Source organism: Pedobacter sp. ASV1-7 (assembly GCF_040203335.1).
In the GTDB taxonomy this organism is placed as follows: domain Bacteria; phylum Bacteroidota; class Bacteroidia; order Sphingobacteriales; family Sphingobacteriaceae; genus Pedobacter.
This window is the reverse complement of sequence record NZ_JBEHBV010000010.1, coordinates 115,344-203,507: the sequence shown is the minus strand read 5'-3', so window position 1 is coordinate 203,507 and position 88,164 is coordinate 115,344. Positions and strand designations below refer to the sequence as shown.

The window sequence follows — 88,164 nt, the reverse complement described above, 5'->3', positions numbered from 1 at the left end:
GGTGCGCCCATATAGGGTTGTTAATAAATGTGCCTTTGGCAAGGCATTGGGTTAGTGTTCAAAAGACCCAACATTAATCAGCTAACTCGTGAGGGAAACCAATAACGGGAAACATAGCCTGCTGATAAAGCTATAAGTCAGTTAGTTATCAGACTGCGACTGAATAGTGAGATGAAAAAACAGATATAAGGATAAAGTCCTGATTGATTGAATGATAGCCTGAGTGTTCTTTGCCGTGTTTATGACGTAAGATAACTAAAATCGTCATACTGTAATACTCCCAGATTCCCTGCCTATCGTGGGAGCTAGAACAAATTACAGCACAACTGCAATATGCAGTAAAAGGTGGAAGTCATATCCGATAATCTGTTGCGCCATAATTATTAACAACTAAATGGGGATTACCTAAATCGGAATGCCACTGGCGTGGCTATGAGAGTAGTCTCTGAATATCCGGTATGGTAACGGAGTCTTCGTAGTAGTCCGAGCAAGGGAAAGCCTTGTACATGGCGAAGGAAGACAGCTAATATTTTTTAATACTAATAAAGGAAAATGTGTGAGACATTATGAGAAGTCCGCAAAATGTATTAAACAGTCTAACAAGACACAGTATGGTTCCAAACTATAAGTTTGAGAAACTATACAGGATTTTATTCAATCCTGAGATGTACTATGTTGCCTATCAACGTATTTATGCGAAGCCAGGTAATATGACAGCAGGTTCTGACGGCAGTACTGTCGACGAAATGAGCCTTGCAAGGATTGAAAAGCTAATCGGTGCCATTCGTGATGAATCGTACCAACCAAAACCTTCAAGGAGGACATATATTCCAAAGAAAAAAAGCGGAAAAAAACGTCCTCTGGGGATACCAGTATTTGATGATAAATTGGTACAAGAGGTAATCAGATTGGTGTTGGAAGCGATTTATGAGGGACAATTTGAACATTGCTCTCATGGCTTCAGACCCAAACGAAGTTGCCATACTGCACTAATGCAAGTTAAAACTACTTACCGTGGAGTAAAATGGTTTGTTGAAGGCGATATTAAAGGTTTCTTTGATAACATCGACCACGATGTTTTAATCAATGTCCTGAGAGAACGCATAGAAGATGACCGTTTCATTCGGCTTATAAGGAAGTTTCTAAATGCTGGGTATGTTGAAGATTGGATTTTTCATAAAACGTACAGTGGAACTCCGCAAGGTGGAATTGTTAGTCCAATTCTGGCTAATATATACCTGGACAAACTGGACAAGTATATGAACGAATACATCCAGAAATTCGACAAAGGAAAAAAACGGAAAGCAAATCCTGAAACAGCTAAACTTCAAAGTAGAAGAGCTTTACTGGTCAAGAAACTAAAAATTGTAGAGGATGAAACTGAAAAGTTATCTCTTATCAGCGAGATAAGAACTATTGAAAAAGAAAGAACCCTAATTCCTTATGCAAATGAAATGGATGGGAATTACAGAAGATTAAAATATGTAAGATATGCAGATGATTTTCTGATCGGTGTAATTGGTAATCTGGAAGATTGCAGGCAAATCAAAAAGGAAATTAAAGACTTCCTCAATGATAAGCTGAAGCTTGAACTATCAGACGAAAAGACTTTGATCACCTATTCAGAAACTCCTGCTAAATTCTTATCATACAATATTACTGTAAGAAAATCCAATCTAGCAAAAAGGGATGAGAAGACTAGAAGTTTAGATCGTGTTTATAGTAAAAGGGTCGTTTTAAAAATGCCTGAAAATGCGATGAGGGACAAGTTGATTGAATATGGTGCTGTCAAGTTTGATCAGTATCAAGGGGAACAACGGTGGAAGCCATCAGCAAGACCAAGGTTATTTAATAATGACGATCTGGAAATTATAAGTCAATACAACTCCGAAATCATAGGGTTTTATAACTACTATTCAATAGCGTTAAACGCTGGAGCGATTAACACCTTCAAATACTTCATGGAATACAGTATGTATAAAACCTACGGGAGAAAACATCAACTGTTCATTCCACGAGTAATTGAGAAGTACAAAATTAATGGTGAGTTCACCATAAGGTACACAAATAAAAAAGGTGAAAACAGAATCAGAGTCTTATACAACAGAGGTTTCAAAAAGAAAGATGAAGCTATGACATCCCGTGTGGATAGTTTTCCAAAGTGGGATGATATGTTTTCTACAACCAGTTTAATAGACAGGTTGAAAGCTCAAAAATGTGAATTGTGTGGTTCGGAAGGAGAACTTCAGATGCACCATATAAGAAAGATGAGTGACATTAATAAGCAAGGCAAAGCGCCTTGGCAAATTAAAATGATCGCCAGAGCAAGGAAGACAATGGCAGTGTGTATACCCTGCCATAAAAAGATTCATCACGGAGGTTAGACTGCGAATATTAGTGGAGAGCCGTATACATGGAGACGTGTACGTACGGTTTGGGGGAGAGACCTCGGAAACCTATTATAGAAATATAAAAAGGCGCTGGGTTCTTATCCTACGGATCAGGGCTGCGGCGGATCAGGTGTCGGGTTATTTTGATACGGGATGTGATCTGGTGTATGCGATCGGTGCAGTAGTGGGCTTGATCGGGGCGGTGAAAGTTTTCAATAAGTGGAATGCGGGTGAGCCGGATACCAATAAGGTGGCTGCGGCATGGTTTGGCAGCTGTATTTTCCTGGTGATTGTGGCAACGGTACTGAAGTCTTTCTTCGGGGTTTAGGGTTAACGGGTGCTCAGCGGGCGGGGTTTAGCTTAGGATAAGATGGCGCATGGCCTCGTCCGCTGTTTGAATTAAAATTTTAAGATGATGAGTTCAATTTATCAAATCAATAAGGGCATTAATAAGCCAATTGAGTTTCGGGGTTTGTATGGGCAGTACATTGCGTATTTAGCGGTAGGTCTGGTTTTGCTGTTGCTGAGTTTTACGCTGATGTATATTCTGGGTGTTCCGCTGGTCGTTGTGGTGCCTGTTGTTGTGTTTTTGGGCACTGCTTTGTTTTTAGTCGTGACCAGATTGTCTAAGCGCTTTGGGGTTCATGGATTGAGTAAGTACTTTGCTAAACGCGGATTACCTGTTTACCTGAAGTTTTCTTCAAGGCGGGTGTTTACGGGTTTGCGGGTAGTACAAAGTAATGCAGAAAGGCAAAGGGTATGATCGGGATTGAAAAAATAATGCCGGTATGGAAGGTGGAATCCGGGGCGATGATTTCTATGTTCGGGGATGTAACGATTGCTTATGAGCTGACTTTACCAGTGATCGGTACGCAGTCGGTGGCGGATTTTGAGGCATTGCACCAGGCTTTTGTAAAGGCGATCCGGGTATTGAATCCGGGAACAGTTTTTCATAAAGCGGATTGGTTTCAGCAGGCGAAAGTTGGGGTGTCGGGTAGTTCGGATAATGTTTTGTCTGGTGCTGCTGTGGAGTTTTTTAAGGATAGGACTTTCCTGGATCACCAGTGTTTTGTGTTTTTAACGCAAAAGCCTTTGGGCCGTAAGTTGTCTTCTTCCAGTTATTCCAATATCCTGCGGAAATCTATTGCTCCGGTTCGGATGCAAGATGAAAAGTTGTTTGCCGGTTTTTTATCGGCCTGCGGGCAGTTTGAGCGGATTCTGCTGGATACTGGGGTACTGGGTTTGCGCAGGCTAGTGGATGCGGAGTTGTCCGGGACAGCGAGTAAGCCGGGGGTGATTGAAAAGTATTGTTTCCTTTTGCGACGTGGTCAGCAGCCGGTGATCAGGGATGTTCACATCCGGGATGAAATCCGTATTGGTGATCAGCATTGCCAGTTGTATACGCTTTCGGATGCGGTGGATTTACCTGCGATTTGTGGTTCCAGGATCAATTATGATAAATATTCTACGGATAAGACGCGCTTTAGTATTGGTTTTGCAACGCCATTGGGTCAATTGCTGGATTGTAACCATGTGTATAACCAGTTTATATTTATCGGGGATGCGCAGAAAACAATTAAAGCGCTGGAGGCGAAGAAACTGCGTTTGCAGTCTTTATCGGCTTACTCACGTGAGAATGCAGTGGGCAGGGATGCCTGTAATGACTTTTTAAATGAGGCGGTAGTGACGCAGAAGCTGCCGGTAAAGGCGCATTTCAATGTGATGTGCTGGTCAGACCAGGTTTCGGAACTTTCGGAATTGAGAAATAAGGTGGGCTCAGCGATGGCGGTGATGGATGCAGTGGTGAAGGAGGAAAGTGATGGTGCGGCGCAGATCTGGTTTGCGGGGATGCCGGGTAATGAGGCGGATTTTCCGATGAATGATACTTTTGACACCTTTGCCGAACAGGCGGCTTGTTTTCTGAACCTGGAATCGGCTTGCAGGTCTGATGCTACCGGGGTCAGGTTGGGGGATCGTTTGTACGGCCGTCCGGTTTACCTGGATCTGTTCAATGCACCGATGAAATCGGGATTGATCACCAACAGGAATCTTTTTTGTTGTGGTTCATCAGGTGCGGGGAAGTCACTAGCGATGTGTCATTTGCTGCGTTCACTGTACGATGATGGGGCGCATTGTGTAACGATTGACATTGGAGGCAGTTATAAAGGTTTGTGTGATGCGCTAAAGGGTTATTATTTTACCTATACCGAGGAAAATCCTATCCGGTTTAATCCTTTTTATATTGCTAAGGAAGATGTGCTGGATGTAGAGAAAAAGGAAAGCCTGAAAACTTTACTGATCGCGCTCTGGAAGAAAGACAGTGAGGATTATAACCGCTCGGAGTATGTGGCGATTTCAGGGGCGATTACTTTGTATTATCATTATTTATCTGTTCATCCGGAGGTTTTTCCTTGTTTTAATTCCTTTTATGAGTTCCTGCTCCAGGAGTATATGGTGGTGCTTCGCAACGGGGATGTAAAGGAGAAGGACTTCGATTTGTCGAATTTTGTGTATGTCTTAAATCCTTATTACAAGGGCGGGGAGTTTGATTATTTGCTGAACGCAACCGAGAACCTGGACCTGCTGAATGAACGCTTCATTGTATTTGAGCTGGACAAAATCAAGTCGCATGAGATCTTATTCCCGGTGGTGACGATCATCATTATGGAAATGTTCATTTCTAAAATGCGCAAGCTGAAGGGTAAAAGGAAGATACTGGCGATTGATGAGGCCTGGATCGCCATTGCCAAGACCGGTATGGCTGGATTTATCAAATATTTGTACAAAACGGTAAGGAAGTTTAACGGGATAGCGGCTTTGATTACCCAGGAGGTAGATGATTTGATTTCTTCTCCAATCATTAAAGAAACGGTGATCAACCTTTCTGATACCAAGCTTTTTCTGGACATGCGCAAGTTCATGAACAAGTTTGACAAGTTGCAGGAAGTGCTGGGTTTGTCGGATAAAGCGAAAACGATGCTGCTGTCGCTGAATAAAGCAAATGAGCAGGGCAAGCAATACCGGGAAATCTTTGTGGATCAGGGCGGCCAGCAGATGAATGTCTACCGGAACGAGCTCTGTCTGGAGGAATACCTTATATATACTACAGAAGAAACGGAGAAGATGAAAGTGGAGGAATATGCGGCTCGTTATGGTGATATCCATAAGGGAGTTGTAGCTCTTGCTTCTGATATCCGCAGTGGTAAAATCAGTTTATAACCTTTAAAATTTTTAATCATGAAAAATTTCAAATATGCATTTCTGGGTGTTGTAGTTTCGTGTTTGTTTTTTGCTGGCTGTAATGTTGGTATTGAACAGCAGATTCCTGGTACCTATGTGAATCAGGCTTCCTCTGAATTCAGTATCGCTTATGATACTTTGGTGGTGGAACATGACAAGGACCTGAATTACCTGATCCAGCGTAAAACTGGTTTTCAGCTGATCGATGAGAAGGGCAGGGTTGGAGATTTGCAGTTAGAGCGGGAAGAATGGAAAGCGGTGTATGACCCGGGCTCACAAAGTATGACCGAGAACCGTAAGGGAAGGGTCATTTCATTTGACATTAAACATGGGTTGTTGATGCTGGAAAACAGCAGGTATCAGCGCATTAATTAACAAAATTTATGAAGACATTAAAACAGTATATGAGAACCTATATGGTTGTCCTGCCCCTTAGTGCCATGACTTTGCTGGTTGCTTTGCCCACTGGGGCAAATGCGCAGCTGGCGATTGTGGAGGTGATTAAGGCGGGGGTAAAAAAAGTCATTAAGGCGGTTGACCTGAAGGTGCAGCGGCTGCAAAATGAAACGATCTGGCTGCAAAATGCGCAGAAGGTGATCGAAAACCAGTTGTCGAAATTGAAGCTGACGGAGATTTCTGACTGGACGGAAAGGCAGCGTGTGTTGTATGCGGATTATTACCAGAAGCTTTGGGAAGTAAAAGCTTTGATTGCTACTTATAAGCGGATCAAAGACCTGGCGGAGGTACAGGCGGCTATGGTCCGGGAATACAAATGGGCAATCGGTTTGTTCAATAAGGACAAGCATTTCAGCGCGGATGAATTGCTGCATATGGAAGAGGTCTACCGGGGTATTCTGGATGCGAGCATCAAAAACCTGGACCAGGTGTTTGTGGTGGTGAATTCTTTTAAAACGCAGATGTCTGATGCGAAAAGGTTGGAACTGATTGGTTCGGCTGCTGAGCAGATGGAACAGAATTATGCGGATTTAAAGCAGTTCAATAACCAGAACATCACTTTGTCAATCCAGCGGGCGAAATCAGCTTTTGAAGTGAAAACCTTAAAGCGGATATATGGACTGGAGGATTAAAGTATGGGCGGGGCGATGGCTTGTCCAAATACCAGGGTATTGCCGTCCGGGTCATCTACAGCGAAATCCCGCATCCCATAAACGCGGTCTTCCAGGGTTACTGAAATGATGGCTCCGTTTTCAGTCAGCCGCTGGTAATGCTCATCTACCTGATCTATGTCTATGCAGAGGTGAGCGCTTCCGGTAGGTTTTTTTCTGCCGGGATTTTCCGAACCGCTGATGTGAATGAAGACTTCGTCTATAAACAGTCCTGCATATTCCCCGAACTCGAAATCAAAAGTGAAGCCCAGTATCCTGGTGTAGTAATCAAGAGCACTTTTAAAATCGCTGACGTGGATCACTGTGGCTGAACTGAATGCTTTCATGAGTCTTGGTTTTAGTCTATTAATTACAAACGAATGTATAAAAGTAAAATTATAAAAATTAAAGCACTCTGCCTGCTGGTTGTGGTGTTATTGGTAAGTGTTTTTCCACTTTCTTCATCAGCTCAGACCTGGTCGGAATGGTTTAAGCAAAAGAAAACGCAGAAAAAATACCTCGTGCAACAAATCGCGGCACTGGAAGTCTATGCAGGGTATCTGAAAAAGGGCTACAAGATTGTTGATGGAGGCTTGTCTGCCATCAGGGACATTACCCATGGGGAGTTTAACCTGCATGGTGCCTTTATCTGTTCTTTGAAACAGGTCAGTCCGGCCATTCGCAAGGATGCCAGAATTGCGGAAATTATTGCTTTGCAGGTTTCGATTATGAAGGCTTTTGGAAGTGTCAAAGGCAGCGCTTTTTTATCTGCGGAAAACCTGGACTATGTCGCGCTGGTTGCCGATCAGTTGATTGCGGCCTGTTATGATGACCTGGAGGAATTGCTGCTGGTGATTACTGCGGGCAGGCTGGAAATGAAGGATGATGAACGTTTGTCCAGGCTGGATAAGGTATATGAAAGTATGCTGGAGAAATCTGCTTTTACCCAGGATTTTATCGGCAATGCCAGGCAGCTGATCCGGCATAGGCAGTCTGAAGCGTTTGAGCTGGAGGATATGAACAGGATGTTTCACTTTAAAGAATAGCGATGAAGAATTTGTTTTTAATGTTATTGCTGTTGTGCTGTTGTTCTTTTGGAACTTTAGCGCAGTCGCAGGAAGCGCAGCAATTGCTGCTGAATGTGGAAAAGCTCAGTCAGCTGAAAGGGATTCTGACCTCGATGAAAAAAGGTTACGATGTACTGTCCACGGGTTACAAATCGGTGAAGGATATTGCAGAGGGTAATTTTTCTTTGCACGAGGTTTTCCTGGATGGGATGATGCTGGTGAGTCCTGAGGTGAGGAAATACCGAAGAATTGCAGACATCATTTCCGATCAGTCGGCTATTGTTTCCGAATACAAATCTGCTTTTAAACGGTTCAGCGCTGGTGGTAATTTTACGGTTGCTGAACTGGAATACCTGGGGAAAGTTTACGGGGAATTGTTCAGCCAGAGTCTGGATAACCTGGATCAGCTGGCGATGGTGATTACTGCGGGGAAATTGCGTATGACTGATGATGAACGCTTGCAGGCCATTGACCGGATTTTTGCGGATACACAGGATAAACTGATGTTCCTGCGGAGTTTTAACCGGCAGACCAGTTCGCTGAATATGCAGCGGCAACGGGAAAAGGCGGATGTTGACGGATTGAGGAAGTATTATAATGATTTGTAACGTGCTCAACGCGCGCTAAATTTAATTCGATAATTATGATCAAGATATTTTTAATAACCGCATTTTTTGCGGTACTGGCCATGCTTTTGCCCATACTGTCCTTTGGGCAGAGTGGTGCAGACTGGGCAGGATATATTGGCGGGATGCAACCGGTACTGGACAATGTGTACCGGGATATGCTGCCACTTTGCAGTAAACTGACCGGGGTGGCACGAGGCCTGGCGGGTTTTGGAGCTTTATGGTATATCGCTTCCCGGGTATGGCGGCAGATTGCAGCGGCTGAAGCGGTGGATTTTTATCCTTTACTGCGACCTTTTGCCCTGGGGATGGCCATTATTCTTTTTCCCTTGGTGATTTCGCTGCTGAACGGGGTATTGCAGCCTGTGGTTTCTGCTACCGGGGGGATGGTCAAGGATTCGGATAAGGCGATTGCGACTTTGCTCAAACAAAAGGAAGCCGCTGTAAAGAAGAGCAGGCAGTGGCAGATGTATGTAGGGGAATCGGGGCAGGGTGATAGTGAAAAGTGGTACCGGTTTACACACCCTAAAGATCCGGACAGAGAAAAAGAGGGGGTTTTTGAAGGGGTAGGTAATGACATTAAGTTCTGGATGGACAAGAGTTATTACAACTTCCGTAACAGCATCAAACAATGGATGAGTGAGGTGTTACAGGTCTTGTTTGCCGCGGCTGCCCTTTGTATCAATACCGTCCGGACTTTTCACTTGATTGTGCTGGCGATTCTGGGACCGCTGGTCTTTGGCTTTGCGGTCTTTGATGGATTCCAGCATACCTTAACGATTTGGCTGGCGCGGTACATTAACATTTTTATGTGGCTCCCGGTAGCTAATATTTTCGGGACGATCCTGGGACAAATCCAGCAGAACATGCTGAAAATAGATATTTCGCAGATTGGATTGGAGGGAGATACCTTTTTCAGCCCGGCAGATACCGCGTATTTGGTGTTTCTCATTATTGGCATATTCGGGTATTTCACTGTTCCTGGTGTGGCCAATTACATTGTCAATGCCGGTGGGGGAAATGCGATGCTGTCCAAAATCAATAGCCTGGTAGTCAGCGGTGGACAAATCCTGGGAGATCAGGTTCACAAGGGAAACAACATGCAGCAGGATGCTTTTGGCGATATGGCCAGGAAAATGTCCGGCGGTATTGCTTCTTCTGAAGGCAGTGACTATTTCAATGACAAAGTATCTGGCAAGTAAATTTTGTATGATGTTCAAACAACTTAAAAATATAGACAGTGCTTTTCAGCACATTAAAAAGTTCAGCCTGTTTTTCTTGCTGGCAAATGTAGTGACCCTTTGTTTCGGTATTTATAAATTCTGCGAGGTGATCCACGCGGAAAGACAAACGGTTCATGTATTGTACAACGGGAAGCTGTTGCAGGCTTTTGCCTCAGACCGAAAAAGTAACCTGGAGGTAGAACTGCGGGATCACATCAAGACTTTTCACCAGTATTTTTTTAACCTGAGTCCTGATGATAAGGCCATTCAGGCAAGTATGGTCAAAGCGCTTTACCTGGCTGATCAAAGTGCGAAAAAAGCCTATGATAACCTTCGCGAGCAGGGTTATTACAACAACCTGATCTCAGCCAATATTTCCCAGGAGATTACAGTAGACAGCACGCGGCTGGATATCAATGTATATCCCTATGCTTTTACCTGTTATGCCACTCAGAAGTTATCGCGCTCCAGTAGTACGGTATTTCGTAAGCTGGTTACCCAGGGAACGGTCAGGGACTTGAAAATCCAGACGGACAATAACCCGCATGGCTTTCTGATTCAAGGCTGGGAAACTTTATTCAATGCAGATGTCACTGCTAAACGATCCGGTCATGAGGCTATTTAGTAAAAGAAAAAATCGGGGTTTAAGCAGCAGGCAGGAGCAGACTGCCGGACGAATTGCATTAGCAATACTGAGCTACCAGCAGCGTGTCGCGGATTACCTGAATGGTAAAACCGCTGGCATTTCCAGTAAAGGCTGGTTGATGCTGCTGATTGTATTCTGCGCTGGCTTTGGTCTTTACTGCCTGAGTTTACTGCTGCAACTCCTTTAATCATTCACCATTAAAATTATTTGATATGAACAAACAACGAGTAGACAAGCGCAGGATTTTGCTGATTCTGCCGGTGCTAGTGCTGCTGTTTTCAGCATTGGCCTTTTATGCCATGGGTTGGGGGAATCCTGAAAAGTCTGAAGCTGAAACGCAACCCAAAGGAATTAATGCCAATCTGCCGGATGCGCAGTTTAAAGCCCAGGAACCAAAGGATAAAATGGGCATTTATAAACTGACTGAAAGTGGTTCCGATACCAGTAATGGTATTGAAGCTGTTGCGGGGCGGTTTGGTTTTGCGCCTGTGGAAGATCCCCAGACCAGACAGATCAATGAGAAGCTGGCTGCGATCAACAGGGAAATCAACAGCCCGGCTGCTCCAGTTAAAAGTTATGACCAGCTAAACAGAAAAACGGCTTTTTCGGTCGATGCGCCAATGGGCAAAGATGTAGCCAGGCTGGAAAGCCTGATGAAAAACATGCAGCCACCTGCTGAGGAAGATCCGGAAATGGTACAGCTGCATTCGCTGATGGATAAGATTATGGCGGTGCAGAATCCTGAACTGGCCAGGAAAAATGTTAAACCTGTTGCCGGGGAGGTTGACAGCCTGTTTAAAGCTATTCCTGCGGTCATAGCGGGTAACCAAAAGGCCGTGCAGGGTTCGGTTGTAGAACTTCGCCTGCTGGATAGTGTCCGGCTAAACGGGCAGCTCATCCCCAAGGGGCACCTGGTATTCGGCCTTGCAGAGTTCAGCAATCAACGCCTGAATTTGCAGATCCGCAACATCCGGCTGGGTACTTCTGTTATCCCAGTCAATCTTACGGTATTTGATAAGCGAGATGCCATGCCCGGGATCAACGCACCAGAGGCTTTATTGACAGATGCGGTAAACAGGGGGAGTGTCGATGCGGTGAGCAGTATTGGTCTGATGGGTTTTGACCAGAGTTTAAGCACGCAGATAGCGGGTGCGGGACTGGATGCAGCGAAATCTTTGTTTAATAAAAAAGTTAAAAGGGTTAAACAGAAGTTGAAAGCGGGTTATCCTTTGCTGCTTCGGGACAATACCAAAAAGCTGAAATAGCATGAGCAGGCAAGTTAACCGGGCTATTGTACTTTGCGAAAACTGGCAGGATAAAATGATTATGCTGGAGGAAGTGTTTGGTAGGGATATTGAAAAAGACATCGCCAGGCAGAAGCATGACTTTTTACGGGCAGGAGTGGATCGGATTGCTAAGGGGGCAAGTTCGGATGAAAAGCTGGTGCTTGATATGGTGAAAAAAACGGTCAATAAACTGGAAAAACAGCTTTATCCAAACCCGGTGCTGCGCGTGTTGCGCAGGCTTAAAGCGGTGTTATTTGACCGGCCTATCCAGGCGGCTAAGTTTAGGCAGTTGAAAAATGAGAACCTTGCAAGTCTTAGTGAGAAAATTGGAGCAATGGGGTTAAATCCTGATCTGCTTCAGCTGGATCGTAAACTTGATTTTGAGCGGGCGAAGACCTCGATTGAGCTTGTTTCTCCATGGGGGACCAGTAATTACCAGGTGAAGGTGAATTTTGAAAAAGACCTTTCCGGTAAATACCAGATGTTCAGCTATACGGGAACGCTGAAAGATCCGATCAGCCCTGAAAAGAACCGCTCTTATACTTTTGATGTGGCTTTGGGTATCAATGCCAGGGAGGCTGCTAACCTGTTACAGGGAAGGGCTGTGCTGCGATACTATTCAATTGGTGGAGACCGGATGGCTTCTAAATGGATGCAGCTGGATTTCAAGAATCTGACTGCTGATGGGAATCCGCTTTTAAAAGAGACACCGGCTGATCACGATTTTAACCTGAGGGCAGAGGTGAACCGAATTGCTGAGGTGCTGAACAAACCAGAACTGGCTAGTGTACGAGCGCTGAATGGTATGGAACAAGGCAACCAGATTGCTTTAATGCAGGAAAATGGTAAGACGACTTTTTTGCAGGCCAATCCTTTGAATAAACAGGTTTTGATGCTGAATGAGAAGCAACAGCCGATTACGCTGGAACAGTTGAAAAAGCAAAAGGAAGCTGCGTTGAAGCCTCAACAGGCGAAAACCAGGGTAAAGACGATACAGCGCAATAAGAAACAAAAGCAGGATCTATCCCTGCACATTTAGTTAATTAAAAATATTTAAGATGAACAGAAATTCATTGGAAGATTTCAGGGAGCAGGCGGCTGCCCTGAAAATGCCTGCTGGAATGCAGGAAGCGATTGAAAAACAAATGGAGAAAAATCTGGAGACTATTGCTGTAACTGCGCATTTGCCTTCACATAAAGGGCATTTGGAAGTTACTGCTCACCTGAAAAGAGGTGCCGGAGATTCGGAGTATTATTTTTTCAATAAGTATGATCTGGCTTATAACAATAAGGTAAAGCCATTAGGGAATGACTATCAGTATGCGGTGAGAACTGATGTCAAGGATGGCGTGGTATTGGAAAAACCACTGCTGCGCAGGTTTGATAGTCCTATTGCTGCTATAGATTTTTTTAACAAGCAGAAAGGCAATAGTGAGTTGTTTACAGGAAAAGTATCAGCAAATGGAAAATTGACTGAAGGTCAGTCCCTGGCAACCATGAACGATGGCAAGGTGGATTATGTTACCCGTGATTTTCAGGGACCTTATCGCAATACTGTGGTAAAAAATACGGTGTATGTGAATAAAGGAGTGGGATTTAATATGACTCAGAGCAGTAATATGCTGCAGGGAGGATCTGCCCACAGGGATGATTTGGTCAGCCGTGCGGGTGAGCAGTACCAGGCCTGGAATGTCTACAAGTTTGATGAACCCCGTGATAAGTACGGGAATCTTGTCATCAAACAGTATGGTGAGGGCTATCCTTTTAACCTGGAGAAGGAATTGTCGAACTACAGGATTAAGGAGCTGGAAAGCCCGGAAAAATTTAATGCTATTGTGGCAGCGATGAAAGATGGGGAACGCCCGGTTGTTACTGCATTAACGGAGACGGGGGAACTAAAGAAGTTACAGATGGAGGCCGTACCAAGGTTTGGTAACCTGAATTTCTTTAGCCTGGACAATAGGCCTGTCAACAGGGAGCAGTTTCAAAAAGTGGTTAAACAAGGAAAGGATATTTCCGCTGGAAAGGAGAAGGGTGCCTCCCAAAGCCAGGAAATGTCGATGTAGCGCATTTGGCGTTTTCATCAATTAATTTATAAATTCACCCCCTTAAACTATTTATTATGTCAGCATTTGAAAAATTGAAAGAATTGGTAGCTGCTACTGAAGCAGATGCAACAGCTTTTTACACTAAAGGAAATAAAGCAGCGGGAACTCGTTTGCGTAAGGCTTTCCAGGATATTAAGGTATTGGCTCAGGAAGGACGTAACGAAGTCACTGAACTGAAAAACAAAGAGAGTAAATAGCAGTATAACTGTTTTGGGAATTATGAATCCCTGCATCAGGACTGGTGCAGGGATTTTTAGTTTACATCTTATTTATCAGGATACCAGCTCCAGTCTTTGAAAAACTCTCTGTAGTGAATATCTTTATATTCCACTTCTTCAACAGGGGCTTTTCTAGATATTCTTATCGAAAATACGTCTCCCATCCCGCTAACGACCTTGCCGTAATTTTCATTTACTGTATTTAGCAGTTCGTGATACAACGTGTAAAGTACTAGGGTTTCATGAAATCTGTCTGTCCATTCTTCAAAAGATAATACCCTTAATTGGCTGTATGGATCTTCTTTAACATAGTTATTAAGCTGTATATGACGCCCAAGAATGGAATACTGAGAGTGTGCGATTGAATTTCTTACCTGAAAGTTATAGGTGTTTTTGAATGCACTATAAAGCCGTGGGATTACACCTTTAAATTTATCCCGTATTTTATTTCTGATGATAACGTCCCTGGTTCCAGTTGCTCCTTTTTCCCTGCTGGTGGTCATCAGTTTATAATGCCAGTCATAGGGTTTTCCTTCCAGCAAATTAGCAAGTTGAAAGAACTTTTTAATGAATGTGTCCGATTCCCATATTTTAATATAGATCAGCATTTCGGTCTGGATGGTAATCGATTCATCGAAATTTAAATCATCTATTTCTTTTCTTCTGTCTTCAGAATATTCCACGCTTTTTAAATAATCAGAATATATCACAGCAGAAACATTATGTTTTACGTACTCTCCGATAAAATCATGATGTGTATGTTCAGAGTGCCCTTCATGGCTTGGGCCAAACATATATGGACTCATTTTTTCATCAAGATTATCCCAGGTATGAACTTCGGGATTATAAAAAGCATTTAAATGAACTAGTAACAGGTCACCGTCATGGGTTTGCTTTTTTAGTATATGGTGGTATAACTCTTCGAAATTTGGCTGTAACTCTCGATACTTAGCGTCTAAAAGATTCTTAAATAACATACCTAAAGGTAAATTGTTTTTCTGGATTATGTGATGCCACTTAGTTCCCGACTTCTTCGATATATATATTGAATTATGTTAATTTTGAAATTATGAATTACAACTTGAATACTTTTGTGCAAAAATATCAGCATAAAGATCTTGGGGAGATATTGGCATTTCTCTTTAGGGAAGTGCCTCATCTTGACGGGCTATATGCAAAATTAAAGAGGAATCAGGATGATGGAGGTTTGATCTTCTACAGGGCGCACCTCGGTGATTTCTTGTTTTTCTTACAAAACGGTGTAGTTCCTGCCGGAATTGGTAAAGATGGGCTGGCATTATTCAGACCGATATTGGAGAATTTAGTTCAAAAAAACACGTTTAAACCGGAGGTGCTGAATTTGTTAAATTGAATTAATGGATTTTTTTCGATTCAAGTCTGAAATTTTCCAAAGCATATAATTCATGGAATAAAGCATCTTAAATGCCTTGCAGGACTGTTCAAGCAGTTGTCCCCAAGGTGTATTGAAATCCCATTTCATAACCAATGTGCCTAAATTGACTTGATATTCTGCGCCAAATGGATTGTTTTTCATCACTTCTAGTTGCTGGAGCATGAAGCTTCGTATCAATTGAAATACTGAGCTGGTTTTGTTTTCCATAAAAGGACGTAACTCCGGGCTTAATAAGGTTGGGCAATTGAGTTCGAGCTTACCTATAGTTTTCAATTCCAATAGCATTTCCCAAAATTCATCTGTCATATGCCTGAGATTTTCAGGATGTATCATAAATGATTCGATATAAAAAGTGTCTTGATCAACTCCCCAGTAAAAGTTAATATCTAGCTTTTCCGAATTGAGGTATAAGTGCTGTCCAAATACATTATGTGAGCATTTTGATATATCCCAAGTATCTTTGAATTTTCCATAAGTAATGAAATTTTGAGCGATGGCGTATAATAGATCATTCGTCTGATAAAAAATCCTGGATACTTCTTGTGGATCTGTAACCCCAGAATGAAATGGAAGATCCCAGTGCTCTTGTAACTGCTCATCCCATTTTTCAAAATTCTTCTCATTTGCGCTGATGATCTTTTCAATGGTCATATCTGTTGTATGATTTAAAATGTGGTTTGTTTGCTGCGATCAAATTCCCAGTCAATAGTTCCTTCATCCGGATAGCCATATGATTTGTAATAAACTTCCTCATAAGGGGTGTCATCTTCTCCATCAAATGTGCAGAATAAATGGGGTTCAGAAGTATATTGGTCTCCGTCAGGAATCAGGTTTTTGATGCCATGATAGGGTATGCGTCCGATCATTTTGGCGTCGATCAGTTTGAAGTCCGGGTGGTTCAATTTTAGGTGGCCAGGTTCATGTAATGGTTCCCAATATCCGTCTCTCCTCATAAGTACCTTGACGTAGTGACCAGTTGCGAGCCAAAGTTCAATGCCATTATAATACAGGTCATAAAAAGTTGCCCTAAACCAGCTGCTAATACCTCCTTCAGGCATGGGTGCCATATTAGGATATGTATTGTCATTCACATCCCTGATGTATACTTCGGCGCTGATGAACCTGCTTGCAGGATAATCTAAGATCGTTTGCCTGTTGGCAGGGTCTTTTATGAATTTGTGATCGATCAAGGACTTGTATACTTTGTCCTTCATTTTAATCCCTGCATTGATCTTTTGAATGTTGTTTTTTGTTTGCTGCTCTTTTGTGATCCCAAAAGCAAGCTCTAGTATTTTTGGATATTTGTATAGTATGGCTTCCAGATTGGATGCAGCCCAGATTTCAGGTCTGGAAATCCCGCTTTTCTCACAGTAGTCAATGATATAGTCATATTTAGCTTTGCTGACATCGCAAGCTACGATAATCAATATTCTGGCTGATTCCTGATAATTCAGGACAATTGTATCAATTACTTTCTTTAACTCTGCTTGCGTAATCCGGATGTACCTTTTGCATTGGATGAGCCAGTGCTGATCACCGCCTTCAACAGTTTGTATACCACGAATATCTACTCCGCCATCACTGCCTTCTCTGCCGATGTGAACCAGTTCTTTCCAGTTGTAGTGAGCGGATAGCAACTGAAAACAAATATCTTCAAATCTTTTTGGGTCTAGATCAGAAAAATGGAGTCTATTGGTGGTTTTGGTTGGTGTTAACATCGTTTTTAAAAAGGCATAAGTTAATTTATGAAGGTAGCAATTTTTATAATTTCCTAATCTACGGTTGATATAAAGTCAATGATTTTATCATCTGAATTCGTCCAACTAGAATCAGGTAACTTCTAACTTTACATCTCCTTTTTATTATTGGGTAACCTATTGCTAAAATATTTATCAATAGGGTGTGGATAAATAAAACGTTTGATATCAGTTTGTTGATTTTCATAATATTTATATTTACGAAAAATATTAGTAATATGAATACTGTACGCAAAGGTGATTTATTTGAGGCAAAAGTATCTGGTATCTTACAATCGGCAATAAATGAGGGCCGATTGGCGTTGAGTCCAGAATGTTGTCATTTGAGATCCAAAGTGCCTTACTTTTCCAATGATAGAAAAGCGGATATCATCTTTGATTTAAGTATTGAAGTAACTCCACCAGGAACTGATCAAATTCATATCCTTTACTTAATTGAATGTAAAAATTATAAGGGGCGGGTTCCTGTTAGTGATGTAGAAGAATTCATTTCAAAAATTCAGCAGGTGGCTGGACTTTATGTCAAGGGTGTGTTTGTGACAACTTCTGATCTTCAGGAAGGTGGCTATAATTTATTGAAAAGTAAAAATATGATGTGGATTAAGGTGGACCTGGATAATACCGACATAATGCTTTATAACAAGCGAAGAAACCAACCAGATCAGTCAGATTATGCAGTATTCTCATTATCGGAAGAATTACAGAAATTAAGAGAGATTAATGATTTATTCAGTGTAGACGATATCAATATTACTACTGCGGATTGGGATCTTATTATACAGCAGTTCATAAGTAGAGAGCTGAATGCAAAAGTAAATTGGGAACAGCCTGGTGATAAAACTGAAGGATTAGAGTTTTTATCTAAAAAGATTCTCACTGGTATTAGCGAACAGATATTGTCAGCATTTAATCCAAGTGTAGTTGCCAGGGGTAACCCTCTGCCATTGGAAGATTTTATGGCCTACGTGACTGAACATTACGGACTACAATTTGTAATAGATATGCCATTTGAGCAGGAAAAGTCTCATCTCAATGGCTATTATTTGCGAAAGGATAAGACAATTTTTATAAATCCTGAATTGCAAGGCTCCGGTCAATTTACTTTTGTTTGTGTACACGAAATTGCCCATTTCATCTTACATGAAAATCTAAAAATTTCACAAACCTTGTATAATGAGCAGGAGGATTCCAAATATGATTATGCGACAGGAAAGTATAAACTAAATAAAGAAAAGCACTGGATTGAATGGCAGGCAAACTATCTTGCTGCCTGTTTGATTATGCCAGAATATTCATTAATGTGGCAACTGATTAACTGGCAGGTAAATAGAGGTAATAGTAAACGTGGATATATTTGGGTAGATAATCAGCCTTGTAATATTCTAGATTTTAAGGTGGCCATGGTACAATTGGCGTTTATTTTTCAAGTGAGCACAAGTGTTTTAGAAATCCGGATGAGAGACTTAGGGATTATTAAATATCAAAACAAACGTCGTAGTACCCGTTCTATGTTTGGAGAAGGTAGATCAGTTAGGTCAATTGGAAATCTCATGAATTCTTGGATGGATAAGTATTTGGATAATGCCGATGATTTAGATGTTCAAGATTTATAAGATGCTTAAAACTTTCTTTTCACACCATTAACGGAATTTTATACCACTTTTTATTAGAAAAGCTACCTTAGTTCAGCACTGGTATTTTTTTTATTTCACTTTAAAGTTGAAAACAACTATACCTATCTGAGTATCAGGTACAGATTCTGATTGCGTTAAACGTGCTCCCATTACTGCATCTTTACATTTTTGCCATAATTCTCTATCATTTAAAGTAGTCCCTTTTACACCGGGTGTTGCATCTATTACAGTTCCACTTTTGTTAATCTTTATCCGTATTGCAATTTTTCCTGAATTTTGACCATCATCCTGTGGCATAACTAAGTTGGTGAATTTTCTTAACGCAATTGGTGTTTCTCCAAATCCAGAACCTCCTTCATTATTATGAATAGAAAGCAGATCGTCATTTTCATCCTGTTTTACATCTTTTATTAACAAATTGCCATTCTTATAAATGTGAAAAGTAAACAGTGATTTTGGGGCAATAGTCACAGCATAACCATAAGTTTTTCCAGAATATGTTTTAACTATGTCGCCTTGTTTGGTAACCTTTGATCCTGTAAAGGTTGGGTTGAGCGCAAGCAGTGATTTATTCAAAAAATCATAAGAGCTTTTACCGCATATAAAGAAAACCTCATTTTCATAATCGTTGAACCGTTTTATTACTATTGTAGAGTTATTATCGTCACCTCCAAATTCTAAAGTTATGATGTCATCTTGATTTTTTGATTTTTCAAGTTCCCAGCCTTTTAAGGAAATAATGTTATCAGTGACTTGATCCAATGGGGAAGTAACATATCCAATAAGGGTATTCAATGTGACCGATTGGGCATTAACGCTCATTATAGAGACGCTAAGAAAGATTGAGAGTAATATTCTTTTCATCGTTGATAACGTATTTAGATGTTAAATGTAAAAAAGATTTAGTTTTTTACCAGATATGTCATTTGGAAAGATAGAAGTAGAACATGGCTTTTACGATCTGGCTCATGGAACGTTTTCCTGTTACCCAGTCTGATATGCTTTCTCTGTCAATGCCGGTCTCAAAGGCGATTTGCTTGATGCGTACTCCTTTTTCCTGCATCTTTCTTTCCAGCCATGCGGGGTTTACAACGCTGGTTGGTGAGGGTAGGTAAGCGAGTGGATGAACTTTGATTTGAAACTCAGTGATTTTACTGAACACCTCCTGTGTTCTTTTGATTAGGGTGGCTTCAGTTGAGTATTTGCCGGATTTATTTTCACCCTGGGCAGTTTCTATTTCGATCAGATTGTCCTCAATGGCCAGTAAGGTGAAACTGATGTTGGATTGTGTGGTATGTCTGTCTGCTGCTTTGTTTAGCTGGTCGATTTGTTCGCTTGAAAGTGCTGTGTTTAATTTTTCTATTCCTGTGATCATGCGCGTATTTGATGTTTTATTGTAGCAATAGCTGGCGTTTATCAAGTGTCTTTTTGTATTTAGACTGTTGGATGGTTACTGCCCATATGCTTGCAGACCGAGTATCCGCTGGGTTTTTTGATCATGCTCGCCATTGAAAAACTGATCAATAGCTTGTTGGAATACCGGATCTGCGTGTGGTACTGCAGCAAACAAGGTCATACTTGAGCGCAACTTGAGCTCATCTGGAGAACCAAATATTTCATAGGCGGTTTTATCCGTGTGATTGAGTAATTCTTTGGTGACTTTTATCAGTCTTGGTCCGAGCAGGGGATGAAGGTAATACTGGGTTGCTTCCTTCAGGTCCTTTATGTCGTAGTATTTGGCCGTATCTGAAAAACCCAGTCCCTGGATTTGGGGAAATATGTACCACATCCAGTGTGTTTGTTTTTTGCCATAGCTGATTTCAGTTAAGGCAATTTCGAAATCTCTTTCCTGGGCTAAAACAAATCTGTCCAGGCCGGGTGTATTTATTGTGATCATAGGTGGGTTTTATACTAATTTTAAATCCATAACCATTTTAGATGAATTTGGTTTTTAAAGACCGGAGAAATAATTAAAAATACGGTTGCAGTATGGCTGCCAGCATCGTGTGCTGGGTATTATTACACTTATTTGATCTGTGGATTGTGATTGTTGCACCATTGAAAATTACCCGGTCAGCAACATTTTAGACAATCAGGCTAATCATTCCATAATCGGGTGAACCTGCATCAGGGTGGTCAAAGTTTTAAAATGAAGGTGCATCAGCAAGGGATGCTTGATGCACCGTTTTCCTCCGGATAACTATAGTTAGTTCCCCACACAACTGCAATATACAGAACTGCCGGAAGGATAACTTCTGATTTGTGAATCAATATATGTTGGTAAAGCTAATTTATCTTTTTGCTGATAAGGACATAGCTGACTATTTTTAGCTTTGAGATTCATTAGCGTTTTGATGTGCTTGCTGTATAAATTCCCCGATGTCGGATTTAGGCTTTTTAGCGGGAGTATTTTCATCAGTAATGTTATCCTCATCGGCACTGGATTCATCCAGGGGAGCTTTTTCATTGCTAAATTTGCTTTTTAACTCCTCTGCTAATTCCATGACTGTGCCACATAGGCGGCGTCCTCCCTGGGTGATTCCTTCCCGAAGTTCGGTTCCTTTTTTGGGTGCGAAAAGTACGGAAAGTGCGGCGCCAATTGCAATTCCACCAATTAAAGCAACGCCAACCATGACTGAATTGTCATTTCTACCGGACATAATCTTATTAAATTGTTTTCTGTAATTCATAAGCTTGTGTTTTTCTTTTTAACATCCTTGTTTTTAAATTGTTTTCAAGGCAGGGATTTTTGGTTAGCAGGAAAAGGAGGCTGAATGATTTTTGTTGAGAATTAAAATCATCCTCAGCACTGGTGTGGGAGTGGTTTTCCTTGACTTGTGCTGGAGAAATGTTTTTAAAAATGAAATCCTGCGATATGATTTCAAACAAAATGTATTTAAACTTGGTTTAGGGAATATAAAAGTGGAGGGATGTCTGATCCCTTGATGACGACAACTTATTGTTTTTAATCATGGAAGCTGGCTCAAATGCATTGTTTACCCGATATTCAGATAAGGATTTGGAAGAATTCAAATCTTTGATCCTTTCGAAAATTGAAATTGCCAGAGGTGAACTGGAAACACTTTCCAGCTCTTTGGGTACTACCAACCCTAATGGGACGGATGATACAGGAAGCGCTTACAGTCAATTAGAAGATGGATCGGCTACGTTAGAAAAAGAGTCTGTTCATCAATTGGCAGCACGTCAGAGAAAATTTATTGAGCAGTTAGAAGCGGCTTTGGTGCGGATCGCCAATAAAACTTATGGGATTTGCCGGGAGACTGGTCAGTTGATTGCTAAAGAACGTTTAATGGCTGTACCGCACACAACCTTAAGCATTCAGGCTAAGTTGAGACAATCCCAATAAACAGCAGGCTTGCTTCTTCACCGTAAGGAGTATAATTTGATTACAGGTTGTTGTACTTTTTATCAGCGGATTCTTTCAGGTGAAATTAAAGATGTATAAAGATGCCTTGAATGCATTTCGGTGATTTTATGGTGTTCTTTTACTGGGAATAGCCACTGAAAAGAAAAAAACAATTCAGCTGTGCAGGGCGTTATATGGATAAAATTTGTGCGTATGGAAACTAGTGGAAAAAATAAATCAGCAGGCGAGTCCGCAAAAGATAAGCTGCACGATGCTGAGTTAGGGGAAACTAAAGATTTTGATGATCTTTCCTTTAATGAAGAGCGGAATACTTTTGAAGTAGATGTTAAAGCTGAAGATACGGTGTATGACCATCCGCTTCCCTATGAGACTGCTTCGGATAATGGATCAGATGCTGATTCAGATTATGACGAGGCAAACCCTTTTGTGGGCGATGAGTATTCCGGTAAGACTGAGCCCCTGGAGGAAAGACTGAACGAATTCGGGATGCACATTGACCAGGGGGAGAGTGTTGAGCTTAGCCCTGAGGATGAATTATTGGCCCGAACTCCTGAAGATGAGCGGGCTGACCTTGATGAAGAGGGCTATACTGTAAATGATACTACTGATGATCCTGAACGTTGAGGTTTTAATTGAAGTTTAGTTGTTGCAGCCAGGGTTGCATTGAACCGTACTTACTTCACTGGTTATCAATTATTGATCATTACGCTCAGTTAGCCTTCTGGTAGTATGTTTATAGCTGGTTCTTGGTGTCATTTGGACGATCTCATCAATTGCAGGCGAGCCTCTGGCTGACTTCATTTTTCGGCTGATAGGTTTTGTGATCCTGGGTTTAAGACCCAATCATCCCGCCTGATGGCATGGAATTGAAACAGTTAAATATTAATCATTTAAAAACATCGAATTATGAAAAATCATTGGAAATGTGTATTGATTATTTGTCTGATTGCCGGGCTGCAGGCTTGCAATAATGCCGAGCGGAATGGCCGGGATGAGACTGCAAAGGAGATGGTTGATTCTTTGAGTGATACTTCGCGCAGGGCGCAGGCTTTGACTGCTGATATTGATTTGAATGGTGACGGTAAGGTTTTTATCTTAAGTGCAGCAAATGGTGGTATGATGGAGGTTGAGGCTGCAGGTATAGCCATTAAACGAACTAAGAATAAATTGGTGAAGGATTTTGCGGAGCGAATGTTGAAAGATCATCTTGTCGCTAATGCGGAACTGAAAGCGATTGCGGATGCTAAAGGACTTGGCCTGGGTACTTCCTTACCTGATGAACTGGCTGCTCATCTGGATAAACTCAATGGCCTGGAAGAGCGGGCTTTTGATTTACAGTATACGCGCATGATGATTAATGATCATCAAAAGACGGTTGAATTATTTACATCTGGGACCCGTCTTGAGGATGCTGGATTGAGAGCTTTTGCTGTCAAAACGCTTCCGGTTATCCAGGGGCATTATAAAAGTGCTATGGCTATTGGAAAAAAACTCAACATTACCAATGCTAATAACGGTGATGATGTTTTGGGAATTAGTCCTGCCAAAGTGGAAGATAAATAAGGTTAACATTCTATCTGTTTGCTCATGGGTCTTAAGGAATACAATAAAAAGCGTGATTTTAGCAAAACGGCTGAACCAAAGGCTGGGAAACCTAAAGCAGAAGGTAAATTGCAGTTCGTGATTCAAAAACATGATGCTTCGCGGTTACATTATGATTTTCGGCTGGAAATGGAGGGGGTGTTGAAGAGCTGGGCAGTACCTAAAGGTCCTTCGACCGATCCTAAAACTAAACGTCTGGCGATGATGGTCGAGGATCATCCATTTGATTATAAAAGTTTTGAAGGGATCATTCCTAAAGGGGAGTATGGTGGGGGGACGGTAATTGTCTGGGATGAAGGTACCTATGAGCCCATCGAGAAAATCCGGGGAAAAAAGGCTCAGGAAAAGCATTTGCTGGCGCAGCTGAAGGCGGGTTCATTAAAAATAGTATTGCATGGCCGCAAGCTCAAAGGGGAATATGCATTGGTCAAAACCCATGGCATGGGAGAGAATGGCTGGCTGCTGATTAAGCATAAGGATGATTATGCTGATGCAGGTGACATTACCAAAAAGGACAAATCTGTGCTTTCCCGGAAGACCATTGAACAGATGGAAAAAAGCAGTGACAAAGTCTGGCAGAATGGCCATGAGCAAAAACTGGAAAAGACCGGAAAAGGCAAAAAAAAGACTGCAGAAAAAGTGGTGGCAGCTAATTTTCAGGATAAAAGTGATGAGCCTGATGATGAGGCTAAACCCTATGCTCGGGTGGATCTGAGTCCAGAGCTGAAAAAATTACTTAAAAAAGGAACAAAATCAAAGATCCCAATTGGAATGAAGCCCATGTTGGCTACTTTGGTTGATGAACCCTTTGACGACCCGGAGTGGATTTACGAGGTGAAGTGGGATGGTTACCGTGCATTGGGTTTCAGTCTGAAAAACGGTGATGTGCAGTTGTTATCCAGGAATAATAAACAGTTTAATGAGAAATTCTATCCCATATTTGAGCTGATGCAAAGCTGGAAGATGGATATGGTGGTAGATGGGGAAATCCTGGTCATTAATGATAAAGGAATTTCTGATTTTGGTGATTTGCAGAACTGGAGAAGTGAAGCGGACGGGGAGCTGGTTTATTATGTATTTGATTTAATCTGGTATCAGGGTAAGGATCTGACAGAACTCCCGCTTTCTGAGCGTCAGGCGATTTTGGCTGAGGTTTTACCTCAGGATGATGACAGGATAAGGTTAAGTAAAGTCTTTAAGGCTAAAGGGACCGAGTTTTTCCAGGCGGCAACTAAAATGGGGCTGGAAGGCATTATTGCGAAAAAGTCAGATAGTTTATATTCAAAAAATAATCGCTCTTCAGACTGGCTGAAGATAAAGGTACATATGCGTCAGGAAGTGGTCATTGCTGGTTTTACCAAAAATGAAGGTACTTCTAAGCGGTTTAGTTCCTTGCTTCTGGGCGTTTATGAACAGGGACATTTGCAGTATGTAGGTAAGGTGGGAACAGGATTTAATGATCAGGATCAGAAAGAAATGATGGCGCAGTTTCAACCGCTGATCGTGGGCAAAAGTCCTTTTTCAGCGGTTCCGGATGTGAACAAGCCTTCGCGCTTTCGTCCCAATCCTCCAAAAGCGAAAGCGACCTGGCTGAAACCTGAATTGGTTTGTGAAGTGGAGTTTACTGAGGTAACTTCTGATGGTGTGTTCCGTCATCCTTCTTTTCAGGGCATGCGGGTAGATAAAAAAGCGAAAGAGGTGATCAGGGAAGCGGCGGTAGAAACTAAAGCGATTGTTGAGGCCGAGCTTCCCGATCAGCAGAAAACTGAGCCGGTAAATAAAGATCAGCATGCTTCAGCGATCCGGCCACCGAAGTCTACCTCGCGTAAGACTTTACTTAATCCTAAAGATGAAACCCAGGTACGTAAAGTAAACGGACATGAGTTGAAGTTTACTCATCTGAGTAAACTGTACTGGCCGGAGGATAAGGTAAGCAAACGTGATATGTTTAATTATTATTACCAGGTGGCAGATTATATTTTGCCTTACCTGAAAGACCGGCCGATGTCGCTGAACCGGTTCCCTGGGGGAATACATGCTAAGAGTTTTTATCAGAAGGATGTCAAGGGAAAGGCTCCGGACTGGGCCGATACTTTTCCTTATACTACTAGTGAAGGTGAACATAAAGAATATCTTTTGGGTAATGATGAAGCGGCTTTGTTATGGATGGCCTCATTGGGTTGCATTGAGATGAACCCCTGGTTTTCCAGGAGCCAGTCACCGGATAACCCGGATTATTGTGTGATTGACCTTGATCCGGATAAGAACACCTTTGACCAGGTGATTCAGGTGGCTCAGAAGGTGAAGGAGGTATTGGATCAGATGGAGGTGCCTTGTTTTGTGAAGACTTCGGGCTCAACCGGGATGCATATATATGTTCCCATGGGAGCTAAGTATAGTTATGATCAGTCGCAGATGTTTGCCAGGATCATTGTGAATCTGGTTCATCAGCAGGTGCCGGAGTTTACCAGCCTGGAGAGAATGATTGATAACCGCAAAGGGAAGATGTACCTGGATTTTTTGCAGAACAGGCCGGGGGCAACCATTGCGGGGCCATATTCCTTAAGACCTAAGCCTGGTGCTACCGTATCTATGCCACTGGACTGGGATGAAGTGAAGCCTGGAATGACTATGAAGGATTTTACGATATTTAATGCCTTGGACCGCCTGAAAGAGACAGGTGATCTTTTTAAAGGTGTGCTTGGTAAGGGCATTGATCTTAGCCGGGCGATCCAGAAAGCCAAGGATGTATTTGGATAAGCAGAAGGTAACTGTTGTGATGAAAATATAGGGTGTTAAGCGTCTAGAATCCGTTCAATGCGCTCATCCATCTGGGGATCGTGGTCAAACTTTTTGAGATAAAATTCTTCATAGTAAGCCTTTATAATTGCTGCCATTGGAGTGGCAAGCAGTGCACCCATTAATCCGAAAGCAGCTGCCATGGCTAACAATAGGAATAATAAGGATACTGGATGAATATTCATTGTTGCAGATCTGAGTTTTGGCATGAGCAGATCAGCTACCAGCTCGTTCATCGCCAGGAAGAAAATAAGGCACCAGAGTGCTGTTGCCGGGCTTACTGATAAGGCAACCAGTGTTGGTGGTATGGCCATGATATAAAAGCCGATTTTAGGAATGAGTTCTGAGAAAAAGGCCATTGCAGCCCATACGAGTGCTCCAGGTACTTTTAAAATGGAAAGGAATATAAAAACTAATATGGCCTGGATGATTCCACCTATTAGATTCGACTTCATCCAACCTCCGAGCATGATAGAGGTGTTTTGCAAGGCCTTCTCTGCTTTAGTTCTTTGATTTGGTTCGAATACAGATAAATAGAGTTCAATTATTGGTTTTGGGTTGCCTACAAAAAAAACAATCATAGAAATGAACACGATAAATAGAAAAAGCCCTCCCAGCACACTAAATGAAAAGTTTCCCAGACTGATTACAGTTTTGTCCAGCGCAGGCATAACGGTTGAAAGTGAAAATCCCTCTGCCTGAAGTTCTTTACCTAGCTCGGGGTATTTCTGTAAGATTTTATTAAGGTAGGAAGAAACACTGTTCAAATAGCCGGGAAGATTGCCAATAAGGGCATCGATTTGTGTACTGATGTGGGGGACAACAAGGGTCAATAGCAAAGTGATCACAATAAATATACTTCCAAGTATTAAAGTTGCTGCCTGCCATCGTTTCATACCCTTTCTTTCCAGCTTTCCTACGGGCTGATTGATGATCAGGGCAAGCACGATGGCAAATAAGGATAGAATCAATATGCTGATTATCTTGTATAAAAACCACAATAAAATGACCAGTCCAAATGTGTAAAGCACCACTGAGGTGATTAGACGATAAATGCTGTGGTTGTATTTTTCTCGCTGCATAAATAGGTTAGATGTAGATGATTCCTTTTATTGCAACAACCTTTCAAAAAGATTGTTTTTTAGGATACCGTCTGAGCGATTATTTCTTCAGGACAACCCGAAAAAACTGCTTTTTGTTGATGATTACCTTCTGATCATGAATGCTATTCAGGAACAAGGTGCCTGCTTGTTTTTCTTGCAGGATCGCTAAGGAAGTCTGCAAAAAGCAGTAAGTGCAGAAAATTTGATCCATATCGCCCGGCAATGTCAATGCTGACTTTTTATATTAACCGGGCCGGTAAAAATTTGTCTGAGGAATAAAAAAGGCGTTGGAGCGTTCAAAGAAAGAATTCATGACTGCTTTTGGCAGACCACTAAAGTGGAAATCCTGATAGTGAGTTTTGTCTTTTAACTCATTGATATCAGGTGTTTTATGTTTTTTCACAAAAGGTAAACTATTGTGTTTATCGGTTGTTTATAAACCGGTAACAAACTTAAAATCATAATGTTATGAAAAAGATGATGATTACATTATTGCTGGCTATGTTTTGCTGGTCAGCATTCGGTTGGCAAGTTCCTCCGCAGGATACCACAAAAAAACGTCAGGATAGTTCGAAAAAACATCCGGTAAAGTCAAAAATGTCTAAGAAGAAAAATCCTTGGAAAGACAGTACTAGGAAAGACACCATTAAACGCAAAAAAATGGACACAGCTGTAAAGATTCCACCAGTATTTTAATGGATGGGCTTTTATTTACTGATTAATCAACAGTGTATAATTATGGCAAAATATTCGGAAAAAGCTGGCGAAAAGGTTGAAAAAGCCATGCATGAGAAGAAAAAGGGGACCTTAAAAACCGGAACAGGTAAGAAGGTTACTTCTAAAAAGCAAGCGATTGCAATTGGCCTGTCTGAGGCCCGAAAAGAAGGGGCTAAAGTCCCGAAGAAAAAATCTTCATAAAGTTTTACCAACTAAATAAATGAAAATGCAAAAGATAATTGTTGTCCTGGCATTCTTAATTTTTATAAGTATGACCAGCTGTAATTCAGACAGCGCAAGGGAAAGCGCTGCTGATTCATTAGTTACAGATACATCTTTCATGGATACAGTGGATGTGGATTCAGTGAATCAAGTTGATAGTGCAGTCAGAAGTAATACCATGGCCGATACAGCGGCATCGGTTCTGCCAGTACCTTAAATCTAATTTCAATTTTATTTTTGGAAAGTGGCGGCGGTAATCTTTGATGCTGCCGCTGTTTTTACCGTCAGGTTTGGTGCGCTGGATTCATTTGCACAGTAAAATGAAAACCCATCCGAGTGACCCTTGGCTGGAATAGGTTGACTACCTTCGGTACCTCTTTTCAGGGGTGCCGTTTTTTCACAACTTGAAACAGTTGCTTGGGTTGAGATTTAAGCAAATGTATCAGCACTGCCCTGTCTAACGGACATCTATTTTTTTTAAGTGGTTTTATTTTTAGAACTGTTTTTCGGGTACAATTAAATATATACTTAAAAAGGGACTGGAAGTGCTTTTTTTTGCTTGTTTTTCTTTAAGGGCCGAATAAGAACACATGTCAAATCGGAATTGTTTGAGAATAATTTATTTTATGTTAAATGGTTCATTTGTAGTGATTTTACCGTGTTTTGGTATGTGTTTTGTCTTGATATGACCGAAAGATATTTACTTAAACAGATACGCGAAATCCTATGACTACAATCAATTTAAACACTGAAATCTGCAATCAACTATCTTGTCTGGAGAACTTTGCCATGAAGTTTACGGCTGACCCGGAAGATGCCAATGATCTGGTGCAAGACACGATCATCAAGGCAATACGGTATCATAAACTTTATCAGGAAGGATCTAATCTTCGGGGATGGCTATATACTATTATGAGAAATACTTTTATCAACGACTATAGAAGAGATGGTCGCAGGAGGAATATTCTAACGGTAACTGACGATTTGAGTGCGCAACAATTGAAGAACAGTGCCTCGAGCAATTTAGGGCTGGGTAAATTCGTCATGGAAGATATTGATAAGGCTATGGGAAAACTACAGCCGGAATATTCAATTCCATTTCTAAAGTATTTTGAGGGCTATAAATACCATGAAATTGCTGAAGAATTAAATATTCCAATTGGTACGGTTAAAACCCGAATACATGTTGCCAGACAATCACTGAAATTCCAGCTTAAAATGTATGCCAAGCAGTCCTCTTCTGTATGTTAACTGGAATCTTTGCTTTTATGATTTTGATAGCAGGTCTTGTACCTGCTATTCTTATATCAGGTGTTAGAGTTTTCAGCTGATTTATTAAATCTGGGGAAGCTTTCTTCCTGATCAGTTAGCTATTGATTTTTTGTTGAAGTGTGTGGGGTCTTTACATGGCTAAAAGTCATCGAAAAAAGTTGAAAGTTTAGTTAAACATCATTCCATATTTAGTGTTTAAGTAGTATTAACATAATCTAAGATTCAATGAAAACTACACAGAATGATCAAAATGATCCGTTAGAACAGGAGCAGAATTTTAGTCAGACAAAATTACGCCAGGTAGATATTGACGTGATAAAAGGGGCGCAGCAAACTGATCAGCTTGAGGCTTTAAAAGCCAATGCGTATAGACATTCATGTGGGCGGCAGCAGAAGCGTATGATCGCTTATGTGGTGATTTCTGCTATAATCGGTGCCGGGTTGGTAGTTTTAGCTAAGCGCGTTAGACGGTCGTGCTAGCTTTTTTGCTGTTGCGGTAAAATAAATTGAGGCCTGTTGATGCCAGCGGAAGTTTAGGTACATCAAAAGTGATAGAGGAAGATGACCTCACCTGTGTATGCTTGATGTTCCTCGAACGACCATGTTTTTTATGATTTCAAATATTATTTATGACAAACCTTTTAGTATTCAGTACGTTATATTATAAAGAATGATTGGGTACTATAATGTAATAAAAATGAAAGCTACAGAAAGAATAATCAAAAGGACAAATACGGGAAAAGCTTTTGTGAAAAAGGATAAGGGGTATTATTTTCATTCCGATGAGGATTTCAGAGAAGATTGGGATTGGGGGAAGGCTAAGGTAATTGCTTCTAAAGCCATTTCCAAGCCTGGAAAAAAGTTTGAGATTTAGTTTTGTCAACTGTTTTACTTTGGGCATGTTGTGTGGGCTATGGCGTGCTCTTTCCTACAACATAGTTTTTTCGAGCTGGTAACTGGTTTGATAGAAATCCTGAATGACATCAAAAGGGGCTTTAAATTCAAAGTTCGCCTTTTCTAACACTCTTCGTGCTGCAATATTTTCCCGGTTGATCACTGCGCCGATTTTACTTATTCCTTGCCTGAGCAATTCTTCCATTAGTAGGGGAAGAATTTCAGTCATGATGTAGCATCCACTAGCCGTGCCACTTAAATAGAATTCAATAAAAAATGGATAATAATCCAGGTGGTAGTGCTTGCGTGCAAGTTCAGGAGTAATGACATCAATCATGCCGATCACTTTGCCGGATGCTTTATCTGTGATAAAATGGAGGTAATTCTGCCGCGAATGGTAATTGAGTATGGCGGTTTGAAGAAAAAGTTCTGCTTGCTCGAGATTGTGTAATCTTTTCTCTGGTATGTACTTTAAAGTTCGTTCATCCGACAGAATATTGAAAATGTCTTGGGTGAGTTTTTCAAACCGAACCAGGTCTTCCCCGCGAAAGGAATGGACTAGTAGTGCTTCGTTTTCAAAGTTAATGGCTTCAAGCATCAGGTCTTAAGATAACTGGTTAGCGCTTTGGTTATCTCAGTGGAAAGGATATGTCCGGTTTTGTTTTCCAGCTGGTGCTGACCTGAGTTGAATTTTTCTATATAAGTCCCATTTTGGTTATTGAACTTGAGGTAACCCTGATCAAAGTATCGTTCCTGTACTTCACCTGAAGAATCCATGGAGCGGAAAGCTAGTTTTTGAATGTTTCCTGATGTTTTTTCGAGGATCAACCAGAGATAAACATCGCCAATATCTGCTTTTTCATCCAGGTCATAACGTTTGATTTCAATGACGGCATGTTTTTCGTTCTCCAGAAAGTATAGGCAGGTAAAATCAGGTTTCATCGGTTTCAACAGTAGTTAAACTAAGGGGCGAAAATATAAAAATAATATAATATTGACAGGTTATATGGTGCAAGCGGTTTTGATGCTTACATTCGCAAGCCTTCCGATCTGGATCTGATTTATTCTGTACTTAGGAAATAAATTTTAGGTAATGATCATCCTGATATGGACTGTTAAACCGGTTCAAAATGGATATGCTTATAATCGGGATGCTCTGCCTGGATGGCTTGCCGGATGGAGCCTATGGTCTCAACAATTTCCTGACTGGGTAAATCATTTTTGAATTTTATTTTTATCAATAAAATAACTTCTTCTGGCCCCAGATACATAGATAGGCGTGCATCAGCGCTGGAGACATTTTGGTTGTGCTCGATCAGGGGAACTAGTTTATTCAATTCTTCGGCTGATATACTTTCACCCATTAACAGGTTTCTGCTTTGTCTGACCAGAAATATCGCGACCAGCATTAATAAAAGCCCGATTAATATAGAAGCAATGCCATCAATGTAGGGGTTATTAAACATATGACTAAGGGTTATCCCGGTAGCCGCAATTAAAATACCAATTACGTCGGCCATGTCTTCAAACAATACTACAAAAGAGGAAGGGTCTTTGCTTACCTTGATGGCTTGCCAGAAAGGTGTGTTTCCTCGTTGTTGATTAAATATGCGGACTGCGGTGTAAAGGGAATACCCGTCAAATACAAGAGCTAGTGACAAAACAATGTAATTCCATACCGGACTTGTTATTTTTTCTGGTTCAATTAAATGTCTGATGCCTTCGTAAACGGACATTGTGCCGCCCAATACAAAAAATAGTAAGGCGACGACGAAGGACCAGAAATAAAGTTCCTTACCATAGCCGAAGGGACGTTTTTGATCAGGTGCTTTTTTGCTTTTGTGCAGGCCAATCAGCAGCAAAACTTCGTTGCTGGAATCTACCAGGGAGTGTATGCCTTCAGAAACCATTGCTGAACTGCCTGTTATGGCAGCTGCGGTTAGTTTAATCACAGCAATAGCCAGGTTGGCAGCAAAGGCAGTATATATGGGTAGTTTGGATCCGGGCATGCGTATTTTTTAACAAACGTATGCCTCGAATGGTTTGTTAGGGAGATCTTTTTATCGAAAGCTCTAATTTTTATTCAGGGATATCAGTACAAGTGCCGAACCTATTGAAGGGAGATGCAGGCTAATGTGGGGATTTGGATATAGATGGAGCATAGTGTTTTTGACAAATGGGGCAAAAAAATGTTCTCCTCTTTGTCTTTCCCAGGTATGCTTTTTCTAAGTGGTGGCCTAAAGGACAAAGTTTCCTGGTGTTGACCAGCCAGTGTTTTTTCAAAACATAGGCTTTTTTCCATTTCAGAAAATCGAAGCTGTATTGCCTTGCTGCTGTGATCAGGAGTTTAAGCTTTGGTTGTGGGATTGCCTCCACTATACTTAAAGGATGAATGGCTACCCGGTACAGGACTTCGTTTTTTATGATATTGCCCACCCCAGAGAAGATTTCCTGATCCAGTAAGATGTCGCAGATTTGCGCTTGTGGCTTTGCCTTGATTCTTTTTAAGGCCTTTTTTGGATCCCACTGTTTAGCCATAACGTCGATGGACCAATCATAACTTTCATTGATATCGCCCTCTACATATTTTAAGGAACAGGTATAGAAATTAAGCGCTGCATTTTTGAAAATCAGACTTAGTCTGGCTGTTGTGTCTTTACGCTCGTTGATCCGGTAGCTGCCAAACATCAGGAAATGGATACGAAGGCTAAATCCCTGGAAGCAGATCAAAAAATGCTTGCCCCAGCTTTTAAAAGCAATTACCCGCTGATGTAACATTCTTTCTTTATCGATTTTAGTATTTCCCTCAACTGCGATGATTTGCTTTTCTTCCAGGTGAAGTGCTTCAACGAGTTCTCTTAAAATTACTATGGATGGTCCTTCTGGCATGTTATGTACTATTTGTTGAGGAACATACCTGGAGATTGGAATGTTTGAAACTATTTTATTGGGGCAGTGTTTATATGAAGAGCCAGGAATTGTTCTTGGACATATGCAAATATACTATGGAAACAAATCAAGAGATCATCAGCGACCTTAAAGGATTGGTCAATATTGTCAATGACGGAAAAGAAGGTTATGCATCTGCAAGTGAGGTAACTGACAGTGGAGAATTGAAGGCTGTATTTTTGAAGTATGCTGCACAACGCGCGGATTATGCGGATGAGTTGAAGGAGCACATTGCTCAGCATGGTGGGGATTCGGATAATCAGGAGGGTGGGATTTTAGGTGCATTACATCGCACATGGATAGATATCAAGCAGGCTTTAAGCAGTAGGGAAGATGCGGCTATTTTAAGTGCTATTGAGACAGGGGAAAAAGCTGCTATCGAAAAATATGATAAGGTGCTGGAAGATTATGGTTCACATTTAGATCATATTGTGTTGCTGCAGCGTCAGCGGACCGGCATCCTGGAAGCTTTAAAAGAAATTGAGACTTATCATATGCGTCTGCTGCGATAACTGGTTTGCCCGATCCAACGGTTTGTATTTAAACATAGAGTTATGGAGTAGTGTGGTGGAGATCATTAAAATTTACAGCTATGAGACCTGAACCTTTGATATTGACTGATGATTTTATTAATGAACTGGCGGCTGACTGGTACTTTTTAAGCCTGCGTTTAAATATGCTGAGTGAAAGCTCTGCTAATGAGGTGGCTGATGAATTAATTGAAAATGGGCGTAAACTAAAGATTATTTTGAGTGCAGGGCAGTATACTTATCTTCAACCATTGAATGTTTATGTTGACAGGGACACTTTCTTTGATGTCTGGTTAGATGCGGACGGTGATATCCAGGTTAGTCAACTGTATTCTGATGCAGAATAAGGTGGAATCGATGTGATTTAGGCCATTGCTACCTCAGTGCAAATCTGATTTTTGAACCATATTTCGACCAGGGAATTATTTAATTTCCATGTGCCGGCTTCAATGCCATAATCGAAACTCCCGAAGTGTTTCGGAAAGCCTATCATTTGCTCAATTTCTGTTAAGGTGAGCTCCTTAAAGAGTTGATTTGCCAGATTCAGATCAATATTTTTAGGGTTATTTTTTAACGAAGCGGTGAGTAGGTCTGCTTGCTCATTGATTCTTGAAGCTCTTGCTTCAAATGATTTCAGGTTATTTAAGTAATCTTTGGAGCTGATGTAGTTGTTAAAGCATGTGATACAAATGGCTTGTTCATAGTTCAAATAGACCCCATAAGGATTAAGCGGCAGTAGACAGAGTTCACATTTTTTACCAGTGTAATTCTTTAAATAGCTGTGATAGGTGTACAGCGCTTTCGTTAATCTGATAGTTTCAATTTTCTCCAGTAAGTGAGGGAAATCTATTTTTCTTATGTTGAAATCCATGATGATCAAAATTACATTTATAAGATCAGGGTAATATATTTATTTATGTCTCTTTGAAATGCTTTTGGTTCAGAATATATGGTGAAAATTACATTTCCGCCATTTTCTACAGTTTTAAATCCATTGCTTCTATACCATTCCAGCTTTTTAGTCATCTCATCCATATATTTACTGGAGTTGGTCATGCCAAAATGTTCCCAGTAGAAGGTTTTCTGAGTAATTCTGTTTAGAATTTTAAAATCAGCATATCTTTTTTCGCCATGTTTTGAAATTGGAAACTCTAAATCAATGCTGAGATAATCGCATGTTAACAATCGTTCATAAATATCTTTTTCCTGACTGGATCTGAATTTTTGCCCATCTGAAGACACTACTTTCAGCTCATTAGCTTTGTAAGCCAATTTACTGTCGGATGTTTCGATGCCTTTACCTATGCCAGCCTTTTTGTTGGTTTCGCGGAAGAAGTACCATTGGTAATGCAGGCGATCTGAGGTATCAACTCTATAATTTGGGATGAGCTGCTTTAAAATGCTGGTATCATGTTGTTGCCTCAAAAATTGGTTGAATGTCCTTTGGACGGGGAATATCTTTCTTAACTGGCTGTCTTTAGTGAAGCATTCATATAAGGCATTCGAGCGGATTTCAACGGGTGTTGCTCTATCGGACATGAGTTTGTCCAACAGCTCTTTAATGCGCTTCAAAGCTTTTATTTCAGGAGGTAGGCTTTCCATAAGAAATCATGCGGTTACTCAAATCTATAAATTAATTCTTGAAGATGGAATTCAACTTTCTGGAGCCTATAGCTATATATATATCAATTAGTTGAAAGACATCCTGAACGCTAAAGGAGAAACCGAAGTGCGGTTTTTAAATAGCCTGTGAAATGACTGAGCATGCTCAAAACCTAAATGATAAGCAATTTCAGAGACGGACATTGAAGTGCTGGATAAGAGGTCTTTTGCTTTTTCGATTAGCCTGTTTTGAATATGCTGCTGTGTAGTTTGTCCGGTTTGCACCCGTAACATATCACTTAAATAATTGGGACTCAAATGAAGTTCATTTGCCACTGACTGCACACTAGGAATACCTTTTTCAGACAGTGTTTCATTTTTAAAGTATTCGTCGAGCAGGGCCTCCAGCTTGCTGAGCAGATCGCTATTGGTTTTCTTTCTGGTCAAAAATTGACGATTGTAAAAACGGTCAGCATACTTCAGCAACAAACCCATATTAGTGATCAATAAATCCTGTGTAAAGGCATCCATGTTGTCATCTATCTCTTTATTTATGTTTTCTATGATATGCATGATAGCCTTTTCTTCCTTTTCAGAAATGTGTAGTGCTTCACTGGCAGCATATGAAAAATAGCCATAGTTTCTAATTTCTGAAGCTAAGGAATAACCGTGAAGAAAATCGGGATGAACAACAAGAACAAATCCTTTTACGCCGTTGAGCAGTACATCTTCAAATTGCAAGACCTGGTGGGGAGCAATGAAATACATTATACCATTGTCAAAATCGTAGTATTGCTGACCGTACTTGCATTTACCGCCTGCACAATCCTTTTTTAAGGCAATTACATAAAAATCGGTAGTTACTGCACTCAAAATTGTTTCCTTCGCAAGTTTTACATCATCAAAATTAAATACACTGATCAGGGGATTGGAGGGGTTGTTCAATCCCAAAAATTTATGCAGTGCACTTATGGAAGAAACTTTTTCAGGAGTATTCATTTTGGTTTCAGATTTATACATCACTAAATTAAAACTTTTATTTTTTTAGTGAAAGCTGCTCTTGTTTAATCTGCTGAATTCCTTGCCTGTAAGTCGTTACTTCAAAGTCCGGAAAGCGATTTCTGAATTTAGTGTCATCAAACAAGTTTTGGTGTTCGTACCTGGGAAGCAGCTCCAGCAGCTCTTTTATCCGTTTATTGAAAAGGGCGCCGATCTTAAACAGGAATTTCGGCATAATAGAGTGCTTCAGTTCTTTTTGGTATACATCAGCCGCCAGTTTTATAAATTCATTGTAAGTCGGATAACTTTGATCAACAGGAAGATGCCAGGTTTGCCTGAAAGCATCAGGGGTGTTACCAATTAAAGCGGTTGCCCTGCTTGCATCAGGTGTCCAGATTAAACTCCTTTTTTTGGTATCGCTTAGCGGTACTTTTATTTTTTTGCCTGTTTTGATATTATTAAAAACTAAGGTATTGGTGATACTCTGTGTTTTGCCAGGACCGTAAAACTCCGGTGCACGGCAAATTACGGCATTTAGTGCGCCTGACTCAATTTCCTTTAAAACCATTTCAGCCATTGCTTTTCTTACTTTACCTTTTTTGCCCACAGGAGCGAAAGGTGTCAGTTCATTAAGTATACGGTCATCCTGCGGGTACATATAGGTGTTGTCAAAAAACACCAGCTTTGTACCGTTGATTTTACAGGCATCAATCACATTGCGCATAATAACTGGAAACTGCTTTTCCCATAAATCAGCACTTATCGGAAGTCCTAATGTGAAATAGGCGATTTCGCTACCTTTTACGGCCTCTATTGCTTGTTCCCTGATGGATAAGTCTGCAGAGAAAACCGTGTCGCTGTCGTTGACTTTCTTAGCATTCCTGCTTACAATCCTGATGTCAGCAGTAAAGTTCCTTTTGAGTTCTCTTGCCAATTCTTCGCCAATCTGTCCGTTGGCTCCTAATATCGTTTGCATTTATTTGGTGTTATTTTGTTTCTCCAGTTCGCGTATGATCACTTTTGCCGTTTCTGTCGAGCTAAATGGGTTTTGACCGGTAATGAGATTTCCGTCTACTACTACATTTGAAGTCATTGGAATGAATGCTTTGTTGTAATCAGCACCTCTTTCTTTCAGTCCTGCTTCAAGGTTGAAAGGAACTTCCTTTTTTCTGTTGGCAAGACGCTCTTCAAACCAATTGAATCCCGTAACAGTTTTACCTTTGATCAGGTATTCACCACTGGATAATCTTACATTTAGTAAACCCCCAACGCCGTGGCAGATAGCAGCTACGATTCTACCGTTTTCGTACTGATTTCTGATGATGTTCTGCATTGTTGTATCATGGGGAAAATCATACATCGTGCCATGTCCACCAGCCAGATAAACCAAATCAAAATCCTTAGTGGAAACTTCGGATAAACTTTTACTGTTTTCTAGCAGTTCCCGAAATGAGGCATCGTTCCAATAGGCTTTGGAGACTTTGTCCATTGTTAGCGGTTTCAGGCTTTCGGGGTCTACCGGTACCTTGCCGCCCTTGGGACTGGCAATACTAATTTCATATCCCTTTTCCAATGCTGCCTGGTAGATATGCGTTAGTTCGCTTAACCACAAACCTGTTTCCAGCTTGCCGCTTGCATAAGTATCGATATTGGTGACTACAATTAAAATCTTCAAAAAACTCATATTGATATCTTTAGTTATACAAAGGTCTAAATCAAAATTAGGTTTGATGTAACCGAATTACGGGATGTTGTAACAGAATCTCCGGGGTGGAAAGGCGCGGATCAGGGTTACTAGATATTTTTTCTCACCATTGTTGCTCTATCGGACATGAGTTTGTCCAACAGCTCTTTAATGCGCTTCAAAGCTTTTATTTCAGGTAAACTTTCCATGAGAAATATTTGGTTACTCAAATCTATAAAATAATTGTAGAAGGGGTAGTTCAACTTTCATAAAGAAATAATTTCTAAAATAAGATTAGGGAATTGATTAGAATGCAGGAGGTTGCAATGTTTTTCTAGGGGGGGATTGGGAGCCTGATAAGAATTTTTGATATTGTTTTTCTGAAATATTTTCAGATTTGAAATGGGGCATGGCATTTGGCTTGGAGTGTATGATGAATATGAACTAAATGTCATTCTTTAAAATTTAAATCAATTTTGGCTGGGGCTTGTTGTTTTAATTAAGGTAATAGGTCATCCTATGGGTGGTAACCTTCACAGGCTACTTTTGGTCTGCGTATTTTTTTTAAATAAATAATCATTTGTGATGTGTGATTTTTCGATTGAGTACCCCAAGTCCAAGGATGATATGGTGGTGCAGTTAAGAGCTGCTATTGAAGGCCAGACTGATGGCGTTTTTAATGGCGATGTTTCTTCTGGTGAGTTTTCTTTTTCTGCCAGGGGATTTGAATTGGCTGGCAGCTACAGTATCTCTGGTGATTTTGTACAGGTGAAGATTACTAAAAAGCCGTGGCTGGTTTCCTGTAGAAAGATTGAAACTGAAATTCGAAAATATCTGGAGCAGTCTGATATGGATTCATCGCAGGATTGATGAATGGAATTGTAAAGAGATTTTTTAACATAGATACCAGCCTATGAATAATCAAATATCCAAAGGATTCAAGTCAATTTTGTCGGATTTTACGCAGTACTGGGATGGATACAAAATCATAATATTATGAATGACAAACGGAAACGAATATGACTAAACTACAACGCACGATCTGTATCTTACTTTTTTTTATTTTATCTTTTGCCGGTTTGTATTTTGCCGGTCCATTTCTTATTCCCGTTACGTTGGCGGCTGTTTTTTCTATGCTTTTTATCAGGTTCTGTAATTGGTTGGAAAGTAAAGGAATGAGTAGGGGCATAGCCTCGCTGTTGTGTATAGTTGGTTTTGTGTCGGCTATTGCATTAGTTATTTTCTTGCTGGGCTGGCAGCTCAATGGTCTTGTGGAGAATATAGATGCCATGAAGCAAAGGGTAGTCAGTCTGTTTTCTAATTTTCAGCATTGGGTTTATGAAAAGGCCGGTGTAGATGTGAAGCAACAAAAAGAGATGATAAAGGAGCAGGCTGGTGGTAGTGAATCGGGGAATATGCTGGCTAGCTTTGCAGGGGGGATTATGGATATACTGGTTAATACTGTGCTGGTATTGGTGTATATGTTTTTGTTTTTGTTGTACCGTTCGCACATTAAAAAGTTTATTTTGAAACTGGTTCCTGGGACTGAGAAAGACAAAGCGGATGGTGTAGTGCACCAGGCAGGAAAAGTAGCACAGCGGTATTTGAGTGGGCTGGCTACGATGATTGTGGTTTTGTGGGTGATGTATGGGATTGGTTTTAGCATCGTAGGGGTAGAAAGTGCGATCTTTTTCGCTGTATTGTGTGGTATTCTGGAGATTATTCCATTTGTTGGAAATCTAACCGGGACTGCGGTGACGCTACTTTCCGTACTTGCTCAGGGAGGGGACAGCCGGATGGTAATCGGTGTATTGGTGACTTATGCTTTGGTTCAGTTTATTCAAACCTATATTCTTGAACCGCTTATTGTTGGAGAGCAGGTAAATATCAATCCTTTATTTACTATTCTTGCGATAGTATTGGGGGAGATGATATGGGGTGTGGCGGGAATGGTGCTTGCGATTCCTTTGCTTGGAATGCTCAAAATTGTTTGTGATCATGTTCCGGATTTGCAGCCTTATGGTTTTTTGATGGGAACTGAAAAACAAAAAAGTAAGAGAACAGGCTTTATTGATAAAATCAAGTCTGTTTTTAATAAGTAGTGGCAAGAGGTAATTGGTGTGGTTTTTTAGTGGAGAAATTCTGACCGTAATGGAGGGGATTTTTCACTTTTGAGTGCCGAGCTTTGTAAAGCGATTTGTTTAGATGTTTTGTATTCGGTATTGAGAAAGCATATTCCTGTTATATAACAAAGGCGCTTATTAAACCAGCGCCTTTGTTGTATAGTTATAAATCACTTCCAGGGGTTGTTCCTGGTTCATGACTTGATCCAAGGGGTTTATGTTTTCGTTCGGGTCTGGAGATCAAATCTGTTCTTCCCAGATCGGCTACTGATGAGGTTTCTCCGCTATCAGGTTTTTTTTCATTGATACGCTCTTCTGTTTCTTTATAAACTGTTTTTTTTGGCGTTTGCTCTTTTCCGTGGTTATCTTGTTTATTTTCCATAGTCTTAGGGATTAATGAAAACTGTTCCTTTTAAAGAACAAGCAATTCCGGTATATGTTTTTCTTTTTATTGTATCCTTAGCTACAGCTAGGTTAGCTGAAGTTAATCAGGCCCTTTATTTAAGGGCCTGAACTAATTTAGGCTGCCCTTCGGATTACACCCAGTACGATGGCAATGATGGCAATAACAATCAGGATATGAATAATTCCGCCTGTGTAGAAACCGCCGAAGAAACTAATGGCCCATATGATGACCAGGATGACGGCGATGGTATAAAGTAGATTTCCCATGATGTTGATGTATTTAGTTTAAAATTTCTGTTTGCAATTTGTTAGGTCCTTTGTTTTTCTTTTTTATTTGTTGTTTTTGGCCTCAGGATATATAATGTTGGCTGAAATTTGCACGAGATGACCATAATTATTCTGATTATCGTTTGTGCTTTGTTCCAGCAATAGTACAGCGTGCTCTTGTTCTAAAACACTGGCCATGAGCTGCAGGTTTTGATAGGCTATTACTTTAGTCTGGAATATTTGCTCGCTGATGTGCAGTATTTTAATATCATTGAGTACTGACGGTTTTGCGGTTACTTTGTTTAGCTTAATGTGCTCCAGAAAAGGTAAATCCGTTTTACCAGCAGCAGCAGCAGTTGCTTTACGGTTTAATAAAGCCAGGCATTGCTTGATGCGTTCCTTTTGTTGCGGGAGATCAGCCGAGGTTAATGCCAGCGCTCTTTTAAGTTCATCCGTAACCACTGCTGCAGTTAGTTTTTCTATAACCTTACCGTATTTCTTTTCTGAGCTAAGAAAGCCCTTGAGTTGCTGAAGGTATAGCTCTGCTAAATCAGTGAGGACTGGTTTCATAATTTATACGGATAAGCCTGCGTATTGTTTAAAATCAGTTTCTTCCGCGTAGGTCTTAAAGCGCTGGATATCTTCCCGGATCATTCGCTCGAACATTCCATTGAATAAAGATGCTATGCCTCTGCCAACACTGCCAGCTGGTGGAAAGTAGTCGATTTCTATGTGCAGTTCAGTTCCTGTGCCGTTTAAGGTTTCGCGGAATTCTATTTTGCCTGCGTTGTCTATCATTGATCCTTCCAGGGATTGCCAGCCAAGATAGGTTCCTGTTTCTTCTCTGGTAATTTCAGCATTCCAGTTTAAATCTATTAACCCGCCCGGGGTATTGGCCGTCCAGAGCGAAACTTTCTCACTGATTTCCTCCACGCTTTTCATGTGTTCCATAAATTTTGGGAGGTTGGATAGCTCGCGCCAGAAGGCATATACTTTATCTATTGGGGCATTGACGGTGATGTCTTCGGTAATGTTGATGGCCTGGGGATCTGTGGTGTCTTTTCCGAGTTTTTGATAGAGGGGACAAACTCCTGTAGCTCCGCGGTAAAGCATTAGTCCGCCTGCTGCAGCGCCTTGGAGACCAAGGAAGGGATGTTTACCCATTTTTCTTAAACTTTTGTATAGTAACCAGCTTCCTGCCAGTACGGAGACAATTCTTTCTCCCTGGTCAATGTTCTCTTTTCCAGTAGTACTCAAACCGAAGGTGTCCAGACCTGCTAAAATTTGATTGCTCAATTGGTTTTTCATAAGTAAATGTTTTTAATGTTAATTGCCGGTTCTCGGTTGGTATTAACATTCGGTTTTATATTTTGTTTAAGAATGTTTGAATAAAATTAAACTGAAAAATTAATAAACAATCTCAATTTCAGGTTGTTCAAATAATTCACCTGGAACGCTATGATGAAAATGTCATTATTTTACAAACCATTGGATATAAGTTATTTAACAAGAAAACAGATGATGGTGTAAATGTAGTTTTGAAACCTTAACTGATAAAAAGATGAAAAAGAAGGAAAGTAATGCTGGTGGTAAATCGTTTTCTGCTAAACTGGAGGATCCGAAAAAGAAATATCCTAAACCACCTTTTAAAGAACAAAAACAACCCTGGCCAGGACTGGCCTGTAAAATGGATCCTGTGCCTGATCATGGGGAGATTAGTTATGTCGGCTCAGGCCGATTGACCGGGCGTAAGGCACTGATTACCGGTGGGGATTCCGGAATGGGACGTGCAGCCGCGATTGCCTATGCACGGGAAGGAGCGGATGTGGCGATTAATTACCTGCCGGCGGAAGAGCCTGATGCCAAAGAAGTGATTGAACTTATAGAAAAAGAAGGACGTAAAGCGGTAGCAATTCCAGGTGATTTACGCGAAGAAGCTTTCTGTAAGCAATTGGTTGAAAAGGCAGTGAAAGCTTTAGGTGGATTGGATATACTGATTAATAATGCCGCACATCAGCAAACTAGACCTTCTATTTTGGACATTAGCGCTGAGGATTTTGATTCGACGATGAAAACCAATGTTTATGCGCCATTTTGGATTACAAAGGCTGCTTTGCCACATTTGAAGCCTGGGTCTGTAATTATTGCTACAACCTCTGTACAGGCTACTGATCCTTCACCTGAATTATTTGATTACGCGCAAACAAAGGCAGCCAATACCAGTTATGTAAGGTCGCTTGCCAAACAACTCGGACCAAAAGGAATTCGGGTGAACGGCGTGGCTCCGGGTCCGATATGGACGCCTTTACAGGTGAGTGGTGGTGCTACGATGGAGAAGCTGAAAAATTTCGGTGGCCATACACCTTTAGGCAGACCCGGTCAACCTGCTGAATTGTGTTCTATTTATGTACAGCTGGCAGCAAGCGATTCCAGTTATACCACAGGTCAGGTTTATGGAGTAGCAGGTGGTGATGGACAACCTTAATTTATTGCATTGAGCTTATGGGGAAAAATAGAAGATGAACTTAAGTTTTACTCCTTAGTTTACGGTATTTATAGTGGCCTTTAATGAAATGATTAAAATACCTGCCTTTTGATCCCGCGGCCTTTAACATATTAGCAATATCGGCTGGAACTGATTTGTATACATAAGTGATTCCTGATACAAAAGTAATGTACAACAAACATTTTGTAGGTTCATAGTTATAGCTTTTGATGACAGAAGAGGGCATTTTAGTAAGGGTTTCGTGTAGGAGAAATAGAATTCGCCATCTTTACCAGGGACTTTAGTCCTAACTAATCAGGCTTTAGTCCCTGGTTTTGCAGATGACGATTCCTACCTCAATGCATTTATTCTACTTATGAAGATACGCTATCTCTTAGCGCTTTAATTTGATCGTGTGAGGTTCTCAAATCAGTTTTCTGCTCAGAAATGATGCTTCTTAAGTTTCCCGAAAGTCCTTCGGTCTCTAAAGCCATTTTGTAGGCTTTTTGGGCGGCGTCTTCACCGAATTCACAGTTGTTTAAAACAGTTTCACGGTCATGACCTGTAAACATTGCTTTTACGTCCATCCAGGCACGATATATTTTTCCAGATGTGGTTGTCCCTGTCTCTGCAGGAGCCCCCAGTACCTGAACTTCCTGTGTTAGGACTGCCTTGTGCTGGCCACTTTGACGGATCATTTGTAGAAATAAGGGTTTCAGGTCGCTGTCTTGTTCCTTTAATTCTTCAACTGCTCTTTCATAACCTGTAATTCGGTCGTTGTTGATCTGTATCAGATCGTTTAAGATTTCTGTGTTGTTTTCCATTTTTGTTTTTCGTTGATGTCTTACTTTAACATTCGCGGTAGAGAATGGTTTAGAGTTTTCTTAGATAAAAACGAAACGTTTTTAAAGGACTGTTAGAGGGTACTTTTTTATCTGGCAAATCATTTGAATTTTATCCAGTCTGAAATAGCCTAAGTGGGCATGATCTTCAGTTTCATCATTTCCCGCGCGAGGAATCTGAATAGGATAGCTGGATTAAGTCGGCATTTAACTATTTATCTTTCAGCGTGTAAACCGATTCTGTTGCCTTCGCTATCAAGGATAATGGCAATGTATCCTGGTGGGATTTGAATTTTAGGCGAAAGTACTTTTCCGCCTGCGGGTTCTACTTTATCCAGTACTGTCTGGAGGCTTGGGCTTGCATTGATGTAGATCAGGGGGCCATTTGCTGAGGGACTGTTTTTTTCGGATTTGGACAATACGCCGGTTACTCTACCTGAAGTGGCCTGGATGACATTGGGGTTGTAGGGAAAGAAGACACTTTCCTCATTGCCATCTGCTGCGCTAACCATTTGGATCGCTAAAATGGTTTCATAAAAGGTTTTTGCTCTTTGTAGGTCTGTTACCGGAATTTCAAACCAGGTTAGGATGTTCGCGGTTTCATCAATTTTTCTTAGTTTTTGCATAGCTGTATCTCTTTTTGTGATATACAAAAGTCAGCATTCAGGTTGTACTGATCCTGTGACGATCGTCACATAATTATCCGACTGTTCGTCTTTTTCTGATCCTGCTGAGTGTTTCTCTGGCTACCCCTAGAAATGAGGCTAGTTGCGAAAGGGGAACTCTTTGTAACATATTGGGGTGATGCTCTTCTATATACTTTAAACGATCCTGGGCGGAGTAAAGTTTAAATAAGGTTGCGAATTCTTCTTGTTTGGACGCAAATAGTCGGATGCAGTTTCGTCCCAGCGTTTCTATTTCAGGGGCCTGTTTAGCGGCTTCAAATAATTTATTCTTGTCAAAAACTATTGCTGTTAGGGGCTCGCAGGCCAGGATGTTAAAGGCTGATTTTTCGCCGCTGCTAAAGCTGTTGAGGTTTGTGGCAATGTCATTCTCGAAATAAAAGCCTGTGTTTTTGATTGCCCCGTCCATTTGATAATAACTCTTGCAGTATCCCGAATCGATATAAAATAGGGATTGGCAGTGTTCTCCTTCTGCTAATAACAGTTCATTTTTCTTAAAGTGCTTTTCTGATAGTGCGGGCTGCAGTAATTCCCAGCTTTGCTGTGAAAATGCAGTCAGGGAATTGATATAGGTTAAAAGGTTGTCCAATTTGATTAGGAATTGATTACAAGCCTGTAATTATAGTGATTTAAGATGAATAAACTTGTAATCGGCCATTAGTTCAATTCGTTTTGGTCATCGTTATTCAGGCTCAAATCATCGTCTGCATCATGGTTTAGATCATGATCTTCTTCCAGGTCTTCTTTGGTAGGTAATTCATCATCTTCCTTATCCTCAACTTTGTCATCATTTTCCGGATCTATTGGTGGATCTTGCTGGTGGAAGCTGGGGTCGAGCTCGTCTGTTTCTCCGGTAATTGTGGCCTCAATCAGTACTTTTTGCGGCTGACCTGTAGCTTGTGGTTGCTGGTAATTATCAGCGTCTGTTGCAGGTGTTTGGTTTTGATCGCTGACCTGCGATGTGTTTTCTTGGGTAGCCATGATGTTTATGTTTATTGATGAATGGGACTGCCTCTGGCTATGGCAATAGCCAGAGGTTTATATTTATTCTGTTAGTGCCTTATCTTTCCATGCTGTGGTTCCTGCTGAGGGTATTTTGATTGATGTTGGATCTTTGCGTTTACTTTCTGGTCCCTGTAGATGTGCTGCATGTTCACGCGTGGTTTCCCGCAAATCATCAAACAAATGTTCTTCCATTTCATCCTGATGGGTTGGTTGTCCAGACCTCAGTTTTTCTGCCAATAGTTTTCTGGATTCACGTCCAGATTTTGGCGCGAACAATACAGCTAATGCGGCGCCTGCTGCAAGTCCGGCGAGGAGTGCAAAGGCGGTTAGGCTATGGTCTTTTTGTGTTTGTATGGTGTTTTCAATGATTTTTCTATAGTTCATAATAAGGGGGATTAGTGGTTAATTTTTTTGTGGTAAGCAGTGGTGTGTGATCAGGGAGTGATTAACTTTTCCTTTTGGTCTTCATCATCTGCTCTTTTATTGCCTAAGTCTGGTTTTGGCGTGCTGTGTTCCGGGTTAGTTTTTACTTTTTTATGCTCGTCATTCAAATTTTCTGTAGCTGGTAATTCATGACTGCTCCTGTGATCGGTGCTGCTATGAAATTTTGGTGTGGTCAGTTCTTCTGGTTTTTCAACGTTGTATTCTGCTGATCCGGGTTTGGGAGTTTTCTTTTGATTGTTCATAGTCATATCATTAAGGGCCAAATACGGCTGGTGATTAGACTCTTATAACATTCAGTTTAGCGCATTGTTTATAGAAATTTTTAATTGATTTTTTTGAAACATTCTATATTTCAGGATGTTGGGTATAGGTTGTAGATCCTTTTATAAATATGGAATTCAATACTTGATAATGAAATAAAATATGGAGAATCTTAAGAAACACATTTTGATGGTGCTGACTTCTCATGCAGAGATGGAGCATACCGATAGTAAGACGGGGGTATGGCTGGGTGAGTTTACGGATCCTTATTATGAATTTATTGATGCGGGGTACCGCGTTACCCTGGCTAGTCCTAAGGGTGGCAGACCACCGGTTGATCCGATGAGTGAGCTGACTGAAAACATCACGGGTGCTAACCGCAGATTCCAGGATGATGAAAGCGCGAAGATTGCTTTTGCTCGAACTTATGAATTGGCACTGATGGATGCTTCAGATTATGATGCGGTGTTTTACCCGGGTGGGCATGGTCCGATCTGGGATCTGGCAACTGATGGAAACAGTGGAAGATTGATTCTTGATTTTTATAATTCCGGAAAGCCTGTGGCTGCTGTATGTCATGGTCCGGCTGCTTTGATTAAAGCAGAGGAGTTGCAGCCGGGTTTTTTGGATGGAAAAAATATTTCTGCTTTTACCAATATTGAAGAAACTATGGTGGGGAGAGCAGGGAATGTCCCTTACCAATTGGAAAGCAGGTTAAAAGAATTGGGAGCCAATTTATCCAGCGCAATGATACCTTTTGTAAGTCATGTGGAAATAGACGGATTGCTGGTTACCGGACAGAATCCTTTATCTGCTGGTCCGGCCGCAAGAGCGCTAATCAAAGTAATAGAAGAGGGATATTAAAAAGATAACATAATGAAAGAACAGGATCAATTTGCTGATGCAGATGATATCAATATGGAAAACGATTATGAAATTCAATATTGGACCAGTCAGTTGAAGGTGACCAATGATGAACTAAAAGAAGTGGTTCGGGAAGTTGGAAATAAGATTGAGGCGGTAAAAGTGTATTTAAATAAAGCCTGAGCAAATGAGGGAGAACAATAAGCAAATATTGGAACAGGCGAACGCTGCCATGACCATAGGCGACTATGAAGGTTTTCTTTCCTTCTGTACAGCAGATACGGAGTGGACTTTTGTCGGCGAACAGACCTTGCAGGGTAAGCAGGATGTGCGGGAGTATATGGCAAAGGTTTATGTGGAGCCACCTAAATTTAGGGTTGAGCGCTTGATTGCTGAGGATGATTTCGTGACGGCAATCGGTCAGATCAGCATGAAAAATGAGGATGGCAAAATGGTTGATTATGCTTATTGCGATGTATGGCAGTTTCTTGATGGGAAACTGCACAAATTGAAGGCCTTTGTTATTGCTGCTAAAACCTAATGCTGACCTTGTTGTTATCTATAGATATGGAATCATTTGAAATACAACTTTTGGAAGACCGCTTTAAAATTGAACCACTTGAAAATGGTCTTTACCGGATTATGGAAGGTGATCATAAGTTAGGTGTGATTTTTCAGGAAGCTGGGGGTGATCAGCTCAAATGGGTTAAATGGGCGACTGAGAGTGAACTTGATGATGATTTTATTCAACAGATTGGAGAGTTAATCACAGAACACAATATGCTATGAAAGCTTTTTATAATGAGATAGAACCTTATAAAATTAAAGCATCCGGCATGCAGCTGACCGTATTGCCTATGGAGGATGGTGTTTACCGCGTGTGCGATAGAAATAAGATTTTAGCTGATCTTTATCCAGAGATTACTGCGGTAGGAATTTTCTGGAATGGCTTTGGCCAGCTCCCTTTATGGTTTGTCGAAGAAATAGGCGAGCAGATTTGCGCCTGTGAAATCTAAATTGTTCACACATTCCTGCTTCTTCTGAAATTTATATGTTGAATGATGAGCTCGTTTTTGCCTTATCAAAATAAACTGGTTTTGAAGATTCCGAAATCCGGAAAGTGAGGTTGATGCGGGGACCGACCGTTCTTGCTGTTTTAGGGATGTGGTGCTCGTAGTAGTCCTGCATGGTATCACCCATCAATAGTAAACTCCCATGGGTCAGTGGAATATCCAGTCCTGAGAGGTCTTTGTTGAACTTATGACGAACTTTAAAGATTCTGGTGTCTCCAAAAGTGAGGGAAGCTATGTGATGGTGCTTGCCATCTGCTGGAAGGTTATCACTATGCCAGGCTACAGAATCTTTTCCATTTCTATAGAGGTTTAACAGGACGCGGTCGAAGCGGATGCCTGTGATCTTTTCTACTGATGCTTTAATTTCAAGTAATACCGGAGTCCACTGATGTCCATTTTCTCCGCCATAGTAAGCGGTTAGCCGGGGATCAGGAATCACCTTGTCGTACATTTTTCGTATGCGCTGTTGCCATGGGGATTCGCTTAAAAGGATGTTGTAATAGGCATCCGATTTTGGCTTATCAAAAAGATGCTGCCATAATCGCAGTTCAGTGTCAGGCAATTGGAAATCTGTATACCGCTTTATCCCTCCATCAAATAATTCCGTTGCTGAAAACAGGTTCATGTTACAAATATAAAAATTTTGATAAATAACTAAAAATATTAGCATTTAAAATGTTTTATTGTGACTTAATAGTGTTGTTTTGGGTTTTTGTCAACAAAATTCATTGAATTGTTAACATTTAATTATTTACTAACATTTTTAGTATTATGTTTGTTGTGTATTTGATAGCTGATGGAATAGTGGCGTTAAAAGGGATGAATTATGGATGCTAAAAAGGAATTATTGATCAAACTGCAGCAGGATATCCTGCTTTGGCAGGGCTTTAAGCCCCAGGCTGGGGCTAGCGCTGAAAGGATTGGACTTGGTGAAATTGAGCAGGCATTTCCGGGCGGGGTATTTCCCAAAAGGGCAATTCATGAATTTATCACCGTTTTGCCGGAGGATGCCGCATGCAGTGACGGTTTTATTGCTGGTCTGCTGGCTGTTTTGATGCAGGATGGTGCGGCCTGTGTCTGGGTGAGTACATCCCGGAGGTTGTTTCCTGCTTCATTAAATGCATTCAATGTGGAGCCGGAAAGAATTATTTTCATGGATGTGAAGACGGAGAAAGATGCGCTTTGGATTACTGAAGAAGCTTTGAAGTGTGAAGGATTGGCAGCGGTAGTTGCTGAATTGAATAATTTGAGTTTAATAGCCTCCCGCAGGTTACAGTTAGCCGTTGAGCAGAGCGGGGTGACTGGTTTTATCCTGAGAAAGGATGCCAGTAAAGCGGCGAGTACTGTAGCTACTGCGCGGTGGAAGATCAGCCCATTGCCTTCTGATACCGGAAATGGTCTTCCCGGTTTGGGGTTTCCAAGGTGGCAGGTTGAGCTGCTGAAGGTGCGTAATGGTAATCCTGGTAGCTGGGTGCTGGAATGGGCGGGAGAAAATTTTGCAGCAGTTGAGAAGTTAACTGAGCAGTCGGTGTGGCCGGAAAAACAGAAGAGGCAAATTGGATAAGTGTTATGCAAAGCCGTTTTGTTTCTATATGGTTCCGCCAGCTACTGGCTGACTGGCAGCTGATCCGCAGGCCTGAACTTGCTGATGTGCCCTTTGTATTTGCTGCGCCTGATCATGGGCGCATGATGATTACTGAGGTGAGTTCACTTGCTGCTGAAGCTGGCGTGGAAGCAGGTATGCGGGCGGCTGATGCCAAGGCGATCTGCCCGGGCTTGGAAGTGCTGGATGATAAGCCCGAACGTCCGCGTAATTTACTGCGGGGTCTTGGAGAATGGTGTGTGAGGTATTCGCCTATTGTGGCCATTGATGAATTTGGAATGGATGGGCTGTTGCTGGATGTTTCCGGATGTACGCACCTTTGGGGTGGTGAACGGGAGTATTTGAAAGAGATCGTTTCGCGTTTAAAAAGCAAGGGATATACCGTTCGGGTAGCGATTGCGGATACTCCAGGAGCTGCCTGGGCGGTATCCCATTATGGTAAAGTGACGCCACTGATTCCTGTGGGTGGGCATCCGGAGGCTTTGCTTGGCTTGGTGCCGGAGGCTTTGCGCTTGGAAAATTCGGTACTGGCTAAATTGCATAAACTGGGATTTTACCAGATTAAAAGTTTCATTGGCATGCCGCGCTCTGTATTGCGCAGGCGTTTTGGGGAAGGGTTTCTATTGCGACTGGCCCAGGCATTGGGAACCGAAGACGAGGTGCTGCTGCCGTTGCAGGTTCCGGTGCCATTTCGGGAGCGTCTGCTTTCTCTGGAGCCGATCAAAACCCGGACAGGAATTGAAATTGCGATCACTAAAATGCTGGAAAGTTTATGTAAGCGTATGCAGGCTGAGGGCAAAGGATTGCGAACTGGGGTGCTTACAGGATACCGGATTGATGGAAAGGTGGTTCAGGTGGTGATTGGTACCAGTGGTGCCAGCCATAGCCTTAGTCATTTGTTTAAGCTTTTTCAGTTAAAGATTGATCAGATCCGCCCTGGACTGGGGATTGAGCTTTTTGTTTTGGATGCGCCTAAGGTAGATGATGTACAGGTTCCGCAGGAAGAGATGTGGACCACAAAGCCAGGACTGGATGATCAGAGTGTCATTCGTTTATTAGACCGGGTTGCCGGAAGGGTAGGTGCTGAGGTGATCCACCGGTATTTGCCAGCGACACGTTACTGGCCTGAGCGTGCAGTGCTGAGGGCGGGATCGATTTCTGAAAAGCGGGCAACTAATTGGCGGGTAGAGCAACCCCGCCCAACTGAATTGCTGAAGCGACCAGACCCGATTGAGGTGATGGCATTGATTCCAGATCATCCGCCTAAGTTTTTTATTTACAAAGGAGTTAGACATCTGGTGATCAAGGCTGACGGGCCTGAGCGGATTGAACGGGAATGGTGGCTGGATGTGGGTGAACATAGGGATTATTACCAGGTGGAGGATAATCAGGGCGCACGGTACTGGCTGTTTCGCTCCGGCCATTATGGTGCTGATCAGAAATACCAGTGGTTTATTCATGGATTTTTTGCGTAAAGGATGGGGTTATGGGATATAGTGAATTACAGGTGACTTCTAATTTTAGTTTTTTGCGGGGTGCATCACATGCGCATGAGCTGGTGAACCAGGCAGAGGTTTTCGGGTATCAAAAGATTGCTGTAACAGATCGGAATACATTGGCGGGGATCGTACGGGCGCATTCGGCTTGCCGGGGAAAGAACGTAAAACTGATCCCAGCTTGCAGACTGGATCTGCTGGATGGCCCGAGTTTACTGGCCTATCCTACAGATAAGGCAGCTTATGGAAGGTTGTCTGCCTTACTCACTTTAGGGAACATGCGGGCAGAAAAAGGTTCCTGTCATCTTTCCCGGTCTGATGTTTATGCACACAGCAAAGGAATGATTTTTACGCTGGTGATGCCTGGAGTGCTTAACCGCAGGTTTGAATATGAAGCCAGTTTCATTTCAGCAGTGGCGCAATATCGTGAGGCGCTGGCTGGACAGCTGTATCTTTCAGCCACCAGAACGTATCTGGGCAATGATGATAAATTAATTTTCAGGACCAGGCAGCTTGCTGATTTTTATGGAATCCCAGTAGTAGCTACTAACGATGTACATTATCATGATCCATCCCGCAGGGAATTGCAGGATGTACTGACCTGTGTCCGGGAAAAATGTACCATACAGGAAGCAGGATTTCGTTTGCACCAGAATGCGGAGCGCTATATGAAGGAGGTGACGGAGATGCAGCGGTTATTTCGCAGATGTCCGGAAGCTATTGAAAATACCAATGTCATTGCTGAAGCCTGTAATTTTTCCCTGGATGAACTGAAATATGTTTATCCTGAGGAAATCAATCAAAGTGGACGTTCTCCATTGGAAGAGCTGGAATACCTGACCTGGAAAGGGGCGCATGAGGTATATGGAGACGTAGTTCCTGAGAAGGTTGTGAATATGATCAATCATGAAATGGCTTTTGTCAAGCAGATGGATTATGCCAATTACTTTTTATTTGTGGAAGACATTGTGCGTGAGGCCAGGTCCAGGGGGATCCTTTGCCAGGGAAGGGGCTCTGCAGCGAATTCTGCGATCTGCTTTGTCTTGGGTATTACTTCGGTTAACCCCATGAAATTTGATTTGCTTTTTGAACGCTTTATTTCTCCGGAGCGGAATGAGCCTCCTGATATTGATGTGGATTTTGAGCATGAACGCAGGGAGGAGATTATCCAATATATTTATAATAAGTATGGACGTGACCGTGCAGCCATTGTAGCAACGGTAACCCAGCAACATCAAAAGGGTGCGATCCGGGATGTGGGTAAAGCTATGGGATTATCTGTAGATACCATCAATAGGCTTTCGGGTTCTTTGTGGGAGTATACCAATGAATGGTTTGAAGGTAAAAGAATCACTGAATCGGGGCTGAATCCGAATGATCCGCATTTGAAAAAGACGCTGGAACTGACCGGGCAAATGATGGGTTTCCCACGTCAGTTGGGACAACATACTGGTGGTTTTGTGGTTACTCAAGGTAAGCTTACTGATCTTTGCCCGATCCTGAATGCCAGAATGGAAGATCGTACCAATATTGAATGGAACAAGGATGATATTGATGCTTTAGGTTTTTTGAAGGTGGATGTGCTGGCCCTGGGTATGCTGACTTGTATAAGAAAGGGATTTGATCTCTGCCGGGATCATTACGGGAAGGAGTTTACGCTGGCTAATATTCCGCAGGACGATCCGGATGTTTATGACATGATTTGTCTGGCTGATACGCTGGGTGTATTCCAGATTGAAAGCCGGGCACAGATGTCTATGTTACCCAGGTTGAAACCACGGGAATTTTATGACCTGGTGATTGAGGTGGCTATTGTTCGTCCGGGGCCGATTCAGGGAGATATGGTGCATCCTTACCTGAGAAGGCGCAATGGAGAAGAGCCGGTAGTTTACCCTTCACCGGAGCTGAAAGAGATTTTGGGCAGAACATTGGGGGTGCCGCTGTTTCAGGAGCAGGCGATGAAGATTGCCATTGTTGCGGCTGGTTTTACGCCTGCTGAGGCGGATGGCCTGCGAAGGAGTATGGCTACTTTTAAGTTCCAGGGGGCTGTCAACCAGTATGAGCAGAAACTGATTGAAGGTATGGTGGGTAAGGGCTATACGGTTGAATTTGCGAAGCGGATTTTTAAACAGCTGGAGGGATTCGGAAGTTATGGATTTCCAGAATCTCATGCGGCAAGTTTCGCTTTATTGGTGTATGTTTCCTGCTGGGTTAAACATTATTATCCTGATGCTTTTGCAGCGGCGTTGCTCAACAGTATGCCGATGGGTTTTTATCAGCCTGCACAGATTGTCATTGATGCACAGAAACATGGTGTTGAGGTACGTGAAGTCGATGTGAATTATTCTTTATGGGACAATAAGCTGGAAGAAAAATTGGGCAAGTATTTTGTGCTTCGTTTGGGCTTCAGGGAGATTAAGGGAGTTCGTGAGGATGAAATGGAGATTCTGGTAGAGAATAGGGGTGATGGTTATAAGTCTATAACTGCTTTGCGGGATGCAGGTGTGTCTCTGGGTGCTTTGGAAAAGCTGGCAGATGCGGATGCCTTCCGGTCAATGGGAATGGATCGAAGGAAAGCATTATGGGAAGTGTCTGCATTGCAGGATATGCCGGTTGAATTGTTCAAGGGGCAAGCTTCGGAAAGTGTGCTGGAAACTCAGGTTGAATTGCCTCTGATGAGTAAGGGGGAACATGTTGTGCAGGATTATGCCACCGTTGGTTTATCACTAAAAGCACATCCGGTGAGTTTCGTTCGTGCTCAGCTGGATATGTTAAATATCCGTTCTTGCCACACGATTAACAATGATTCCGTCAATGGACAGCTGGTTAAAGTAGCAGGGTTGGTGCTGGTTCGTCAACGGCCTGGAACGGCTGGAGGGGTATGCTTTATTACGATTGAAGATGAATCAGGTTATTCAAATTTGGTGGTCTTTGAGAAATTGTTTGAGACCTTTCGTAAGGAAATTCTGCATTCCAGGTTACTGATGGTCGAGGGTAGATTGCAGCGGGAAGGTCATGTGGTACACGTGATTGTGAGTAAGTGTTTTGATCTCACTAAGATGCTGGGTAAACTGGTACAGCGGGAAGTTGATGATTTACCTGTATTGACATTAGCTAGGGGTGATGAAAAATCTGCGCCATATTCGGCTCAGAATAAAAGCGCAGAGGCTGGGAGAGAAGTTCCTAAAGAAGTGTTTCATGGCGGCCGGAATTTTAAATAGTGTGGATTGGATGTAAGAAATTAGAGTGCTGAATTTGCTTGATTCTCAATTCGCGAATTGAGAATATGCTTGTATTAGAGTTCAATGTCTGATACCGGTTTGAGATAATACTGACCACTTCACCAGATACAGACTTTTTCGCTTTGAAGCTAAAAGTAAAGGAGGTTCACAATCTCTGAAACTTTATCTTTTCAATATTGTTCTGATTAAGTCTTTAATTTTAATACATCTGTATATGCCCGAATTACCTGATCTTGAAGTCTTCGCTGCTAACCTGGAAAAACGGTTTAAGCATAAGACCCTGGAGCGCCTGGAAGTGCAGGTCGCTAAAAAGCTGAATGTGCCGGAAAAGGAGCTAAAGGAAACCTTAGAAGGGCATCAGCTGACTGCGGTAAAACGAGAAGGAAAAACCATTCAGCTGCATTTTGGAGCTGAAAGGGTATTAGGGTTACACCTGATGCTGCATGGAGCGCTAAAGCTGATTGAAGCGGATGATAAAATAAAATATCCCATTATTTCATTTTATTTTAAAGCAGGGGATGGTTTTGCATTGTCAGACTTTCAAAAAGCTGCAACTCCTACCTTAAATCCTGCAGCCTCGGGGGTGCCGGATGCGCTTTCCAAAGAAATGAGTGTAGCCTATCTGGAAGGGGTTTTGGCGAAAAAGAAAGCGCCCATAAAAACAGTATTGATGGACCAGCATATCATCCGGGGTATCGGCAATACTTATGCGGATGAAATTTTATGGGAGGCAAGGATTTCTCCCTTCTCGCCCGCTAAAGCGATTCCTAAAGCGAAAGTAAAGGAGCTACATCAGGTGATCGGAAAGTTGTTGCGTAAGGAAATTGAGCAGATCAGCAAAATGTTACCCGATGAGCTGGGTGGAGAGATTAAGGATTTTTTAAAAATCCATGGAGCCGGGATCAAAGAAAGTCCGACCGGTAAAAAGATACTGGTAGAGGAGATTGGGGGCCGTAAATCTTATTATACTGAGGAGCAGCAATTGTACCAGTAACATATAAAAAAAATCTGATGTTAAAAGAAACCATTTTAAAGGTACTCGGTAAACAGTATGCAGCAGATTCCATGATTGAAATCAGATCGGGCAGGTATGATCTGGCGTTTAAAACAGATGACCGGGGTCGGCCCATTCTGTTATTTATGGGACAAAAGGATGCCAATGGTAAAATTAAGGGTGAGCGGTACGCAAGACGCTTGCTGACAGACACTGAAGGTAGGGTGGTAAAAGATCATTGGGATCATAAGGGCAAAGCTACCGCACAATTGTAAATAAAAGCTTTATTTTTGTTTGTCCTTATTGGGATTAAGCAGTTCGGCACACTTTTTAAGTGTTGCATTCAGGACTTCATTTAATTCCCGTGACTTCTTTTTCAGGGCGGCACCTTTACGGGAAAGGGCACGCATTTTACGGTTATAATCGTGTGCTTTTAATAAGTCAGGGGTAATCTTCATGGGCTTTCGATTTCAATCGAATTTAAGCAAATTAAAAATCAATTCAAATGTTTTGTTTTAAAATTTAAACATGCACGAGCTGTAAATCTATTGGTGTTTCAGCGGCGATTTGATTGACGGATTGACAGTTACTGATTTAGTATACAGCTATTTATATATTTTTTAGAACAATCTTGCAGCGGGAATTGTAATACAGGTAACTAAGAAAGGAACTGGCATCATGAAAGATCAAACCCTTAGCCCGGTTAAACAGAAGAAGCCACATGGGCAAAACCTAAAAAAACTGTATCAGCGGATAATGAAGGCCCGCAAAAGTATGGTCCTGCCGATATGGAGTGTACAGTTTAGAGAATTAAAGTTTAAACAATAGCATTTCAACTTTAATTTTGCTGGAATGGCCTGGGGCAGGTCCCGGCATCTTTGGCTGAAGAGATCGGCCAATTTATTTACGTTTGCGAAATTTAATGGCTTATGGATACCGCTGAAATTTATCATTTTATGGATGACGGGGTTACGCCCAATAATAGCTTTCCTGTCGTTGTTTACCGAAAGGTAATTGAATTTGAGCCGGAGCATGCGGCGGACTGGCTGGAAGATCGTTTTGAGCAAAATGGTTGGACCAATGCGTTTCGCTGGCGGGTATATGATTATCATCATTACCACAGCAATACGCATGAAGTATTGGGTATATATTCCGGTACAGCATCCCTGCAACTGGGTGGTGAACAGGGGCGACAGCTGGAAGTTCACCCAGGAGATGTGTTGATACTCCCGGCAGGGACGGGGCATAGGTCCATTCATCACAGTAAGGATTTTTCGGTAGTTGGGGCATATCCAGATGGTAAGGAACCCGACCTGATCCGATTAGAGGATAAGCGGCCTGAGGATGTAAGTGGAAAGATAGCTCAGGTGGGATTACCTCATCATGATCCGGTATACGGTCAATCAGCGGAAGGACTTTTAAAGATCTGGCAATGAGTGAGTCTATGCTGAAAGTAATGGATTGTGGTGGTGCCTTTATAGTGGCGGGAGGCTAAATGCCTGTTTTTATGTAGATGGGGGGCAATGCGCTTTATGGTGGGATATGGTCTGGCTGATCCTTAATCTTGAGGCTCGATATCTAGGAAAAAATAAAAAGTAGATCCTTCTCCTTGTTTACTGTCAACCTGAATTATGCTGTTGTGGTAACGCAGGAATTCGGCGACTAGATATAGACCTATGCCAAAGCCGGTGGTGTGTTTGGTCGCGAGATTCTCTATCCTTTGGAAGCGTTGAAATAGTTTTTTTTGATCTGCTTTTGCAATTCCAATGCCCTTGTCCTGTACAAATATTTTCACCCTTGAGCCCTCAGGTTCATAGCCTACAGTGATGGTACTAGACTCAGGAGAGTATTTAATGGCATTACTGATCAGGTTGATCAGCACCTGACTGATCTTTGCATAGTCTGCAGCAATACGTACCTGTCCGCTATGTATGAGTTTGATGTTATGGGAATGGTGCGTCAACTGTAATTCCTGAACAACCTCTTGAATGAGCAGGTGAAGTTCCAATGACTCAATGTTGAGGTTGACTTCAGCTTGTTCAAGCCTGGAGATATGAAGGAAGTCGTTGATCATTTTTGTCATGCCCAGTGCTAGTTTCTCGGTTCGCCGCAGGGATTGGGTGATGAATGCATCTCCGGATTTTGCAGACCTGGACAGCATGATCTGAATGAAGGCTAAAATGGAAGTCAGCGGTGTTTTAAGTTCATGGCTAACCATAGAGACAAAATCATTTTTACGCTGCTCTTCCTGAACAATAGCGGTGACATCCCTGGTGAAGCAGCGTGTATGAATAAATTTTCCGTCCCTGGTTAATACATTAGAGCTGATCAGTACATGTTTGATGGAGCCATCTTTACATTTGACCCTTGCGCGGTAATTATGGAGTGTTTCATTATTTTTTAGCCTGCATAAAATGTCTTCGATAATCTCGGCATCGGCATGGAAGGCACTGATGGGTTGTCCGATATACTCATCTTTTTCATAACCCAATGCACTGAGTTCGGCCTGGTTGGCCCAGGTGATGATTCCCAGGTGATTCACCCAGTGAAGGGGAAGGGCTGCATTTTCGATAAAATCAGTCAGTTCTTCATTGATCTGCATCAATTCTTTGATACGGACTTTGTCAGCAGCAATTTCCTGCTGAAGTTCTTCAATTGATTTATTTTTCACAGGCGTTATTTTGTTGCAAAATTACAGGAATTTCTTGAACAATATTGATCTTATTCATTCGATATATAGATTGATTTTTGATGATGAAATTGTTCTAAAAATCGAACTTCAGGAATTCAGTGATTTATTTACAGAGGGTATCCTTAGGATACGTTTTTGGTAAGGGCTTCGTTTAAGCCTCCTTCTCCAGCTAAAATGGCTTGGTTTTGAGGATTCTGAAGTCCGGAGGGGAAGGTTGATGCGGGGGATAGGCTGGATAGGGTTGAACTGGAGTGTTTACCTGATGGTAGGGAATTGGATATTTAACATTAAAAGCGCATTACATCCGTATCCGGTGGAGTGTGACCGAGCAGCCTGGCCATGGTCATGGCCTGGCCTTTATGGTGAAACTCGTGGGTAATGACATGAGTGAATATGCTGTAGGCATCAGTTTCAATGTATTTTTCCGGCCATTTATAGCCTTTAACGTCCTGCGTTGGGGCTGCTGAGAAATGTGCGATAAAACCTGCCATGATTTTATCTATCTGCGCAAACAGTTTTTCGATCTGGGTTATATTTAAAGGCTGGTCCTGATCGTAGTAAGTGGAGGCACCATTCATTGCAAAATTCCCTGCCCAGGCGATATAGGTATTGGCAATATGCACATACATATAGGAAATGGTTTTGTCCAGAAAGACGGGGAGTGGCTTTGCCAGATCATCCATGAGGTTTTCTTTCAGGAATTGGAAAACGACTTGCCTGGACTGCTGGACCAGCTTGTATTGTGCATAAAGTAAATCTGATTGCATAAAATAAATGTATGCAAAATTCCCTTGTGTTGAAGCCTCACCTCATTTTTGTCTGAGTTAGTCAAAAAGGATTGCGGACAGGACTGTTTTGCTATTTGATGTTGTCCACTACATAGGAACTCATTTTTACGATTTTATCATTTTTAAAATGGTAGATGTCGCAAAAGTTGCTTTCGTACTGTGTGCCGTCTTTTTTTGTAGTAGTACTGCTGCCCTGTACCGAGGCCATATCGCCTTCAATCACGATGGTGCTGAAGCGGAAGTTGCTGTGTTGAGCAACATTGCTGCCATCCATCTGGTTGATTTCTGCTATTCCGTTAAAGGTGGTATGACCAGATGCGCTGTACATGTCCCAGACGATGTCTTCTGCGAAGTAGTCCATAAAAGACTCCAGTTTGTTTTCGGTAAACAGGTGGTTAATTTGCTCGATAAGTTCTTTTGTTGTGGCCATGATGGTAAAATGTAGGTTAAAACTATATGTTTGAGGGAGGCTGCTGTTTAGGCTTTCCCTTTCTTTTTTTGCCTGAGTTCTTTGGCTTTTTTCAGGCCTGTGGCTATGGCCAGACCTTCATCGCCACTTTCTTCTAATATTGCGTTGGCGATTTCTACTGCTTTTTCCCTTAGTTTAATGGGAAGGTTTTTATAGGAGGGTGGATAGGTTCCTTTGGGCCAGGGCATAATGTTTTGATTTTGGTTAAAGTTTCCAGTTTTCGTGTGCTTGAATTTGATCCCGGATGGAATTCAGCAGTGGCATATCCAGTTCGCATCCCTGGCTTTCGCATCGGGCATGGTCTTTTTCGTCCAGTTGAATTGTTCCTATGGTTTCTCCTTCAATGTAAATCTGATAACGTGCGTTACCTAAAGGTTTGATGTCGTAAAACTTCCCTTGCCCGTTATCTGCTACTTCTATTTTAAATTCTTCCATCGCTTTTAGTATTTATCATATTCAACAATGTAATTGCATTATTGTTTAAAATTGGGCAGGAGTGGCTTGATTATGAGGGAATTGTCAGCTCATTTTAATTGTTTCAGAAGTTTACAGTCAAATATTTAGGCAATCCATGTTTAGTTTTAATCGTTACTGAGGCCCGGATTTTCCGGGTCTTGGTTTTTTATAAGGGACTGTATGTTCGATGATGGGGCTCTTATTTAAACCCGTATGTCAGCGTTGATCTTATGCCTGCTCATCTGGAATTTCCAGCATGCTATGTAACAATGGCCATACCCGCTCAGCGATGATCTGGTAACCTGCGGCATTGGGGTGAAGTCCGTCAGGCATATTCAGCTCTGGCTTTCCGGCAACGCCTTCGAGTAAAAAAGGTAAATAACTCATTCCGTATTTTTCGGCCAGGCCTCTATAAAGCTTGCGGTAAGGCTCCGCTTTTGCCTGTGTGATCCAGGCAGGAAGTTCCATTCCCAATAAAGCCAGCTTAACTTCCGGGTTAGTTTCTTTTACGCGCTGGATGATCTTTTCCAGATTGGCGGCTGTTGCAGCAGGTGAATGACTCTGGAGCATATCATTTGCACCAAGAGCAAGGATAAATATAGCTACTGGCGAGCGCAATACGTTTTCCAGTCGGTATAATGCAGATTGAGTGGTATCTCCGCTGATTCCTGCATTAATAATTTGGTAAGGAAAACAACTTTGATTGATTTTCTGCTGTAATAGTGCCGGAAAGGATTCAGTGGGGGCTGAGCGCAAGCCGTATCCTGCGGTGAGGCTATCGCCAAAAAAGATGATTTGTTTCATTCGGTGCTTATTGACTGTTATGGGCTGTCCAAACCAGATCCGCTGTGCGGTAGTCTAATTTTTCAGCTTGCGCGAGGTAGTTATCTTTTACGGACTCGGGTATAGAGCTTGTTCTGGCTCCTTTTGGTATGCTGATTTTGCAGGCATTGAAAAGTGTCGCGCAGGTACTGAGTGCTAAGCTGAAGTATAGTAGGTTTTTTCCGCATTGTTCATATTGGCTATTTGTTTCATCTGGATAGGTGTATGCACCTGTTAAGGATTCATTTACTTAACTAGGGTAACAATTGCGGATGAATATAGTTTCGGGGTTGAATGGATCAGCTGGGATTTGGAGGTGAATTTTTGGCATTATGAAACTGAAATTTTTTCACTGCTGCTGAAAATTTTTCAGTCTGAGCGGGTGTTTTTGGCATTGGCATTTTGCTTGTATTGGGAAAACTGAACGCGAAGTTCATGAGTTTAATTAATTGTATGTTTTAATCATTAAATCAAATTAAGGAGGAAAAACCTATGACACTGGTTAAATTTAATCCAAAAAGTAACAATTCATTAATGCCTGGCTTTAATGATGTTTTCGATTCTGTTTTCAATGATACTTTTTTCTCTGACCGCATGATGACTAAGGTGCCTGCGGCTAACATTTCTGAAAGTGCGGATCATTTTCATGTGGAGCTGGCTGCCCCTGGTCTGAAAAAGGAGGATTTTAAGTTGAAGCTGGAAAGGGATGTGTTGAGCATTTCGGTTGAGCAGGTGCATGAGGATCAAAAACAAGAGCGCAATTATGCGAAACGTGAATATAGTTATAGTTCGTTTGTGCGTTCTTTTACTTTGCCTGAAACTGCGGACCAGAATGGAATTGAGGCGAAATACAATGATGGGGTATTGTGTATTGATATTCCTAAACGGGAGGAAGCGAAAGTGCAATCCCGCCAGATTGAGATCAAGTAATTAATGGTTTTAAATTTAGGTTGACCGGGCCGCTCTTTAGGGAGCGGCTCTTTTATGTGATAGATGATGGAAACAAGTTATGAGATTTCGCTGAATATGAAAACCCTAAAAGGGATGGAGACCTACGGGTGTTTTTCGCTTGGGGAGGATGAGGGGTTTGCCAGGTCTGTCTTTGGGTTGATGCAGGGAGAGGATTTGGTATTTCCAAGTGCTGTGATTACAATTGATTTGATAAAAAGGGAAGATGGTGTGCCTTTTCCACTTGGTTTAAGACACTGCAGTTATGAGCAGCTGGGATGTAATGTGAAGCTAATTACTAAGGAGTTGTTTAAGCAGTTGAATTTGGAAGGGGCGAAAATTAAGTAGGATTACTCGGATCGTATAATTTCCAAGTCTTAAATTCAGAAAACGCTTAGATCCATTTTCAACTGGAAGCCCTCCATTCATTTTTTCTCAAGGTCGTCCGCTGGTCATGTCTCTGTACTTAAGATAACTCGCAATTGCTGAAACTTCATTTTAAATATCATACAGACGAAACATTTTCTTACCTGGGTGGTTAATGATTATCATCAGTATTCTGGGTACTATTTTAATGAAGTTGGAAGATGCTTTTGTAATCAATGGACATGTGGCGGATGGATATCGGCAGAGGATTTATTATGGCGCTGCTGATGAATTTGTCTGCGGTGCTTATTTTTCGGTCAATGAAATTCTGGGAACCATGGGCTTGGGTACGGAAGTTAGCCTGGGTGATAAATATAAACCTAACCTATAAAACTATGGAAACAAATAAAGAAAATAGTGAGCCGGGAGCGGCACATGTGCCGCATCAGTACACAGGATCAGAAATTAATGTGGTTGAAAAGATACAGCTGGCTTCTGAGTCAGAAGCAATTCACTTTTTTAAAACGGTAAAGGAACGTTTGCTGGATGTAAACCGCTGGAGGGAAATTGCAGGGGGATCGATGTCAGACTTTTTTTTGACAGATGCAGCGGGAAATCTGGTGCAGCGTAAAGCGACAAGTGGTGATCATATTCGGATTGATATTCCGGGGCCGGGTGGCCAAACCGGCGGTGGTTATGACTGGGTAACTATTGAAGAAATTAAAATGCAGGTTTTGGATGATGCAGAGGTGTTGAGCATGACCGCAAGGCCATCCCCAAATCCGCTGACCGGCAATGAAGACACTGCACATTTTCTTACCGATGAAGCAACATCTACTTTCCAGGTGAAGCGCATTGGTAATGCAATCTATGCGGAAGAACATGGTCGCAATGAGGTTCCTAATACCGATACGGACAATACGCTGGACAATATCCGAAATACTTTTGTGGGCTGGGGCGCTAAGGTTGGTTTCTCTTATCCGCAGTGGAAAGCTTTGGTTAAAGGGCTCCTGAATCATGATAACCCTTACCACTCTGCTTAATTTATATTGATCACTTTTATGTTAAACGGGTAAAGATGGAAAATAGTAAACAGAATGCTGCGTTGAGAGACAGTACAAGTACCATCCCCTGGCAGGAAGCCTCAGTGGGGGCTGGAAATCAACCAATAGGAGTTGGACATCAGGCAGGTAAGTTATACGATTGCCTGGTTATTGGAGCGGGTATTACCGGGATTACCACAGCGTTGTTATTGCAGCGTGCAGGACTTTCCTGTGTGATAGCTGAAGCAAGACAAGCTGGCTTTGGAACAACTGGAGGCACTTCTGCGCATTTGAATACTTTTTTTGATGCGACTTATCCGGAAGTGGAGAGTGATTTCGGTGAGCAAGCAGCTAAATTACTGGCCGCAGGAGGCAAACAGGCGATGGGTATGATCGAAGGTTTTGTGAAAGAGCTGAACATAGATTGTGATTTTGAATTTAAGTCGGCCTGGCTGTATGCGGAGAATGAGAAAGAAAGCAAGCAGTTGCAGAAAATCCTGGAAGCTGCTCAACGGGCAGGGATTGCGGTGGAGTCTGCAGAGGAAAACCTGGTGCCGGTGCCTTTTGATTCGGTGATCCGTTTCAAGGGGCAGGGACAGTTTCATCCTCTAAAATACCTTAATGGACTGCTGGCAGAGTTTCTAAAGCTGGGCGGTGTATTGCTGGAGAACACTAGGATCAGGGAAAGCAGTTTTGAAGACGGGGTCTTTGCTGCAAAATCTGATGCTGACATGATCCTTACGAGGAAAATGGTCTATGCTACGCATATTCCGCCGGGGATAAACCTGATGAGTTTAAGGAATGCGCCTTACCGCAGTTATGTATTAGGGCTGAAGTTGAAAGACGGGAATTATCCTGATGGCCTGGCTTATGATATGCAGGAGCCTTATCATTATTTCCGGACTCATGTAATTGATGGACAGTCTTATTTAATTGTGGGTGGTGAAGATCATAAAACCGGTCACGATGGTCCGGAAGCTGCCTTCCAACGTTTAAAGGATTATGCTGGTCGATATTATGCAGTGGAATCGGTGGTTTACCAGTGGTCGGCGCAATACTATGTGCCGGTAGATGGATTGCCTTATGTCGGGCAATTACCAGGTGCTGCTGAGGGGACTTATGTGGCTACGGGATTTAATGGCAACGGGATGATGTTCGGAACACTTTCGGCAAAGATCATTTCAGATCTGGTTTTGGATAAAGAAAATGAATATGCCAGTTTATTCAGGCCTTCCCGGATGAAGCCTGTAGCTGGATTTAGTGAATTTGTAAAGGAAAATGCGGATGTGGCATGGCATTTTATTGTCGACCGGTTTTCTTCTTCGCATTTGCAGGCGCTTACTGACCTTAAACCAGGGGAAGGAAAGCTGGTGGATTTTGAAGGGAAAAAGCTGGCGATTTATAAGGATGATGCTGGAAAGGTAACTGCACTAAACCCTACCTGTACACATGCAGGTTGTACCGTTCAGTTTAATGCGGCTGAGCAAAGCTGGGACTGTCCTTGTCACGGTGGAAGGTTTGATGTTTCAGGGAAAGTGCTGACCGGGCCTCCGACGATAGATCTGGAAACTGTGATCATCAGCTATGATAAGCAGCCCTGAGGCCCCTTTGAGTAGTGAAATGAAGGGTGCAGCAGCTTATTTTAAGTTTTTTAAGTATTGATGCAGGTGTTTGGCGAGAAAGGTGATGGTCTGGGATATAATCTCGTCCGGGGCTCCCTGGAAGAAGATTCTTTCGTCAAGCACTTGCTGCTGTCCTTGGAGGCCATGGAGGAACATGGTACCTACGGGTTTCCCCGGGGTTTCACTTCCGCCTGGTGCGGTCAGGCCGGTACAGCCAATGTGAATATCCGCTGGGATGAGTGTTTGGACTCCTTTGGTGATTCCTCGGGTGACAGTTTCTGATTCAGGTGTAAATTCTTTGAGCTGTTTTTTTGGAACATCGAGCAGACTGCATTTTAAATCTGCGTCGTAACAGACAATGCCGCCTTTGAGAAATTTACCGGCATCAGGTACCATGGCAAATGCAGCGGATATACGCCCGGCAGTCGCACTTTCGGCAAAGGCTATGGTCAGCTGATGTTTGATCAGTAACTTGCCGCATCGTTTTAGCTCTGTGTCATCTACGTCTTTTTTCATTAGTTTAATCAGGATTAATCATTGTCAGTGCTATTTCCCGGTTTCCATATGCGGGGCATCAACTGGTTTGGATTCAGTTTTTTTTAAAAACGTATAACATTTTGTAGCTGTTTAGGGTTTAGTTGTTTTTTCTCCGGTATTTCCACTTGCAAAACAGCATGGCCGTATTGAGCAGTAAGGAAAATATGTTGGTGGAGATGATTGGAATATCCGATTTGGAACAGCCGTAGTAGATCCAGAGGGAATTTCCAATGATCAGTACAATGAACATGATCCAGGATACATCGGACGCTTTTTTCTCCTGTATGGTTTTAACCAGTTGGGGTATCACCGAGGATGAGGTACAGATGCCCGCTGCAAGTCCCAGTATTTGAATGGATTCCATAGGCATGTGTTATTTTGGTTGATCTATGCAGGGGCTTTACTCCCCCATAGCGCTGGACTAAGGGGAAGGAAAGCTTAGGTTTTTTTACTCAGCTGCCGCCTGCTCGTTGATTGAGCTGACTGCAATTTCAGTGAGTGCTACGTCGGTTGCTTTTTCGTTGTCCAGGGTAAACTGAAGCAGTTCGGCTACATCGTTATGTCCCATGTTTTGGGCGAAAACTACTAGTGTGCCGTAGGTTGCAATTTCGTAGTGCTCTACCTTTTGAGCAGCGAGTATAAGCCCTGCGTCACGGATCATGGTATCAGCTTCGGTATCTTCGATTATACCTTCGGCTTCTTTCAGCAATCCTTCCATGGCATCGCATTTTTTGGCCTGAGCTTTTTCATCCAATAGCTGGAAAACCTGCTCGAGGGTGGCGATGTGGTTATTGGTTTCTTCCGTATGTTTTTCAAAGGCGGCTGCCAGTTCCGGACTGGTTGCTGCTTTTTTCATTTTAGGGAGGGCTTTGGAAAGGTGTTTTTCTGCCCAGTAGATGTCTTTCAGTTCGTCCACGAAGAATTCATGGAATTCTGAATTTTCGATTTTCCCTGTTTTTGATTTTGTGTTCGATTTTGTGGCGGTCTTTGCGCCGGTTTTTGTTGTAGTTGCCATAATTTTAGTTTTTCAATAGTTAAATGTTCTTGATTTTAGTGCTGCATTACAATCAACTGCGGGGAAATAACCAGCAATCTTAAAAAATTGTTTAAACTTTTTTAAAATGGATAATTTTCGCTGAGAACTATAGCTGAGTGTGATGCTAATGTAGGTGTTTAACATTGGTGGCAGGGGATTGTTTTGTTTTTGTTTGTTAACTTTTCAGGTTGGTATTTAAAACTTTTTGCTGCCACAGCGGTTAATGCTTTTGTCTATTATATATCTAATCCTCAAGACTATGAAAACTAAAAGTATGTTAAAATTTTCTGCTGCCCTGGTGATTTTTTCGGGGCTTATGGCCTGTCAGAATACAGACAGAAGTGGCAATGCACAACTGGACAGTGCTCCTGTTGGCAGCGATTCTTTGCGTAGGACTGACACTTCAGATGCGCCTAAGGATGTAACCCATATGAGTAAGGTGGATGGTGACGGCGCGGCTTTTATGGATACCGCTGCTGTTGGAGGTATGATGGAGGTTGATCTGGGTAAACTGGCACTTGAAAAGTCTTCAAATGCAGAGGTTAAGAAATTTGCCGCGCAAATGGTTGCTGATCATACTAAAGCTGGTAGCGATTTAAAAGCTGTGGCAGCGAAGCTGGAGCATTTGTTGCCTGCGAGCTATCCAGCGGATGTAAAAATGCATATGGATGAAATGAAGAAACTAAGTGGAAAAGCGTTCGATAAGCATTATATGGATATGATGGTGAATGACCATGTCAAAACCCTTGATTTGTTTAGATCTGCAAGCAGTTTAAGAGGGGAGATTAAGGATTTTGCTGCCCGTACGCTTCCGGTTTTAGAAAAACACCATCAGATGGCTAAGGAAATAAATGCTTCGCTGAAATAAAATGGAGGCGGTTACCGTAATCATTGAAACGCCCAAGGGAAGCGGTCAGAAGTATGACTATGATCTGCGGACTGGAAAGATGAAGCTGAAAAAGGTGATGCCGCTAGGTCTGGTATTTCCATTTGATTTCGGTTTTATTCCAGGGACGGTTGGAGGCGATGGTGATCCGCTGGATGTGCTGGTAGTTTCCGAAGTTTCTGCTTTTGCGGGTTGTGCGGTGGATTGCAGGATTATTGGCGCGTTTAAGGTTGTTCAGCAAGAACATAATGGAAAACCTGTGCGCAACGATAGGCTGATCGGCGTTCCGGAAGTTTCCCAGCGTTATGCGGATGTGTCTTCCATGGGTGATCTTTCCAAAACGATTGTGGAACAGGCCATCGCTTTTTTTACCAGTTACAACCAGCAGGGGGGCAAGAAATTTAGCGTCCTGGAAAAGTTAGGTGCGGGCAAAGCTTTTCAGCTCATTGAAAAAAGCCGGAAGGATTTACCTATGGATCGGCTGGTGGAAATTTTCCTGCCTTTACGAGATGGCAATGGCGAGGTATTTCCTAAGCAACTATATGATGGGATTCGTGTGGAGCTGACGACTAAGTTTGGAGGCTTAACTGAATATTTCAGGAACCCGGCTAAGGGTTTCTGGAAACCTGATGAGGGGACAGCTGAGCAGGATGAGCTTTTGGTATTTGAAGTGATGTGCAGTGAAACAGATACCGAATTCTGGAGCAAGCTGAAGCTGCGACTCCTCAAACTTTTTAAACAGGATTCGCTCATCATCAGGTGTTCTAAGATAGAATTGCTATGATGTTGTTGTGTATTTGGGGTGTTAGGATTTTTTCATCAACACCAGGACTAGGCCTGTGACCACTGCACCCAGCAGGTAGTATCCGATAGTGAGGGTTTTTACCTGGTTGTTTTTAGCAACCGGCTGGGGATCTAAGCCCATGGGCTGGGGTAGGCTAACTGCGCCGATGCCGGCACTTAATCCCATCATGGCGACTTTTGGCCATAGGTATTTTGGATTTCCAGCGCCTATTAGGCTATAGTAGAGGGTATTGCCAATGATATCTCCGGCAAGGGTTGCCTGGTAAAGGTTTTCTTTACTTTGAATGTGTGCACCAAAGTAATGAAGTGCTTTTTGAAGGGCATCTTCACCCAAAATGTCTACTCTGGGCATATCCGGGCTTTTTTTCTTTAAACTTTCATGCAGGACATTTAAGGCGATGGAGCCGGCTAATCCGGCAAAAAGGTTTTTAAGCTTGCTCATGTTGTTCAGGATTTAATGCTTAGCCAGTCTATGGCTGCTTGGAGGTCGTTTAATTCGAATCCTTTTGCCTGGCCTGGGCTGAGGTAGTTGAAAATATCGGTGAATTTTTCAACTGCTTTCTGATCGGTTACGATGGCCATTTTTTTCCAGTCTGTGAAATGTTTGACTCCGGCAATCAGGTCTTGTACCCAGGCTCCGGCGGTGAAATTCTGTACATCGGTTTCCAGTACAACAGGTAATAAATTTCCTTATAACGTTCGCTTAAGGACTCCAGTCCTGGCAGTAATACATTTTTTAGGTCATCTTTGTTGACCTCTCCGCTTGCGCGGACTCCCAATATATGGTCGGGTAGGTTTTTAATAACGGTCAGCATACTCAGATCTTTTTTACTTTAGTAGCGTTGAGGCCCTTCTTGCCGTTTTCGATTTCATAACTGACCCGGTCGTTTTCTCTTATAGGAGCGCTGAGTGCGCTGGCGTGTACAAATAATTCGGGATCCCCATTGCTGGGGATAATGAAGCCAAATCCTTTTGACTCATTAAAAAATTTTACTGTTCCTTCTGGCATGGTGCTTTTAATAAAAATTAGGTGTACCGGAAACATTGGTTGTTCCATTACGGTGATTATAACAGCAGGATTTGAGTATTTGTTTAATAAAACATTAAAATAATTTTTGTGAAACAATCTGTTTAACAAGGTGTTGAATTTACGTTGACTTAGAAACTCTGGGAGGAACCAAGCGTATTTTACCGGTTGGGAAAGGTTTGAGGAAGGCAACAGATGCGTGGAAATAGTTTTACAATTCAATCAATAGATCATGAAGAATATAGCTGAAGAATTGCCGGAAGATCCGGATCAGTCGGCGATCATTAATAAAGACGCTGAGTTTGAAAATAGTGCTGTAGATCCTGGATTTGTGTCAGGGGAAAAGCAGGAAGATAGTGATGATGCTGTTAATCAGCGGCAAGATGACCAATCAGCTGATATGCAGGATGAGCAAGGCACTGAGCGAGGAGCTGGGGGACTTGGAGAACTGGATGGAACGAATCCTGGTTCTAATCATCATCCTATGGATAGTTAAACTTAAAAAAGATGGACATGGCTAAGAAACCAATAACACCATCCACTCCGGTAAGTCCCAGGGATGGCTTAGACAATACAGGAACCCAAGGGTATGATTCGCTGAGTGATGATGCCTATACAGGCTCTTCGGAGAAACCGAAAGAAAATCCCAGAGATAATGAGAGTCACACGGGAAGTTCTTCGGAAGATTTTGATGATAAAGAGGACTAAATATGGGAAATATAGCAGATGAATGGGAGCCTTTTGAAATTCAGGTAACCGTCGAGGGCGAGGTGAAATCTTTGCTGGTCATTCCTGACCGTGAGGAGCCTAAATATGCCATTTTTGATCAGCATACCTCCCTGGGCACGCTCTGGCAGGAGTCTGGGAAGACCGGTAAGGTCTGGTGTGGGGAGGGCATGGCTGTCAAAGCGCTGTTAACGCAGCTTGGGGAGCAGCTGGAAGATTATTTTAATAATAAACCTGTATAAAAATGATTAATTATGGATCCTTTTAATATCATTATCAATGCCGACGGCGAGCGGATTGACCTGAACATTCACCCGCAGGAATCCGGTACTTACAAAATTGTATACCATGGTGCTCTGATAGGTGAGATTTTCTTAGGCAGTGATGGTGAAACGTGGCGGGCTTTAACTGCTGATGAGTTGGAGCCGGGCGGGTTTCCGGTTTATGAGTATGATGAAACTTCTGGTCATCAGGACATCCTGCTGGCTGAGGATATGGTGCAGGAAATTGGCAGACAGATACCCAGGTAATCTTACCGTATCGGATTTAGAAGTCTGGATCAGGAGACGGAAATATTCGGACGGGGTGATACCGGTAATTATAACTAAGCTGTTGGATACAATTGGAGAAGAAGTTCTTAGCGGGTCATTTAGAAATGGATAAACCTCGTCGAATTGATTCCTCGAGAGTACTTTAAATTTATTTTAGGATGTAATTATTTTATGAGGATGTGGTTAACTTTGCCCTGAGATTTAATTTCAGGTTATGATCAAGATACAAAAAGTGGGTTTAGAGGATTTAAAGACTTTACAGGAAATATCCAGAAGCACTTTTCATGAAACTTTTGCCGATAGCAATACCCAGCAGGATATGCAGCATTATTTGTCTGTAAATTTTAGCCTGGACCAATTGGGTGTTGAATTAAATGAAGCTGATTCGCAGTTTTTTATGGCTTGGGATAAGGATAGACCGGTTGGTTATTTGAAGGTGAATAGCGGGAAGGCGCAATCGGATTTAAAGGAAGCGGATTCTTTAGAGATTGAACGGATTTATGTGCTGAATGCTTATCATGGGAAGAAAGTAGGACAACTGTTGTACGGGCATGCCCTTGAGGTGGCCAGGCAGCTGGGGAAATTATCGATCTGGCTGGGGGTATGGGAGATGAACCCCAAGGCGATCCGGTTTTATGAGAAGAATGGCTTTGTTACTTTTGGAACACATTTGTTTAAAATGGGTGAGGATGAGCAGACTGATCTGTTGATGCGGAAGTCTTTATCCGGGGAAGAGGGGCTTTTATGAAAGCAAAAATTTTGGTGATTATCGGCAGTGCAAGTAAGGAGTCATCAAATGCTAAGTTGATGGAGGAGTTCGCCGAGTTGAGCGCTGATGATTTTCAGCTCACTGTATTTACGAAGCTTGGCTTGTTGCCGCATTTTGATCCTTCTTTAACAGAAGATTTGCCTGTAGCGGTTACGAATCTGATCACTTGCATTGAAGCTGCCCAAGGGGTAGTTATTTGCTCACCTGAATACATTTTTAGTATTCCGGCCAGATTGAAGAATTTGCTGGAATGGTGTGTCGCTACGACGGTATTTCTGGATAAACCCGTGGGCTTGGTGACTGCTTCTGCTGATGGTCAGCAGGGACATGCACAGCTGAAGTTGATTATGAAGACCCTTGGTGCCTGCTTGGCTGAGGAAGCTGAGCTGGTGATTAATGGGATCAAAGGCAGGTTTGATGGGGAAGGTAGATTAAGCGATAAACAGGTTCGCGCTGAATTGGTTGATTTTACTGCGGGCTTTAAAAAAATAGTATATGATTAGATTCTGTTTTATTGTATAATAGTGCTGTTTGTCATTTCTTTTAGCTTTTCCAGGAATATATCCCATATCTGATAGCAAAGCTATCATTATAGTCTGACCAGGAGTAATTGTAGCAATTTTTCCAAAGTCTCTGCTGATCATCTACATACGCTTTGGTGCAGTATTGTGGGTCGAAGCCTAGTTTTAAAAGCTCTTGCTTTTCTACATAAATTACTTCTATTTCTTTAAATTGGTCTTTATAATTATGTAATATTCTATAATTTTTTTTGATCTGATTAAATGCTTCGGGGAAGAACTGGTTTTCTTTAGTTCGTAGTTCAGATCGGATTCTGCTGTTGTAATTGTTTTTGCAATCTACATTGCAATATTTTTTTCCTTCTCTTCCATAAACCTGTTTGCCGCAATAATTGCAGGTTGGTTTTTCCTGTTTTTGTATTGATGTTGGTTCCATACGATGTTCGGTTATTCGTTTTAAACATTTGTTATCCGATAAATGTTTTTGGAAACTGTTCGTCTAATTTGGAACGGTTAGTCGTTCTCTCTATCAGATAAGATCATTTTTTCTGCTTTTTTTCTTTCGAATCGCTTGAATTTTGTTTCAACCAATTCTTAAAGTTATGAAAAGACAAGTTTTAGCCTCGGAATCATTTTCGCTTAGAAACAGGCATTATTTCCTGGATTTCAAGCGTGCAGAGAACAATAGTAATTATATCCAGATCACAAGGAGTGAGCAGCAACCTGATGGTAGTTATAAGCGGTGGGAGGTGATTGTTTTTGAAAACCAGTTTGCTGAATTCATCCAGGCTTTTTCCTCATTATTTCAAAGCGCGGCATGGTATGGAGCAGAATATAAAGGCATGAAAGAAATTCACGCTGAGGCCAAAGCATCAAAGGGAATCAAAGGAATGGCACCGGAACAGCGGCCTAGGGAAAGGCTGATGGCGTTGGGGGCAGCTGAGCTTGATGATGCAGAGTTACTGGCGATACTGATTGGTTCGGGCACGCCGAATGAATCAGCTATTATACTTGCCCAGCGCATACTGGCCGGGCAGGGTGCAGATCTATCTGGTCTGAAAGGCATCACGCTGGAGCAGCTTTGCCGGTTCAAGGGTATGGGTATCGCCAAATCCTGTACGGTGCTGGCAGCATTGGAACTGGCAGATCGCATATCCCCTGCATCCATACCCAGCTACAAACCGGTATGTATCTACCGCCCACCTGGGCATGAGCCAGGAAATTTTTTTGAGTATAGCTGATAGCCTACTTTTTTACACCATTTTTTAAGGTTTTTTAAGCTTGCTTAACTGGTAGGTATTAGGCTGTTTGTGCCGAAATTTCTGATCCGCAGGGCTTACCTAGTCAAGGCGGCTCCGCTTTGCTCCGCTGGTTTTGAAAAAACAATCTCCACACCTCGGCTACGCCTTCGGGTAGTATTCTTTTTCCAAAAGCCTTGCCTGTAATCCCTGCTAAATCAGGTGAGGTTGCTTAACAAAAAGCCAGGATAGGCTCCTGCCGAAGGGTAGTAGGCAGGTTGGAAAATCTAAAACCCATAAAAATGGAAACTAAAGTAAAAACAGGCGCAGAGGTTAAAGGAACTAACGCCGTAGCAGACAAAAAAGCCCCTCAATTTGTAGCAGGTAACCCGGTAAATGCGGTATCGCAAAAGGTAGAAACGGACAAAGAGCCAAAAGAGGAAAGCGGTAAAACTGGTTTTGTGGATGTCAACAAGGAAGCGGAAAAACCGAAAGCCGAACCTTCGAAAATGGAAATCAAAGCCAGTATAGCCGAAAAGATTGCAGAACAAAGGGCGATACTGGAACGCCACATTAAACTCGGGGATGATTTGGCTCGTAAGATCAGGCACAGGGACAATTTAAAAAATATCATTACCACGCTGGACGAATTCGAACTGGTTTTGAAAGACAATGCGGACGAAACAGATGGGAATTATTATCAGGGTTGTATGCTTACGATCAAAGATGATAACGGGAAAACCTTTACCACTAAAAATCCTACGATCATTAAAGGCGTGGCTGAGCAGGTGAACAGCCTTTGTACTGAAAAACTCGAAGAGGTCGAAACTGACATCGTTAATCTTATTCCTGCTTAAATAAGTTGCGCCCCTGCTCGGGCGGGGGCGTCAATATTCACCTAAATATTTAAGTATGGAAAAGGATTTTATAGAATTCCTTGACCATGTGTATGAGCCGGGGTATGGCTGGGAATTTAAGGAAAATAACCCCTCGGCATTTTATCAGCAGCTGGAAAGGTTTAACCAGCTGCCTAAAATTCCTAAATATGAAACCATCTTAATTTTTCAAACCACGCAGTGGGATGATAAATCAGATAGCTTCATCACAATTGAAAAACAAATTATATACAGATGAAAAATCACATTTTATATATCATCATTCGCGTAGAGGTCGAAAGTAAGACCGATAGCCTAATGGAAACGGTAGCCGAATTTGAACAGGAAACCAAATACAGTTTTGACAGTACCGAAAACGTGAAGGTACTGGAAACTGAGCTTTTAGCAACTGGATTTAATCACCCTTAATTTTTAAAATCATGTCACATAATCTTAATTATAACAGCAATACCAATCAGCATAGTTTTTTCAGTGTGAAAGAAAAAGCATGGCACAATCTGGGGCAAATCATTGAGCATTACCCGACTAGTAGCGAGGCTATTGTTTATGCAGGACTCGATTTTGAAGTGGAGAAACGCCCGCTATTTACCTGTAATTCTGAAAACTTCGCTGTTTTTAACGATGTGGAAACGGACGAGTATATGAACAGCTTCGAGCCGAATATCATAGTGCCGGACTTCTTTTCTACGATGAGAACCGATACAGACGAAGTCCTGGGTTTAGTGGGTAGGGATTATCAAGTGGTTCAGAATACTGAAGCATTTGGTTTTTTTGATAGTATAGTAGGCGGGGGGACTGGTATCAAATATGAAACGGCCGGATGTCTCGGACGGGGTCAGGTTATTTTTATTACTGCCAAACTACCGGATTTTATTCGGGTAGGGCGTGAGGATTTAATCGAGCAATATTTATTCCTTACTTCTTCGCATGACGGTTCGGGCAGTATCAGTATTGCGTTTACGCCTGTGCGCATTTGCTGTATGAATACCTTAAACGCTGCTTTGAAACACAATTCGGGTTGTATTAAAATCCGTCATACGGCCACCGCTACCGATAAACTGAAACAGGCGCAAATGATGTTAGGTATATCAAACAGTCTTTCCATTGAAATGGAGGCGATTTATAACAGGTGGTCAAATGTGCGTATCAGTGACCCGGAATTAAAACGTCTTATTCAACTGGCTATGGTGCCGAACCGGGAAACGCTGGAAAAACTCCGCAATTTTCAGGATGATGAACTTTCGACACAGTTTAATAATATCGTTGAGAATGTATACGCGTATGCAATGGGAAGTCCTACCCAGCAAATGGATACCACAAGGGGGACGGTGTTTGGGGCTTATAATTCCGTGACGGGGTATTTTCAGAATGTGCGCAATTATAAGGACGATGAAAGCAAGTTTAAATCCATTATGTCAGGCACAGCACTAACCCGTACACAAACTGCATTTGATTTGTGCATGGACTTTACCAAAACTGGGGCAAGCGCTTTGAATTAACAGATTATTTAACGGGGGAGTAATCCCCCTAAATTTCGAATCATGATAAGATATATAGTCGATAGTGAGGGGAATCTGCTTGAAGTGACAGATTTAAAAACTGCAATTTTTCAGGTGGCCATGTACCTCACTTACGAAATCAAGAATCCTACAAGGGAGGAAGAAGAATTTCATAAGAAACGCTTAAGCTACTGGAAGGATATTTATAGCAAACTGGTGATACTCAAACAGGATGCTGATAAAGCTACAGCAATTAATTAGTTTATTTATTCACGGGGCGGGTTTCCGCCCCTTAAATTCTAAGAATGATGAAGCCAATCATAAAACTCAATACTAAGGAAAAGGCCAAGTTGTTACATGCGCTTTTTCCTAATGAAATGCCGGAGTTTTTAAACCATCTGCAAAAATTCTGTACGCACTTATATGAACGTAGGGAAGGTTATGAAAAATTATGGAATCCCCGGTTAATGCATTTTGAACGATGGCGGGTGACTTCGGGCTGTATCTTGCAGCTTTTGGAAAGCAAGCGTGCTAAACTGGAATCCAGTTCAGAAGCATTTGCAAATCATTTGTTTTTCCTGGATTATGCCACCCTAACCCTAAATCAATTAACCAAATACGCAGAAACGGAATCTTATAACCAAAGGTTTAAACTGGCTGTACCTATGTTTTTCTAACCCACTAATTCTAAGATTATGAAACCTATACATAAAATGAAATTACACCAAAAAATCAAAATTCTATATAAGCTATATCCGGCATCAATTGTTGAATTTACCGATTATCTAAAGGCCTGTGCAATTGAAACGATAGATGATAGAGAAGCAATGGCCGAAACATGGGGGAGAAATGTTGTCCAGCAGGATTATTGGGTTTTACTGGCAATGAAAACCTTTGATCGTGTCAAGCATTACGAGGAGAGTTTATTTTATTGCCGGAAATTATTTACAAAGCAGCTGTTCAAAGGTGGTGTATCTCTATTTACAGTTTATACATTATTACGTTACGCAGAAACTGAAAACTGTTCGCATAAGTTCGCACAATCGGTAAAGCTATTTATTGAAATTTAATGATATAGCTATGAAAAGGATTAAAGGAATCAATGTACTGAAAGCTGGGCTTTTGGACTTTTCCGAAGAAATCATATACAGTCTAACCTGTGAATTACAGCGTATTAGTCGAAAGGTTGAAATTGCCGAACTAAAATTCAACCCTTTTAACGAAGAAGTAAGTATTTATATAGAGGCCATGCGATTGGACGCAAATTCGGAGATCATTTTGGACACGTCATTTGCTGATACAACGGAAAAATTGTTGCGTAGTTGTATCTCGGATTTGGAAATAGACTTTTTCGGATTAATCGACCTGTTGGAATTGTTAAAAGGAGTGGAGGGAAAAAATGGCGTTTTGCCCTCTATTTTAAAACCTGTAACTGGTGAATACATTACTCATGAGCAGCAGGATAGAGAGTTATGGGTTTGTGTGTGTGGAAATATGCCCAATTATAATGGGTTTTATGCTTGCGACGAAGACGGTGACCTGATCGAGCCGGGAAATGAAGGGGAGTATTTGTACAGGTGCGAATATTGCGGACGTGTGATCAATGAAAGGGATCATCAGGTTATTGGGATTAATTTAAACCCGAATAACGAGGAGGGATAAGTAGAGAGTTTATTGTTAATCTGTCTGTATTGCTGTTATTTAGCCCATTAGGGCTGCCCGTAAAAAATGTGGGCGGCCCTACGGGCCTTTAGGCGTTTGTTAAGAGGCGAACAACGCGTGAATAATTGATTGATAAAATTTTAACTAAATTCATAAACGTTGTAATAGAAGGTTATATAAATTATTCAGGAAAGCTTATTCGGGCTCCTGTAGAACTTCCACTCCAAGTTTGTCCGCTAAAAGTCTAATTGCCTGCGGGTAATTGAGCTGCTTGATTTCCATTATAAAACCAATAGCATTTCCGCCTTTTCCGCATTTAAAACACTTGAAGATTTGTTTATCTGTCGAAACGTTAAATGTTGATTTGGTGTCCGGGTGAAAAGGGCATAGGCCTTGCATTTGACCTCCAATTGGATATAGGTCAACATATTCCGAAACAAGGTCAGTCAAATCTATTTTACGGAGTAGTGTCTCCTTAAAAGCGTCTGGTATCATAGGCTTATAAATTATGATTACTTAAAGCTAGTTAAAATCTCCTGGATAAAGAATGGTTCAAGTCTTCTGCAATGAGTACAGTTCTAATTGGGATCACTGCTATAAAAGATTTGTTTGTTTTGATATAGAACAGCCTGTCAAAGCTTGGCTAACTTATATGTTCTGGCATAACCCGTTTGCTATATACACTATATATTCAAAACGGTACTGGCAAGGCCTCGCCTGACTCACTACATACTCCGAGTATATGGAAAACCTCTTTGGTGATAAGCTTAGGGTCAAGAAAGTAGGGCTCTGCCCAACTTCCGCTTGCTCCATTGACTCGTCCTAAAATACGTTTACGGTTGACTCCAGAACTAATAAAATTGATTAACAGCTACTATCTTCGTGATTTTGCATCTAATTTATCTTTTGTGAGCAGTTTTTATGGTATCTATCTACCCAAACTTTGTACCGTTTTTGGTTTGTGTGACTTTGGTAACTATTTTGTAGCCATTTTTTTTAAGATATTTCCCTAAATTAACAACATCTATTAAAATATTGTTTTGTACTTGAGGTAATAGTTCACTCGTAAAAATATCATCAACTACTCGTTCTTCGAGTCCATTACCTCCATTTACTCGATAGATTGTAAATGATATTATTCCTGAAGCTTGATCCAGCGCTGTTTCTGCATTAATCAGGCTTTTGTCCTTTTTATGTATATATAAATGTTTAAATTGTTCAGGTAATTCCAGCATATTATATTTCTAAGTGTAATATCTAAAGATAGAAAAATCAATTTCAAAAATATTTACAATTTTTAAAGGTAAGTAATGTGTGATTCGGTCATTTGAGCTCTATGTTAGTGCTATTTAAAGGTTGTTTTTTGTTACAGATAAATTACTGTTAAACACTATCTAGTTTTCTTTTCTCTTTATTATAGTTTGGTAATCAATATTGTAATATTTGTTATAGATTAGAGTATTATTAAAATAATTTAAGGCTCTTATGTGGAAAGACAGTGAAACCAACGTTGACTTGTTGGAGTTTGATTACCTAATCGATATTACAAAAGATATTATTGAGAATGATTCATTATCTCCTTGCACAATCGGTGTATATGGGGATTGGGGGAGTGGAAAATCTAGTTTAGTCGAAATGATTCTAAAGGATTACGAAGGAAATGATGATTTCCTTTGTTTAAAGTTTAATGGATGGCTATTTGAAGATTATGATGACGCTAAAAATGCACTTCTAGGTAATATTCTGGATAGTATAAAAGAAAAACGAGCCCTCAGCGCAAAAGCAAAGAAAACAATTGGTAAACTGTTTAAAAATATTGATTATTTCGACTTAGCAAGTAAGGGGATTAAATATGGAGCGGATTTTTTACTAACTGGTGGGATTGGTACGATGGCAGATTTGACACTTAATACTATTTTATCAAAAGCAAAAAGTGTTGGTTCAAATTTCAAGGAAGAAGATGTAAAAAAAATATTAGGTGACACATTTAAAAAAGAAGATATTAGAAAAAATCTAAGAGAATTTCATGATGATTTTAAAACTTTATTGGGAGAAACTAAAATTAAAAAACTAGTTGTCTTTATTGATGAATTAGATAGATGTAATCATGACACAATCCTCGAGACTTTAGAAGCAATAAGATTGTTTTTATTTACGTCTGGAACAGCATTTATTATTGGAGCAGATGAAAGACAGGTAATGTATGCTGTTAGAAAAAGATTTCCTGAAGTTAAAGGAAATCAGATTGATATTGGAAAAGAGTATCTGGAAAAAATGATACAATACCCGATAAAGATACCCCAGTTAGGAGTTTTGGAAGTTGAATATTATATAACTTGTTTGTTTTTTCAAGATATATTTAAGAATGAATATGATGAAATATTTAAATTTATAAAATTCAAAAAATCAGAAGATTTTTTGAATTTCACCATTACTTATGAATTGATTACAAATCAATTCATAAGTTTAGATAAAGATAAAATAAAAGAGACAATCTCCTTATCCAAACAACTATCTTCTGTATTATCTAAAAGCTTAAATGGTAATCCTAGGCATTGTAAAAGGTTTTTGAATTCACTTTCAATGCGTTTAAAAATGGCTGGCTTTAAAGGAGTGACATTGGATAAGAAGGTTTTAGCTAAAGTGATGCTCATAGAGTACTTTAAAGAAAGCGTATTTAAACAAATTGGTGAATTGCAAGCTAACGAAAACGGTAAGCCGAAAGAGTTAGAGCTAATAGAAAAAAATGAATGGGATTCAGTAACAAAGTTAAAGCTTTGGAAAGATGACGAGTGGTTTACTAACTGGATAAAAATAGAACCAAAACTATCTGAAATTGATTTACAACCATACTATTATTTTTCAAGGGAAAGTTTGCAAAATACTTTGATTAAAACAAATACAAGTATAAGTCCTGAGGCTGAAAAAGCTTTGGATAATTTGCTTTCCAAATCGGATGCCTTTAGAAAGGATGCACTAAAGAAAGCTGCAATTATAAACGAATTTGAATCTTTAGAAATACTTAAAACGCTGTATTCTCAAATTGAATTATCATCAGAAATTGATGCCAAAATGTTTACTTCCTATATTGAATGGGGAGCAACGAAAGAAGTTTTATACTCTGAAGTTATATCGCAATTAAGTAGTATTCCTGTGAGTAAAATAAAAAGCCATTTTATTCCACGTATAGTGGAATTTGGGAAGGTTAGTGGTAAGACTAACGAAATTAAAGCATTATCAATGATCTGGATGAAAGAGAAGTCTTCATTAAAAGCTTCAATAGAACAAGAATTTAAATAGAAAAATATGGGCACATCAAGTATGTATGGAGGGTATAGTGGGAGTAATTCTCAGGGAAATCCCTTATTACCTTCTGATTTTGACGAGAACGAAACAGATTCTTCAAATGAAGAAGATTCAACTGAAACTCAGCATTCGGATGATAACGAAGATGGAGAAAAAAGAATTGTTAGCTGGCAAACAGCAAAGACAGCAATGTCAAAATTTGCTTCAGGTTCTTCCGGTAATATCAAAAATGCATTATCGAGTTATGTTAAAGCACATGGAGGTGCCAAATCTGCTTCAAAGACCATAAGATCTGCAATTGTTACTACAAAAAATATTGGGAGTTTTATTAATAGTGTTTCTACTGGCGGCTTAAGAGAAACATTAGATGGATACAGTATTGATTATGAAAATAGAACGGTCTCTGAAGTTTTAAGTGAATTAATAAATTATTTAGCCCCATCTCCAATTACTAAAGATGATTCAATTGCTAGAAAAGCATTGATATTAACTATGGAAAATCTTTACAATTTGATGGGGGAGGAGTCTTTGGATCTCGATAGTGTAACTGGAGAAAGTCTTAATTTTCTAATTCCTAAGTATGTGGAGTCATTTATATATGAACGGTTAATAAACGACTTAGGTAGTAGGATAGAAACAGCCGATATTGATTTTAAAAGAGCTGTTGAGATAGAAAATGACTTAAAAGATTATATTGTTGCAAAAGTTGAAGTTGTTTTTAGAGGCAAAGATTTTACCACTATAGTATTTACGAACGCAGTAGTGGAAAGTTTATATAATCAATGCTATACTGTAATGGAGGATATGATATGAATAAAATAGTTTTTAAACTAAGCACAAAAGATAAGTTTGAAGTTAGTGATGCTAATTTTAATATTGACCTATCATCAAAAGATGATTATCAACATACATTTTATAATTCACTGCGACCACTTTATAGGATGTCCAACTTTTTTCAAAGTGAAGCATTAGATTTATTTTATATTTCATTAATGATTTATTTTGCAGATAGAAAGGTTCTAAGATCGGATTATGCGGATAACTGGACTAGGGCTTTTAAACTGTATATTCCAGTTTTGAATATTGAAAAATGGGAAAAAAATAAAGGGCTTTTAGAAAGTATGATATCGTATTTGAGTGGTGATAATTGGAGGTTCGAATTTAGAGAAAGAGAATTAAATGATATCGAAGCCAAAATTTCATCTAATATCGAGAAGAGATATGTTGACAAGAAATTTAATCCAGATGCCTTCTGTATGCTATCAGGTGGATTAGACTCATTTATCGGTGCGATTGATTTACTAACTAAAAATAAGAACATTGCGTTTATCGGTCATTACGGTGGTGGTAAAGGAGTTAAGCCGTTTCAGGATGCGGTCAATGGACTACTGAAAACACGATTTAACTTAGAGGATGTACAATTTTTTAATTTTAATGCTACACCATTAAAAGGAGTTGAAGATAGTACAAGGACACGTTCATTCTTATTTTTTGCACATGCCATAATACTTGCATCCTGTAGCCAAAAGGAAGTTGAATTGTTTATTCCTGAAAATGGATTGATATCTTTAAATATTCCATTAACTAATACTAGGCTAGGTAGTAGTAGTACAAGAACTACTCATCCGTATTATATGGCGTTGCTTCAAAAATTACTTATTGACCTTGGATTGAAAATTAAACTAAAAAATCCTTACCAATTTCAAACTAAAGGAGAGATGATGTTAAATTGCTCGGATATTGATTTTATAAAGGAAAATTATAAATATACTATGTCTTGTTCTCATCCAGATCAAGGAAGGTATCAAAAAGAGTCTAAACCACTTCATTGCGGAACTTGTTTGCCTTGTACTATACGAAGAGCATCAGTAATTAAAGCTTTTTCTAAAGATATGACACAATATAGAGATATTGATTATAAAGAAAATAAAGCAAAATCTGAATTAAGGTCATTTAAAATTGGAGTTGCAAATTTTAGAAGCCAAATTAATAATAAATTCACAATTCAGATAGCTGGGAAGATTGAGAATGATTTAGAATTTTTCGAACAAATGTATGTCAATGGTATGAATGAGTTAGCTGCTTTTTTGGATTTAAATAATGAATAATTTTTTATTTGACACACATTCTCATTTAGATTTAGTTAAGGATTTTGATAATGTTGTATCGGAAATAGAGCAAAAGAAAATCTATACTATTGCTGTTACAAATTTGCCTGTTTTATACAAAAAAATGTTGCACCGCATAAATTCGAAATATATTAAACCAGCCTTAGGGTTTCATCCAGAATTAGTAGGTCAGTATCAAAAATATATTTCAGATATGTGGGCATATTTACCTGAAGCTAAATATATAGGAGAGGTTGGTATAGATTTAAAAGTTTCGAAAACTTCAGGTGTAATACAGACACATTTTTTTGAAGAATTGATTTATAGGTGCAATCATTTAGGAGGTAAAATTTTGACAATTCATTCTAGAGGTAGCGCAGATGAAGTTGTAAAAATTATTGGAGATGGATTTAATGGGAGCTTTATTTTGCACTGGTATTCTGGAAGTACAAAAACTTTGGAAAGGGCAGTTGAGAATGGGGCTTATTTTTCTATTAACTATTCAATGATAAATTCCGTTTCCGGACAAAAGTTAATTCTTAGAATCCCAAACGATAGATTGTTGATTGAATCTGACACACCATTTGTGGTAGTTCAAAATAAGGTATTTGATACATTGCTAGTGGATGAGATTGTTAAAGGGCTAGCCAACTTAAAAGGAATAGCATATGCCGATATGTTAACTATTTTATGTGCTAATTTTAGGAAGGCGATTTCATAGCTTTTTACATAATTGGTAATTTAGTTACTGTTTGTTTATAGTGGTCCAGGAATTTTACCTCTTGAGATAGCAAGTCTATCAATGCGGTGTCTTTCAATACCCTCGTTTCGCTCTTATAGCTAAATGAATTATAATATGGTGTTTCATGAATAATGCTATAGGCTTGCTTTTGCTCTTCTCCCTTTGTAATGATGCGTAAATCAAAAGTCTGTATCTTGGTTAAGAAGAGTCCTACGTTCTGCATATCGATGATATTATATCTAAGCTATTTAACAAGGTAGGTGTTTTTCAAGATTATAGAGTTTAATACACCAAGAATTGCAGTTATAAACCATAATTATTTATTTTAGTTTAAATATTTTTGATAGTTAGGGGTGAAGAATGGCCATTTAGGTCTATTGCCTTTGAACATCGAACTTTTCTATAATCTGGTTGATGATTTCATTAATTTCATAGCTCCTATTCTTCACAACAACACCTTTCAACTCAATTTTGAGACGTTGAAACGTTATTTGTAAATGCGACTTGAAATAATCAGTAACTTTAGATAAGCCTGTTTTTCCATCACATAATGTTTTCCATTTTAGACGCCAATTTTGGTCAGAATAAATGACCTCGCACAAATTGTAATTTGATTCGAACTTTCTTCTAAGAATCGCGCTTACATCGTTTTCATCGAAGGTCTCATTTAGAAATCCTGCATAATCCATTGGGGAGTTCACAGGTACGCTTTTTTTGCGAAATATGTTATTAAGTTCCCCAATGCTGTTCCCATTTAGTTTATTTAAATGTTTTTTAAATACTTGCTCTCTTGTTTCTGATACAAGATCGAATATTTTACTTTCAATATCCTCAGACCTTAATGGAATTAGGGATGGATATAATGCTTCATGTTGAATGATTAAATCAGAGAAAATCTGCTCATCGAGAAAATAACTCTCAAACTCATGCCTATCAAGTATAATAAAGTGATCATCGAAGAATGTAGTGTTCTCACTTCTTAATTTTTCTATCTCTTGGTCAGTTCGGGTATCTCGATCAATAAGAAAACAGAAATGACTGTCATGTAAAAACTGTTTGATATTCATTATTTTCTTATAAGTATCAATAACCTGTGCGCATCCGTTTAATGGATGTACTTTTATATTATACTCATTAAAAAATATGTCAAAAAAATCGGTATCCGTTGATCCCTCAACAAAGAGTACTTTTGAATACATACTACTAATTCCTATCTCACGCAAAATTTTTTCTGAGTCGTCATAACCAATTTTCTTAAAGGAGTTGTCTATGTAATAGTTGCTTTCGTTGTGTAGGTTGTTGTATATTAGATTCTTAGAATGAGTTAATAGTACTATTTGAGAAAGATTATAATTCTTATAAACTGCCTTTGTCTCTTTTGGCAGCAGAATTCTATTCTTAGTCGCTAATTTAACAATGTATTCATTATAATCATTAGTGTTGGTGATATCATTGAGCATTTTAATAAATCGCATCAATAGATCCTCATGAAAATGATTTTCAGGCTCATCAATGACCAACATTCCAATTTCTTGAACGTAATTTATAAACAGTAAAAGATAAAATAAAACTTTTTCGCCAGAACTAAAGTTTCTAATATCGTAAAAAGAGGTATTCCTTCCAGAGGATGATTTGCCAAGTAGAACAAATTGGTTTACAAATTGATTTCCAGAAAAATTTGAAAGTTGAATTTGAGGGAGTAATTCCTTAAGTTGGATCTTTGCAATAATGAAATACAAATCCTTTCTTGGACGTGCGGGTACAAGTCTTTCTCGCAAATAGACCTTTATCAAACTAGTATAAATATTTTGGAAAATCTTGTCGGGATTTATTATTGTGTTTAACAGAAGATTTGAAAAATCAATCTGTTCGGTGATGGAAATATTGTCGTAAGATATGTCCGTTTCAATGAAGTTCTTATTAGAATCAATGTAAACAATAATGTCTTTAGGAGCATTTAAATTCCAATATTTACAAATAGCAACTTTATCAGCGTCACTGACCACTATTTCCCAATCAACAGTAGATTGTGAAAATTTTAGGCAAGAAACTTTAAACAAGGCAATTAGAGGCATTGATTCACCTTCAACGTCAATACTAAAAGAAAGCTGGATAAAAGAATTTTTAGTAGTGAAAAATTTTGCTAGTTCATTTTTTAAAGAATTCAGAATAAGCTTATTATCTGGAATTTGCATAGCGAAAAATGCTTTCTGACATAGGACAATACATTTAAATATTGTAGATTTTCCTGAACCATTCTTCCCGCTAACAGTATTTACATTAGTAGTATCACTAAAATCAAATTCAGCAATTTCTGTAAAATTTCGAATATTTTTGAAAACAACTTTCTGAAGCTTCATTGTTATGTTTAAGTCGTTATTTAGATGAGTAGGTAAAAATGCATATTTATATGAGAATTGTAATTGTTAATGCTATTCTTTATATGGAATAAACTTAATCTAGGTCAGTTAATGGTTTGCTAAGATGATTAGTTCTATAAGACTGATTCATTTAAAAAGAATAATTAAATCTGCCCAATTATTAATGATATTATTATGTCAAGAATATTATTTGCAGCTTTTTCATTTAAAACTTGTTCGTTTAAAGTAGGTGACCAAAAGCTGCTAATCCAAATTGTATGGTATCCAAATTTAGAAGCAATCTCATCGACCTTTTTAACTGTCTGACCTTCGGTTCGAGTTGCACAAATAATTATGTCACAACCACCCATTTCGATATTAAAATCTTTGTCGGCAAGTTTTCTTAAAGTATCTTGTGTTATAATTCTTGAACTTGGATCACCTTGACTCTCAAAGCCAATCCTAATTCCATTTAATTCAACAGTACTGAGAATGTCTCCTGAAAAATCTACAATAGGGTTAAATATTGCATTTGGATAACGTGAGATCAAAAATTCGTAAGCTAATTTTATTGTGGTAGATTTTCCTTCAGCTTGCCTACCGTATATGGCTATAATTGTTTTATTCATATGAGACCGTTGTTATTTATAGATTCCAAGAAAGTTAGAAAAACTTCATCATAAAACAAACGATAGATGAAAAATCTTAAATCTTTGTATCAAAGTAGCTAAAAAAACATAATTATAAAATACTTGTGTTGAGGAGCCAGAACAAATTGTAAAATTAATATTCAGTATTTAAACCAAGTATAACTACGGACGATAAGAGAACCTTTATATCAAATACTAGGCTTTTGCGTTCTGCATAAAATGCATCCAAAATATACATGTGATCGGGTTTGATTTTTTTTCTGCGTACTCCAATAGTATGGAGACTGGCCAACCCAGGTTTTACACTTAATATGATCTCCTTGTACTGTGCCGGTACTTTAACTAAATTTTTTGGGTCACTAAGATAAAGACTTCTTCCAACCAATGAAACTGAACCCATTAATACATTAAATAATATAGGAATTTCATCGATAGAAGTCTTAACAAGAAAAGTTCCAAATTTGGTGTAGTTTATTTTTTGTTTCTCAATTGAATTTCCCGTCGGTTTTACTTGTGCTAATTTAAAAGTCCTAAACTTTATGCAATGAAATGGCTTTCCATCTAAACCTATGTATAAATTCAAGTTAAATATTGGCCCTTTGCTTTCAAGTTTTATTATAACAGCAACCAAAATAAATAGCGGCAACAAAAAAAATAACATAAAGCAAGCGATAAATATTTCAAGATATCTTGTCCATTTAGTTTCCGTTATAGCGTGCGGGCCATCGAGATTAATAACCGCATTGTCCATATCACGATCAATCTCAGGTACTACCTTTTTATTAATGTAATAAGATAAGAACATAAATGCAACGATAAAAGTCACCAGCCCTAGAAGAAATAAAATTGTAATCCATAACTTATCAATATTCTGCATAGCCTTATTCTTCTATAGGTTGGTATTTAAACTTAAAAAACATGCCCGTAATAATTGGAAATCCTATTGCCAGTATAAAAAATACTTCCATATGATTAACCTTAATGGTCAGATAAGTAAGGGTTAGTAAAATACAATCTAAAACAATAATTACATTCAACGTCCCCCTGCATAATCTTTCCAAAATAGTTTTAGCACCATTAATGTTTATGTTAAGGTTAATAATACTAATCATTAAACTGTAGATGAGGAAATCACTAACTTCATAGGTAGAGGTCATATTTAGTTGTCCCCCAGGGCCAAAAATATTAACAAATAGTTTCAACCCAATAGGAGCTAAAGGGAGAATTAGGTTAAGAAATATCCAACCTAAAAACGGTAATATCTTTTTATTTGTCTCTATGATGCGTAAATTTTAACGAATATAATAACTTGCCAGCCATCTGACTAATATATGGTAAGCATTTTTCATCTTGGTTAATTTTTCGCGACTGAATAATTGA

120 protein-coding genes and 1 pseudogene are annotated in these 88,164 nt (G+C 40.6%); 70 read left to right on the top strand and 51 right to left on the bottom strand.

Features of this window, described 5'->3' with window-relative positions; all coding sequences use genetic code 11:
* Nucleotides 1-611: 611 nt before the first annotated feature.
* The 6 genes and pseudogenes from ABDJ41_RS20855 (at nt 612) to ABDJ41_RS20830 (ending at nt 6,718) form a co-directional block, all read left to right on the top strand.
* Complete coding sequence (locus ABDJ41_RS20855) at nt 612-2,384, top strand: reverse transcriptase domain-containing protein (protein ID WP_502930341.1); 1,773 nt, start codon at nt 612-614, stop codon at nt 2,382-2,384.
* Between the two features lie 115 nt (nt 2,385-2,499).
* Nucleotides 2,500-2,718: pseudogene (locus ABDJ41_RS20850) on the top strand (DUF4134 domain-containing protein); the annotation flags it as partial.
* Between the two features lie 84 nt (nt 2,719-2,802).
* Entirely contained in the window at nt 2,803-3,153 is a 351-nt protein-coding gene (locus ABDJ41_RS20845) for a DUF4133 domain-containing protein (RefSeq protein WP_349788063.1), read from the top strand.
* Nucleotides 3,150-5,609, top strand: coding sequence for a TraG family conjugative transposon ATPase (locus ABDJ41_RS20840; protein ID WP_349788062.1), 2,460 nt, complete (start codon nt 3,150-3,152; stop codon nt 5,607-5,609). Before ABDJ41_RS20845 ends, ABDJ41_RS20840 begins: the two co-directional genes overlap by 4 nt.
* Before the next feature lie 18 nt (nt 5,610-5,627).
* Nucleotides 5,628-6,005 (top strand): hypothetical protein, encoded by a 378-nt coding sequence (locus ABDJ41_RS20835; protein ID WP_349788061.1) that lies wholly within the window; start codon nt 5,628-5,630, stop codon nt 6,003-6,005.
* 29 nt (nt 6,006-6,034) lie between these two features.
* Complete coding sequence (locus ABDJ41_RS20830; RefSeq protein ID WP_502930357.1) at nt 6,035-6,718, top strand: conjugal transfer protein TraI; 684 nt, start codon at nt 6,035-6,037, stop codon at nt 6,716-6,718.
* Here ABDJ41_RS20830 and ABDJ41_RS20825 read toward each other — a convergent pair.
* Entirely contained in the window at nt 6,715-7,083 is a 369-nt protein-coding gene (locus tag ABDJ41_RS20825; protein WP_349788059.1) for a VOC family protein, read from the bottom strand. The genes ABDJ41_RS20830 and ABDJ41_RS20825 overlap by 4 nt on opposite strands.
* A 33-nt stretch (nt 7,084-7,116) precedes the next feature.
* On the opposite strand from ABDJ41_RS20825, the gene ABDJ41_RS20820 reads away from it, so the two are divergent.
* The 9 genes from ABDJ41_RS20820 to ABDJ41_RS20780 are packed head-to-tail and all read left to right on the top strand — an operon-like array spanning nt 7,117 to nt 13,889.
* On the top strand, nt 7,117-7,782 hold the full coding sequence (locus ABDJ41_RS20820; protein ID WP_349788058.1) for a hypothetical protein: 666 nt from the start codon (nt 7,117-7,119) through the stop codon (nt 7,780-7,782).
* 2 nt (nt 7,783-7,784) lie between these two features.
* Complete coding sequence (locus ABDJ41_RS20815) at nt 7,785-8,411, top strand: TerB family tellurite resistance protein (RefSeq protein ID WP_349788057.1); 627 nt, start codon at nt 7,785-7,787, stop codon at nt 8,409-8,411.
* A 35-nt stretch (nt 8,412-8,446) separates the two neighbouring features.
* Entirely contained in the window at nt 8,447-9,631 is a 1,185-nt protein-coding gene (gene traJ, locus ABDJ41_RS20810; protein WP_349788056.1) for a conjugative transposon protein TraJ, read from the top strand.
* A gap of 10 nt (nt 9,632-9,641) precedes the next feature.
* Nucleotides 9,642-10,277: a conjugative transposon protein TraK gene (gene traK, locus ABDJ41_RS20805; RefSeq protein WP_349788067.1), complete on the top strand. Its 636-nt coding sequence runs from the start codon at nt 9,642-9,644 to the stop codon at nt 10,275-10,277.
* Nucleotides 10,264-10,485, top strand: a complete 222-nt coding sequence (locus ABDJ41_RS20800; RefSeq protein ID WP_349788055.1) for a hypothetical protein — start codon at nt 10,264-10,266, stop codon at nt 10,483-10,485. The genes traK and ABDJ41_RS20800 overlap by 14 nt, the downstream gene beginning before the upstream one ends.
* A gap of 25 nt (nt 10,486-10,510) precedes the next feature.
* Nucleotides 10,511-11,563 carry a conjugative transposon protein TraM gene (traM, locus tag ABDJ41_RS20795; protein WP_349788053.1) on the top strand — a complete coding sequence of 351 codons (1,053 nt, stop codon included), beginning with the start codon at nt 10,511-10,513 and terminating at the stop codon, nt 11,561-11,563.
* Nucleotide 11,564: 1 nt separating this feature from the next.
* Complete coding sequence (locus ABDJ41_RS20790) at nt 11,565-12,623, top strand: hypothetical protein (protein WP_349788052.1); 1,059 nt, start codon at nt 11,565-11,567, stop codon at nt 12,621-12,623.
* A 19-nt stretch (nt 12,624-12,642) separates the two neighbouring features.
* On the top strand, nt 12,643-13,650 hold the full coding sequence (locus ABDJ41_RS20785; RefSeq protein WP_349788051.1) for a hypothetical protein: 1,008 nt from the start codon (nt 12,643-12,645) through the stop codon (nt 13,648-13,650).
* Between the two features lie 56 nt (nt 13,651-13,706).
* Nucleotides 13,707-13,889 carry a BF3379 family histone-like protein gene (locus tag ABDJ41_RS20780; protein WP_131607471.1) on the top strand — a complete coding sequence of 61 codons (183 nt, stop codon included), beginning with the start codon at nt 13,707-13,709 and terminating at the stop codon, nt 13,887-13,889.
* A 68-nt stretch (nt 13,890-13,957) separates the two neighbouring features.
* Here the strand turns inward: ABDJ41_RS20780 and ABDJ41_RS20775 are convergent, their stop codons facing one another.
* A complete protein-coding gene (locus tag ABDJ41_RS20775; protein WP_349788050.1) occupies nt 13,958-14,887 on the bottom strand; it encodes a hypothetical protein in 930 nt (309 codons plus the stop codon).
* Nucleotides 14,888-14,979: 92 nt separating this feature from the next.
* On the opposite strand from ABDJ41_RS20775, the gene ABDJ41_RS20770 reads away from it, so the two are divergent.
* Nucleotides 14,980-15,282, top strand: a complete 303-nt coding sequence (locus ABDJ41_RS20770) for a hypothetical protein (protein WP_349788049.1) — start codon at nt 14,980-14,982, stop codon at nt 15,280-15,282.
* Here the strand turns inward: ABDJ41_RS20770 and ABDJ41_RS20765 are convergent.
* Both ABDJ41_RS20765 and ABDJ41_RS20760 read right to left on the bottom strand, forming a co-directional pair.
* Complete coding sequence (locus ABDJ41_RS20765; protein WP_349788048.1) at nt 15,274-15,975, bottom strand: hypothetical protein; 702 nt, start codon at nt 15,973-15,975, stop codon at nt 15,274-15,276. The genes ABDJ41_RS20770 and ABDJ41_RS20765 overlap by 9 nt on opposite strands.
* Nucleotides 15,976-15,989: 14 nt before the next feature.
* Nucleotides 15,990-17,042, bottom strand: coding sequence for a restriction endonuclease (locus tag ABDJ41_RS20760; protein ID WP_349788047.1), 1,053 nt, complete (start codon nt 17,040-17,042; stop codon nt 15,990-15,992).
* Between the two features lie 257 nt (nt 17,043-17,299).
* Between ABDJ41_RS20760 and ABDJ41_RS20755 the strand changes: the two genes are divergently transcribed.
* Complete coding sequence (locus tag ABDJ41_RS20755; protein WP_349788046.1) at nt 17,300-18,694, top strand: ImmA/IrrE family metallo-endopeptidase; 1,395 nt, start codon at nt 17,300-17,302, stop codon at nt 18,692-18,694.
* A gap of 90 nt (nt 18,695-18,784) precedes the next feature.
* Here the strand turns inward: ABDJ41_RS20755 and ABDJ41_RS20750 are convergent, their stop codons facing one another.
* The 4 genes from ABDJ41_RS20750 to ABDJ41_RS20735 all read right to left on the bottom strand — a co-directional run bounded on the left by ABDJ41_RS20750 (nt 18,785) and on the right by ABDJ41_RS20735 (nt 21,405).
* The gene (locus tag ABDJ41_RS20750) at nt 18,785-19,579 is read right to left on the bottom strand and encodes a hypothetical protein (protein WP_349788045.1); all 795 of its coding nucleotides are present in this window, start codon (nt 19,577-19,579) and stop codon (nt 18,785-18,787) included.
* Nucleotides 19,580-19,637: 58 nt separating this feature from the next.
* On the bottom strand, nt 19,638-20,090 hold the full coding sequence (locus ABDJ41_RS20745) for a helix-turn-helix domain-containing protein (protein WP_349788044.1): 453 nt from the start codon (nt 20,088-20,090) through the stop codon (nt 19,638-19,640).
* Nucleotides 20,091-20,165: 75 nt separating this feature from the next.
* The gene (locus ABDJ41_RS20740) at nt 20,166-20,612 is read right to left on the bottom strand and encodes a DUF1810 domain-containing protein (protein ID WP_349788043.1); all 447 of its coding nucleotides are present in this window, start codon (nt 20,610-20,612) and stop codon (nt 20,166-20,168) included.
* A 430-nt stretch (nt 20,613-21,042) separates the two neighbouring features.
* Nucleotides 21,043-21,405, bottom strand: a complete 363-nt coding sequence (locus ABDJ41_RS20735; protein ID WP_349788042.1) for a YtxH domain-containing protein — start codon at nt 21,403-21,405, stop codon at nt 21,043-21,045.
* Nucleotides 21,406-21,686: 281 nt separating this feature from the next.
* Here ABDJ41_RS20735 and ABDJ41_RS20730 point away from each other — a divergent pair, with 281 nt between their 5' ends.
* From ABDJ41_RS20730 to ligD, 4 genes are all read left to right on the top strand, one after another.
* Complete coding sequence (locus tag ABDJ41_RS20730) at nt 21,687-22,082, top strand: TraR/DksA family transcriptional regulator (RefSeq protein WP_349788040.1); 396 nt, start codon at nt 21,687-21,689, stop codon at nt 22,080-22,082.
* 213 nt (nt 22,083-22,295) lie between these two features.
* Nucleotides 22,296-22,727 (top strand): hypothetical protein, encoded by a 432-nt coding sequence (locus ABDJ41_RS20725; protein ID WP_349788039.1) that lies wholly within the window; start codon nt 22,296-22,298, stop codon nt 22,725-22,727.
* A gap of 282 nt (nt 22,728-23,009) precedes the next feature.
* Nucleotides 23,010-23,666, top strand: coding sequence for a DUF4142 domain-containing protein (locus ABDJ41_RS20720; RefSeq protein WP_349788038.1), 657 nt, complete (start codon nt 23,010-23,012; stop codon nt 23,664-23,666).
* Between the two features lie 24 nt (nt 23,667-23,690).
* On the top strand, nt 23,691-26,465 hold the full coding sequence (ligD, locus tag ABDJ41_RS20715; RefSeq protein ID WP_349788037.1) for a DNA ligase D: 2,775 nt from the start codon (nt 23,691-23,693) through the stop codon (nt 26,463-26,465).
* Between the two features lie 35 nt (nt 26,466-26,500).
* Here ligD and ABDJ41_RS20710 read toward each other — a convergent pair whose 3' ends face one another.
* A complete protein-coding gene (locus ABDJ41_RS20710) occupies nt 26,501-27,586 on the bottom strand; it encodes an AI-2E family transporter (RefSeq protein WP_349788036.1) in 1,086 nt (361 codons plus the stop codon).
* Nucleotides 27,587-27,748: 162 nt separating this feature from the next.
* Here ABDJ41_RS20710 and ABDJ41_RS23065 point away from each other — a divergent pair, with 162 nt between their 5' ends.
* The 7 genes from ABDJ41_RS23065 to ABDJ41_RS20680 all read left to right on the top strand — a co-directional run bounded on the left by ABDJ41_RS23065 (nt 27,749) and on the right by ABDJ41_RS20680 (nt 30,692).
* On the top strand, nt 27,749-27,886 hold the full coding sequence (locus ABDJ41_RS23065) for a DUF3175 domain-containing protein (protein ID WP_502930356.1): 138 nt from the start codon (nt 27,749-27,751) through the stop codon (nt 27,884-27,886).
* Between the two features lie 189 nt (nt 27,887-28,075).
* Nucleotides 28,076-28,303, top strand: coding sequence for a hypothetical protein (locus ABDJ41_RS20705; protein WP_349788035.1), 228 nt, complete (start codon nt 28,076-28,078; stop codon nt 28,301-28,303).
* 42 nt (nt 28,304-28,345) lie between these two features.
* The gene (locus tag ABDJ41_RS20700; protein WP_349788034.1) at nt 28,346-28,525 is read left to right on the top strand and encodes a DUF6496 domain-containing protein; all 180 of its coding nucleotides are present in this window, start codon (nt 28,346-28,348) and stop codon (nt 28,523-28,525) included.
* A 70-nt stretch (nt 28,526-28,595) separates the two neighbouring features.
* Nucleotides 28,596-28,763: a hypothetical protein gene (locus tag ABDJ41_RS20695; RefSeq protein ID WP_349788033.1), complete on the top strand. Its 168-nt coding sequence runs from the start codon at nt 28,596-28,598 to the stop codon at nt 28,761-28,763.
* A gap of 509 nt (nt 28,764-29,272) precedes the next feature.
* Nucleotides 29,273-29,797 (top strand): sigma-70 family RNA polymerase sigma factor, encoded by a 525-nt coding sequence (locus ABDJ41_RS20690; protein ID WP_349788032.1) that lies wholly within the window; start codon nt 29,273-29,275, stop codon nt 29,795-29,797.
* Between the two features lie 246 nt (nt 29,798-30,043).
* Nucleotides 30,044-30,298 (top strand): hypothetical protein, encoded by a 255-nt coding sequence (locus ABDJ41_RS20685; RefSeq protein ID WP_349788031.1) that lies wholly within the window; start codon nt 30,044-30,046, stop codon nt 30,296-30,298.
* Nucleotides 30,299-30,515: 217 nt separating this feature from the next.
* Complete coding sequence (locus ABDJ41_RS20680) at nt 30,516-30,692, top strand: hypothetical protein (RefSeq protein ID WP_349788030.1); 177 nt, start codon at nt 30,516-30,518, stop codon at nt 30,690-30,692.
* Nucleotides 30,693-30,746: 54 nt separating this feature from the next.
* Here ABDJ41_RS20680 and ABDJ41_RS20675 read toward each other — a convergent pair whose 3' ends face one another.
* The 4 genes from ABDJ41_RS20675 to ABDJ41_RS20660 all read right to left on the bottom strand — a co-directional run bounded on the left by ABDJ41_RS20675 (nt 30,747) and on the right by ABDJ41_RS20660 (nt 33,601).
* Entirely contained in the window at nt 30,747-31,310 is a 564-nt protein-coding gene (locus tag ABDJ41_RS20675) for a GNAT family N-acetyltransferase (RefSeq protein WP_349788029.1), read from the bottom strand.
* Entirely contained in the window at nt 31,310-31,654 is a 345-nt protein-coding gene (locus ABDJ41_RS20670) for a hypothetical protein (protein WP_349788028.1), read from the bottom strand. Before ABDJ41_RS20670 ends, ABDJ41_RS20675 begins: the two co-directional genes overlap by 1 nt.
* Nucleotides 31,655-31,827: 173 nt before the next feature.
* Nucleotides 31,828-32,721 carry a cation diffusion facilitator family transporter gene (locus ABDJ41_RS20665; RefSeq protein ID WP_349788027.1) on the bottom strand — a complete coding sequence of 298 codons (894 nt, stop codon included), beginning with the start codon at nt 32,719-32,721 and terminating at the stop codon, nt 31,828-31,830.
* Between the two features lie 121 nt (nt 32,722-32,842).
* A complete protein-coding gene (locus ABDJ41_RS20660) occupies nt 32,843-33,601 on the bottom strand; it encodes a DNA-formamidopyrimidine glycosylase family protein (RefSeq protein WP_349788026.1) in 759 nt (252 codons plus the stop codon).
* Between the two features lie 116 nt (nt 33,602-33,717).
* Here ABDJ41_RS20660 and ABDJ41_RS20655 point away from each other — a divergent pair, with 116 nt between their 5' ends.
* Together ABDJ41_RS20655 and ABDJ41_RS20650 are read left to right on the top strand one after the other, a co-directional pair.
* Complete coding sequence (locus ABDJ41_RS20655; RefSeq protein ID WP_349788025.1) at nt 33,718-34,173, top strand: ferritin-like domain-containing protein; 456 nt, start codon at nt 33,718-33,720, stop codon at nt 34,171-34,173.
* Nucleotides 34,174-34,253: 80 nt separating this feature from the next.
* Nucleotides 34,254-34,538 carry a hypothetical protein gene (locus ABDJ41_RS20650; protein ID WP_349788024.1) on the top strand — a complete coding sequence of 95 codons (285 nt, stop codon included), beginning with the start codon at nt 34,254-34,256 and terminating at the stop codon, nt 34,536-34,538.
* Between the two features lie 17 nt (nt 34,539-34,555).
* Here the strand turns inward: ABDJ41_RS20650 and ABDJ41_RS20645 are convergent, their stop codons facing one another.
* The 5 genes from ABDJ41_RS20645 to ABDJ41_RS20625 all read right to left on the bottom strand — a co-directional run bounded on the left by ABDJ41_RS20645 (nt 34,556) and on the right by ABDJ41_RS20625 (nt 38,476).
* Entirely contained in the window at nt 34,556-35,062 is a 507-nt protein-coding gene (locus ABDJ41_RS20645) for a hypothetical protein (protein ID WP_349788023.1), read from the bottom strand.
* A 17-nt stretch (nt 35,063-35,079) separates the two neighbouring features.
* Entirely contained in the window at nt 35,080-35,793 is a 714-nt protein-coding gene (locus ABDJ41_RS20640; protein WP_349788022.1) for a hypothetical protein, read from the bottom strand.
* An 87-nt stretch (nt 35,794-35,880) separates the two neighbouring features.
* Entirely contained in the window at nt 35,881-36,813 is a 933-nt protein-coding gene (locus tag ABDJ41_RS20635; protein WP_349788021.1) for a helix-turn-helix domain-containing protein, read from the bottom strand.
* Nucleotides 36,814-36,829: 16 nt separating this feature from the next.
* The gene (locus ABDJ41_RS20630; protein WP_349788020.1) at nt 36,830-37,768 is read right to left on the bottom strand and encodes an NAD-dependent epimerase/dehydratase family protein; all 939 of its coding nucleotides are present in this window, start codon (nt 37,766-37,768) and stop codon (nt 36,830-36,832) included.
* Complete coding sequence (locus tag ABDJ41_RS20625; RefSeq protein ID WP_349788019.1) at nt 37,769-38,476, bottom strand: type 1 glutamine amidotransferase domain-containing protein; 708 nt, start codon at nt 38,474-38,476, stop codon at nt 37,769-37,771.
* Nucleotides 38,477-39,061: 585 nt separating this feature from the next.
* Between ABDJ41_RS20625 and ABDJ41_RS20620 the strand changes: the two genes are divergently transcribed.
* On the top strand, nt 39,062-39,346 hold the full coding sequence (locus ABDJ41_RS20620) for a hypothetical protein (protein ID WP_349788018.1): 285 nt from the start codon (nt 39,062-39,064) through the stop codon (nt 39,344-39,346).
* Between the two features lie 149 nt (nt 39,347-39,495).
* Entirely contained in the window at nt 39,496-40,578 is a 1,083-nt protein-coding gene (locus ABDJ41_RS20615) for an AI-2E family transporter (protein ID WP_349788017.1), read from the top strand.
* 184 nt (nt 40,579-40,762) lie between these two features.
* Here ABDJ41_RS20615 and ABDJ41_RS20610 read toward each other — a convergent pair whose 3' ends face one another.
* From ABDJ41_RS20610 to ABDJ41_RS20595, 4 genes are all read right to left on the bottom strand, one after another.
* On the bottom strand, nt 40,763-40,981 hold the full coding sequence (locus ABDJ41_RS20610) for a hypothetical protein (RefSeq protein ID WP_349787637.1): 219 nt from the start codon (nt 40,979-40,981) through the stop codon (nt 40,763-40,765).
* Nucleotides 40,982-41,118: 137 nt separating this feature from the next.
* Complete coding sequence (locus tag ABDJ41_RS20605) at nt 41,119-41,271, bottom strand: lmo0937 family membrane protein (RefSeq protein WP_152541993.1); 153 nt, start codon at nt 41,269-41,271, stop codon at nt 41,119-41,121.
* 63 nt (nt 41,272-41,334) lie between these two features.
* Nucleotides 41,335-41,841 (bottom strand): DUF892 family protein, encoded by a 507-nt coding sequence (locus ABDJ41_RS20600; RefSeq protein ID WP_349788016.1) that lies wholly within the window; start codon nt 41,839-41,841, stop codon nt 41,335-41,337.
* 3 nt (nt 41,842-41,844) lie between these two features.
* The gene (locus ABDJ41_RS20595; protein ID WP_349788015.1) at nt 41,845-42,579 is read right to left on the bottom strand and encodes an SRPBCC family protein; all 735 of its coding nucleotides are present in this window, start codon (nt 42,577-42,579) and stop codon (nt 41,845-41,847) included.
* A 253-nt stretch (nt 42,580-42,832) separates the two neighbouring features.
* Between ABDJ41_RS20595 and ABDJ41_RS20590 the strand changes: the two genes are divergently transcribed.
* A complete protein-coding gene (locus ABDJ41_RS20590; RefSeq protein ID WP_349788014.1) occupies nt 42,833-43,756 on the top strand; it encodes an SDR family oxidoreductase in 924 nt (307 codons plus the stop codon).
* A gap of 40 nt (nt 43,757-43,796) precedes the next feature.
* Here ABDJ41_RS20590 and ABDJ41_RS20585 read toward each other — a convergent pair whose 3' ends face one another.
* From ABDJ41_RS20585 to ABDJ41_RS20555, 7 genes are all read right to left on the bottom strand, one after another.
* Nucleotides 43,797-44,003 carry a KTSC domain-containing protein gene (locus tag ABDJ41_RS20585; RefSeq protein WP_349788013.1) on the bottom strand — a complete coding sequence of 69 codons (207 nt, stop codon included), beginning with the start codon at nt 44,001-44,003 and terminating at the stop codon, nt 43,797-43,799.
* A gap of 127 nt (nt 44,004-44,130) precedes the next feature.
* Nucleotides 44,131-44,580, bottom strand: a complete 450-nt coding sequence (locus ABDJ41_RS20580) for a ferritin-like domain-containing protein (protein WP_349788012.1) — start codon at nt 44,578-44,580, stop codon at nt 44,131-44,133.
* A gap of 233 nt (nt 44,581-44,813) precedes the next feature.
* Nucleotides 44,814-45,251 carry a VOC family protein gene (locus ABDJ41_RS20575; RefSeq protein ID WP_349788011.1) on the bottom strand — a complete coding sequence of 146 codons (438 nt, stop codon included), beginning with the start codon at nt 45,249-45,251 and terminating at the stop codon, nt 44,814-44,816.
* A 46-nt stretch (nt 45,252-45,297) separates the two neighbouring features.
* Nucleotides 45,298-45,870 carry a Crp/Fnr family transcriptional regulator gene (locus ABDJ41_RS20570; protein ID WP_349788010.1) on the bottom strand — a complete coding sequence of 191 codons (573 nt, stop codon included), beginning with the start codon at nt 45,868-45,870 and terminating at the stop codon, nt 45,298-45,300.
* 68 nt (nt 45,871-45,938) lie between these two features.
* On the bottom strand, nt 45,939-46,262 hold the full coding sequence (locus tag ABDJ41_RS20565; protein ID WP_349788009.1) for a hypothetical protein: 324 nt from the start codon (nt 46,260-46,262) through the stop codon (nt 45,939-45,941).
* Nucleotides 46,263-46,325: 63 nt separating this feature from the next.
* Entirely contained in the window at nt 46,326-46,670 is a 345-nt protein-coding gene (locus ABDJ41_RS20560) for a YtxH domain-containing protein (RefSeq protein WP_349788008.1), read from the bottom strand.
* A gap of 50 nt (nt 46,671-46,720) precedes the next feature.
* A complete protein-coding gene (locus ABDJ41_RS20555) occupies nt 46,721-46,972 on the bottom strand; it encodes a hypothetical protein (RefSeq protein ID WP_349788007.1) in 252 nt (83 codons plus the stop codon).
* A gap of 181 nt (nt 46,973-47,153) precedes the next feature.
* Between ABDJ41_RS20555 and ABDJ41_RS20550 the strand changes: the two genes are divergently transcribed.
* Genes ABDJ41_RS20550 through ABDJ41_RS20530 form a run of 5 tightly spaced genes read left to right on the top strand, consistent with a single transcriptional unit; the run spans nt 47,154 to nt 48,871 of the window.
* Nucleotides 47,154-47,855 (top strand): type 1 glutamine amidotransferase domain-containing protein, encoded by a 702-nt coding sequence (locus ABDJ41_RS20550; RefSeq protein ID WP_349788006.1) that lies wholly within the window; start codon nt 47,154-47,156, stop codon nt 47,853-47,855.
* Between the two features lie 12 nt (nt 47,856-47,867).
* Nucleotides 47,868-48,038: a DUF3606 domain-containing protein gene (locus ABDJ41_RS20545; protein ID WP_349788005.1), complete on the top strand. Its 171-nt coding sequence runs from the start codon at nt 47,868-47,870 to the stop codon at nt 48,036-48,038.
* A gap of 4 nt (nt 48,039-48,042) precedes the next feature.
* Nucleotides 48,043-48,396 carry a nuclear transport factor 2 family protein gene (locus tag ABDJ41_RS20540; RefSeq protein ID WP_349788004.1) on the top strand — a complete coding sequence of 118 codons (354 nt, stop codon included), beginning with the start codon at nt 48,043-48,045 and terminating at the stop codon, nt 48,394-48,396.
* Nucleotides 48,397-48,422: 26 nt separating this feature from the next.
* Nucleotides 48,423-48,644 (top strand): hypothetical protein, encoded by a 222-nt coding sequence (locus tag ABDJ41_RS20535; protein WP_349788003.1) that lies wholly within the window; start codon nt 48,423-48,425, stop codon nt 48,642-48,644.
* Entirely contained in the window at nt 48,641-48,871 is a 231-nt protein-coding gene (locus ABDJ41_RS20530) for a hypothetical protein (protein ID WP_349788002.1), read from the top strand. Before ABDJ41_RS20535 ends, ABDJ41_RS20530 begins: the two co-directional genes overlap by 4 nt.
* Nucleotides 48,872-48,902: 31 nt before the next feature.
* Here the strand turns inward: ABDJ41_RS20530 and ABDJ41_RS20525 are convergent, their stop codons facing one another.
* On the bottom strand, nt 48,903-49,553 hold the full coding sequence (locus ABDJ41_RS20525) for an alpha-ketoglutarate-dependent dioxygenase AlkB family protein (protein ID WP_349788001.1): 651 nt from the start codon (nt 49,551-49,553) through the stop codon (nt 48,903-48,905).
* A gap of 201 nt (nt 49,554-49,754) precedes the next feature.
* On the opposite strand from ABDJ41_RS20525, the gene ABDJ41_RS20520 reads away from it, so the two are divergent.
* From ABDJ41_RS20520 to ABDJ41_RS20500, 5 genes are all read left to right on the top strand, one after another.
* The gene (locus ABDJ41_RS20520; RefSeq protein ID WP_349787999.1) at nt 49,755-50,492 is read left to right on the top strand and encodes an ImuA family protein; all 738 of its coding nucleotides are present in this window, start codon (nt 49,755-49,757) and stop codon (nt 50,490-50,492) included.
* Nucleotides 50,459-52,006 carry a Y-family DNA polymerase gene (locus tag ABDJ41_RS20515; protein WP_349787998.1) on the top strand — a complete coding sequence of 516 codons (1,548 nt, stop codon included), beginning with the start codon at nt 50,459-50,461 and terminating at the stop codon, nt 52,004-52,006. Before ABDJ41_RS20520 ends, ABDJ41_RS20515 begins: the two co-directional genes overlap by 34 nt.
* An 11-nt stretch (nt 52,007-52,017) precedes the next feature.
* Complete coding sequence (locus ABDJ41_RS20510; RefSeq protein WP_349787997.1) at nt 52,018-55,248, top strand: error-prone DNA polymerase; 3,231 nt, start codon at nt 52,018-52,020, stop codon at nt 55,246-55,248.
* Between the two features lie 235 nt (nt 55,249-55,483).
* On the top strand, nt 55,484-56,263 hold the full coding sequence (locus tag ABDJ41_RS20505) for an Fpg/Nei family DNA glycosylase (protein WP_349787996.1): 780 nt from the start codon (nt 55,484-55,486) through the stop codon (nt 56,261-56,263).
* Nucleotides 56,264-56,280: 17 nt separating this feature from the next.
* Nucleotides 56,281-56,538 carry a hypothetical protein gene (locus tag ABDJ41_RS20500; protein WP_349787995.1) on the top strand — a complete coding sequence of 86 codons (258 nt, stop codon included), beginning with the start codon at nt 56,281-56,283 and terminating at the stop codon, nt 56,536-56,538.
* A gap of 9 nt (nt 56,539-56,547) precedes the next feature.
* Here the strand turns inward: ABDJ41_RS20500 and ABDJ41_RS20495 are convergent, their stop codons facing one another.
* Entirely contained in the window at nt 56,548-56,721 is a 174-nt protein-coding gene (locus ABDJ41_RS20495) for a hypothetical protein (protein WP_349787994.1), read from the bottom strand.
* 471 nt (nt 56,722-57,192) lie between these two features.
* Between ABDJ41_RS20495 and ABDJ41_RS20490 the strand changes: the two genes are divergently transcribed.
* Nucleotides 57,193-57,699, top strand: a complete 507-nt coding sequence (locus ABDJ41_RS20490; RefSeq protein ID WP_349787993.1) for a cupin domain-containing protein — start codon at nt 57,193-57,195, stop codon at nt 57,697-57,699.
* Nucleotides 57,700-57,821: 122 nt separating this feature from the next.
* Here the strand turns inward: ABDJ41_RS20490 and ABDJ41_RS20485 are convergent, their stop codons facing one another.
* The 6 genes from ABDJ41_RS20485 to ABDJ41_RS20460 all read right to left on the bottom strand — a co-directional run bounded on the left by ABDJ41_RS20485 (nt 57,822) and on the right by ABDJ41_RS20460 (nt 61,472).
* On the bottom strand, nt 57,822-58,934 hold the full coding sequence (locus tag ABDJ41_RS20485; RefSeq protein WP_349787992.1) for a PAS domain-containing sensor histidine kinase: 1,113 nt from the start codon (nt 58,932-58,934) through the stop codon (nt 57,822-57,824).
* Between the two features lie 308 nt (nt 58,935-59,242).
* Nucleotides 59,243-59,722, bottom strand: a complete 480-nt coding sequence (locus ABDJ41_RS20480) for a DinB family protein (protein ID WP_349787991.1) — start codon at nt 59,720-59,722, stop codon at nt 59,243-59,245.
* A 91-nt stretch (nt 59,723-59,813) separates the two neighbouring features.
* Entirely contained in the window at nt 59,814-60,173 is a 360-nt protein-coding gene (locus ABDJ41_RS20475) for a nuclear transport factor 2 family protein (protein WP_349787990.1), read from the bottom strand.
* 47 nt (nt 60,174-60,220) lie between these two features.
* Nucleotides 60,221-60,400, bottom strand: a complete 180-nt coding sequence (locus ABDJ41_RS20470; RefSeq protein WP_349787989.1) for a DUF2188 domain-containing protein — start codon at nt 60,398-60,400, stop codon at nt 60,221-60,223.
* Between the two features lie 16 nt (nt 60,401-60,416).
* The gene (locus ABDJ41_RS20465) at nt 60,417-60,647 is read right to left on the bottom strand and encodes a hypothetical protein (protein WP_349787988.1); all 231 of its coding nucleotides are present in this window, start codon (nt 60,645-60,647) and stop codon (nt 60,417-60,419) included.
* A gap of 249 nt (nt 60,648-60,896) precedes the next feature.
* Entirely contained in the window at nt 60,897-61,472 is a 576-nt protein-coding gene (locus tag ABDJ41_RS20460; protein WP_349787987.1) for an arylesterase, read from the bottom strand.
* Between the two features lie 510 nt (nt 61,473-61,982).
* Here ABDJ41_RS20460 and ABDJ41_RS20455 point away from each other — a divergent pair.
* The 5 genes from ABDJ41_RS20455 to ABDJ41_RS20435 all read left to right on the top strand — a co-directional run bounded on the left by ABDJ41_RS20455 (nt 61,983) and on the right by ABDJ41_RS20435 (nt 65,448).
* Nucleotides 61,983-62,420: an Hsp20/alpha crystallin family protein gene (locus ABDJ41_RS20455; RefSeq protein WP_349787986.1), complete on the top strand. Its 438-nt coding sequence runs from the start codon at nt 61,983-61,985 to the stop codon at nt 62,418-62,420.
* Between the two features lie 63 nt (nt 62,421-62,483).
* Nucleotides 62,484-62,786 carry a hypothetical protein gene (locus ABDJ41_RS20450; RefSeq protein ID WP_349787985.1) on the top strand — a complete coding sequence of 101 codons (303 nt, stop codon included), beginning with the start codon at nt 62,484-62,486 and terminating at the stop codon, nt 62,784-62,786.
* 193 nt (nt 62,787-62,979) lie between these two features.
* On the top strand, nt 62,980-63,195 hold the full coding sequence (locus ABDJ41_RS20445; protein WP_349787984.1) for a hypothetical protein: 216 nt from the start codon (nt 62,980-62,982) through the stop codon (nt 63,193-63,195).
* A 4-nt stretch (nt 63,196-63,199) separates the two neighbouring features.
* Nucleotides 63,200-63,847 carry a hypothetical protein gene (locus ABDJ41_RS20440; RefSeq protein WP_349787983.1) on the top strand — a complete coding sequence of 216 codons (648 nt, stop codon included), beginning with the start codon at nt 63,200-63,202 and terminating at the stop codon, nt 63,845-63,847.
* Nucleotides 63,848-63,882: 35 nt separating this feature from the next.
* Nucleotides 63,883-65,448: an FAD-dependent oxidoreductase gene (locus ABDJ41_RS20435; protein ID WP_349787982.1), complete on the top strand. Its 1,566-nt coding sequence runs from the start codon at nt 63,883-63,885 to the stop codon at nt 65,446-65,448.
* A 36-nt stretch (nt 65,449-65,484) separates the two neighbouring features.
* On the opposite strand, the gene ABDJ41_RS20430 is transcribed toward ABDJ41_RS20435, so the two are convergent.
* The 3 genes from ABDJ41_RS20430 to ABDJ41_RS20425 form a co-directional block, all read right to left on the bottom strand.
* The gene (locus ABDJ41_RS20430) at nt 65,485-65,985 is read right to left on the bottom strand and encodes a CinA family protein (RefSeq protein WP_349787981.1); all 501 of its coding nucleotides are present in this window, start codon (nt 65,983-65,985) and stop codon (nt 65,485-65,487) included.
* A 118-nt stretch (nt 65,986-66,103) separates the two neighbouring features.
* The gene (locus ABDJ41_RS23060) at nt 66,104-66,370 is read right to left on the bottom strand and encodes a SemiSWEET family sugar transporter (RefSeq protein ID WP_372849382.1); all 267 of its coding nucleotides are present in this window, start codon (nt 66,368-66,370) and stop codon (nt 66,104-66,106) included.
* 84 nt (nt 66,371-66,454) lie between these two features.
* The gene (locus tag ABDJ41_RS20425; protein ID WP_349787980.1) at nt 66,455-67,021 is read right to left on the bottom strand and encodes a YciE/YciF ferroxidase family protein; all 567 of its coding nucleotides are present in this window, start codon (nt 67,019-67,021) and stop codon (nt 66,455-66,457) included.
* Between the two features lie 280 nt (nt 67,022-67,301).
* Between ABDJ41_RS20425 and ABDJ41_RS20420 the strand changes: the two genes are divergently transcribed.
* Complete coding sequence (locus ABDJ41_RS20420; protein ID WP_349787979.1) at nt 67,302-67,910, top strand: DUF4142 domain-containing protein; 609 nt, start codon at nt 67,302-67,304, stop codon at nt 67,908-67,910.
* Between the two features lies 1 nt (nt 67,911).
* On the top strand, nt 67,912-68,712 hold the full coding sequence (locus tag ABDJ41_RS20415) for an inorganic diphosphatase (RefSeq protein ID WP_349787977.1): 801 nt from the start codon (nt 67,912-67,914) through the stop codon (nt 68,710-68,712).
* 21 nt (nt 68,713-68,733) lie between these two features.
* Here the strand turns inward: ABDJ41_RS20415 and ABDJ41_RS20410 are convergent, their stop codons facing one another.
* The 3 genes from ABDJ41_RS20410 to ABDJ41_RS20400 form a co-directional block, all read right to left on the bottom strand.
* On the bottom strand, nt 68,734-69,174 hold the full coding sequence (locus tag ABDJ41_RS20410) for a hypothetical protein (RefSeq protein WP_349787975.1): 441 nt from the start codon (nt 69,172-69,174) through the stop codon (nt 68,734-68,736).
* A gap of 5 nt (nt 69,175-69,179) precedes the next feature.
* Nucleotides 69,180-69,350 (bottom strand): SpoIIAA family protein, encoded by a 171-nt coding sequence (locus ABDJ41_RS20405; protein WP_349788066.1) that lies wholly within the window; start codon nt 69,348-69,350, stop codon nt 69,180-69,182.
* Nucleotides 69,351-69,549: 199 nt separating this feature from the next.
* Nucleotides 69,550-69,741 carry a cold-shock protein gene (locus tag ABDJ41_RS20400; protein WP_349788065.1) on the bottom strand — a complete coding sequence of 64 codons (192 nt, stop codon included), beginning with the start codon at nt 69,739-69,741 and terminating at the stop codon, nt 69,550-69,552.
* Nucleotides 69,742-69,991: 250 nt separating this feature from the next.
* Between ABDJ41_RS20400 and ABDJ41_RS20395 the strand changes: the two genes are divergently transcribed.
* The 6 genes from ABDJ41_RS20395 to ABDJ41_RS20370 all read left to right on the top strand — a co-directional run bounded on the left by ABDJ41_RS20395 (nt 69,992) and on the right by ABDJ41_RS20370 (nt 72,308).
* Nucleotides 69,992-70,255, top strand: coding sequence for a hypothetical protein (locus ABDJ41_RS20395; RefSeq protein ID WP_349787974.1), 264 nt, complete (start codon nt 69,992-69,994; stop codon nt 70,253-70,255).
* Nucleotides 70,256-70,272: 17 nt separating this feature from the next.
* Nucleotides 70,273-70,467, top strand: a complete 195-nt coding sequence (locus ABDJ41_RS20390; RefSeq protein ID WP_349787973.1) for a hypothetical protein — start codon at nt 70,273-70,275, stop codon at nt 70,465-70,467.
* A gap of 2 nt (nt 70,468-70,469) precedes the next feature.
* On the top strand, nt 70,470-70,727 hold the full coding sequence (locus tag ABDJ41_RS20385; RefSeq protein ID WP_349787971.1) for a hypothetical protein: 258 nt from the start codon (nt 70,470-70,472) through the stop codon (nt 70,725-70,727).
* Nucleotides 70,728-70,739: 12 nt separating this feature from the next.
* A complete protein-coding gene (locus tag ABDJ41_RS20380; RefSeq protein ID WP_349787969.1) occupies nt 70,740-71,015 on the top strand; it encodes a hypothetical protein in 276 nt (91 codons plus the stop codon).
* Between the two features lie 235 nt (nt 71,016-71,250).
* Nucleotides 71,251-71,784: a GNAT family N-acetyltransferase gene (locus ABDJ41_RS20375; protein WP_349787968.1), complete on the top strand. Its 534-nt coding sequence runs from the start codon at nt 71,251-71,253 to the stop codon at nt 71,782-71,784.
* The gene (locus ABDJ41_RS20370) at nt 71,781-72,308 is read left to right on the top strand and encodes an NADPH-dependent FMN reductase (protein ID WP_349787967.1); all 528 of its coding nucleotides are present in this window, start codon (nt 71,781-71,783) and stop codon (nt 72,306-72,308) included. Before ABDJ41_RS20375 ends, ABDJ41_RS20370 begins: the two co-directional genes overlap by 4 nt.
* Before the next feature lie 40 nt (nt 72,309-72,348).
* Here ABDJ41_RS20370 and ABDJ41_RS20365 read toward each other — a convergent pair whose 3' ends face one another.
* On the bottom strand, nt 72,349-72,759 hold the full coding sequence (locus ABDJ41_RS20365) for a hypothetical protein (RefSeq protein WP_349787966.1): 411 nt from the start codon (nt 72,757-72,759) through the stop codon (nt 72,349-72,351).
* A gap of 166 nt (nt 72,760-72,925) precedes the next feature.
* Here ABDJ41_RS20365 and ABDJ41_RS20360 point away from each other — a divergent pair, with 166 nt between their 5' ends.
* From ABDJ41_RS20360 to ABDJ41_RS20320, 9 genes are all read left to right on the top strand, one after another.
* Nucleotides 72,926-73,564, top strand: a complete 639-nt coding sequence (locus ABDJ41_RS20360; RefSeq protein ID WP_349787965.1) for a UPF0758 domain-containing protein — start codon at nt 72,926-72,928, stop codon at nt 73,562-73,564.
* 299 nt (nt 73,565-73,863) lie between these two features.
* Nucleotides 73,864-74,418 carry a hypothetical protein gene (locus tag ABDJ41_RS20355; protein WP_349787964.1) on the top strand — a complete coding sequence of 185 codons (555 nt, stop codon included), beginning with the start codon at nt 73,864-73,866 and terminating at the stop codon, nt 74,416-74,418.
* Between the two features lie 55 nt (nt 74,419-74,473).
* Entirely contained in the window at nt 74,474-74,695 is a 222-nt protein-coding gene (locus ABDJ41_RS20350; RefSeq protein WP_349787963.1) for a hypothetical protein, read from the top strand.
* Entirely contained in the window at nt 74,692-74,865 is a 174-nt protein-coding gene (locus ABDJ41_RS20345; RefSeq protein WP_349787962.1) for a hypothetical protein, read from the top strand. Before ABDJ41_RS20350 ends, ABDJ41_RS20345 begins: the two co-directional genes overlap by 4 nt.
* Nucleotides 74,866-74,876: 11 nt before the next feature.
* Nucleotides 74,877-75,956 (top strand): DUF932 domain-containing protein, encoded by a 1,080-nt coding sequence (locus ABDJ41_RS20340; RefSeq protein ID WP_349787961.1) that lies wholly within the window; start codon nt 74,877-74,879, stop codon nt 75,954-75,956.
* A gap of 42 nt (nt 75,957-75,998) precedes the next feature.
* Entirely contained in the window at nt 75,999-76,217 is a 219-nt protein-coding gene (locus tag ABDJ41_RS20335) for a hypothetical protein (protein ID WP_349787960.1), read from the top strand.
* 44 nt (nt 76,218-76,261) lie between these two features.
* Complete coding sequence (locus ABDJ41_RS20330; RefSeq protein WP_349787959.1) at nt 76,262-76,633, top strand: hypothetical protein; 372 nt, start codon at nt 76,262-76,264, stop codon at nt 76,631-76,633.
* Nucleotides 76,634-76,651: 18 nt separating this feature from the next.
* Entirely contained in the window at nt 76,652-77,026 is a 375-nt protein-coding gene (locus ABDJ41_RS20325) for a hypothetical protein (RefSeq protein ID WP_349787958.1), read from the top strand.
* Nucleotides 77,027-77,036: 10 nt separating this feature from the next.
* Complete coding sequence (locus ABDJ41_RS20320; protein WP_349787957.1) at nt 77,037-77,618, top strand: hypothetical protein; 582 nt, start codon at nt 77,037-77,039, stop codon at nt 77,616-77,618.
* A 195-nt stretch (nt 77,619-77,813) separates the two neighbouring features.
* Here ABDJ41_RS20320 and ABDJ41_RS20315 read toward each other — a convergent pair whose 3' ends face one another.
* Nucleotides 77,814-78,113, bottom strand: coding sequence for a CHC2 zinc finger domain-containing protein (locus tag ABDJ41_RS20315; protein WP_349787956.1), 300 nt, complete (start codon nt 78,111-78,113; stop codon nt 77,814-77,816).
* 437 nt (nt 78,114-78,550) lie between these two features.
* A complete protein-coding gene (locus tag ABDJ41_RS20310; protein WP_349787955.1) occupies nt 78,551-78,853 on the bottom strand; it encodes a hypothetical protein in 303 nt (100 codons plus the stop codon).
* A 250-nt stretch (nt 78,854-79,103) separates the two neighbouring features.
* Between ABDJ41_RS20310 and ABDJ41_RS20305 the strand changes: the two genes are divergently transcribed.
* The 4 genes from ABDJ41_RS20305 to ABDJ41_RS20290 are packed head-to-tail and all read left to right on the top strand — an operon-like array spanning nt 79,104 to nt 83,753.
* On the top strand, nt 79,104-80,918 hold the full coding sequence (locus ABDJ41_RS20305) for a KAP family P-loop NTPase fold protein (RefSeq protein ID WP_349787953.1): 1,815 nt from the start codon (nt 79,104-79,106) through the stop codon (nt 80,916-80,918).
* A 6-nt stretch (nt 80,919-80,924) separates the two neighbouring features.
* On the top strand, nt 80,925-81,737 hold the full coding sequence (gene qatB / locus ABDJ41_RS20300; RefSeq protein WP_349787952.1) for a Qat anti-phage system associated protein QatB: 813 nt from the start codon (nt 80,925-80,927) through the stop codon (nt 81,735-81,737).
* Nucleotides 81,734-83,032, top strand: coding sequence for a Qat anti-phage system QueC-like protein QatC (gene qatC, locus ABDJ41_RS20295; protein ID WP_349787951.1), 1,299 nt, complete (start codon nt 81,734-81,736; stop codon nt 83,030-83,032). The genes qatB and qatC overlap by 4 nt, the downstream gene beginning before the upstream one ends.
* Nucleotides 83,025-83,753, top strand: a complete 729-nt coding sequence (locus ABDJ41_RS20290; RefSeq protein WP_349787950.1) for a TatD family hydrolase — start codon at nt 83,025-83,027, stop codon at nt 83,751-83,753. The genes qatC and ABDJ41_RS20290 overlap by 8 nt, the downstream gene beginning before the upstream one ends.
* A 4-nt stretch (nt 83,754-83,757) precedes the next feature.
* On the opposite strand, the gene ABDJ41_RS20285 is transcribed toward ABDJ41_RS20290, so the two are convergent.
* The 5 genes from ABDJ41_RS20285 to ABDJ41_RS20265 form a co-directional block, all read right to left on the bottom strand.
* Nucleotides 83,758-83,997 carry a hypothetical protein gene (locus ABDJ41_RS20285; RefSeq protein ID WP_349787949.1) on the bottom strand — a complete coding sequence of 80 codons (240 nt, stop codon included), beginning with the start codon at nt 83,995-83,997 and terminating at the stop codon, nt 83,758-83,760.
* Between the two features lie 151 nt (nt 83,998-84,148).
* Nucleotides 84,149-86,134, bottom strand: coding sequence for an ATP-dependent nuclease (locus ABDJ41_RS20280; protein WP_349787948.1), 1,986 nt, complete (start codon nt 86,132-86,134; stop codon nt 84,149-84,151).
* Nucleotides 86,135-86,298: 164 nt separating this feature from the next.
* Nucleotides 86,299-86,763 carry a hypothetical protein gene (locus ABDJ41_RS20275; RefSeq protein WP_349787947.1) on the bottom strand — a complete coding sequence of 155 codons (465 nt, stop codon included), beginning with the start codon at nt 86,761-86,763 and terminating at the stop codon, nt 86,299-86,301.
* Nucleotides 86,764-86,917: 154 nt separating this feature from the next.
* The gene (locus ABDJ41_RS20270; protein WP_349787946.1) at nt 86,918-87,661 is read right to left on the bottom strand and encodes a sugar transferase; all 744 of its coding nucleotides are present in this window, start codon (nt 87,659-87,661) and stop codon (nt 86,918-86,920) included.
* A 4-nt stretch (nt 87,662-87,665) separates the two neighbouring features.
* Nucleotides 87,666-87,986, bottom strand: a complete 321-nt coding sequence (locus tag ABDJ41_RS20265; protein ID WP_349787945.1) for a hypothetical protein — start codon at nt 87,984-87,986, stop codon at nt 87,666-87,668.
* Nucleotides 87,987-88,164 lie beyond the last annotated feature (178 nt).

Bases quoted from the DNA above. Each gene is read 5' to 3' on its own strand.
- ABDJ41_RS20855 (WP_502930341.1), top strand. From the start codon at position 612: ATGGTTCCAAACTATAAGTTTGAGAAACTATACAGGATTTTATTCAAT.
- ABDJ41_RS20845 (WP_349788063.1), top strand. From the start codon at position 2,803: ATGATGAGTTCAATTTATCAAATCAATAAGGGCATTAATAAGCCAATT.
- ABDJ41_RS20840 (WP_349788062.1), top strand. From the start codon at position 3,150: ATGATCGGGATTGAAAAAATAATGCCGGTATGGAAGGTGGAATCCGGG.
- ABDJ41_RS20835 (WP_349788061.1), top strand. From the start codon at position 5,628: ATGAAAAATTTCAAATATGCATTTCTGGGTGTTGTAGTTTCGTGTTTG.
- ABDJ41_RS20830 (WP_502930357.1), top strand. From the start codon at position 6,035: ATGAGAACCTATATGGTTGTCCTGCCCCTTAGTGCCATGACTTTGCTG.
- ABDJ41_RS20825 (WP_349788059.1), bottom strand. From the start codon at position 7,083: ATGAAAGCATTCAGTTCAGCCACAGTGATCCACGTCAGCGATTTTAAA.
- ABDJ41_RS20820 (WP_349788058.1), top strand. From the start codon at position 7,117: ATGTATAAAAGTAAAATTATAAAAATTAAAGCACTCTGCCTGCTGGTT.
- ABDJ41_RS20815 (WP_349788057.1), top strand. From the start codon at position 7,785: ATGAAGAATTTGTTTTTAATGTTATTGCTGTTGTGCTGTTGTTCTTTT.
- traJ (WP_349788056.1), top strand. From the start codon at position 8,447: ATGATCAAGATATTTTTAATAACCGCATTTTTTGCGGTACTGGCCATG.
- traK (WP_349788067.1), top strand. From the start codon at position 9,642: ATGTTCAAACAACTTAAAAATATAGACAGTGCTTTTCAGCACATTAAA.
- ABDJ41_RS20800 (WP_349788055.1), top strand. From the start codon at position 10,264: ATGAGGCTATTTAGTAAAAGAAAAAATCGGGGTTTAAGCAGCAGGCAG.
- traM (WP_349788053.1), top strand. From the start codon at position 10,511: ATGAACAAACAACGAGTAGACAAGCGCAGGATTTTGCTGATTCTGCCG.
- ABDJ41_RS20790 (WP_349788052.1), top strand. From the start codon at position 11,565: ATGAGCAGGCAAGTTAACCGGGCTATTGTACTTTGCGAAAACTGGCAG.
- ABDJ41_RS20785 (WP_349788051.1), top strand. From the start codon at position 12,643: ATGAACAGAAATTCATTGGAAGATTTCAGGGAGCAGGCGGCTGCCCTG.
- ABDJ41_RS20780 (WP_131607471.1), top strand. From the start codon at position 13,707: ATGTCAGCATTTGAAAAATTGAAAGAATTGGTAGCTGCTACTGAAGCA.
- ABDJ41_RS20775 (WP_349788050.1), bottom strand. From the start codon at position 14,887: ATGTTATTTAAGAATCTTTTAGACGCTAAGTATCGAGAGTTACAGCCA.
- ABDJ41_RS20770 (WP_349788049.1), top strand. From the start codon at position 14,980: ATGAATTACAACTTGAATACTTTTGTGCAAAAATATCAGCATAAAGAT.
- ABDJ41_RS20765 (WP_349788048.1), bottom strand. From the start codon at position 15,975: ATGACCATTGAAAAGATCATCAGCGCAAATGAGAAGAATTTTGAAAAA.
- ABDJ41_RS20760 (WP_349788047.1), bottom strand. From the start codon at position 17,042: ATGTTAACACCAACCAAAACCACCAATAGACTCCATTTTTCTGATCTA.
- ABDJ41_RS20755 (WP_349788046.1), top strand. From the start codon at position 17,300: ATGAATACTGTACGCAAAGGTGATTTATTTGAGGCAAAAGTATCTGGT.
- ABDJ41_RS20750 (WP_349788045.1), bottom strand. From the start codon at position 19,579: ATGAAAAGAATATTACTCTCAATCTTTCTTAGCGTCTCTATAATGAGC.
- ABDJ41_RS20745 (WP_349788044.1), bottom strand. From the start codon at position 20,090: ATGATCACAGGAATAGAAAAATTAAACACAGCACTTTCAAGCGAACAA.
- ABDJ41_RS20740 (WP_349788043.1), bottom strand. From the start codon at position 20,612: ATGATCACAATAAATACACCCGGCCTGGACAGATTTGTTTTAGCCCAG.
- ABDJ41_RS20735 (WP_349788042.1), bottom strand. From the start codon at position 21,405: ATGAATTACAGAAAACAATTTAATAAGATTATGTCCGGTAGAAATGAC.
- ABDJ41_RS20730 (WP_349788040.1), top strand. From the start codon at position 21,687: ATGGAAGCTGGCTCAAATGCATTGTTTACCCGATATTCAGATAAGGAT.
- ABDJ41_RS20725 (WP_349788039.1), top strand. From the start codon at position 22,296: ATGGAAACTAGTGGAAAAAATAAATCAGCAGGCGAGTCCGCAAAAGAT.
- ABDJ41_RS20720 (WP_349788038.1), top strand. From the start codon at position 23,010: ATGAAAAATCATTGGAAATGTGTATTGATTATTTGTCTGATTGCCGGG.
- ligD (WP_349788037.1), top strand. From the start codon at position 23,691: ATGGGTCTTAAGGAATACAATAAAAAGCGTGATTTTAGCAAAACGGCT.
- ABDJ41_RS20710 (WP_349788036.1), bottom strand. From the start codon at position 27,586: ATGCAGCGAGAAAAATACAACCACAGCATTTATCGTCTAATCACCTCA.
- ABDJ41_RS20705 (WP_349788035.1), top strand. From the start codon at position 28,076: ATGAAAAAGATGATGATTACATTATTGCTGGCTATGTTTTGCTGGTCA.
- ABDJ41_RS20700 (WP_349788034.1), top strand. From the start codon at position 28,346: ATGGCAAAATATTCGGAAAAAGCTGGCGAAAAGGTTGAAAAAGCCATG.
- ABDJ41_RS20695 (WP_349788033.1), top strand. From the start codon at position 28,596: ATGACCAGCTGTAATTCAGACAGCGCAAGGGAAAGCGCTGCTGATTCA.
- ABDJ41_RS20690 (WP_349788032.1), top strand. From the start codon at position 29,273: ATGACTACAATCAATTTAAACACTGAAATCTGCAATCAACTATCTTGT.
- ABDJ41_RS20685 (WP_349788031.1), top strand. From the start codon at position 30,044: ATGAAAACTACACAGAATGATCAAAATGATCCGTTAGAACAGGAGCAG.
- ABDJ41_RS20680 (WP_349788030.1), top strand. From the start codon at position 30,516: ATGAAAGCTACAGAAAGAATAATCAAAAGGACAAATACGGGAAAAGCT.
- ABDJ41_RS20675 (WP_349788029.1), bottom strand. From the start codon at position 31,310: ATGCTTGAAGCCATTAACTTTGAAAACGAAGCACTACTAGTCCATTCC.
- ABDJ41_RS20670 (WP_349788028.1), bottom strand. From the start codon at position 31,654: ATGAAACCTGATTTTACCTGCCTATACTTTCTGGAGAACGAAAAACAT.
- ABDJ41_RS20665 (WP_349788027.1), bottom strand. From the start codon at position 32,721: ATGCCCGGATCCAAACTACCCATATATACTGCCTTTGCTGCCAACCTG.
- ABDJ41_RS20660 (WP_349788026.1), bottom strand. From the start codon at position 33,601: ATGCCAGAAGGACCATCCATAGTAATTTTAAGAGAACTCGTTGAAGCA.
- ABDJ41_RS20655 (WP_349788025.1), top strand. From the start codon at position 33,718: ATGGAAACAAATCAAGAGATCATCAGCGACCTTAAAGGATTGGTCAAT.
- ABDJ41_RS20650 (WP_349788024.1), top strand. From the start codon at position 34,254: ATGAGACCTGAACCTTTGATATTGACTGATGATTTTATTAATGAACTG.
- ABDJ41_RS20645 (WP_349788023.1), bottom strand. From the start codon at position 35,062: ATGGATTTCAACATAAGAAAAATAGATTTCCCTCACTTACTGGAGAAA.
- ABDJ41_RS20640 (WP_349788022.1), bottom strand. From the start codon at position 35,793: ATGGAAAGCCTACCTCCTGAAATAAAAGCTTTGAAGCGCATTAAAGAG.
- ABDJ41_RS20635 (WP_349788021.1), bottom strand. From the start codon at position 36,813: ATGTATAAATCTGAAACCAAAATGAATACTCCTGAAAAAGTTTCTTCC.
- ABDJ41_RS20630 (WP_349788020.1), bottom strand. From the start codon at position 37,768: ATGCAAACGATATTAGGAGCCAACGGACAGATTGGCGAAGAATTGGCA.
- ABDJ41_RS20625 (WP_349788019.1), bottom strand. From the start codon at position 38,476: ATGAGTTTTTTGAAGATTTTAATTGTAGTCACCAATATCGATACTTAT.
- ABDJ41_RS20620 (WP_349788018.1), top strand. From the start codon at position 39,062: ATGTGTGATTTTTCGATTGAGTACCCCAAGTCCAAGGATGATATGGTG.
- ABDJ41_RS20615 (WP_349788017.1), top strand. From the start codon at position 39,496: ATGACTAAACTACAACGCACGATCTGTATCTTACTTTTTTTTATTTTA.
- ABDJ41_RS20610 (WP_349787637.1), bottom strand. From the start codon at position 40,981: ATGGAAAATAAACAAGATAACCACGGAAAAGAGCAAACGCCAAAAAAA.
- ABDJ41_RS20605 (WP_152541993.1), bottom strand. From the start codon at position 41,271: ATGGGAAATCTACTTTATACCATCGCCGTCATCCTGGTCATCATATGG.
- ABDJ41_RS20600 (WP_349788016.1), bottom strand. From the start codon at position 41,841: ATGAAACCAGTCCTCACTGATTTAGCAGAGCTATACCTTCAGCAACTC.
- ABDJ41_RS20595 (WP_349788015.1), bottom strand. From the start codon at position 42,579: ATGAAAAACCAATTGAGCAATCAAATTTTAGCAGGTCTGGACACCTTC.
- ABDJ41_RS20590 (WP_349788014.1), top strand. From the start codon at position 42,833: ATGAAAAAGAAGGAAAGTAATGCTGGTGGTAAATCGTTTTCTGCTAAA.
- ABDJ41_RS20585 (WP_349788013.1), bottom strand. From the start codon at position 44,003: ATGCCCTCTTCTGTCATCAAAAGCTATAACTATGAACCTACAAAATGT.
- ABDJ41_RS20580 (WP_349788012.1), bottom strand. From the start codon at position 44,580: ATGGAAAACAACACAGAAATCTTAAACGATCTGATACAGATCAACAAC.
- ABDJ41_RS20565 (WP_349788009.1), bottom strand. From the start codon at position 46,262: ATGGCTACCCAAGAAAACACATCGCAGGTCAGCGATCAAAACCAAACA.
- ABDJ41_RS20560 (WP_349788008.1), bottom strand. From the start codon at position 46,670: ATGAACTATAGAAAAATCATTGAAAACACCATACAAACACAAAAAGAC.
- ABDJ41_RS20555 (WP_349788007.1), bottom strand. From the start codon at position 46,972: ATGAACAATCAAAAGAAAACTCCCAAACCCGGATCAGCAGAATACAAC.
- ABDJ41_RS20550 (WP_349788006.1), top strand. From the start codon at position 47,154: ATGGAGAATCTTAAGAAACACATTTTGATGGTGCTGACTTCTCATGCA.
- ABDJ41_RS20545 (WP_349788005.1), top strand. From the start codon at position 47,868: ATGAAAGAACAGGATCAATTTGCTGATGCAGATGATATCAATATGGAA.
- ABDJ41_RS20540 (WP_349788004.1), top strand. From the start codon at position 48,043: ATGAGGGAGAACAATAAGCAAATATTGGAACAGGCGAACGCTGCCATG.
- ABDJ41_RS20535 (WP_349788003.1), top strand. From the start codon at position 48,423: ATGGAATCATTTGAAATACAACTTTTGGAAGACCGCTTTAAAATTGAA.
- ABDJ41_RS20530 (WP_349788002.1), top strand. From the start codon at position 48,641: ATGAAAGCTTTTTATAATGAGATAGAACCTTATAAAATTAAAGCATCC.
- ABDJ41_RS20525 (WP_349788001.1), bottom strand. From the start codon at position 49,553: ATGAACCTGTTTTCAGCAACGGAATTATTTGATGGAGGGATAAAGCGG.
- ABDJ41_RS20520 (WP_349787999.1), top strand. From the start codon at position 49,755: ATGGATGCTAAAAAGGAATTATTGATCAAACTGCAGCAGGATATCCTG.
- ABDJ41_RS20510 (WP_349787997.1), top strand. From the start codon at position 52,018: ATGGGATATAGTGAATTACAGGTGACTTCTAATTTTAGTTTTTTGCGG.
- ABDJ41_RS20505 (WP_349787996.1), top strand. From the start codon at position 55,484: ATGCCCGAATTACCTGATCTTGAAGTCTTCGCTGCTAACCTGGAAAAA.
- ABDJ41_RS20500 (WP_349787995.1), top strand. From the start codon at position 56,281: ATGTTAAAAGAAACCATTTTAAAGGTACTCGGTAAACAGTATGCAGCA.
- ABDJ41_RS20495 (WP_349787994.1), bottom strand. From the start codon at position 56,721: ATGAAGATTACCCCTGACTTATTAAAAGCACACGATTATAACCGTAAA.
- ABDJ41_RS20490 (WP_349787993.1), top strand. From the start codon at position 57,193: ATGGATACCGCTGAAATTTATCATTTTATGGATGACGGGGTTACGCCC.
- ABDJ41_RS20480 (WP_349787991.1), bottom strand. From the start codon at position 59,722: ATGCAATCAGATTTACTTTATGCACAATACAAGCTGGTCCAGCAGTCC.
- ABDJ41_RS20475 (WP_349787990.1), bottom strand. From the start codon at position 60,173: ATGGCCACAACAAAAGAACTTATCGAGCAAATTAACCACCTGTTTACC.
- ABDJ41_RS20470 (WP_349787989.1), bottom strand. From the start codon at position 60,400: ATGCCCTGGCCCAAAGGAACCTATCCACCCTCCTATAAAAACCTTCCC.
- ABDJ41_RS20465 (WP_349787988.1), bottom strand. From the start codon at position 60,647: ATGGAAGAATTTAAAATAGAAGTAGCAGATAACGGGCAAGGGAAGTTT.
- ABDJ41_RS20460 (WP_349787987.1), bottom strand. From the start codon at position 61,472: ATGAAACAAATCATCTTTTTTGGCGATAGCCTCACCGCAGGATACGGC.
- ABDJ41_RS20455 (WP_349787986.1), top strand. From the start codon at position 61,983: ATGACACTGGTTAAATTTAATCCAAAAAGTAACAATTCATTAATGCCT.
- ABDJ41_RS20450 (WP_349787985.1), top strand. From the start codon at position 62,484: ATGATGGAAACAAGTTATGAGATTTCGCTGAATATGAAAACCCTAAAA.
- ABDJ41_RS20445 (WP_349787984.1), top strand. From the start codon at position 62,980: ATGATTATCATCAGTATTCTGGGTACTATTTTAATGAAGTTGGAAGAT.
- ABDJ41_RS20440 (WP_349787983.1), top strand. From the start codon at position 63,200: ATGGAAACAAATAAAGAAAATAGTGAGCCGGGAGCGGCACATGTGCCG.
- ABDJ41_RS20435 (WP_349787982.1), top strand. From the start codon at position 63,883: ATGGAAAATAGTAAACAGAATGCTGCGTTGAGAGACAGTACAAGTACC.
- ABDJ41_RS20430 (WP_349787981.1), bottom strand. From the start codon at position 65,985: ATGAAAAAAGACGTAGATGACACAGAGCTAAAACGATGCGGCAAGTTA.
- ABDJ41_RS23060 (WP_372849382.1), bottom strand. From the start codon at position 66,370: ATGGAATCCATTCAAATACTGGGACTTGCAGCGGGCATCTGTACCTCA.
- ABDJ41_RS20425 (WP_349787980.1), bottom strand. From the start codon at position 67,021: ATGGCAACTACAACAAAAACCGGCGCAAAGACCGCCACAAAATCGAAC.
- ABDJ41_RS20420 (WP_349787979.1), top strand. From the start codon at position 67,302: ATGAAAACTAAAAGTATGTTAAAATTTTCTGCTGCCCTGGTGATTTTT.
- ABDJ41_RS20415 (WP_349787977.1), top strand. From the start codon at position 67,912: ATGGAGGCGGTTACCGTAATCATTGAAACGCCCAAGGGAAGCGGTCAG.
- ABDJ41_RS20410 (WP_349787975.1), bottom strand. From the start codon at position 69,174: ATGAGCAAGCTTAAAAACCTTTTTGCCGGATTAGCCGGCTCCATCGCC.
- ABDJ41_RS20400 (WP_349788065.1), bottom strand. From the start codon at position 69,741: ATGCCAGAAGGAACAGTAAAATTTTTTAATGAGTCAAAAGGATTTGGC.
- ABDJ41_RS20395 (WP_349787974.1), top strand. From the start codon at position 69,992: ATGAAGAATATAGCTGAAGAATTGCCGGAAGATCCGGATCAGTCGGCG.
- ABDJ41_RS20390 (WP_349787973.1), top strand. From the start codon at position 70,273: ATGGCTAAGAAACCAATAACACCATCCACTCCGGTAAGTCCCAGGGAT.
- ABDJ41_RS20385 (WP_349787971.1), top strand. From the start codon at position 70,470: ATGGGAAATATAGCAGATGAATGGGAGCCTTTTGAAATTCAGGTAACC.
- ABDJ41_RS20380 (WP_349787969.1), top strand. From the start codon at position 70,740: ATGGATCCTTTTAATATCATTATCAATGCCGACGGCGAGCGGATTGAC.
- ABDJ41_RS20375 (WP_349787968.1), top strand. From the start codon at position 71,251: ATGATCAAGATACAAAAAGTGGGTTTAGAGGATTTAAAGACTTTACAG.
- ABDJ41_RS20370 (WP_349787967.1), top strand. From the start codon at position 71,781: ATGAAAGCAAAAATTTTGGTGATTATCGGCAGTGCAAGTAAGGAGTCA.
- ABDJ41_RS20365 (WP_349787966.1), bottom strand. From the start codon at position 72,759: ATGGAACCAACATCAATACAAAAACAGGAAAAACCAACCTGCAATTAT.
- ABDJ41_RS20360 (WP_349787965.1), top strand. From the start codon at position 72,926: ATGAAAAGACAAGTTTTAGCCTCGGAATCATTTTCGCTTAGAAACAGG.
- ABDJ41_RS20355 (WP_349787964.1), top strand. From the start codon at position 73,864: ATGGAAACTAAAGTAAAAACAGGCGCAGAGGTTAAAGGAACTAACGCC.
- ABDJ41_RS20350 (WP_349787963.1), top strand. From the start codon at position 74,474: ATGGAAAAGGATTTTATAGAATTCCTTGACCATGTGTATGAGCCGGGG.
- ABDJ41_RS20345 (WP_349787962.1), top strand. From the start codon at position 74,692: ATGAAAAATCACATTTTATATATCATCATTCGCGTAGAGGTCGAAAGT.
- ABDJ41_RS20340 (WP_349787961.1), top strand. From the start codon at position 74,877: ATGTCACATAATCTTAATTATAACAGCAATACCAATCAGCATAGTTTT.
- ABDJ41_RS20335 (WP_349787960.1), top strand. From the start codon at position 75,999: ATGATAAGATATATAGTCGATAGTGAGGGGAATCTGCTTGAAGTGACA.
- ABDJ41_RS20330 (WP_349787959.1), top strand. From the start codon at position 76,262: ATGATGAAGCCAATCATAAAACTCAATACTAAGGAAAAGGCCAAGTTG.
- ABDJ41_RS20325 (WP_349787958.1), top strand. From the start codon at position 76,652: ATGAAACCTATACATAAAATGAAATTACACCAAAAAATCAAAATTCTA.
- ABDJ41_RS20320 (WP_349787957.1), top strand. From the start codon at position 77,037: ATGAAAAGGATTAAAGGAATCAATGTACTGAAAGCTGGGCTTTTGGAC.
- ABDJ41_RS20315 (WP_349787956.1), bottom strand. From the start codon at position 78,113: ATGATACCAGACGCTTTTAAGGAGACACTACTCCGTAAAATAGATTTG.
- ABDJ41_RS20310 (WP_349787955.1), bottom strand. From the start codon at position 78,853: ATGCTGGAATTACCTGAACAATTTAAACATTTATATATACATAAAAAG.
- ABDJ41_RS20305 (WP_349787953.1), top strand. From the start codon at position 79,104: ATGTGGAAAGACAGTGAAACCAACGTTGACTTGTTGGAGTTTGATTAC.
- qatB (WP_349787952.1), top strand. From the start codon at position 80,925: ATGGGCACATCAAGTATGTATGGAGGGTATAGTGGGAGTAATTCTCAG.
- qatC (WP_349787951.1), top strand. From the start codon at position 81,734: ATGAATAAAATAGTTTTTAAACTAAGCACAAAAGATAAGTTTGAAGTT.
- ABDJ41_RS20290 (WP_349787950.1), top strand. From the start codon at position 83,025: ATGAATAATTTTTTATTTGACACACATTCTCATTTAGATTTAGTTAAG.
- ABDJ41_RS20285 (WP_349787949.1), bottom strand. From the start codon at position 83,997: ATGCAGAACGTAGGACTCTTCTTAACCAAGATACAGACTTTTGATTTA.
- ABDJ41_RS20280 (WP_349787948.1), bottom strand. From the start codon at position 86,134: ATGAAGCTTCAGAAAGTTGTTTTCAAAAATATTCGAAATTTTACAGAA.
- ABDJ41_RS20275 (WP_349787947.1), bottom strand. From the start codon at position 86,763: ATGAATAAAACAATTATAGCCATATACGGTAGGCAAGCTGAAGGAAAA.
- ABDJ41_RS20270 (WP_349787946.1), bottom strand. From the start codon at position 87,661: ATGCAGAATATTGATAAGTTATGGATTACAATTTTATTTCTTCTAGGG.